This is a genomic window from Campylobacter concisus (genome assembly GCF_002165815.1).
Classification (GTDB): Bacteria; Campylobacterota; Campylobacteria; order Campylobacterales; family Campylobacteraceae; genus Campylobacter_A; species Campylobacter_A concisus_BH.
The window spans coordinates 1-114454 of record NZ_NDYN01000007.1 but is presented as its reverse complement, the minus strand read 5'-3'; the positions used below and the strand labels follow the sequence as shown (position 1 = coordinate 114454).

Below are 114454 nucleotides of genomic sequence, written 5' to 3'. Positions count from 1 at the left end.
AGTTCAAGCGCGCGCTCTAGCATAAACTCGCTATCATTTAAAAACATCACGCCAGTTGCGGTCTCTTCTTCAAATTTCTTCTGAGCCGCGATATCTTGGGAGCCAATAGCTACTACCATAAAGCCAAGATCGTTAAATTCTTTAAGAAGTTTTTTGTAGTTTATCGCTTGCTTCGTGCAGCCTTTCATGCCAGCAGTTTTTTGCAGCTGCTCGCTTAAAAGCTCGAAGTCTTCACCTATCTTTGGATAGATAAAAACTACGCAGTCATGGGTCCTTGCAAAGGCTGAAAAGTCAAATTCTTTACCGTCTAAAGTCCTTAGATAGATGCTTGTAGGCACTTTTATCATGTTTTGTCCTTTAAAAATTTTATCTATTATATATCTTTAAGCTTTTTTTGAATTTAAGAGATAGACGACAAAAAGGACGAAAAAGCTGATTATTAGCATCAAAAGAGCGTAGATGTGAGCTTTGGTATAGTCAAGCATCTCAACCGCTTCAAATATCGCGATACTAGCGACCTTGCTCTCACCTGCCACGCTGCCACCTATCATCAAAACCACGCCAAACTCGCCCATCGTATGAGCGAAGCTAACAACGATCGCAGTTAGTAAATTTGATCTGATGCTTGGCAAGATGACTCTAAAAATGGTCGTGAGCTTACTTTTACCAAGGCTGTAGCTCGCCTCAAAAAGGCTCTTTTTTAGACTATTTAGACCAGCGTAAATGGGCCCAAACATAAATGGCAGCGAGTAGATACAGCTTGCCACAACAAGGCCTGTGAAGTTAAAAACTAGCCTCACGCCAAAGAGCTCTTCTATAAATTTGCCAAAAAATGAGTAAGGCGAGAGAAAAATGAGCAGATAAAAGCCAAGAACGCTTGGCGGCAGCACCAAAGGCAGCGAGATGATGGACTCTAAAAACGCCTTGCCAAAGAATTTCTTTTGCGACATAAAGTAAGCAAGCCCTACGCAGAAGAAAAATAGTATAAAAGTCGTGATAAAAGAGAGTTTTAGCGAGAGCCAAAACGGCTCATAATCAATATTTGCTAGCTCGTTCATCATGCTTTTACCAAATTTACGCCAAAGGCTTTTGTGCTAACCACCACCGTGTCGCCAGCTCTTAGCCCACTAGCTTCTGCGCTACTTAGCACGACCTCGCAAATTTGGCGGTTTATGAGCACGCTTGCTACAAAAATGGCGTCACGCTTTTTGATCTCCAAAACCTTAGCGTTAAATGCAAATTTCTGCGATCCGGCACTTTTTAAAAATATCTCGCTCGCACTGCCAGACCTTGAAATTTTGCCATTTTCAAGGACAAAAACCTTGCTGCAAAGCTTGTAAATTTCAGCTATGTCGTGACTTACTAAGATAACACTCATCTTAAACTCATCGTGAAGCGCTAGCAAATAATCTTGCAGCTTCTCGCGCATGGCGTTATCTAGGGCACTTAGTGGCTCATCAAGTAGTAAAATTTCTGGCTTTCTCATCACCGCACGAGCGAGTGCCACGCGCTGCTTTTGACCGCCTGAAAGTTCGCCTATCTTGGCGTTTTTTAGGCTCTTTAGTTCGCAAATTTCAAGCAGTTTGTTTGCTAAATTTTCATCATTATTTGCAAAGAGCAAATTTTTAAAGACATTCATATTTTCAAAAAGGGCGTAGTCTTGAAACAAAAAGCCGATATTTCGCTTTTGCGGGGCTAAATTTGTCTTTTCATCAAAAAAGATCTTATCTGCAACCTTTATCACGCCACTTTGTGGGGTTTCAAAGCCAGCGATGAGCCGCAGTATCGTAGTCTTGCCTCCGCCACTTGCTCCATAAAGTGCAACAAACTCGCCACTTTCAAAGGCAAGCTCAGCCTCAAGTATAAATTTACCGCCGCCGCCATTTAGCTCTTTTTTGCAAGAAATTTCTATCATTTTTAAGCGCTTATGTGGATACTTGTTGATTTAACGTAGGCAAAAACCTGCTCGCCTACCGCTAAATTTAGCCCTTTTAGAGCGTGATCTGAGATGATAGCCTCAAAGCAAAGCTGCTCACACTTTAGGCTAATAATGCTTAAAATTTCGCCGCGAGTTATGCCAGCGACCTCGCATTTTAGCTCATTTTCAAGCGAACTAGCCTCAAGTCTAAGCCTTGATAAAACGACGTCTGAGCTTTTGAAATTTAAGCTCACCTCATCATTTAGAGCAAATTTGCTAGCCTCATTTAAGGCTAGCATATATAAATTTATCCCTAAATTTAGACACTCAAGCTCAAAAAAACTGACGCCATCTTTGGATGAAATTTGAACGATCTTTGCTCTTATCATTTAGCTGGGACGTTGTAGCCAAATTTCTTGAAAATTTCTTTTGCCTTTTTGCCCAAGATAAACTCATAAAACGCCTTCGCATCAGCGTTACCATCAGCATGTTTTAAGAGCACTATGCCTTGATCTATCGGAGTGTAGAGCTCTTGAGGCACGAAGATGTAGTTAGTGCCCTCTTTGTATTTTGCCATTTTCTCGCTAAAAAGCGCACTAGCAGCGATAAAGCCAACATCTGAAGCACTTAGCGCCTGAGAAAGTGTCTCAGAAATTTTTTGAGCATAGACGATGTTTTTCTCTACTTCGTCATAAAGTTTTGCATTCTTAAGAGCCTCTATACTAGCCTTGCCGTAAGGTGCTGTTTCTGGGTTTGCTATTGAGATAGCTTTTAAGCCGCGAACCACTTCGATGCCCTTTTTAAAGTCCACGTCTCTTATAGAAAAGATCGCCAAAGCGCCTTGCGCATAAACTTTTGGAGCAGCCACTGCAAAGCCTGTGTCGTAGGCCTTTTGCGCAAAGCCCATATCAGCAGCCATGAAGATATCAGCTGGAGCTGAATTTTGGATCTGGGTAACAAGGCCACCGCTTGCGCCAAGAGTTAGGTTGATCTTAGCGTCTGGATGAAGCTTGTTAAACTCTTTTATAAGCTCAGGAAACGCATAAGTCGTGTTTGCTGCGGCATAGACATTTACGTCAGCGCCAAAAGCGTTTATGGCAAGCAGTGCTGCCACACATAGAAATTTAAAAACCTTTTTCATTTATACTCCTATTATGATTTGAGATGATTTTACTATTGCTAAAAGCGTGTCACCAACGCCTATTTGCATATCCATCGCGCTATCTTTTGTGATGATGGCAGTTAAAGTTTGCTCGTCGCTTAGTTTTAGCGTGACCTCGGCATTTACAGCGCCTATCTTTGCCTCGATGACCTCACCTTTTAGCTGATTTTTAGTGCTTATTTTTATATCAAGATCCTTTGCAAGGATGACAGATGGCGCTTTAAAGATGAAAACTACCTTTTGACCCACTTTTAGGCCTAAATTTTTCTCGCTCTCAACTGTTATGGTCGCTTCAAGCGTGTTGCCATTGCTTAGCTTTGCGATGATTTCAGAATTTACAGCACCTCTATTTATGCTAACGATCTCGCATGAGAGCTGGTTTCTCGCACTTAAATTCATACTCATTCTTTGTAAATTTATGATATCAACATCTTCAAAATCAACCTTTTGACAAATTTTTTGCAAAAAGTCCTTTTGCGTCTCGAGGATAGCATCGTAAATTTTTATCAGTTTTTTGGCGTATGGGCTAAGCTCTGAACCGCTATTTTTCTTATTGCCGTCGGCTCTTATTATGAGTGGCTTGCTGCTTTTGTTATTTATCGTATCTAAGCAGTCCCAAGCGTTTTTGTATGATATGCCGACAACCTCAGCTGCTTTTGTGATACTTTTTGTCTCTTTTATCGCCTTAAGTAGGGCTATATGCTTTGCTAAAACCTGCGTATCTTCGCCTAGAAATAGCTCTAAATTTATATCTGCTTTCAAAATTTTAACCTCTAAATATATAATAATAATTTGCAAAGTATATCTAATTATATTAATTCACAAGCTTAAAATTACAAATTTTCTTTAATTTCTTGTAAAGTTTCAAGAGGATAAAATCAAGCTGTTTTTTATAAATAAATTTTAAGGTTTTATGATGAAATTTTTGCTTGCTATCTTTTGTAGCCTGCTTTTAGCCTGTGCCAGCGCTGATCTGAACGCAAACAGTGAAAAAGATGATTTTGACGTTGAGTTTGAAGCAAAAAAAGATGTTTTTGACCCGCTTAGTGGCTATAACAGAGTGATGACAAATGTAAATGACTTTATCTACATAAATATGCTAACTCCAGTGGCAAAAGGCTACGCTTATGTCGTGCCATCCACAGCTAGAACGATGGTTGCAAATTTCTTTGACAACCTTCTTTTTCCAGTGCGCTTTGTAAATAACTTGCTTCAGTTTAAATTTCAAAACGCCGGCGAGGAGACTTTGCGATTTTTGGCAAATACGATAATTGGCTTTGGAGGGCTAACAGACGGGGCAAAATACTATGATCTAAAGGCTCACAACGAGGACTTTGGGCAAACCCTTGGCTACTGGGGGCTAGGAAGCGGCTTTCACATCGTTTGGCCTTTGATTGGACCATCAAATTTAAGAGATACTGGAGGCCTAGTTGGCGACTATTTTGCTGATCCTATCAGCTACGTTGATCCTATGCTTTTGTCAGCTGGCATCAAGTCATATAGGGCGTTTAATAGCTTTTCACAAGATCCAACTGCTTATGAAAAACTAAGAAAAGACGCAATCGATCTATATCCATTTTTACGCGATGCTTACGAGCAAAGACGCGATAAACTTATCAAGGAGTAAGTATGAAAATTTTTAAAATTATAGCGGCGATTTTACTTTTAGCAACTAGCCTTTTTGCCCTCTCAAAAGAGCAGATAAAGCCTGAGATAGAGGCAAAGACAACAAAGGTGATTGAAATTTTAAAAAATACAAATTTAGATAACAATGCAAAGACAAAAGAGATTTTTGCTCTGCTTGATCCACTATTTGACTACAAGCAAATGGCAAAGATCAGCCTTGGCAAACGCTACAACAGCCTAAGTGCTGACGAGCAAGCTAAATTTGACGCTGCATTTGAGCAAAAGCTAAAAAGCTCATATATCGACAAGCTCTTAGGCTACAAAGACCAACAGATCCACATCACTGGAGAGAGTGAGCCTCAAAAAAATAGATACTGGCTCACATCAGAGCTTCTAAATGACGGCAAAAACTATGAATTTGTCTATAAATTTTACGATGCAAAAGAGCGTGGATGGCTCATTTATGACCTTGATATCGTTGGTGTGAGCATCATTCAAACTTATAGAAGTCAGTTTGGCGACGTGCTAAATAATGCTGATTTCAATACGCTTTTACAAAAACTAAACGAAGCGGTTTTACCCGATCAAAACAAAACTAATCCTTGATGCGACAAATTTTTAAATTTATCATTGCCAAAAACAAGCTTGTTATCTCGCTTGTGCTAGTTCTAAGCGTAGTTTTTGGCTACCTTAGCACAAAACTTAGCATCGATGCTTCGGCTGAGACCTTGCTGCTTGAGCATGACCCAGATCTAAAAGCCTATAGGCAGATCGCAAAGCGCTACGACTCGCCAGGGCTTTTGGTGGTCGCTTTTACCCCAAAAGATGATCTTTTTTCACCTAAAAATTTAGAGCTTATTAAAAATTTATGCGATGAGCTAGCCAAAAACGATATGGTTAGCAGCGTCATCTCTATCTTAAACGTGCCACTTTTAAATAGCGTAAAAGGCGGCGTTACAGGCATCTTAGATCACACGCCAACACTAAGTGATAAAGATATAAATATCTCAAAAGCAAAACTTGAGTTTGCAAAAAGCCCCATTTATAGCGGAAATTTGATAAGCAAAGATCTAAAAACCACAGCGATCGCGCTAAATTTAAAGCAAGATGATAAATTTAACGAGCTTTTAAATGAGCGAAATTTACTTAGTCAAAAAGAGTCAAACGGCACTATCACGCAGGCAGAAAAGCTTAAATTTAAAGCGCTTTTAGCGGAGTTTAAAGCCTACCGAGATGAGCTTAGAAAGAGTGATCACAAAAACCTTGAAGCCATAAAGGCAGCCATCGCTAAATTTAACGCAAATGACGAGCTGTTTTTGGGCGGCGCAAATATGATCGCTGATGATATGATAGGTTTTATAAAGAGCGATCTTTTGGTTTATGGGCTAAGCGTTCTAGCGCTTCTTAGCTTTAGTTTGTGGCTATTTTTTAGGCAGGTTAGATGGATCGTCTTACCGATGTTTATCTGCGCGGTAAGTGCCATTTTTACGACTGGGATTTTTGGTATGTTTGGCTGGGAAGTGACGGTCATTAGCTCAAACTACATCGCACTTCAGCTAATTATCACCATTTCAACAGTCATTCACCTAGTCGTTAGCTATAGAGAATTTTATGCAAGACATCCAAAATACAGTCAAAATCAGCTCATCTATCTGACACTTCGTGACAAATTTTCTCCATCTTTTTGGGCGATATTTACGACAGTCATTGGCTTTAGCTCACTAATGAGTGCCGATATAAAGCCAGTTATCATGCTTGGCATTATGATGAGTGCTGGCATTAGCGTTTCACTCGTGCTTGCATTTTTGCTATTTGGCTCGGTAAATGCAAATTTAAAGAAGCTTGCCCCTGTTAGGACATTTGAAAACAGCTTTAAATTTACAAAATACTGCGCAAATTTAGCCCTAAACTCAAGAAAGATCATCTACGCAGTTTGCGTGCTTGTTGTCTGCTTTGGCGTTTATGGCATCAGTAAGATAAAGGTCGAAAACAGCTTCATTGGCTACTTTAAAGAGAGCACGCAGATCCGCCAAGGCATGCAGGTCATCGACACAAAGCTTGGTGGCACGATCCCAGTTGATGTAATAGTTAAATTTAAAGAGAGCGAGCCAAAACAAGAAAAAACTGATGAGAAAGATGACTTTGAAAGTGAGTTTGAGAACGACGCAAAGAGCGCAAAATACTGGTTTAACAGCTACCACACAAGGATCGCAGAGAAGATCCACGACCATTTGACGCAGCAGAAATTTGTAGGCAACGTAAGCTCGCTTGCAACGCTCATAAAGGCGATAAAAGAGCTAAATAACGGCGTTAGTGATGATTTTTTGCTTGCTGCTATGTATGAAAAGCTACCACTTGAGTATAAAACTATCTTGCTAAGTCCTTATGTGAGCGTCGAAAACGACGAGCTTAGATTTAGTTTAAGGATCATCGATAGCGACTCTGAGCTTAGGCGAAATGAGTTTTTAAAAGAGCTTAAAGCTGGACTTGCAGAGCTTACTAAAAATGACAACGTGAGCATAGAAGTTGCCGGTATGATGGTGCTTTATAACAACATGCTTCAAAATTTACTTAGCTCGCAGGTTGATACATTTGGACTAACGGTTACGATACTTTTTGTCATATTTTGCTTTGTTTTTAGAAGTATCAAGCTAGCAACCATCGCCATAGTTTCAAATTTGATCCCGCTTTGCACGCTCTTTGGCGTGATGGGATTTTTTGGCATACCGCTTGATGTGATGAGCATTACGATAGCGGCCATTAGTATAGGTATCGGCGTTGATGATATCATCCACTACATCCACCGCTTCAAAGAGGAGCTGCTTACAAAGGACGTTTTTGAGAGCATTAAGGCTGCGCACGCGAGTATAGGATACGCGATGTATTACACCTCATTTACCATTTTTCTTGGCTTTAGCGTGATGATAACTAGCAACTTTATACCGACAATTTATTTTGGCTTGCTAACTGATCTTGTTATGGTCTTTATGCTGCTTGGTGCGCTCATCATCTTGCCAAGTCTGATAGCGAGCTTTGTGAAAAAGCGCGAGGTATAAATTTATTTGATAACTTTGATGAATGAATAGACATCAGCCACGCCGTCAATGTGCTTAGCGTACCAAATGGCGTGCTTTTCTTGCTCGATACTATCTACCACACCGCTAAAAACAACGTCACAGCCAACGATGCTAACACGCACATTTGTGCCCTCAACGACACTATCTTTAAAGAGATTTTGCTTTAAATTTGCAAGTATGCTTAGGCTATCGCACGGGTATTCGCTCTTTTTTACCCTAAGATAGGTGTAAATTTTTCGCACTCCGTCCGTGCTTTTGGCAAGCTCAACTAGCTTATCTCCTAGCTCTTTGCTATCAACAAGCCCTATGAGATAGGCATCGCCGTAAAAAACCTCTATCTCGATGTCGATGTTGCTAAGTCCTTTTGAAAACAAAATTTTGCTTTGTAGCTTGCTTTGGATAAATTTATCACGAGAGATCGAGTAGATGCCGCGTTTATCGCGAGAAATGGAGTATGCGTCATATACATTTAGCGGCGCTGTTGCTGGGGTGAGGACTGAGGAGCAAGAGCAAAAAAATAAGACCAAAAATGCAAAAACGCTAAATTTAGAAATCATAAATCCTTTTGTAATTTCAAAAAGTTTATAGAAAATGGGCTAAAATTTATCTAAATCTGCTAAAATAACACGCACGGAGGATAAAGTAATCTGGTGATGCTCACGGGCTTCAAACCCGATGACTGGGCGGTTGACCGTCTGGTGGGGAGTTCGATTCTCTCATCCTCTCGCCACTTTTACTTCTTTTAATTTCTACTTTTTAAATTATTTGTTTTTATGATTTTAGGCGCAACTAGCTAGTAAATTTTAAAAATAATGGTGTGATTTAAACAACCATCTTTAAATTTAAAGTTTAAATTTTTATATCCAAAACGTGCGGCTCTTCGCTCTCCTCTTCGCTATCGAGCTCGTCTTTTAAGACCTCTTCATCTTTAGCTTTTGCGTTTTGCTCTTCGTTCTCAAACTCGCTTGCCTCTTCTTCGCTCTTTTGACGCTCGTGCTCTTTTTCAGGATCAAGTCTATACGACTCCTCCATCGGACGCACCTCTTGTATCTCCTCGTTTTGCTGGGTGGCTAGCTCAGATGCCATTAGCGCTTGCATGTCAAAGCGTGCTTGCTGGTTTGCATGCACCTGTGAGACGACTGGGGCGTTTTGGTTGATGAAGTTGCTGTTTCCTAAAGGTGTTACCGCCATTTTTAGCCTTTATTTATGATGATCGTTTTGTAGTTTGTGTAAGTGACGTTTGCGCCATTTTCACGCCTTAAATTTTCGCGTTTGGTGTAATCCACCTCGTATCTGCCAGCCCCTTTTACGCTAAATTCCACGCAAAATTTGGCAGCCATTTCTAGCACGTCCTCTGGCACTTTACTCTTGTTTGTTTTTATGATGACATGAGCGCTTGGGGTGTCTTTTAGATGAAGCCAGATATCATCTTTTTTGGCGAGATCGAGCAAATTTATATTGCCTTTTTCATTTCTGCCAACTAAAATTTTAAACTCTCTAACGTAGAAAATTTCAGCATTTTCGCTCACATCTTTTATCTGTCTCTCTCTTTGTTTTGCCTTGTTTTTTGGGCTTAAAATTTCAAGCTCGTAAGCACTTTTTGCCTCTTTTAAAAGCGACTTTAGCCCTTCTAAAAACTCGATCTTTTCACTTAAATTTCTCTTTTCTATCTCCACACCAAGGGCTTTTGCACGAAGTTTTTTTGACCTTGAGTAAAATTCATTTGCGCTATTTTTTGGCGTGTCGCTAAGAGTTAGTTTTATCTCGTTGCCGTCAAAATCATTAAGAGAAATTTCTCTCTCATAGCCTTTAAAATTTGCCAAATTTGCAAGCAAGAGTGTGCCGTAGTTTGCAAACTCCTCGCTCTTTTTCATAAGCTCATCTTTATCTTCAAGCGAGTTTAAAATTTCTCTCATGCTATCTATCTTTTTTTGCACGCTAGTAAGCTTTGCCTCTTTCAAGCTAGCTATCCTAGACTCATTTATCCTAGCTGCTTCACTTTTAAAAAATGCCTCAAAGTCAGTTATCGGCTCGCACGGCTTTTCTTTTATAGCGATGGCTGGCAGCTCTTTTAAAACCTCGCCAGTTTCTATCTTTCGGTAGCTATTGTCGATATGCCTTAGCGCCTCGATGATTACGCTATTTTCATCAGTGATCACGGCGTTTGTAAAGCGGCCTGTAAATTCAAGATAGAGGATGAAATTTTCGCTTTTATATGAGCCACTTTGTGTGCAGGTAAATTTTAAAATTCTATTGTCTTTTAGGCACTCGACGCTTTTTATATGCGAAGCGTTAAAGCGTTTTTTTAGGACATTATCAAAGGGTGCTTGATAAATTTTCGCCTCTTTTAGCTCATCATCTTTGTAGATAGCAGAATTTGACTTATTTAGATCAAAAATGATCTTTTCGCCGCTAAATTCGATAAGTATAGCCATGTCGCTTACGCGCTTTGCTTGGCTTATCTTTTTAAATTTTGATAGATATTCTGCTATTTGAACTAAATGTGCGTACTTCATGCGGGGATTATATCAGAAATGTTGCAAAAATGTTTTAACAAAGAGTCCTAGCTGGTTTGCTAGGACAAAAGTTAAAATTTATTTTTAGCGACCTCTTTTACGATCTGATCAGCGATCTCATCGACCTCGTTTGTGGCCTTGTTTGTTTGATTTGCCACTTCAAGATTTTCTTTTGTTAGGTTGTCGATGTCGGCAACTAGCGTGTTTATCTGAGCGATCGCTATGGTTTGCTCGTTTATCGCTGCACTCATATCATCGATGTTTTGCGTTAGGATATTTGCATTTGCTTCGATCTCGCCAAGGCTCTTTTGAGTGCGCTCGGCTAAATTTCTAACCTCATCAGCCACAACCGCAAAGCCTCTGCCATGCTCACCCGCACGTGCTGCTTCAATGGCAGCGTTAAGGGCTAGTAAATTTGTCTGATCGGCGATGTCGTGGATGATGGTGATGATATTTTTTATCTCCTCAGACTGTCTTTTGACATCATCAGACCTTGCATTTACCTGCCTCATAGATGCGCTCATTTGCTCAACCGCAGCCGCACCCTCAGAGAGCGATGTAGCACTCTTGTTTGCTTTAGTCGTTAGCTCTTGCATGTAGCCTTTTAGCGCTTTTGCACGGTCTTCTAGCAGTTTTGCGACATCTTCATTATTTTTTAGCATCTGCGCTATTTTATCGCCAAGTGCGTCGATGCCTTTTGCGATGACGCCTTCGTCGTTTATCCTAGCGGTAAAGTCATTTTTAAAGTAAATTTCTAGCGCCTTTAAGATATCGTGCTCATTTGAAGCGATATTTGTTTTTAATGAGTCACGTAGCTCGCCAAATGCCTCTTTTAGCTTTAACAGAGCTTGGCTATTTGTCGTCGCTTCAAGCGTCGCTCTAAAGTCGCCACCTTTTATCTTGCTTACAAATTCTTGCGTTTTGGCTAAAAACTCGCGCTCGTTATTTAAATTCTCTTTTGTGCTCTCGATGTTTTCGTTGATGATGCTAGCCATAACGCCTAGCTCGTCGCTGCTTTTTAGCTTGATAGGCTCGACGTTTGAAGTTTTGTTGTTTATAAATTTAAAGACTTCGATTAGCCCGTTTTGTATCGTTAAAACTGGTCTTAAGAAGTATCTAACGACCACGATGATGGCGATGATGACTGAGATCAAAAATAGGCTAAACATCAAAATTTGCTTATTTGAAGCGCTTTTTATCTCAGCTACAAACTCATCAGCATCAGCTACTATACAGACGTTCCAGCCTGTTAGCTTTTGTTTTTGGCAGTAGATGACATTTCGCATGCCATTATGGAAAAATAGCGAGACCTTGTCACCCTCTATGCTCTTTTTCATATTTTCTTTGATAAGATTTTTGTAGTTTTCATCCTCTTTTGAGACCAAATTTATATCAGGATGAACTATCACTTTACCGTTGTCATCGGCGATCATAATGCTTGAAGTCTTAGTCGTTTTTATCTCTAAAAGCTCCTGACTAAAGCCGTTTAAGAAGATATTTGCGCCAATTACTGCCACAAGCTGATGGTTGCCATCAAAGATAGGAGCGTAGGCTGTGATGGTTAAATTCTTTGTCGTGATATCTATGTATGGCTCTGAAAATCCAGGCTTTCCGCTACTGCTCGCAGCCTGAAACCAAGCCCTCGTGCGACCGTCAAAATTTGGTATCAAAAATGGCTCGTTGTTTTTCAAAAGATCAGTCTTTATGACGTTGCCATTGTCTGCATATCCCACAAATAGCGCGTCAAATGGCGAAATAACAAACGCACCCTTTAGTGCCTCAGCTATATCGTCCCTGTTGGCGTAGAGCTTTTTGTCCTCTAGCTCTTTTGCAAAGTTTTGCACCATGTGAAGTCTTGACTTTAAAAACTCATCGACAAAATACATCGTCGATTTTAGGCCAGTTTTACGGACATTGTTGTAGGACTGAATTTTTTCCGATTTGGAATTTGAGTAGTTTATGCTAAAAAATATGCCTATGCCTATTAGCATCCAAGCTGTCAGCAAAAAGGCTATCTTGTTAGACAAGCTAGAAAATAGTCTCTTCATCTTAAATCCTTTTAAAATTTTCGGCGTATTTTATAATAAAAATTAAATAATATCTCTTAATTTTTATTTTTAAGAAAAAATGGTAAAAAGTAGCTAAATAACGTTAGTTGGATAAATTCTACTAAATTTTATTGATTTATTGATTCAAAGCAATAAATAGAGTATTTTAGGGATTTTGTATAAAATTTAAAGCTAAATTTTACGTTGAATTTATTTTAGTTGCTTAAATTATAATTTTAAAATATATAAAAAAGAAAATGCTATTTTAAAGATTTTATTTTCCCAAATTTTTAGCATAAATTTTTTGTCAAATTTATAGTGATTTAAAGCACTAGCTAAATATCTTTTTATACAAATTTCGTTAAAATCGCCTCAAAATTTAAAGGAAATTTATGAAACAAACCATCACAGAAAAAATATTTTCAGATCACGTTGGCAAAGAGGTAAGCGCAGGAGAGATCATCGAGAGCAAGATCGATATGATCATAGGCAACGACATCACGACGCCTATCTCGATCAAGCAGTTTGAGCGAAGTGGCGCTAAAAAGCTAGCTAACCCAGACGGCTTTGCTATCGTGATGGACCACTACATCCCGACAAAGGACATCCTAAGCGCAAATCAAGCCAAAATTTCACGTGAATTTGCCTACAAACACGACCTTAAAAACTACTTCGACGAAAAAGATATGGGTATCGAGCACGCGATTTTGCCTGAAAAAGGGCTAGTCATCCCAGGCGATGTCATCATCGGCGCAGACAGCCACACCTGTACGCATGGCGCTCTTGGAGCATTTAGCACCGGCATGGGTAGCACCGACCTAGCTTATGCGATGATCACTGGCAAAAACTGGTTTAAAGTGCCTGAGAGCATCAAAGTCGTCTTTAAAGGCAAGCTTGATAAGCACGTCTATGGCAAGGACCTCATCCTTGAGATCATCCGCCAAATAGGCGTTGATGGCGCACTTTACAAGGCGCTTGAGTTTAGCGGAGAGGTGATAGAGGGGCTTAGCATGGATGATAGATTTTCAATGTGTAACATGGCGATCGAAGCTGGCGCAAAGAGCGGTATCATCGCGGTTGATGAGATCACAAAAGAGTTTTTAAAAGATAAAAATTTACGCGATAAACCAAAATTTTTCTACTCAGACGAGGGCGCAAAATACGATAAAATTTTAGAGATAGATGTCACAAACCTTGATCCAGTCATCGCATATCCATTTTTGCCAAGCAACGGCAAGAGCGTAAGACAGGCGGTTCTCGACGATCTAGCTATCGATCAGGCATTTATCGGCTCATGCACAAATGGCCGTCTAAGCGACCTTCGCATCGCAGCGCAAATCCTAAAAGGTAAAAAAGTAGCTCGCAAAACAAGGCTCATCATCACTCCAGCGACGCAAAAGATCGCAAGAGCTGCTGAAAAAGAGGGACTCATCGACATTTTCATCGAAGCAGGAGCGGTTGTGAGCAACCCAACATGTGGTGCCTGCCTTGGCGGATATATGGGCATTTTGGGTGCAAATGAGCGCTGTATCTCAACGACAAATAGAAATTTCGTCGGTCGTATGGGCGATAGAACGAGTGAAATTTATCTGGCTAACTCGGCTGTTGTGGCGGCTTCAGCGATAGCAGGTAAAATCGCCGATCCAAGAGACTTATAGGCGTTAGCTTTTAAGTATCTTTGAATGAGTTAGAAATTTTCACACTTCGATAAACTATATGTTTTATCTTGTGTGAAAATTTCGTCACAACATCCAAATCTATCTTAAAATCTTACCGCTCTAGGCTTACTTATATAATCAAATAAAATTTAAAAGCGTTTCTTCTAAAAATGCTTTATTCTTTGTTACAAGTAAAATTGATTTAAATTTTTAATTCTTTTTGAAATATCAAAGAAATTTGAAGAGTTTGTATAAAATAAATTTAACCGATAAATCCTGCTATTTTTGCAAATTTATCGGCTATTTTTTAGCATAAAAGGTTTGAAGCTAGCGCATTAAAACGCTGTTATAGTTGCCAAAAGTCCAAAGATTATACCTGGCAAGTTTGCAGCTGAAAGTGGATAGTCTTTTTTAGCTTTTAGTAGGCCGTAGCTTGTCCATATCGTGCAGTTTATCGCAGCAGCTAATGGCTGTATAAAAGGCGTTTTATGGCCATCAAGGTTGCCCATTATTTGTGGGATGTATGAAAAGTACATAACAACCGATAAGCACGTGCCTATCCAACCTAAAATTTGTAAATTTCTTTCACTCATGTGATCTCCTTTAAAAGTAGGCCATTATATTATTTTTAGCTTTATGATTAGCGTGGTAAAAAAATTAATTTTATCTGCAACAAAATGCTCTTTTTTTGCAAATTTAAGGGCAAAGCTTTGTAAAGTGATAATAAATTTAAAACAAGATGAGTTAGAAAATTTGGTTATACTTTTGTAATTTTTAAAATTTAAAAGGATAAAAGATGCAAACTTGCGTCATTTTAGCAGGTGGCAAGAGCTCGCGCATGGGTCAGGATAAGACCTTATTGCCATTTGGTGGCTTTGAAACGCTCACACACTATCAAGCCTCTAAATTTAGCAAAGTCTTTGATGAGGTTTTTGTAAGCTCTAAATTTGAGAAATTTAACCCGCCACTAAAGCTCATAAAAGATGAGAACAGCGAGGATTTTTCGCCGATGCTAGCGCTTTACTCTGTGCTTAAAAGCTTTGATCATAGCGTCTTTATCATCCCAGCTGATATGCCATTTTTTGATCTTGTAAGTCTTGACGAGCTGGCTAAATTTAAAGATGAATTTGACATGGTCGTAGCTGGCGATGATGAGCATATCCACTCGCTTTGTGGCTTTTTTAGCCCAAGCTTAGCCCCATTAGCCAAAGAGCTTTACCTAAAAAATGAGCATAAAATAGGTCTTTTAAGAAAAAGTTGCAAGCTTAAGGTGGTAAATTTTGAAAATAAAGAGCAGTTTTTTAACGTAAATTTCCCAGAAGAATACAAAATAGCAAACGAAATTCAAAAAAAGGAGCAAAAGGATGCGTAAGTTTATACTATTTTTGGCTCTTGCCTTTAGCCTTCTAACAGCAAGCGAGCTTAGCGAGTTTCAAAGGGCGCAGGCACTTGAGCAAAGTGGCGATATAAAGGGTGCTATGCAAATTTATAAAAGCATCGCCGCAAACTCTATAAACGCGCAAAGCATGGCTTCTCGGGCTAGCCTAAATGCTGAGCCAGCGACGCCAGAAGCAAAGATAAAGCAGGCTAAGATCACACAAGAAAACAAGGCTGATCATCATCTGCAAAACGCACTTGGCATCGAGCTTTATAAATTTAACTACCTTTTGCCAGTAACTTACGCTAAAACTGTGCCAGATGACGGGCGAAAGAGCGTTGAGACGAAGTTTCAAATAAGCCTTGCAAAGCCGCTATTTTACGACGTTTTTGGGCTTAGAGAGAGCCTTGTGGCAGCATATACGCAAACTTCTTGGTGGCAGATAACAAAAACCTCAGCTCCGTTTCGTGAGACAAACTATCAGCCTGAAATTTTCTTAAATTTCGCCTCTCCAAAATACCTAGAGCAAATAGGCGTGAAAAACCTAAAATTTGGACTTTTGCATGAGTCAAACGGACGAGATGGCACCAACTCAAGAAGCTGGAACAGAGCCTACGTGCAAGGCGATCTTGTCTATGGAGATTTAACCATCTCGCCAAGAGTTTGGAGCGTGATCGGCGAAAAGAACGACAATAAAGAAATTTTAAACTATATCGGGCACGGAGATCTAAGGCTTAGTTACAAGCTAAATGACCAAATTTTTAGCCTAATGCTAAGAAATAACTTACATTTTGATAAAACAAATAAAGGTGCGGCCGAGCTTTCATATATGTTTCCGATATTTTCAAGCGGCGTTTATAGCTATTTGCAGTATTTTACAGGATATGGCGAGAGTTTGATTGACTATGATAGGCACACTGACAAGGTTGGTCTTGGCTTTGTTATTTTAAAATAGCCTTAAAAATTTAATCTTATAAAGTGGCTAAATTTGGGCAGATGAAGTAAATTTTAGATAAATAACGAAAAAAATTTAACTAATAGAAAAACTTAAAAATATTAGAAAAAATATAAGCAAATTTTGCTAAAATCACTAGCAAAATCTCACAATAAAGGAGTTTTCATGAGCGGTATAGCTTTGATTGTCTGTTTTGTTATAGCAATCATTCTTATGATCCTTATGATCTCAAAACTCAAGGTGCATCCATTTTTGGCACTTATGAGCATATCTTTGGTGCTAGCAATCGTCGCAGGTATCGATCTATCCAAGATCCCAGCGATGATAGGCGTTGGCTTTAGTGGCACATTTAAGAGCATCGGCATCGTCATCATCTTTGGAACGATCATTGGCACAGTGCTTGAAAAAACGGGAGCTGCGCTAAAGCTAGCAGACATGGTTGTTAAGCTAGTCGGACAAAGACGCCCTGAGCTTGCCATGCTTATAATGGGCTGGGTTGTTGGCATCCCTGTGTTTTGCGATAGCGGTTTTGTCGTCTTAAACTCTATCCGCGAGGCACTTTATAAGAAAATTTCAGCAAGCCCAGTTGCTATGTCAGTAGCACTTAGTGGCGGCCTATATGCTTCTCACGTCTTCATCCCACCAACTCCTGGCCCGATAGCTGCTGCTGGCACACTTGGCCTTGGAGGAAATTTACTTCTTGTCATCATCATGGGCACAGTGGTTTCAGTGCCTGTTTTGGTAGCTGTTTATTTCTTTTCAAAAAGTATCGCTAAAAGCGTAACTATCAGCGACAAAGAGGCTGATGCTACGATAACAGCTAGCTACGAGGAGCTTTTAAAGAAATTTGGCAAATTGCCTTGCGGATTTTTAAGCCTTGCTCCTATCATCATGCCTATCATCTTCATGGCGGTTGGCTCTGTGATCGACGTTTTAGCAAAACAAGGCATGCTTGATAAAGCCGCACTCTTGCCAAAGATATTTTTATTTTTAGGTAATCCTATCATCGCCCTTGCGATCGGCGTGATCTTTTGTGTATTTTTACTAGCTGAAACTAAAAAGATGAGAGAATTTGATCATATAACAAACGAATCATTAAAGATCGCAGGTCCGATACTTTTTATCACCGCAGCTGGTGGCGTTTTAGGTAACGTCATTACTGAGGCTGGCTTTGTAAATTTCATAAAAGAAAATGCCTCAACTATAAAAGCGATAGGAATTTTCTTCCCATTCATCATCTCAGCCGTGCTAAAAACCGCTCAAGGAAGCTCGACTGTGGCTATCATCACGACAGCCTCTATCATGGGCGCATTTAGCGATGGCAACTCGCTCATGCACATACTTGGCTTTACGAGCGAAATTTCAGCCGCGCTTTGTGTCATGGCGATAGCATCAGGTGCGATGTGCGTATCTCACGCAAACGACAGCTACTTCTGGGTCGTGACAAACTTTAGTAAGATGACCGCAGATCAAGGTTACCGCACACAAACAGCGATGACATTTATCATGGGCGTTGTTGGAATGATCAGCGTTTATATACTATCTTTGGTGCTTTTATGAGAATTTTGGTTGCGATTGATTCATTAAAAGGCTCGCTAAGCTCACTTGAGGCGGGCCTTGCTATAAAAGAAGCCCTTGAAGAGTTTTGTGACGTCGTCGTAAAGCCAGTCGCTGACGGCGGCGAGGGCAGCGTGGAGGCTATGGCTGACGCACTTGATGCGAAATTTATAGATACCATCGTAAAAAACCCGCTTGGCACTGAAATTTTAGCTAGATATGCCCTAAAAGACGACCTTGCCATACTTGAGATGTCAAGCGCTTCTGGCCTTACTCTTATAAATCCTGATGAGAGAAATCCTATGAAAACTAGCACATTTGGATTTGGTCAGATGATAAAAGATGCCATTAGTAAAGGTGCTAGGAAATTTATCATAGGCATCGGCGGAAGTGCCACAAATGACGCTGGCACAGGCATGCTAAGCGCTCTTGGCTTTAAATTTTATGATAAAAATGGCGCTTTGCTTGAGGGCAAAGGCGAGGATTTGGCTCAAATTTGCGACTTTTCAGATGAAGAGGCGCTAAAAGAGCTAAAAGAGTGCGAATTTTTAATCGCTTGTGACGTGGATAATCCACTTTACGGACAAAAGGGCGCAGCCTACGTCTATGCCCCACAAAAGGGCGCAAATGGTCGCATGGTAAAGCAGCTTGATGATGGACTAAAGCACTTTGCAAGCCTTGTAAAAGAGAAAAATGGCACCAAATTTCATACGCAAAAGGGCGCTGGAGCAGCTGGCGGACTTGGCTTTGCTTTTGTGGCATTTTTGGGCGCGAAGCTCAAGCCTGGCATCGAGATCATCACACAGACAATAGCACTTGAAGATGAGATCAAAAAGGCTGATCTTGTCATCACTGGCGAGGGCCGCATGGACTTTCAAAGCACCATGGGCAAGACCCCAACAGGCGTGGCAAAGCTAGCTAAGAGGCATCATAAGCCAGTCATCGCGCTTGCTGGAAGCGTGCAAAGGTGCGCCAAAGACTGCCATAAACACGGCATAGATGCGTATTTTTGCATACTAAATGAGCCAATGAGCCTTGAAGAAGCCATGCGAAAAGATAATGCCATTAGAAATTTAAAGATGACCGCCGAGCAAGTCATCCGCCTTTATATGCTAAACCATAAAGCATAAATTTAAAAAAGATAGAAGCTAAATTTCTATCTTTTCCCCTAAATTTAACTTCAAATTTTACTCACAAAGTGCTACAAAAATTCTCAAAATTTAATACATTTTGCAAAAATAAAACCGCTTAAAAGCAAAGACGAATTTGGCAAGCAGAGTAAAATTTGCTTGCCAAATTTATTTTCATGCAGCTTTTTGCCCGTGTGTTGTAAATTTAAATTTAGATGCAGAGTAAGCTTTTGGGCTGCTTACAAGCTAAAAATTCTCACATATTTATAGGGCTTCATAGTTAAATTTAATGTTTTAAATTTAATATCATCTGAAGTGTGCTAGCTGGTCCTTCAAGCAGCGTTTTAAATTTGCATGGGTTAAATTTACTATTGATAGTTTGCTTTTAGTGCCCTAGTTCGCTAGATCCTCAGCCACTTTTGCAGCGAGTTTTAGCTTGTCACTATCAAAGTGCGTGTAAATTCGCGAGGTATTTAGGCTTGCATGCCTAAAAGCTTTTTACACTAGTTTAAGCCTTTTTGGTTACGACAAAGAGAAATTAAAAACAGCAGGCTTAAATTTAAATATAAAAACTATAAAAGCTTAAGCACATATCCATTTTCAGCTGTTTCAAGCTTATATTTATGCATCTTATCAAGCTCTAAAACCACTCTGAAATACTTATCATGCCAGCCGATTATGACGTTTTTAAATGTCTCGTTTTCAAGCTTTAAATTTCTAGTTTTAAAGCTTCTTGGAGGTTTTGCAAAGTCAAGTACGATCTTGTTTTTCTCGTAAGCAAAGTGTTTTAAATTTTTAGCTTTTGTGATGATATTTAGCTCTTTTTCATGCGCTAAAAAGCTCACAAATCCTAAGAATTTAACCTCTTTTTCGCTGCTCTTTGTCTCTTGTACAGGCTTTGAGGCTGGCTCAATTTTTACTTCGACTACCTTTTGCTCAGGCTTAGCTGGCTCTTTTGCTTTTTTTGTGCCAAGGTCGATCACTACGACGTTTGGAGTTGGTACGTCTGAGGTTTTATTTCTATCTTTGTTTGAAATTTTAGTCTCATTTTTTTCTATTATCACTGGCGTGCTAACCTTTTGAGCTGGCACCTCCGCCATCGTGACAGAAACGTCTAGTTTTTTAGCTGCGACTGGTTCTGGATTTTTCATCTTGCTTATGGCAAATTCATCGTTCCAGTCGATAGTTTTGTTTATATCAGTTAGTCTTTTTTCTTTTATGCTGCCGTCATTTGCTCTATATCTTATGGTGACATCAAGTAGTAACATCGCATCGCTTGGAAATTTAAACGAGAGCGAGTTGAAGCTGTCATATTTTTCTACGACATTTGTCGTCATAACGCTTGTGTTTAGCTCGCTAATAGGCATAAATGGGTTTTCTCTGGCGCATAAGCTCGCAGTCAAGATAGATAAAACTAACCAAATTTTCTTCATCGTTCCTACTTTTTATTAGAGTCTGGCTCAAGGCCTTGTAGTTCAAAATAGTCTTTTTGCAGACGTGCGTTTAGTTTTTTCAAAATTTCCACGTCTTCGCTAAGCCTCTCTTTTTTGCTCTGAAGGCTTAGCATCACGTCAAGTGAGCGTTTGCCAAACATCATGTTGCCCACATAAAAGGCAAACATAGCCACGCAAATGGTGGCTATGACGTAGCGTAATGTCGGCCGAACAAATTTTATGATTTTATGAAATATGCCATCTTCTTTGCCATATTCATCTAAAATTTCGCTCAAATATTATCCCCTAAAAACTCACCCGCCTCAAGCTCGATCTCGAGCAAGCGGTTGTATTTTGCGTTGCGCTCGCTTCTTGAGGTGGCACCTGTCTTTATCTCGCCAGTATTTAGTGCGACTGCGAAGTCAGCGATAAACGCATCTTCGCTCTCGCCGCTTCTGTGGCTCATGATGCAGCGGTAACCGTTTCTTTGAGCAAGGCGGACGGTTTGCATAGTTTGCGTGACTGAGCCTATTTGATTTGGCTTGATTAAGATCGCGTTTGCGATATTTTTCTCGATGCCTTCGCGTAAAATTTTCTCATTTGTGACAAATAGGTCGTCGCCAACTAGCTGCACCTTGCTGCCAAGCCTTTTTGTAAGCTCAGCCCAGCCGCTCCAGTCGTCCTCACTAAGGCCATCTTCGATAGAAAATATCGGATATTTTTCGCAAAGTTTTTCGTAGTAGCTAATGAGCTCGTCGCTGCTAAATTTCTTGCCTTCAAGCTCGTATTTGCCGTCTTTGTAAAGCTCGCTTGAAGCGACGTCAAGGGCTAGCTTTATCTGGCTGCCTAGCTCATATCCAGCCTCTTTTACGGCTTGTGAGATGAGATTTAGTGGCTCTTCGTTGTCTTTTAAATTTGGAGCAAAACCGCCCTCATCGCCGACAGCTGTGCTGTGTCCAGCTGCGTTTAGGATAGATTTTAGCTTGTGGTAAATTTCAGTCGCAGCTCTAAGTGCTTCGCTAAATGTGCTAAAACCAAATGGCATGATCATAAATTCTTGAAAATCAACGCTATTGTTTGCATGTGCGCCGCCATTTATTATGTTAAACATCGGCACTGGCAAGATGCTAGCGTTTGCACCGCCAAGGTAGCGATAAAGTGGGATATTTAGGCTCTTTGCAGCTGCGCGAGCTACCGCCATAGACACGCCAAGGACAGCGTTTGCGCCTAAATTTGAGTAGTTGTGTGTGCCATCAAGCTCAAGCATCTCCGCATCGACTGCCTTTTGGTTGTAAGCATCAAGTCCTATCACTGCTTCTGCGATCTTTTCATTTACGTTTGAAACAGCCTTTAAAACGCCTTTGCCAGCGTATCTCTCGTCTTTGTCACGAAGCTCTAGCGCCTCACGCTTGCCAGTGCTTGCGCCACTTGGTACGATCGCGCTTGCCTCGGTTCCGTCGCTTAGTCTAACTGTTGCACGAACTGTTGGGTTGCCTCTGCTGTCTAAAACCTCGTGAGCTTCTACATCTTCAATAAATACCATTATTCTTCTCCTGCTTCGTTTGTGTCGTCGTCTTCGTCTTTTGCGCCGCTGCTTATTAGGTGATCTATGCCCATTGAGCCTTTGATCGCCGCTACTATCTCGTCAGAAATTTCTGGGTGCTCTTTTAGGTAGGCTTTGGCATTTTCTCTACCTTGACCTAGTTTTTCAGCCTTGTAGCTAAACCACGCGCCTGATTTGTCAATGATGTCGAGTTTTACGCCATAGTCGATGATCTCGCCCTCTTTGCTCACACCCTCGCCAAACATGATGTCAAATTCAGCCACTTTAAATGGAGGTGCCACCTTGTTTTTAACGACTTTTGCTTTTGTACGGTTGCCGATAGGCTCGTCATTTTGTTTAAGTGTGGCTATCTTTCTGACATCGATCCTTACAGACGAGTAAAATTTAAGCGCATTACCGCCAGTTGTAGTCTCTGGCGTGCCATATCCCATCATACCGATCTTCATACGAATTTGGTTGATGAAGATAACAGTTGTCTTCATCTTGCTTAAAATTCCAGTTAGCTTTCTAAGCGCCTGACTCATTAGTCTTGCCTGCAAGCCAACGTGTTGATCGCCCATATCGCCGTCTATCTCGCTCTTTGGAGTAAGAGCTGCGACGCTATCAACTACGATAAGATCGATCGCACCGCTTCTTGCAAGTGTCTCAACGATCTCAAGTGCCTGCTCGCCAAAGTCAGGTTGAGAGACGTAGAGGTTGTCGGTATTTACGCCTAAATTTGAAGCGTATTTTACGTCTAGCGCGTGCTCTGCATCGACAAATGCACAAATTCCACCAGCTTTTTGCGCTTCAGCGATGATGTGAAGTGTGAGCGTGGTCTTACCAGAGCTCTCTGGTCCGTAGATCTCGATGATCCTGCCTTTTGGAACGCCGCCTATGCCAAGAGCCAGGTCAAGTCCTAGCGAGCCAGTCGGTATCGACTCGATAGCCTCAACCTCTTTGTCGCCAAGTCTTAAAAGCGTGCCTTTGCCAAAAGCTTTATCGATCTGCTTTAGCGCAAGCTCAAGCGCCTTTTTCTTGTCCGCTTCGCTCTCTGGGATAGCTATCTTTTTGTCACTATCTTTTTCTTTTGCCATTTTTTACCTTATAGTTGAAATTTGGCTTGATTTTATCTAAAAAGAGATGAATTTTACTTGATTTACTCGCAAATTATAATATTTTCGCCAAGCAGCGCAGCGCTATCAATAAGAGCAAAAAGCTGCTCTTTTTCAAACAAAAATCCATAAATTTGATCTTCGTTTTTTAGTATCGCTAGCTTAAATGGCTCCACAAGCGAGCTTGCGCAAAGGTTTAAAAAAGCTTCATCGATATGATTTTGTGAAATTTGGGGTTTGGTTTTGAAATTTTCATCTTTCATAAAAGAGATAAATTCCTCTTGCGAGGCTCTTTTATTAAATTTAAAAATTAATTTTTCTTTTAAGGCTTCAGCCAAAATTTCATCAAATTTAACTAGATCGATATGATCTTTTACGCCTAAAATTCTGGCAAAATTTAGCAAGTTTTTATCATAACTAGCCACATTTTTCTCATGCTCGCTTTGTGCCTTTTTAGCCCTATAAATGGCGTAAAATCCGATAGCTATAAACAAAAGTGAAAGGGTAAAAACTTCGCTCAAAAACTCACTCATCATCATCCTTATAAAATGCAAACTTCAGTCTTAAGCTCTACGCCAAATTTATCTAAAACTCTAGCTCTAGCCAAATTTATAAGGCTAGTGGCATCCTCAAAGCTTGCGTGGTTAAAATTTATCAAAAAATTTGCGTGCTCTTCGCTAAATTTCGCTCCGCCGATCACGTATCCCTTTAGTCCAACAGCCTCCAGCAACGCCCCTGCAAAGTGCCCTTCAGGATTTACAAAGCAGCTGCCAAAGCTAGCGCCTTTTGGCTGATTTGCCCTTTTTGCGCTTATGGCATCAGATATGCTCGCGTCAAAGCCACTTTGAAGCTCAAATTTAGCTCCCAAAATGGCCTCATCTATGCCGCTGTGGCGGTAGCTAAAGCTTATCTCCTCTTTGCTCACCCAGCCACGAGCCAGACGCACATGCGTGAGATTGTCGCTTATGCTAAATTTAAGCAGTCCAGCGTTCATCTTGATAAGTCCGCCAAGCGTGCCTGGGATATTTTTTAAAAACTCATGGCCAGCTATGTTGTTTTGCTTGCAGAAGTTATAAATTTTGGCTGATTTTGTCGCAGCACCTATCTCAAGGTAAATTTTTTCATCACAAATTTCTAAATTTATATAGTCAAAGCTCTTGCCAAGCATTGCCATTTTTGGGGGATTTGGCGAGATAAGAAGGTTGTTGCCCCCGCCTATCATCACAGCGCCTAAAAAGTGAGGTGAGCTTAGATCTTCAAGGCTATTTACCTCAAAAATTTCATGCACGCCGCCTATCCTAACCGAGGTAAATTTAGAAAAATCAACAAGCCTCGTCACTGGATAAATTCCGGTATAAAATCAAGCATACGAGTGGTAAACTCAACCATCATCGAGATCATCCAAGGCATTAAAAATATGATGACAACGACGACTAGTAAAATTTTTGGCACGAAGCTTAGCGTGGTTTCGTTTATCTGCGTGGTCGCTTGAAAGATGGAGATGATAAGACCTGCTATTAGTCCGCTTAGCAGCATCGGAAGGCTGATATAAAGGGCGATCTTAAAGGTTTCAACTCCAAGTGAGACAAGCGTACTTTGCATCAGCTAAACCTTGCTTCGTTGTATTCAGTTGGGATGAGGTAGTCGTTTACGTCGATCGGCTTTTCAAAAAAGCCTTTGTCATAGCCTATTTGATAGAGCTTATTTAGCGCTTTTAGCTGCGTTTCGTTCATGCTTATAGACTCGTCATTTGCGTATAAATTTAGATACGCTTTAAGCTCTTCTTTGCCAACTCTGATGAGGTTTCGCTCCATTAGCATGTGAGATAAAAATGGCTTGTGCGAAGTGGCGATCCTGACGGCTTCGCTAAGCACTCTCTCGCACTCGATCGCGTCGGTTATGGGCAGACTTCGTCTAAGTGCCATGCCACCAAGCGGAAGCGGTAAATTTTCGCCGTTTAGCTCGCTCCAAATGTCCCAAATTTCGCGCTCTACGCATAGCTGGTCTGAGAAATTTAAGATGCTTTCATGTATGAGTACGCCAGCATCGACTTCGCCGCTAAGCACGGCATTTTCGATCTCTAAGAAATTTTTATAAACGATCCTTGTCTCTGGGTAGGCTATGCGAAAGAGCAGGGCGTTTGTTGTGTTTTTGCCAGATAGTGCGACCTTGAAATTTCGCTTTAGCTGCTTATCTTTTAGCTTGATAAGCTTTGGGCCATATCCGTTGCCAAAGCTCACCGCGCAGCGTAAAAGTGCAAATTCATCGAAAATTTTAGGATAGAGCGCAAAGCTGATCGCTGTTGCCTCGTAAGTGCCTTTTAGCGCCTCTTCGTTTAGCGTTTCTATATCAAGCGCCTTTGATGTAAAGGCTAAATTTTTACTGCTAACCCAGCCAAATTTGACCGCGGCATACATGAAAATATCGTCAGCGTCCGGCGAGTGAGCGACGTTTATGGTTTTTAGATTGTGCAAAGATGATCCTTTTTTTGATTACGCCATTTTAATGAAATTTATTTAAAATAAAGTTTTAAGGGCGGTTTTGAAATGATTTTACCAGCTTTGCCCCTTTGAAATTTAGCACGTATTTCACGTCTATGGCGTCTTTAGCCCCTTTTCTTCGAGCTTGGAGCGTTGAGTAAAACGGATGCTTAAGTTCAAGCATCTTAATTAGTTTTTGATCGCTATCTTCTTTTTTTATATTTTCAACGATTATTGTCGTTATAAATTTGCCCTCAAACTCGTAAAATGGCCAGACTATCACGCCCGCGTCGTTTGTTTTAAAGTCCGTAATTTTAGACTTTTTAGGGATATTTAGCATGGAGATGATCTTTTTGCGGGAGCTGTCCGCATTTTGCACAGAGATCACCTTTACAAGCAGGTCTTTTTTGACTCCAAGACCATTTTGGCTAAAGCGATAAACGCCGTCCTCAACTATGCCAACCTTTTCAAAAGCGTTAGCGTAGTTTGCGGCGGTGCAAGCAGTCAGTAAAAGCGACAGAATCGTTAAAATTTTTATAAATTTCATCTTCTTTCCTAAAATTTAACTCTCATTAGTCTATCTGAAGCGTAATTTTTTCTGCCAAATTTAGCCTCACTTTTGCCGTTTAGCTCGACTAGATCGCCTGTAAAGCCACAAATGTCATTTTTAACAAGATAGCTTCCCACGCCGTAAGTATCAACTGGGGTGTTAAATTTCTCAAATTCGCTCATTTTTTGCGGATTAAAGCCTGAGCTAACTACGATCTTAACGTGCTTAAAGCCAGCTTTATCAAGCGCCTCTCTTAGGGCAAATATAAGCTCCTTGCAAACGCCGTGTGGGTCAAATTTACTCGTATCTTTGCCTTCAAAATACCTATCTATCAAATTTTTACTAGTATCAACTCTAACCGCACCAAGCCTCTCTTTTAGGGCATTTGCAGCCTTTAAAGAGTCCGTGATCACGTCGTTGTTATAATCAACCAAAGCCGTGATCTGCTCGTTTTTAAAGGTTTTAGCGTAAATTTGGCAAGCCTTCACCACGTCTCCGCCGCACATTTGAATGAGCGCATGAGGCATGGTGCCACCGCCTTTTAGCCCTGTAAGCTCGCCCTGAGCGTCTGTGGCGACCTTTTTGATGCCACCTACAAATGAGGCATATCCGTCGCCTGGCTGCGTGCAGATGTCGTCTTGTCTGTCTGCCATGCTAAAGACGTCCTTGCCATTTGCCGCTTTTATCACGTCTCTGGAGTTTGTCGCCACGCAGCTTCTTCTAGTGAGCGTCGCGTCGATGACGTTTTCTAAAAAGCCGAAATTTTCATACTTGCCGCTTATCTTTAAAACTGGCTCGTTTGCATTTATGATATCGCCATCATCAAGCGCGTAAATTTCAAGCTCGCTTGGGTTTTTGGCAAATTTATTGATTATCGCTAAAACCTCGTCGATACCGCAAAGCATGATATCATCACGCCTTTGAAAAAACTGCATCGTCACGTGCTGATCAGGCAGGTTTTGCTTGATTATCTCATTTACTTTTAGAAAGTATTTCGCCGTAAAATAGCCCTCGCCGATCCTTGGATCTAGCCTAAAAGTCTTATCTGTTAGCCTCTCTATCTTGCCTTGCATCTTTAGCTCAAGTTCGTTCATGTCTATCCTTTTGTTTTTGCGAGATTATACCATTTTAGCGAAATTTGGCGCAGGCAAAATAGGGCTAGTAAATTTATGCAAGCAATCTTTATGCCTCAAAAATTTATCCTAGCGCTCTCGCGCGGTCTTGGCGAGGTTGGCATAACGCTCATTTTAGGCGGCAATATCATAGGTAAAACAGATACCATCTCACTTGCTATCTACAACGCTGTCTATGACGGCAGAAGCGATCAGGCACTCGCTTTAAGCCTTGTTTTAGTTGTGCTTAGTTTTATCTTATTTTTTATTATAAATTTGCTAGATAAAAGTAGGGTTTAGCACAAATTTTATGCCAGCTAAAAATTAAATTTATTTAAATTTCGCTACAATTAGGGGCTTATATAAAAATTTAGGAGAATTTTCTATGAAAAAAGAAGATATAAAAGAGCTTATCGAATTTTTTAATGGTATGGAGATGAATCATATCAAGATAAAAAGTGGTGATTTTGAGGTCGAGGTAGAGAAATTTGCTGATTATTGCGCGCCTGCAAAGCCAGTGGCACAAGCAGCAGCTCCAGCGCCAACACCTGTAAATGTTGTCGTTAGCTCAGAGGTAAAACCAGCTGCAAATTCGCCAAAAGATAGCATAAAATCTCCTATGGTAGGTACTTTCTACGCTGCTCCAAGCCCAGGCGCTGCACCATTTGTAAAAGTGGGTCAAAGGGTGAGAAAAGGCGATGTAGTGGGCATCATCGAAGCTATGAAGATCATGAACGAGATCGAGGCTGAATTTGACTGCCAGATCACTGAGATGCTAGTCTCTGACGGACAGCCAGTTGAGTTTGGATTGCCGTTGTTTGGCGTGGAGAAAAATTAATGGAATTAAAAAGAATTTTAATCGCAAACCGCGGTGAGATCGCTCTTCGTGCTTTGCGAACGATAAAGGAGATGGGTAAAGAAGCCGTTGTAGTTTATTCAACCGCCGACAAAGACGCGCTTTATGTAAAATACGCCGACGTAGCCATCTGCATCGGTAAAGAGCGCTCAAGCGACAGCTACCTAAACATCCCAGCTATCATAAGTGCAGCTGAGATCAGCGAAGCAGACGCTATCTTCCCAGGTTATGGCTTTTTAAGTGAAAATCAAAATTTTGTTGAAATTTGCTCACACCACAAGATCAAATTCATTGGACCAAGCGTTGCTGCGATGGCTTTGATGAGCGACAAGAGCAAGGCAAAACAGGTCATGCAAAGAGCTGGAGTGCCAGTCATCCCTGGCTCAGACGGCGCTGTGGCTGATACAAAAGCTGCAAAAGAGCTAGCCAAAAAGATCGGCTATCCTGTCATCTTAAAAGCTGCTGCAGGTGGTGGCGGACGCGGTATGCGCGTGGTTGAAAAAGAGGCTGATTTAGAAAAAGCATTTTGGTCTGCTGAGAGCGAGGCGATGAGTGCGTTTGGCGATGGCACGATGTATATGGAAAAATATATCCTAAATCCACGCCACATCGAGGTTCAAATCATCGGCGATAGCCACGGCAACGTGCTTCACATAGGCGAGCGTGACTGCTCTATGCAGCGCCGCCACCAAAAACTGATCGAAGAGAGCCCAGCTATCTTGCTTGATGAAAAAACAAGAGAGAGGCTACATGAAACTGCCATAAAAGCGGCAAAAGCGATCGGCTACGAGGGGGCAGGTACGTTTGAGTTTTTGGTTGATAAAAATTTAGACTTTTATTTCATCGAGATGAACACAAGACTTCAAGTCGAGCACACGGTAAGCGAAATGGTAAGCGGACTTGATATTATAGAGCTTATGATAAAAGTGGCTGAGGGCGAAAAGCTACCTTCACAAAAGAGCATCGAGCTAAAAGGCCATGCGATCGAGTGTAGGATCACAGCCGAGGATCCAAACACCTTCACACCATGCCCTGGCAAGATCACAAAATATGTCTGCCCAGGCGGCCGCAACGTGAGAATGGATAGCCACATCTACCAAGACTACTCTATACCGCCGTATTACGACAGTATGATCGGAAAGCTTGTTGTTTGGGACACTGATAGAAACAGAGCCATTCATAAGATGAAAGTTGCTCTTGATCAGCTCATAATAAGCGGCATCAAAACAACAAAAGACTTTCACATCGCCATGATGGAAAACAAAGACTTTTTAAGCAACAACTACGATACAAACTATCTTTCAAGACATTAAAACTAAATTTTAAACCATTGTCTTTTTTTGGCTTTGGTTTAAAATTTCATATTTAAATTTATTTTATATAAGCTAAATTTTTATGAATTGAGTTATTTTAAATTTAAGAGAAATTTAGCCAGATTGTAACTATAAAATGCAATAAATACTAAAAATTTATCTAAATTTATTAGTAGCAACTAAGTTTTGTGATATTCATACCATTTTTAAAATATGGCGGGTAGGGCATAGTCACGGTAAATGGCACCGCTTTTTGCTTTGGTAAATTTTGGGCTACGTCAAATTTATATGCCACAGTGTTTGGCCTCTCGTCTTCATCGCCTCCAAAGACCCATGAGAAAAATGAGATCCCGCTTGGTTTAAATAGTGCCTCGCCACCGAGGTCATTTTTATTTAGCGGCTGATTAATGAGCTTAATTGTAAGGGTGCATTTGCTAATGGTAAATTTACCGACATTTCTTACTTGACCACGAAATACGATGCTTTCATTTCTTAACACTCGCTCGCTTTTTACGCCTTCGACTATGCCTTTTTTGGTGTATTTATCAAGAACTAGCATCAAAAAAATGGCAAGCGTGGTTGAGACCAAAATGTTTGTAAAAAGTAGTGATAAAAATAGCTTTCGCTCGGCTCTAAGCGAGAGCACAAGAAATAAAATAGAAAGTAGTGCGATCGCAAAAAGCACGATGATATGAACGATGGTAAAGTAGTTTGAACTCATCAAAAACACTCCGCTTTTTTGGTGATATTGTAGTCAATAAATGCAAAGTCATTGACAAATTCTCTTATCTGCTTGCTCTGCTTTGGCAAAAGCGCTTCATTTAAAATGATCCTTTTTTTAGCAAAAGAGTTTAGTGAATTTAGAAAATTTCTCGTGCTTTGTTTTGAGCCAAGGTAGAAGCCAAGCTCGATTTTGCAAACGTTTAATGTATAGTTTGAATTATTTGTGATGTTAAAATCAACCATCAACGCATCTACATATTGAAGCTGTTTTGTGTTTATTTTGCTTATGCTAACTGGTCTTAAATTCTCATTTATATATTTGTTTGCGTAGTAGTTACCTGCGAAAAGTCCCAAAAAACCGGCTAGGATAAATAAAAATCCTATCTGCCACCATGATTTTATCGCGACGAAAATTCCTAAAAGCACGATAAAAATAAAGGCTAAAAACACCCAACCATAGGCTAGAAAGTCGATAAGTTTGGCGTTTTGAAGTATGAAAAGTATGTTATGCTTGATGCTATTTAACATCTCGCGATCTTTTTTCTTCGATGCCACTCATGCCAAAACGCCTTGCAAGCTCGTTTTTGACGGCATCTGGATGTATGTTGTGGGCTGAAAGTGCCACAAGTGCGTGAAAGCAAAGATCAGCTGCTTCATAGATGAGGTCATTTTTTGCTTTTTGCTCATCTTGTTTTATCTGCTTGGCAAAACTAAGCTCTTTTGCCGCCATGACAAGCTCCGTAGCCTCTTCGCCAACTTTTTTTAGAATTTGATTTTCACCCTTTTTAAAAAGGCTTGCCACGTATGAAGTTTGCGGATCAGCATTTAGCTTTCTATCTTCTATAACGTGATAAAGCTCGTCAATGACGCCGTAACTTGGCTTTTTAACCTCGCATTTTTGATCAGAAATTTCTAAATTTTCTAAATTTATCTCGTTAAAAAAGCAAGACCTTGCCCCAGTGTGACAAGCAGCGCCTCCATTTTGAATGACTTTTAAAAGCAAAGTGTCGTTGTCGCAGTCTAAAAACGCAGCCTTGATCTCTTGTGTGTTGCCACTCTCTTCGCCTTTTTTCCAAATTCTATTTTTAGTGCGTGAAAAGTAGTGAGCGTAGCGGCTAGATAGACTTAAATTTAGTGCTTCTTCGTTCATAAAAGCAAGCATCAAAACCTCGTTTGTAGCATGATCGCAAACCACCACCGGGAGCAATCCACTAACCTTTTGCCAGTCTATACTTTTTGCTACGCTATTCATTTTTACCTTTCGCTAACCGAGCTAGCTTTTGCCCTATCTTTTGCATCTAGCCAGATATTTGGCACAGCTCCGCCAGGTGTTAAGAAAATTTTGGCATCTTTGTTCTCTTTAAGAGCGTCGTTAAATCTATTTTGTGTCTCGATCTGTTTTAAATTTAATAAATTTTGATCGACACTTTTTGCGATCTCTTTGTTTGCATACGCAGTCGCATCAGCCTCGATCTTGATAGCATCTGCCTTACCCTTTGCCTCGATGATCGCAGCTTTTGCGCTACCTTCGGCAAGTGCAGCTTGTTTTAGAGCCTCTTGATTTGCCCGCTCGACCTCGTATTTTGTCCTCTCGGCCTCTTGTTTAGCGATCTGGACGCGCTCGATCTGCTCTTTTACCTTTGAAGGCAAGATGATCTCACGAAGCTGCACAGTTAGAAGCTCGACTGGCTTGTTTGGCTGAGAGTCGATGTCTTTTCTTATGCCCTCATCGATCTGCCTTGCTAGGTCATTTCTCTTAGTTGGCAGCTCTTCGGCTGTATATTTACCAGCGATGCTGCGAACCACGTCACGCACGACAGGATCAACGATCTTGCTCTCCCAGCTAAGACCCCAAGATGCGATAGTTTGTGGTGCATTTTCTGGATTTAGGCGGTACTGCACGGTGATATCTATGCTAACTGGTAAATTTCTAGCGTCCAAAACCGAGATCGAGTTTTTGCGTAAAATTCCAGCTCCCTGATAAGACTTTTGCAAGCTCTCGCCCATGTCCTCGCCTGAAGTGTAGTTGATGATCCTAACTCTAGTATCAACTACGATGATATTTTGGATAAATGGCAAAAAGAAGTGAAATCCTGGTTGCAAAGGATTTGGCTCATATTTACCCGCTGTGGCTTTGATGCCGACCTCGCCCGAGTGTATCACTTTAAATGGCTGAGTGATAGCAAGGATCGCGATAATGGCGATTATGATGTAGGCTAGCGCACCAAATTTGCCAAAGCCGCTTGGTATATTTGGCATTTTAAAATCCTTTTTAAAAGGTGGCTCTTTGTCGTTATTTTGACTAGAGCCCCTGTTGTCATTACCTGGCTTTTTTTTGTTGAAATAATCATTTAAATCAGCGGGCATTTCGTTCCTTTAAATCTTAAATATATGTTAAAAATGATTCGTATTTTTTGTTTAGACCATAAACTACGTCAAAGTAAGCTTTTTGTAATCTCTTTGTCACTTCGCCTCTAGCACCATTGCCGATGATGCGGTTGTCTATGCTATTTATCGGCGTTACTTCAGCTGCTGTACCAGTAAAAAACGCCTCGTCAGCTGTATATGCCTGATCTCTTGTGATGCGCTCTCTTCTTACTTCGATGTCAAGATCGTGAGCAAGTCTTATGACTGTATCTTGAGTGATGCTAAGTAGGCTGTTGTCATTTGGTGGAGTGATCAATGCGCCATTTTCAACGATGAAGAAGCACTCGCCTGGGCCCTCAGCTACAAAGCCCTCGCTGTCAAGAAGCAGCGCCTCGTCGTATCCAGCCTCTTTTGCTTCGTAGTTTGCCATTTGTGAGCTTAGGTAGTTTGAGCTAGCTTTTGCTCTGTTCATTTGAGCAGCAGGAGCTAGTTTGGCAAAGCTTGAAATTTTAACTCTGATGCCTTTCTCTAAGCCTTCATCGCCAAGATATGCACCCCACTCCCATGAAGCGATAGCAGTTTGAACCGGTGCTTTTGTGTGCGCTACGCCCATCACGCCGTATCCTAAAAAGACAAGTGGGCGGATATATACGTTGCTGTTATATTTATTTGCGCGAAGTAGCTCAATCTGCGCTTTTTCAAGCTCTTCTTCAGTGTAAGGCACGTTTAAAACGGTCATTTTTGCTGATCTTAAAAGTCTTTTTGTGTGGTCTTTGAGTCTAAAAATAGCTAGACCTTTTTTTGTTTTATAAGCTCTTGTGCCCTCAAATACGGCATTAGCGTAGTGCAAAGAGTGAGTTAGAACGTGTACTTTTGCATCGTCCCATTTTACTAGTTTTCCATCCATCCAGATGAATTCTGAAGCGTTCATAATTAAACCTTTCTTTTTTAGAAATTTGATCCGAGTTTATCTAAAATTGCTTTAAATTTACATTTCTAAGCCCAAAATGTCCGTAAATTTTAGGCTAAAGTTACTTATCTAAAAGCTCTTTTATCGTCTTTGCCATCTCATCGATCGATGATGCTGCGTTTAAATTTATCAGATATTTGCCGCTTACCACAAAGGCTGGCACACCGCTGATACTTGCTACATCATAAGAGGCAAACCACTCGTTTAAAAGCTCTTTTGCACGATCTGAGCTTAGCGCTTTTTCGTATTCGTCTTTGCTCACGTGAGCCGCATTTAGTGCTAGATCTATAAATCTTTGCTTGTCTTTGCCGTCATTAAAGTCATCTTTTTCATCATGTCTTGCTTTATAGATCGCAAATTTTGCTTGCTTAAATTTTGACTCATCGCTTAGTAGATTAGTGCCATTTGCCTCATCTATCGATATAAGAGCGGCAAAAATTTTACTCGCAGTCTCGCCAAGTTTGCCTTTTGTGCTTAGATGATATGGGATAAATTTCACATCTTCAAGCTTTGACATCAGCTTTTTTGTAATCGTTCGGTCAAATTTATAGCAGTGCGGGCAGTCATAGCTAAAGACCTTAACGACTGAATTTTTAGGTACGTTAAGCGGTTTTGCTAGAGTTTGATACTCCACACCTTCAGTGAGTGCTGATAAATTTAGCGCAAAAAACGCACTTAAAATTAGCATTTTTATAAGCTTCATCTTTGCTCCTTATTTTACTAGATCAGCTAGCACTCTTGCGGCGTGGTCTTTGGCTTTTACGCTTTTGTAAATTTTAACTATCTTGCCGTCTTTGCCGATCACAAAGGTGCTTCTAACGATGCCAAGATACTCTTTGCCGTAGTTTTTCTTGACCTGCCAAACGCCATAAAGCTTTGAAATTTCTTTATCCTCATCGCTTAAGAGGATGTGCTTTAAATTTTGCTTTGCGATAAAGCCCACATGCGACTTCACACTATCTGGACTAACGCCGATGATGACGGTATCATTTTTGATAAACTGATCGTAGTTTGCGCTAAATTCGCAAGCCTCAGTCGTGCAGCCTGGAGTGTTGTCTTTTGGGTAGAAGTAAAGCACCACGTTTTTGCCTATAAAGTCCTTTAATGCGACCTTTACGCCATCTTGATTTAGCGCTTCAAACTCTGGCGCTTTGTCGCCAACTTCAAGCGTTATCTTTCTCTCAATGTCTGCTTTGCTAAATTCGCTCATTTCATCCCCTTTCTTTTGTCCTCTACGCTCTCGCCACCTACGCCGATATTGCCAGCATCGTGAGTTTCGATAAAGATCATAACCGCCTCTTTTTTCTTGCCAAGAACTCTTACGAGCGTCTCGGTTACTTCTTTAAAAACTTGATCTTTTTGCTCTTTTGTAGGCTCTGGGCCTGCTATTTTGATATTAACATAAGGCATTTTTGCTCCTTTTTTAAGATGCAAAATATTAGCCAAAATGAGTGAAATTTCAGATTAAAGCCGTTATTTAAGAATTTGGCATTAAAATAAGCAAACTTCCAAAAGGAGCGAAAAATGGACTATAACAGGCAAAATAAGGGCTTTGTTTGCTTTATGTATGGCTTTGGACGAAGCAGGGCGGTTTATGCGGTTTTGATGATACTAATGGCGCTTTTGGCTGGCTTTTTAACGCTTACTTCAAGCGCTCAAGCTGACGTTTCAAATTTACAAATAGCCCTTGGCATCATACTTTGTGGCCTTTTGCTGATCCTTGTAAATCCTAAAATTTTCATCATCAAGCTAATTGGCTACTTAATCGCCTTAGCTGGCGTTATGATCGCCCTTCACAACGCAAATTTGCTAGGAGCTGATTTTAATTTATATTTTTATGCAAGCCTTATTTTTGGGGCATTTATGATGCTTATGCTTCTTAGCTGGTTTGTCTATAATGCAAGAAGCAGCGAAATAAATGAAATTTAGTTCGCCACTCCCATTAGCACGCTTGTGTAGGTGTTTTGCTTAGGCTCTGAGCTTGTTGCATCGTTTATATTTATGCGGCCAGCCTCAAGCCCAGCTTTTATAAGCGCCTCTTTTACCGCATTTGCACGCTCATTTGCAAGCTCTATTAGCTTTGCTTTATCGACCTCGATGCTCTTTAGCGCCTCTTCTCTTAAGGCTTTTTCGCTTCTATCTTTTAAATTTGGCACAAGCTCATTTAAAACTGCGATGTAGTCTTTGCCGCTTGAAGCGATGATTTGATTGATCTTTTGATCTAGTTTTTTGTTCTTATAAAAGCTCTCATCGAGTTTTGAGTATGTTGGCGTTATGCTAAGCTTCATTTTAGGTTTTGAGCCAGTTAGCTTTATGAAATCAGCTATCTTAGGCGCTTCTGAGCTTATAAGCTCGCTACTTCCAGCAAGAAAATCAATAGAGCTAAGATCTTTGCTGCCAAGTCCTAAAGCGTTGCCTAAAAATCTAAATGGAGCTAGCGTGATGTCAGCAAAGAGCTTTTTCACAGCTGCCCAGATGACGCCGCCATATTTAAAGTCAGGATCGTCTAAATTTCCCTCAACCGGCAGGTCGATGTTTATTTGATTATTTTGATCGCTAAGTATCGAGATAGCAAGCGAAAGTGGTAAATTTACAGCGTCTTTTGAATCAACCTTCTCTCCAAGTGTAAGTGAGTCAAAATTTATGAAATTTGAGCCATTTAATTTTGAGTCGACGACGCTGTAGTTTAGGTTTAAATTTAGCTTGCCTTTTTTGATCTTATAGCCAACAAACTGCCCACTATATGGCGTTATATCAGTTAGATCGATATCTTTAAAGTCAAGCTTTATGTCGGTATTTTGCTTTAGCTCAAATGGAAAGAGTTTTGCGGTGATCTGCGCAAAGCCATTTTTACCAACCACACCTTGAAACTCGCCTGAGCTTGGGCGCTTTTTATCGATGTCAGTGAGCTTGCCATTTAGCTTTGAGATCGTTGTGGCAAATGGCATAAATAGCGATGCGTCCGAGAAATCAACCTCGCCATTTTTTAAAGAGAAGTTTTTAACGCTAAATTTTAGCTCGTCATCTTTTTTGCTAGCTGCCTTTTTGCTCTCAGGTTTTGTCTCGGTTTTAGCCTTGTTTTTATCCTCTTTTACGATCTGAGATAGGTTAAATTTACGCTCTTTGCTTAGATGAGCCTTGATAAATGGCGAATTTAAGCTCACTCCGCTTATGGCAAGGTCATTTTTGGCAAATGAAATTTTTTCAAGATCTAGGCTTTTAAAGGCGATTAGTTTTTCAGTTTTTTTGCCATTTAGCCTTATATCTTTGATGCTAACTTTTGCGTCTGCTTTGATATCTTTTGCGTAGTGAAGCTGGGCATCTGCGCTCATCTGACCGCTAGCTAGAGATGCTTCTAAAAACGGCTTTGCATAGGCAAAATACTTTGGTAAATTTGTATCATTTAGCTTGATCTTCGCACTCACATCAAGTGGCTCGATCTTTATCTTGGACTCAACATCCAAATTTAGCTTTTGCGAGCTCTTCATCGCCACTTTTGCGTCAAATGGCTTGCTAAAATCGCTGCTTAAATTTGCTACTTTTACAAAAAGATTATCAAATTTATGAGCGATCTTCTCGCCTTCAAAAAGGTGCGTCAAAGCGATATCTGCGTTATTTACACTTATATTTTTTACATCAAATTTAAACTCATTTTCTTTGCTTTTTGAAGCGCTTTTGTTTTCAGTCTTTTTCTCTACTTTTTTATTGTGTTTTGCCGCCTTTGTAGCTTTTGCGCTCTGCTCGCCAAATCCTAGCTCACTTACAGCGCTTAGACCATTGTCGTTTAGTTCTGAAGCAAATTTAGGCTTATTAACATCGACACTAGCGATATTTAGAGCCATTTTTAAAAGATCAAAGCTTATGCTCTTTACCCCCACATCAGCGACGCTTGCTATATCTTTATTTTTTGCTTTAAGCTCTATGTTTTTTACATTTAGCTCATCAAGGCTCGCAAGGCTTTTGTTGCCATCCATTGTGAAGCTTGTATTTGTCGCGCCAGCACTTGCTACATTTGCATTTGCGTTTTTGCTAAGTGGCGCATTGATGCCATTAAGTGCTATTTTTTCAAGCGTTAGAGCGGTTTTGTTATTTGCTAAATTTATATTTAAATTTGAAGCATTTATATCTTTTAAATTTGCTAAATTTCTATCTGCTTCATCAACTTTAAGAGCGTTTACGCCTATGCTTTTTAGCTTGGCTGTGGCGTTTAGCTCGCTTTTTTCATTTAAATTTGCAAGAAGCGAGATATCACTTAAATTTAGTGATTTTACGCTTGCGGAGATAGCATTTTTAAAAGAGATATCATTTAAATTTATAGCGCTTAAATTTAGCGCAGCCTCTGTTTTATCCGCTATCTTACTAACAAGATCAAATTTTGGAAGCTCTAGCTCGCCAAGGCTAAGCTCATTTGCGCCTTCATCTAAACTTAGTCCTTTTATATTTAAAAAGCCATCTTTTAAATTTATCCTAGTTGCGTTCTCATCGGCTTTTAAAGCGTAGTTTATCTTTAAGTTTATAATGGCATTTTTTAGATTTAACGTGTCATTATCGATAAAACTTATCGCAACTGGCTTTATGCTAAAGTCTTTTATGCTGACATTGCCCTCTATTTTTAGTGGATTTAGCTTGATATCGCCATTTAGATCGATCTTGTGCGCTAGGCTTGAGTTTGAGTCAAAGATGTGACTGCCAGCGCTATTTTTCTTCGTATTTAGCGAGCTTAGCTCGTAGTTTATATCATCAAAGCTTACATTAAATGGCTTTGTTAAATTTTGATCGCTATATGAAAATGAACCTTTGATGATCTTGGCGTTATTTAGCGCGAAATTTATCGAGCTGGTGCTTTTATCATCGCTGGTTGCGTTATCATCGCTTATAAAATTGCTAAAGTTAAAATTTGCTTTTTTATCTCTTGTGATCTTTACTTTTGGCTCATCTAGCCTAAAAATGTCTATCTCAACTAGCTTTTTAAAGATAGAAAATGGCTTTAGCTTAAGGTCGATCTGCTTCGTGCTAAAAAGCGGAGAAGTGGTGTTTAGCTCGGCATTTGTAGCGTTTAGCTCGAAGGTAAATGGGTTAAATTTAGCATCACTTACAAAAAGCGTTGCGTTGTAGTCTTTTAGGTATTTTGGTGCGATATTTTTGATAGCATAAGGCAGACCAAAAAAGCCAAGAAGCGTGTAGATAAGCAAAAGTGAAACTACGCAGATGCCGGTGATTAGGGCTATTTTTTTCTTTTTATCCATTGGAAATTTACCTTTTTGTAAGCTAAAATGAGCCTTGATTTTACTTTAAAAAAGGTTAAAAGTTAGTTAGAAATTTCAAATTTTCTATACATTAAATTTACACTTATCTTAATAATACTTTTATGCATTTCGTATTACTATTCGTCAAATATTTTTTAAACAAAGGAGCGAGTGATGAAGAGATTTTTGGCTTTATTGTTTTTGTTGTTTTCTGCCTTTGCTTATGCAAATGAAAATGCCGTTGTGGTCGCTATCGAGGAGCAAACACCTCGTATAAATCCACTCTACGACGAGGATCACGATCCTACGCTTTCACTGGTTTTTTCTGGACTTACTAGCCACGATGAAAATAGCCACGTCGTGCCTGAGCTTGCCAAGTCTTGGCAGGTGAGCGATGACGGTCTGGAGTATGTTTTTGAGCTAAGAGATGATGCGTTTTGGCATGACGGGGTAAAATTTAGCGCAAAGGACGTTAAATTTACCATCGAAGCGGCTCAAGATAAGAAGCTAAATGCCCCTGCTATCTCAAACTACGAGGTGGTAAAAAGCGTTGAAATTTTGGGCGATTATAAAGTAAAGATCACGCTTAGTGAGCCTTTTCCGCCGTTTTTAGATGCGCTTAGCTTTGGCGTTTTGCCTGAGCACATTTTAAAGGGCAAAGATATCGCGACTGATAAATTTAATGACGCACCTATCGGCACTGGTGCATACAAGCTTGTAAAATGGAAAAAAGATGAGAGTTTGGAGTTTGTGGCAAATGATAAATTTTATAAAGGTGAGCCAAAGATAAAAAGGCTATTTTTAAAGATAGTTGGCGATGAAAATTTAAGGCTCGTTGGGCTTAAAAGCGGCGAAATCGACGTTGCGCTCATCTCTCCAACTGGTGTAAATTTCATAAAAGATGATAAAAAATTAAGCTTGCTTAAGTTTAAAAGTGCGGACTACAGGGCTTTGATGTTTAACTTTAATGATCCTATCTTTCAAGATAAAAATGTAAGGATAGCCCTAAACTACGCGGTTAATAAAGACGAGATAGTTAAAAAACTATTTCACGGATATGCAAGCGTAGCGAACAACCCGATAGAAAAAAGCTTTGCAAACGACAGCGAGTTTAAATTTAGCTACGATCCGCAAAAGGCTAGGGAGCTACTTGAAAAAAGCGGCTTTAAGAAAAACAAGGCTGGCTTTTTCGAGAAGGACGGCAAGGAGCTTGGCTTTGATATCTACGCTTTTAATAACGACATTTTAAGGGTCAATCTAGCCAAAATTTTAAGCAGCGAGTTTGAGAAATTTGGCGTGAGAGCCAAAGCCTATGCAAAGCCAAAAACAGCCTTTAGCATAAGCAAGGTCGATAGCTTTGTGATCGGCTGGGGAAGCCCATTTGATCCAGACTTTCACACATATAGAATTTTTGGCGGATTTGCCGACATCGATGTCAATGAAAATGGCTGGAATTTTAGCCACTACAAGGACGCAAACGTCGATCTTGCCCTAAAAAACGCAAGATACACAAAGGACGTGGAGCTTAGAAAAAAATACTACAAAGAATTTCTAAAAGCGCTTTTTGAAAATCCACCTTACATTTTTATAGCCTATCTTGACTATCCGCTCGTTTTTAACAACAAAATTTCAGGCATAAAGACGCAAATTTTAGGCCACCATGGGGCTGGATTTTTATGGAACATAAGAGAGTGGCAAGTAAAATAGTGGATAAAAACTTTGTTTAGAGCCATTTTAAAAACAGCGATCTCAAGCCTTGGGTTGCTGTTTTTCATCTCATTTTTTCTATTTTTGCTCATATATTTTTTGCCAGGAAACGTCACTGATGCGATGTTTTTGCGAAGTGAGGCGGTGAGCGTGGCTATAAAGGAGCAAATTTTAGAAAATTTGGGGCTAAAAGATGGCTTTTTTGTGCAGTATTTTAGATGGCTGGCTCACTTTGTTACTGGGGACTTTGGCACTAGTTTTGTAAGTGGGGCAAGCGTTTTTTTACTCATTAAAGAGAGACTTTTAAACTCGCTTATTTTGTTTTTTGCCTCATTTTTTCTGATAGTTTTTTTGTCATTTTTCTTGGGGCTTTTAAGCGCCATTTATAAGAATAAATTTGCCGATATCTTTATAAACTTTAGCTCCTTTTTGCTAGCTTCATTGCCACATTTTTACGTAGCACTCGTGCTAATAGCCATCTTTAGCGTCTATCTAAACGTGCTACCAAGCTCTGGCGCAAACGAGCTAGGCTCTAGCGGAGTAGGGGCTAAATTTATCATCTTGCCAACGCTTGCCATCATCTTGCCACACCTTGGCGCAAACGTGAAATTTGTAAGAGACAGGCTAAATCAAAGCCTAAACGCTGACTTTATCCAGACGGCTCACGCTAGAGGTTTGGGGCGGGGCAAAATTTATCTCTTTGCGATAAAGCACGCAAGCACCGATATAGTCTATTATTTCGCAACCCTTGTAGCTGGCGTTTTTGCTGGCTCATACGTCATTGAGAGCATTTTTTCATTTCCAGGCATTGGCAAGCTTAGCCTTGATGCAGTCATCGCCAAAGACTATCCAGTCGCACTTGCAACCATTTTGCTAACGGCTGTTTTTGTCGTTTTTGCAAATTTGCTAGCAAAAATTTTTGCTATCTTGGCAGATAAGAGAAATTTATGAGAAAAGTCATATTTTTCCTAGCCTGTTTTGTCTTTTTGTCGCTTGTCACATTTGCCTTTGTGACACCATTTTTTTCTAAATTTGAGCCAAATTTCACTGACTTTATGGCGGTAAATTTAGCTCCAAGTAGCGAGCATATCTTTGGCACTGACATCCTTGGTAGAGACAATCTCATAAGAGTAGCCTACGCGCTTAAAAACTCGCTTCTTATCTTGCTTTTAGCTGGCTTTTTAACGACGCTTTTCTCGCTCATCTACGCGTATTTTGGCACAAGCAAGAGCAGGATTTGCGAGAGCCTTTTTGACAAGGGACTTGATGCCTTTTTAAGTATCCCAAACATCGTTTTTATCATGCTTTTTAGCTCATTTAGTAGCGGAGATCTGCTTATAACATCTTTTATCATCGCCATTTGCTCGTTTATGCAGGGCGCAAAAGTCTTTATGCAAAATTTAAGACTTAGTAAAAAGTGCGACTACGCCGAGCAAGCCGTGATAAATGGAGCTGGTAAATTTAGCCTTATCTGCTTTGAAATTTTGCCAAATTTAAAGCATCTAATAGTTAGCATCTTTGGCATAAACGCGATAAATGCAGTCGTTATGGAGGCTACGCTTGGCTTTTTTGGCGTGGGTAGCGACGCAAATAAAATAAGCCTTGGCATCATGCTAAATGAGAGCAAAGAGGCACTTTTTCTTGGCTCTTGGTGGATGGTGCTTTTCCCTGGCGTGACGCTCTTTTTGCTCATCCTTGCAACCTCGATCATCACGTCAAATTCAAAAAATGGCAATATAAAAATATGATAGAGATTAAAAATTTAAACGTTTTTTATAAGGATAAGAAGCTTTTGCGAGAGCTTGATTTTGCCATGGGCGAGGGTAAATTTATAGGTATCACGGGTGCAAGTGGCAGCGGCAAATCGCTCTTTGCAAAGAGCTTAATAAGGCTTTTTGATGATAAATTTAGAGTGAGAGCGGATAAATTTAGTATTTATAAAAAAGATATCTTAAAACTTAGTCAAAATGAGCTAAAAGAGCACCGAAAAAAGGTCGCTGCGCTCGTTTTTCAAAACTCCGTTGCCAGCCTTCATCCGCTCTTAAACGTGGGCGATCACTTTAATGCCTATCTTGGCGGCGATAATAAATCAAATAAAGAGCTTGCATTTGCTTATTTTAGGGAGTTTGGGCTGGGTAATGCAAATCTCATCTGGCACAAATACTCATACGAGCTAAGTGGCGGTGAGGCGAGCCGTGTGCAGATCGCTCTTGCGCTTTGCTTGAAGCCAAAAATTTTAATCTGCGATGAGATAACAAGCGGGCTTGATAGCATTAGCGCTAGCCACGTGGCGGGCATTTTAGAGAGCCTAAAAGGCAAAATGAGCGTCATTTTTATCTCGCACGATGAGGCGCTAACGAACTATCTTAGTGATGAAATTTGGCAGATGAGAGATGGGCGGCTAAATTTAAAGGAAAATGCGTGAAAATCAGGCTTGAAAACGTATCAAAAAGTTTAAGCTTTAAGGAGCATTTTAACGCTAGAGCCGAAGTTTTGCACCTTTTAGAGGGGATAAGTTGCGAGCTTGATGATGGCGAAAATTTAGCCATTTTGGGTCAAAGTGGCAGTGGCAAAAGCACGCTTGCAAAGCTCATATCATTTAGCGAGCTAAAAAGCGGGGGAAAAATTTATATAAATAATGAAGAGATCACGGACAAAAATGAGCTTAAAAAAGATATCAGATATATCTTGCAAAACCAAAAACAAGCCCTAAATCCAGCACTAAAAGTAAAAACAGCCATCGCTCACGTGAGGTCATATCTTAAGCTTAGCTTTAGCCAAAATGAGCTCAAAGAGCTTCTAGCAAATTTAAATTTAAAAGATGAAATTTTAGGCAAATATCCGTCACAGCTAAGTGGCGGTGAGGCGACAAGAGTTGGGATACTGCTAGCGCTTCTTTCAAAGCCAAAAATCCTAATCTGCGACGAGATAACAAGCGGGCTTGATAATGAGACGAAGCAAAAGATCATAAATTTGCTTTTAAACTTGGATAAAAAGATCAGCATTATTTTTATCACGCACGATATCCTAAGTGCGATGAAGATAGCGCAAAAGGTGCTAATCATCGAATCTGGCAAGCAAGTGGCGTGGGGTAAATTTGAAGATCTTGCAAGCCAAAATGTCCTTAAAAAATACCTTGACGCGGCTAAATTTTATGACGCCAAACTTTGATATAATGCAAGCAAAAAAGGTCAAATTTGCTAGTTCATATCTGCTGCTCGGTCGATAGCCACTACTTTTTAGGGCGCCTACGAAAAGACTATCCAAATGAGCGAATAGTAGGCTATTTTTATGATCCAAACATACATCCATATAGCGAATTTTTACTGCGTTTTGAGGACGTGAAGCGAAGCTGCGAGAAGCTAGGCATCAAGCTAATATGTGGCGAATACGACTACAAAGCGTGGCTTGGTGGCACAAAAGGACTTGAAGATGAGCCAGAAAAGGGCAAAAGGTGCGAATACTGCTTTGATTTTCGTATGAAAGACTCAGCTAAAAAGGCGCTTGAGCTAGGACTTAGTAAGATCACGACGACACTTTTGATGAGCCCAAAAAAGGACTTTTCTCAGCTTAAAAAGGCGCTTGATGAGGCGGTGGCTGGCTCAAATTTAGAAGCGGTTGCGGTTGATTATAGAAAAAATGGCGGCACAAGCGAGCAGTTTATCCTTGCTAAAAAAGACAAGCTCTATCACCAAAACTACTGTGGCTGCGTCTTTGCGCTAAAAAAACAGCGCGACTCGCAAAATTTACCCCAAAGTGAGCTAATGAGCGAGCTTCATGCAAGGGCACTTTATGGAAGCATTGAGGCTAGGCTTGAGCTTTACAAAAAGGTGCGCCTTTGCGAGGCGAGAGGAGAGAAATTTCACCTTTTTAGAAGAAGGTTTTTAAACTACCGCCTTTTGCGTGCTAGCGTGAAATTTCAAAACGCTGTGGTGCCAAGCTACTTTGTGCTCTACTCTGGCTTTAAAAGAGAGAGCTTAAAGCTTAACGTAGAGCGCGACTGCGAGATGGACGATGAGCTAAAAGAGGGCGCGATATTTATGAGCATAGAGCGCTTTAATAAATTTACAAATAGTAAATTTAAAAGCGTTGATGAGCTTTGTAAAAGGCCGCTTGAGCTTGACGCTGAGATGAAATTTCGCCGTGATATAAGCGGGGAGTTTTCACAAAATCCTATCATCGTCTTAGACGAGGTCAAAAAGGGCAGCTACGAAATTTACGCAAAGGCTCTTTTTTACAACGACAGCGAAGAAATTTTGGTTTTAGAGGGCTAAATTTAGACCTATTAAGGCTAAATTTCAGAGATTTTAAAAGAGGCTAATAATTTTTTTCTTAGTATAAATTTGTTACAATCTGCCAAAATTTACATTACTAAGGCTAAAACGTGATAGACGTCGTAGAAATTCAAAAAATTCTCCCACATAGATTTCCATTTTTGCTTATCGATAGAGTTGTCGAGCTAGAGCCTGCGAAAAACATCGTCGCTTATAAAAATGTAACCATTGGCGAGCCGATATTTCAGGGGCACTTCCCAGGTCACCCGATCTATCCAGGTGTGATGATCATTGAGGGTATGGCGCAAGCTGGTGGCGTGCTAGCGTTTAAGAGTATGAGTGACGAGCACCAAGCTGGCATTGAAAACAAAGTGGTCTATTTTATGAGCATAGATGGGGCTAAATTTCGCCATCCAGTCCGCCCTGGAGATAGGCTAGAGTACAGACTAAACGTGTTAAAGCATAAGGGAAATATTTGGGTGCTTGAAGGCAAAGCATACGTAGACGACGTGCTATGCGCCGAGGCTGAACTAAAAGCGATGATAGTCGATAAATAGGCTTTTGCTTAAGAAAAAGAGAAAAAATGAAAAATATCCACCAAACAGCCGTTATAGAAGATGGAGCGATAATAGGAGATGACGCAAATATCGAGGCTTACGCATTTGTAAGTAAAGATACAGTCCTTGGCAACAACGTCACGATAAAACAAGGCGCAAGGGTGCTTGGCAAGACGAGGATCGGCGATAACTCTCGTGTATTTAGCTACGCCATCGTGGGCGACATCCCGCAAGATATCAGCTATAAAGATGAGGTCGATACTGGCGTCATCATCGGCGAGCACGCAACTATACGTGAGTTTTGCACGATAAACTCAGGCACGCACAAGGGCGATGGCATAACAAGGATCGGCGATAACGCCTTTATCATGGCATATTCTCACATCGCACACGACTGCATAATAGGCAGCAACGTCATTTTGGCAAATAATGCAACTCTAGCAGGTCACGTCGAGCTTGGTGACTACGCTGTTGTGGGCGGCCTTACACCTATTCACCAGTTTGTTAGAGTGGGGGAAAGCTGCATGGTCGCGGGGGCTAGTGCGCTCAGCCAAGATGTAGTGCCATTTTGCCTAGCTGAGGGCAACAGAGCCTATATAAGAAGTTTAAATTTAGTTGGCATTAGACGTAGATTTGACAAAGAGCAGGTTGAAGAGCTTGTTCGTGCTTATAAATTTTTGTTTAATCAAGGCATCAGCCTAAAAGATCAAGCAAATGAGCTGATCGCAAAAACCAGCGATGAAAATGTTAAAAAAATGTGTAAATTTATATTAGAAACGACAAGAGGAATTCCGCTTGCAAAAGGAAGAGATTAATGGCTAGAAAGTGTAATTTTTGTGGCGAGGCTGAGTCTGCTGAGAGAAGATTATTAGCAGATATCGAAGGAAACGCCTATATATGCGAGTACTGTATAGCAGCAGCATACGATATGATACATGGTGATACGAGTGTAGAAGAGAGCAAAAACGAAGAGGCGATAGAGTATCAAAAGCTCACACCAAAGGAGCTAAAAGCGGTACTTGATAACTACGTGATCGGTCAAGATAGGGCTAAAAAGGTCTTTAGCGTCGGCGTATATAACCACTATAAGAGAATTTTTAAACAAAGCGACATCAAAGACGACACCGAAATTTCAAAGTCAAACATCTTGCTTGTTGGTCCAACTGGTAGCGGCAAGACCTTGATGGCTCAGACTTTGGCGAGATTTCTTGACGTGCCTATCGCGATTTGCGATGCAACAAGCCTAACTGAGGCTGGATATGTCGGCGAGGACGTTGAAAATATCCTCACAAGGCTCTTGCAAGCTGCAAATGGCGACGTGAAAAAGGCGGAGCAGGGCATTGTATTTGTCGATGAGATCGATAAGATCGCTAGAATGAGCGAAAATAGAAGCATCACAAGAGATGTCTCAGGCGAGGGCGTGCAGCAAGCGCTTTTAAAGATCATCGAAGGCAGCGTCGTAAATATCCCACCAAAAGGCGGCAGAAAGCATCCAAATCAAGACTTCATCCAGATAGATACGACAAATATCTTATTTGTTTGCGGCGGTTCATTTGACGGACTTCTTGATATCATCGAGCGCAGAGTTGGTAAAAACGTACTTGGATTTAATCAAGAAAAACGTGGCAAAAACGAAAAAGAAAATTTACTAAGCCTGCTTGAGCCAGACGATCTTGTAAAATATGGCCTCATCCCAGAGCTCATCGGCAGACTTCACGTGGTGGCTACTTTAAATGAGATAACAAAAGAGGATATGGTTAAAATTTTGACCGAGCCAAAAAATGCGATATTAAAACAATATCAAAAGCTCTGTGCGATCGATGGTGCTACGCTTAAATTTGATGATGAGGCACTTGAAGAGATAGCGAGCCTTGCTATCGAGCGAAAGACCGGAGCAAGAGGGCTTAGAAGCATAATGGAAGAGCTCATGACAGATATAATGTATGATCTGCCAGAGCTAAAAGACTACGATATCGTGATCTCAAAAGAGACGGTAAAAGATAAGGCAAAGCCGATTTTGGTAAAGCACAATAAATTAACAGCGTAAAGGAAATAGATGTTTTTAGATCAGGTTATAGGTTTTTTCTCAAGTGATATGGGTATAGATTTAGGTACGGCAAACACTTTGGTTTTGGTAAAAGATAAGGGAATAATCATAAATGAACCATCAGTTGTTGCAGTAAGACGTGAAAAATATGGAAAACAAAAAATTCTAGCAGTCGGCCACGCTGCAAAAGAGATGGTGGGAAAAACTCCTGGCGACATCGAGGCGATAAGACCGATGAGAGATGGCGTTATCGCGGACTTTGATATGACAGAGAGGATGATACGCTACTTTATAGAAAAGACTCATAGAAGAAAAAATTTCTTACGCCCAAGGATCATCATCTCAGTTCCTTACGGACTTACTCAGGTTGAGAGAAAGGCTGTTAGAGAGAGCGCATTAAGTGCTGGTGCAAGAGAGGTATTTTTGATAGAAGAGCCTATGGCAGCAGCTATCGGAGCAAATTTACCAGTTAGAGAGCCACAAGGCAACCTTGTAGTTGATATCGGCGGTGGTACGACTGAGATCGGTGTCGTCTCACTTGGCGGTCTGGTAATATCAAAATCTATCCGCACAGCTGGCGATAAGATAGATAGCAGCATAGTTAATTACATAAAAGAAAAATACAACTTACTAATAGGTGAGAGAACAGGCGAGGAGATAAAGATCGCTGTGGGCTCTGCTGTGCAGCTTGAAAAAGAGCTAAGCGTAGTGGTAAAAGGACGCGATCAAGTGAGCGGGCTTTTAAGCAGGGTTGAGCTAACAAGTGAAGACGTGAGAGAGGCGATGAGAGAGCCGCTAAAAGAGATCGCAGATGCGCTAAAAACCGTGCTTGAGATGATGCCGCCTGATCTTGCTGGCGATATCGTCGAGACTGGTATCGTGCTAACTGGCGGTGGAGCGCTCATTAGAGGGCTTGACAAGTTCTTGTCTGATATCGTTAAACTTCCAGTATTTGTAGCTGATGAGCCGCTTCTTGCTGTTGCTAGAGGCACAGGCAAGGCACTTCAAGAGATCGGACTTTTACAACAGCTAACAAATGAAGAGTAAGATTGTTCTTTTTGTTTTTATAGCGTTGCTTGCTGGCGCCTCGATGTTTAAGGGCGAAATTTTAAGCAACATTTCTATCAAATTTAGCAACTACGCTATAAATTCATACGACAATTTTGCCAAAAGCGTGAAAGATTATATAAATGAATATTTTAGGCAGGCTAGCGAGATAGAAAGGCTAAGAGCGCAAAACAAAGAGCTAGAGCGCTCAGCTACGCTTCTATCTACTTTTGCAAACGAGCTAAATCAAATTTTAAAAGATAAAAACTCAACTGCCTACGCCCCAGCTGTAAAGCTAGTAAAAGGGCTTAGCTACGTTCATATTGGGGATTATAATAAAATTTGGATAAGCGAGTTTGAAGGATACGACCCAAATAAAATTTACGGTCTCATCTATCAAGGAAGCAGTGCTGGCATCGTCATCGCAAAAGACGGCAAGCCACTAGCCTACTTGCAAAATGACCCAAAAAGTATATTTGCAGTCTATATAGGAAACGAGAAAATTCCAGGCGTCGCGCATGGAAATCAAGGTCAAATAATGGTGAAATTTATCCCACAATGGCTCAGCCCAAAAGAGGGCGATGAGGTCTTTACGAGCGGGCTTGATGGGATATTTTTTAGTGGGGTGCCAGTAGGGCGCGTGAGTAAAATTTTAAAAGAGAGCTCCTATCAAAGCGTGATAGTTGAGCCCTATGCGAAGCTAAACATACCAAACTACCTATACGTTGTAACAAAGGAAAAATGATGCCAAAAAGAACAGATATAAATACCATTTTGCTAATCGGCTCAGGCCCTATCGTCATCGGTCAAGCCTGCGAATTTGACTACTCAGGCACGCAAGCAGCCAAGACACTAAAAGAACTTGGATACCGCGTAGTGCTTATCAACTCAAACCCAGCCACCATCATGACTGACCCAAATTTCGCCGACGCAACGTATATAGAGCCGATCACAAAAGATAGCATTTTAAAGATTATTGAAAAAGAAAATATTGATGCTATCTTGCCAACGATGGGCGGTCAAGTGGCGCTAAATGCCGCTATGGAAGTCTTTGAGAGTGGCCTTTTAAAAGATGTCAAATTTCTTGGTGCAAACCCAGAAGCGATAAAAAAGGGCGAAGATAGACAAATTTTTAAAGCGACCATGCAAAAGATCGGCATGGACCTGCCTGAGAGTAGATATGCTTATAACATGGACGACGCGCTAAATGCGGCAAACGAGATAGGCTTTCCGCTCATCATAAGAGCTAGCTACACGCTTGGTGGCGCAGGAAGCGGCGTGGCTTACAATATGGACGAATTTAAAGAGCTAGCCAACACTGGCCTTGACGCAAGCCCGATACATGAAATTTTGATAGAAGAGAGCTTGCTTGGCTGGAAAGAGTATGAGATGGAGGTCATCAGAGATAGAAATGACAACTGCATCATCGTCTGCTCGATCGAAAATTTCGATCCAATGGGCGTGCATACAGGCGATAGCATCACAGTCGCACCAGCACTCACACTCACAGATAAAGAGTATCAGGCGATGCGTGACGCTAGCTTTGCCATACTTCGTGAGATCGGCGTTGATACTGGCGGCAGCAACGTGCAGTTTGCCATAGACCCAAAAACGGGCCGTATGATCGTTATCGAGATGAACCCACGCGTTAGCCGAAGCTCAGCACTTGCTAGTAAGGCTACTGGCTATCCGATCGCAAAGGTTGCGACACTGCTTGCAGTTGGCTTTAGCCTAGATGAGATCAAAAACGACATCACTGGCACGCCTGCTAGCTTTGAGCCGGTGATTGATTATATCGTGACAAAGATCCCACGCTTTACATTTGAGAAATTCCCAGGATCAAACCCATATCTAGGCACTGCGATGAAGTCAGTTGGCGAGGTTATGGCGATAGGTAGGACATTTAAAGAGAGTATCCAAAAGGCGCTTTGTAGCCTAGAGCGCGATCTTTGCGGATTTAACAGCCTTAGCCTAGAGAAAAACACTTTGATTTATGGCATCAGAAATGCAAATGAGAGAAGAATTTTATATCTAGCACAAGCATTTAGAGATGGCTTTAGCGTGGCTGAGGTGCATGAGTTTAGCAAGATCGATCCTTGGTTTTTGGAGCAAATTTATGAGATAGTTAAATTTGAAGATAAGATAGACATGGATATCTTAAACAACGAAGAGCTGCTACGAGAGGCCAAAAGTATGGGCTTTTCAGACAAGATGATAGCTGTGCTTATAAATGAAAAAGACGATCTTGAGCTTAGCCAAAATGATATCTATTTTGCTAGGCAGAAGCTTGGCATCGAGCTTGAATACAACGAGGTCGATACTTGTGCGGGCGAGTTTAAGGCACTAACGCCGTATCTTTACTCAACCACAAATATCACTAAATTTCCTAAAAAAGAGCCTGTAAAAGACGCTAAAAAGGTGATGATAATAGGCGGCGGTCCAAACAGGATCGGCCAGGGTATAGAGTTTGACTACTGCTGCGTGCATGCAAGCTACGCCCTAAGAGACCTTGGCATAAAGACGATAATGTATAACTGCAACCCAGAAACCGTCTCAACCGACTACGACACGAGCGATATTTTGTACTTTGAGCCGATCGATTTTGAGCACATTAGATCGGTCATCGAGCGTGAAAAGCCAGACGGCGTGATCGTGCATTTTGGCGGCCAAACTCCGCTTAAATTTGCAAAGCGTCTAAGCGTGATCGGCGCTAAGATCATCGGCACAACCGCAAGAGTGATCGACGTGGCCGAGGATAGAAAGAAATTTAGCGAATTTATAAATAAAATAGGCGTCCTTCAGCCTAAAAACGACACCGCCACTAGTCTAGAAGAAGCCTTGCAAAAGGCCGCAAATATTGGCTACCCAGTGCTTGTTCGCCCAAGCTACGTTTTAGGCGGCAGAGCGATGAGAAGGGTGCATAACGAGAGTGAGCTAAAAGAGTATATGAGCGAGGCGGTAAAGGTTAGCAACCACTCGCCAGTGCTACTTGATAAATTTTTACAAGATGCAAAAGAGCTCGACGTAGACGCTATATGTGACGGCAAAGAGATCTATATAGGTGCGATAATGGAGCACATCGAGGAGGCTGGAATTCACTCTGGCGACTCAGCTTGCATATTGCCACCGATGAGTTTAAGTGATGAAATGATAAAAAAAGTGGAGAGGCAAACCAGAGATATCGCGCTAAATTTAGGCGTTGTTGGCCTTATGAATATCCAGTTTGCCATCTATGAAAACGAGCTTTATATGATCGAGGTAAATCCTCGCGCGAGCAGGACTGTGCCGTTTGTGAGCAAGGCTACTGGCGTGCCTATGGCAAAGGTAGCTACAAGAGTTATGTGGCAGGGAAATTTACGTGAGGCGCTTAAATTTTATGATGATTATAGAGTTGTTTATGAGGACGGCGACATCCTAAAACCTCGCGTAAGTTCGCATGTTTGTGTAAAAGAGTGCGTGTTGCCATTTAACAAGCTAAGTGGCGCCGATCTCATCCTTGGCCCTGAGATGAAGAGCACGGGCGAGGTCATGGGCATAAGCCACGACTTTGCAAGCTCATTTGCAAAGAGCCAGATCGCTGCTAGCAACACTTTGCCAAGCAAAGGCAGGGTATTTTTAACGCTAGCTGACGCTGATAAATCTTACGCGCCAGACCTTGCAAAAGAGCTAATAGCACTTGGTTTTAGCATCGTCGCAACTGGCGGTACGCATAAAATTTTAATCGATGCTGGCGTGGAGGCTGAGTTTGTCTATAAGATAAGCGAGGGCAGACCAAACGTCGAAGATAGGCTTAAAAATGGTGATATAGCACTTGTTATAAATACAAGCGATACTAAATCAAGCGTGGATGATGGCAAAAAGATCCGCCAAAATGTGCTTAGATTTAAGATCCCATACTTCACAACTATCCGTGCAGCACTTGCAGCTGCTAAGTCACTAAGCACAGTTCAAACTGGCAAAGCACTTGAGGTAAAAAGCTTGCAAGAGTATCTAAGCGAGAGATGAATCAAAAAGAGTGTGTAATAGAAGCGTTAGCTAGCCTTGGTGGTATGGCAACGCTTTTTGATCTCTATCATAAAACTGATGTGAGTACTTGGGGCAGCAAAACCCCGTTTGCTAGTATAAGGCGGATAGTGCAGACTAATAAATAATTTTATAAGATTAGAGCTGGGCTTTGGGGACTTTGTGATTTTAGAGATAAAAATTTAGCCAAAACAGGCGATAGTAAGATCGAGCAAAATGCGAAATTTACACATTCTTATTTTCAAGGTGTAATTGTTGAGATAGGAAATTTAAGGCATTTTCAAACGTTTATCCCAGCTCAAGATAAGAATAAAATTTACAAATCAGACAAGAAGCTTTGTGAGCTTGCGAGCTTGAGTGAGATATATAAATTTAGCTACGAAGACATCGTTAAAAGAGCAAAAACAATAGATACAATATGGTTTAATGAAAGAAATTTGCCTAACTCATTTTACGAAGTCGAGCATAGCACGGACTTTAAAAACTCACTAAATAAATTTTACGAGCTTCAAGACTTTAATGCTAGGATGTTTATAGTCGCAGAAAAAATGAGACAAAGAGAGTATGAGAGTGTTTTAAGAGCTAGTATCTACGAACAGATAGCTCAAAAGGTGAAATTTGCTAGTTATGAAGATATATCAAGGCAGCTTGAAAGAGAGAGCGAGCAAGCATTCATAAAAATGGGGATTTAATGGGCGAATTTGAAGTTGAGATAACTGAAATTTTAAGCAAAAAGATAAAACTTAAAGCAAAAGATCAGCGTGAGGCGTGTAAGATCGCTAAAATGGCTTATGAAAATTGCGAGATCGTGCTTGGAGCTGATGATTTTACAGAGGTGAAATTTAATACCATTTCCACAAATAAGCCAAAAGAAAAAGGTAAAAAATGAATAATATAACTCCTTTTGATGATTTTATGGCAAGTTTAAAAGAGACAAATGCCACACTTGGCTACTTTTGTGATTTTAAAAAATGTTCTAAGAACCTTACAGAGGTCGCTATCAAACTTAATGCTTTAAATTCCTTGCTTGGCTCAAAAGATTTGAAAACAGATATTTTCAGAGCGAAACCTTTCTGAGATTAAATTCGCAAAATTTGTTCCACTGCGGTTTTTTCTAGCATTTGTGTCAAGTCCAACCTCTACGCCAAACACATAATCACATAAATTTTTAATTTTTCTATCCTTAAAAATTTCATCAAGCCCAGTCTCTAAAAGAAAGTTGTAAATTTTCTCTGGCTCATCAAAATAACTCTTTAGCTCAAGTAGATTACCGCTCAAACTCACAACTTTTCTACTACTTTCCCTAACGGCGATTAATAAATTTAGCACCTCAAAACAGCTTCGATATTCTCTAAAAAGTGTGGAAATATCTGCTTTCAAGCTGAAGTATCAAGCTCAAATTTCCGTTTAAATTTAGGTAGCGATGTGAAGAGATTTGACTTTGTGGTTTGGAGACAAAATATCACTTATCTAATTGAAGCAAATTTTTATAGTGGTGGTGGCTCAAAATTAAACGAAGTAGCAAGAGCATATATCGAAATAGCCAAAAAGATATCGTGTTTGCCAGAGTATAAATTTATCTGGATCACTGATGGCTGGGGTTGGCACGATGCTAGAAATAAGTTACAAGAGGCTTATAAGAGTGTGAGAATTTATAACCTTGCGAAATTATACCTTTTTATGAATGAGCTTAAAAATGCGTAACGATTTTAAGCTCATAAATGGCGACTGCTTTAACGAATTAGCTAAATTTAAAGACGAGTTTGATCTTATCTTCGCGGATCCACCATATTTTCTTTCGAATGGCGGACTTAGTATTCAAAGCGGACAGATAGTTAGTGTAAATAAAGGCAAGTGGGATGAGGGCACAAATATCGATGAGATTGATGAATTTAACCTAAAATGGCTCAATCTTGCTAAGCGATCACTTAGTGGCAATGGCAGTATAATGATAAGTGGAACATATCACAACATATTTTCTATCGGTAGGGCACTTCAAAAGCTTGATTATAAAATTTTAAATATCATCACATGGCAAAAGACTAATCCTCCGCCAAATTTTAGCTGCAGGTATCTAACACATAGCACTGAGCAGATCATTTGGGCTAGAAAAGATGAGAAACATAAGCACATCTTTAACTATGAGCTTATGAAGCGGATAAATGGCGATAAGCAGATGAAAGATGTGTGGAGTTTTGCTGCGATAGCTCCTTGGGAGAAAGCATGCGGTAAGCACCCTACGCAAAAACCACTTTCACTTTTGATAAGGCTTATCTTGATGGCAAGTAACGAAAATAGCGTCATTTGTGATCCATTTGCAGGCTCAGCAACAACTGGCATAGCTGCAAATTTGTTAGGTAGAAATTTTGTAGGCATTGAAAAAGAGCAAGAATTTATAGATATTGCACTTAAGCGAAAGGCTGAACTAGAAGCAAATTTTATAAAATTTAGAGATAAATTTAGTGATATAAAAATGCTTGAGAGCTTAAAATTTGGTTAGATTCAATGGATTTGTGTAAGGTTTTGTCGAGGAAATGCTTAATTATTTAAAAAAAGATAGGGGCTATTTTATCGCTCTTGCCGCCTTTAAAGCACTTGCAAATGCAAAATGCAAGTTATATCCACCAAGCATACCAGTGATATCTAAAACTTCACCTACAAAATAAAGCCCTTTTACGCTTTTGCTCTCTAAATTTTCATCTAAAAAATTAGTTTTCACGCCACCTTTTGTAACTTCAGCCCTTTCAAAGCCAAATGTCCCAGCTGGAGCAAAATGATATGCAAAAAGACTTTTTATGATATTTTTTTCATCATCATTAAATTCATAAAACGCTCTATCTTTTAAACCAAAATTTCTTAAAAACTCCAGTACAAATCTCTTTGGCAAAGGCAAAACTGAGCTAAGCTGTTTTTTACCATTTACTAAATTTTTCTCACTAAATTTAGGCAAAAAATTTATGCAAATTCGACCTTTTTGCCAAAAGAGTGAGGCATTTAGTATCGCTGGACCACTTATGCCTCTATGTGTAAAAAGAACATCGCCACTAAATTTATAGCTTTCGATTTTGGTATTTATCACTACATCAGCGCTTAGACTAACGCCGCTAAGCTCTTTAAACCAAAACTCATCTTTTTGCACGCTAAAGCCAACAAGAGCAGGAGTGGTAGGCGAGAGCTCAATGCCAAATTCGCTAGCTATCTTGTAGCCAACATCGCTTGCGCCAAGGGCTTTGTAGCTTAGTCCGCCACTTGCGATGACTAAATTTTTGGCTCTAAATTTCTCATCTCTCGTTGAAATTTCAAAAATTTCATCTACTTTTTTAGAGCCGATAACCTCTTTGTTGTAAAAAATATCTGCATTTTGCCTTTTTAAAAGCAGGCTCAAAACGCTCTTTGCACCGCTATCACAGAAAAATTGATTTTGCTTTTGCTCACTAAATTTAAGCTCACTAAAAAATTTCAAAACCTGATCAGGGTTTAGTATTTTTAAAATTTGCTCTATAAATTTTTGCTCGCCAAGGTAGTTTTTAGCGCTTACGAAGCGGTTTGTGATGTTGCATCTGCCGCCACCACTTGCTAAGATCTTTTTACCAGCGCTGCTGTTTTTTTCTAAAATGGCAACCTTTTTGCCTTTTAAATTTGCCCCTAAAAAGAGCCCGCTAGCGCCAGCACCAACGATGACGACGTCGTAGATCAAAACTTCAAGCTCTCTTTTAAAGCCGCCTCGCTTGTTAGGCGGGAGTCAAATTTGATCACTTGATTTTTCTCGTTTTTGTAATAATCCACCACGCCTTTTTGGCTGTTTAGAAGCTCTAAATTTAAGCTCGCTTCTGGGCTTAGGTAGATATTTTTAAAGATTCTTGGATCGCTCAGGATAAAGAGCAAAACAAGCCAGATCACGCAAAGTACCACGCAGACGATGGCAAGCACTTTAAAGTTAAAGGTGTGCATGATGTATCCGCCAAACGCGCCCCCAACGAAGCTTCCAAAGTAGCCAAATGAGTTAAAGATGCCAAGAGCGGTGCCTTTTTGTGAGGATTTTACAAATTTTGTCGCGGTTGATTGCATGATTGGCTCGTGAAGGTTAAAACCTACAAAAAATATCGCGATGCCAACCACAAAGATAAATTTCGTAAAGCTAAAGGTAAAAATGGCGTAGGTTAGGGCAAAAAGCAGCGTGCCAGCTATCAAGATGACCTTGCTAAGCCCCTTGCCATCGCCCAGCGCGCCAGCTAGCCCCATAGCCAAAAAGCCAAGCACGGCGCCAAGCGTATAGACCTTGTAAAGCTCGCCACTCTCGTAGCCATACTCTTTTACTAAAACGATAGGGATAACCAAAAATGCAATGCTTGTGAGCATCTTTTGCATGAAAGAGGTGAAATTTATGATCATGTAGTCTTTTTGTAAAAATAGCTTGCCAAATGGCACCTTTTCGGCCTTTGCGCTCACTTTTATCTCTTTTGGCACGACGGTGTAGAGTAGCACGACGCAAAGTAGGCTAAGTGCGGCACTAAAGTAAAAGAGGCTTGAAAGCCCGTAGTCTTTGGCAAGAAGCGGACCAAGCACCATCGAAAGCGTGAAGCTAAGCCCTATAAAAGCGCCCATGATCGCCATGGCTTTTGAGCGGTTTTCCTCAGCTACAAAGTCGCTTATCATCGCTGTTGCCACCGCTCCCACAGCTCCCACACCTTGTAAAAATCTACCAAAAAGCATCGTGTAAATTTCATTTGCCAGCGCGCAGACGATAGAGCCAACCACAAAGATCAAAAGCCCGATGGTTAGCGCTTTTTTGCGGCCGATCTTATCTGAAAGAGCGCCAAAAGGCACTTGAAATATCATCTGTGAGATCGCATAGACGCCTACTATTAGCCCAACTAAAAATTCGTTTGCGCCCTCTAAATTTAGGGCATAAAGGCTAAGCACCGGTAGGACTATAAAAAGTCCAAAAAATCTGCTAGCTACAATAAAAGATAGTGGCAAAACGCTTTTTAACATAAATTTTCCCTTATTTTTAAAAGGACTAAGTTTATCATTTTAATACTAATTTAAATTTAAAAATTTAATCTACTTTTTTGTAAAATACGCCCAAAAATCAAGGAGTTTTGCGATGAAAATCGTGCTTGCGACATCAAATTTAGACAAAGTAAAAGAGATAAAAGAGTTTTTAAAAGGCTATGAAATTTACGCACTAAGCGAGGTTGTGAAGCCGTTTGAGATCGTTGAAGATGGTAGCACTTTTCAGCAAAATGCGCTCATAAAGTCAAGAGCCGTCTTTGCAAAGCTTAAAGAACAGGGGCTTGAGGGCGAATTTGTCTCACTTAGCGATGATAGTGGCATCAGTGTGGATGCGCTTGGTGGTGAGCCAGGGATCTACTCAGCGCGCTACTTTGACCTTGATGAAAATGGCGAAGTGTGTGGCAAGAACGCAAATGACGCAAACAATAGAGCAAAGCTAATTAGCAAGCTAAAGGCGCTAAATTTAAAGAGCTCACTAGCTCATTACACCGCTTGTATCGCCATTAGCTCAAAGTTTGGCGACTTTACTACGCATGGCTTTATGTATGGCGAGGCGATAAACGAGGAGCGTGGCACAAACGGCTTTGGCTACGATGCACTCTTTATCCCAGATGGCTTTAACAAGACGCTTGGCGAGCTAGATAACGAGACAAAGCTTAAAATTTCTCATCGCTCAAAAGGGCTTGAACTTGCAAATTTCGTACTAAAGAGCCTAAAGAAAAACTTTAGTTAAGCTCCTTTAGCCCTTTGCTGGCTCGCTCCAAAAGGCCCAGCGCGCGAGGGTTTTGCTCCTTGCCTTTTAAAATTTCAAGTACTTCTTTGTAGTTTTTGGCAGCTTCGTCCTTTTGCTCAAGCTTTGCTAGGTCGTTAGCGACTTCTATTAACAGCTCTGATCGCACAAGCTCGTTGCCACTTAGCTCTGGCGTGGTATCAAGCAAATTTAACGCTAAAATGTGCTTGTCGTAGGCTTTCGCAAAGTCATTTTTCATGTAGTAGGTGCTGCCGATGGACTTTATGCAAAGCAGCCTGTCGCGCATTGGGGTATTTGGCGTGACGTCATAAATTTTTTGAGCTTCTTGAAAATTAGCAAGCGCCTCGTCATATTTGCCTAGCGCCTTTTTTGCTGCGCCTATGTTTTGATAAGAGCGCGCTAGCAGCAGTTTGTCGCTAACGTTTGCCGCAAGCTCTATGGCTTTCTGTGAGAGCTCTAACGCCTTTTGTGGCTCTTTATTTACCATGCAAATGCTAGCGCCATTTATGAGCGAAGTGATCGCCTGCTCGGTGTTGCCCTCTTTTAAGCAGACATCAGTCGCTTGCTCGGCTAAATTTATGGCTCTCTCCAAATTTCTATCGCTTTTATAAAACTCATTCACGCTCTCTTGCACCAGCTCGTCGCAGCTACTTGCAAAGAGGCAAATAGGCGCTAAGAATGGTAAAATTTTCTTCATCTAATTTGGCTCATTTTACCTTTTGAAGCTAGAAATTTATATTAACTTTGATAAAATCACTAAAATTTTAAGGAGCCAAAAATGTCAAATATCTTAATCATTGGAGCAGGCGGCGTTAGCCAAGTCGCAACCGTAAAATGTGCGATGAACTCGGACGTTTTTACAAATATCACCCTTGCAAGCCGCACAAAAAGCAAGTGCGATGCGATCGCTAAATTTATAAAAGATCGCCTTGGCGTGCAGATAAACACCGCGCAGATCGACGCTGACGACACAGCGGCCGTGGTGGAGCTCATCAAACAAACAAAGGCTGATCTGCTTCTAAACGTCGCGCTGCCGTATCAAGACCTAACCCTTATGGACGCTTGCGTAAAGGCTGGCATACCTTACATCGACACCGCAAACTACGAGCACCCAGACACCGCAAAATTTGAGTATAAGCTTCAGTGGGCGAAGGATGGTGACTTCAAAAACGCTGGCACCATGGCGCTTCTTGGTTCTGGCTTTGACCCAGGCGTGACAAACGTATTTTGCGCCTATGCACAGCAAAATTTATTTGATGAGATCCACGAGATCGACATCCTAGACTGCAACGCTGGCGATCACGGATATCCATTTGCGACAAATTTCAACCCAGAGATAAATTTACGTGAAGTTAGCGCAAATGGCCGTTACTGGGAGGCTGGCAAGTGGATCGAGACAAAGCCGATGCAGATCATGTTTAAGTGGGACTACCCAAAAGTAGGCGTCAAAGATAGCTATCTACTCTATCACGAGGAGCTAGAAAGCCTAGTTAAAAACATCAAAGGGCTAAAGAGAATTCGCTTTTTTATGACCTTTGGACAAAGCTATCTAGCCCACATGAAGTGCCTAGAAAACGTGGGAATGCTACGTATCGACGAGGTCGAGCATAACGGCGTAAAAATCGTGCCGATCCAGTTTTTAAAGACGCTTCTACCTGACCCTGCAAGCCTTGGCCCTCGCACAAAAGGCAAAACAAACATCGGCTGCGTAATACGTGGGCTAAAAGATGGCAAAGAGCGCCAAGTCTATATCTACAACGTCTGCGACCACGAGGCTTGCTACGCCGAGACAGGCGCGCAGGCTGTTAGCTACACCACAGGCGTGCCAGCGATGATAGGCTCGCTAATGGTCGCAAAGGGCATCTGGAGCGGCAAAGGTGTCTTTAATATGGAAAATTTCGACGCAAAACCTTTCATGGACGAGCTAAATAAGCAGGGGTTGCCGTGGGAGGTAATCGAAATGAAGCCAGGCGAGAGATACGAAGTTTAAAATTTAGACTCTTTAGGCTTGTCTTTTTCTACTTATACTTCGTTGAAATTCGATTTTTAATGCTCACGTATTACATATACGCTCCGCTTAAAAATCGAATTTCGCCTTGTCTAAGCGAAAAATACTTCACCTAAATTTATTAAATTTAACCACTAAATTTTATCTCTCCTTTTTGGTTGCAAGCTATTTTTCACAACTCTTTTACAAATTTTCAAATATAATAAAGCCAAAATTTAAAAGGAAATTTCGGTGCTAACGATAGAAAATTTATATATTTTGGTGGCAGCTCTTGCGCTTGTTTGTGTGATGCTAACAGCTTTTTTGATAAATGCAAATTTGAAAAATGCAAAACAAAGAGAAGCTTTAGAAAATTTACAAGATGAGCTAAAAGATAGCGAGCGGCTAAATATCGAGCAAAGAGCAAAGCTTGAAGCAAGTAGCGACAAGATAAATGAGCTAGCTAAAAATTTAGACGAGTATAAAATTTCGCTCAAGCAAAAAGATGAAAAAGAGGACGAGCTAGAGCGCGAGCTAAGGCGCCTAAACGAGGAGCTTGGCAGTCAGACAAAGATGGCTGAGATGGCAAGGTCGCTATCTTTAAATTTACAAAGCGAGCTTAGCGCAAAAGAGGATGAACTAAAAAGATCAAACGAGAGCGAAAACGAGCTAAAACGCGCTATCGTTGCTCTAAAAAGCGAGATCGAGGCCAAAGAAAACATCCTAAGATCGCAAGAAGAGAATTTAAAAAAGGTAAAAAACGAGCTAAATTTAGAGTTCGCAAACCTTGCAAATAAGATATTTGAAGAAAAAAGTGCAAATTTCTCAAAAAACAGCAAAGAGTCGCTTGAGCTCTTGCTAACGCCACTTGGAGAGAAGATAATAAGCTTTGAAAAGAGAGTAAATGACGCCCACAGCGACTCGCAAAAGAGCGCAGGCGAGCTTAGCGCGCAGCTAAAAGAGGTGGTCGAGCTTGGCAAAAATATGTCAAAAGAGGCAAACTCGCTAAGCACGGCGCTAAAAGGCAGCAACAAGGTCCTTGGTAACTGGGGTGAGATGCAGCTTGAGCGCACACTGGAGGCTGCTGGGCTAGAAAAGGGCACGCACTACACTACGCAAGAGAGTTTTGACGTGAGTGGCAAAAAGCTCATACCTGACTTTGTCATAAATTTCCCAGACGACAAACAGATGATAATAGACAGCAAAGTCTCACTCCACGCCTACGAAAAGGCAGTCGCTGCGGCTGACCCGGCGCAGAGCAAGCTAGCCCTTAGCGAGCACATCGCTTCGATAAAAAAGCACATCGACGAGCTAGCTAAAAAAGACTACTCATCGCTTGTGAAAAGCCCTGATTTTGTGCTGATGTTTGTGCCAGTTGAGCCGGCATTTTTGGAGGCTTTGAAATTTGATCCAAATTTATTTAACTACGGCTATGAGAAAAAAGTGGTGCTAGTCTCGCACACGACGCTCATGCCGCTACTTCGCGTGGTGGCAAATTTATGGCGCATGGAGCATGGCAACAAAGAGGCAAAAGAGATCTTAAAGAGTGCAAATGAAATTTATGAGAAATTTTGCACCGTCGCTGAGAAGCTAAATAGGCTTGGAAACTCGGTGAGATCGGTAAATGATAACTTCAATGAGGTCGTTAAAAGCGTGAGTGGTCAAGGTGGGCTTGATAGCAGGCTGGAGAAATTTAAAAAGATCGCTATAAATCCCAAAGATACGCAGATAAAAGAGCTTGAAGCAAGACCTAGAGAGATCTTGCTAGCTAGCTCTAAAGAGTAAATTTAGAAATTTAGAGCAAAGGTTTTTTAGCAGGCGCTAAAGAGCCTTTAAATTTAGTGATGCATATGCATATTAGTTGAGTTATCATCACTCATCTGTTGCATATCCATCATCATCTTGTGGTGATCATGCATCGGCATATCTGCTGGCATGTTCATTGGCATGTTCATCTGCATATCCATCGCGCCATCATTAGCCTTATAGCCTGTTATAGTAGGATCAACCATACCAAATATCATCGCGACGTGTCCGACGATCAAGAAGAAGATAAGCAGGCAAAAGTGAAGCTTTAGCTTTGCCTTTTGGCTTGCGTTTTTATAGATCAAATTTAGCTCTAAAAGGGCGATGCCAAGAAGTGGGATGACGCCGATGAGATATGAGTAGATAGCGATGACATCGGCATATCCGCGCCATTTTATGGTTGGATAAATTTTTGCTATAAAGTAGATCACAAGAGCTGTAAAATAGACCCCAAGCACTATGCCAACAAATTTGCTAACGGCCTTAAAGCCAGCATTTTTGCCGCTATCCATGTGATACATCGTGAAAAACTCCATCGCGACTAAAAGCTCCGCAAGCCCCATAGGTATCACCATGTAGAGGATTAGATTGTATGGTTGATTGAGCGATAAAAGCTCCATGTAGTGTGTCATTACCATTGTAAATCCTTTGTAAAAATTTAAAGGAATTTACTACCAAAGGGTTAAGATAGTTATAAAATATTGAGAATAGTTGTGAGATCTAAGCGAATGTTAAATTTACTCCTAGCTTGGCTAAGAGTAAATTTAAGCTAGTCTTTAAACTCGTGTGAGATGACTGGGGAGAATTCCTCCCAGTGAAGCTTGGTTTTAATAGTTGGCATCTTGCTTTGAAATGGCTCTTTTTTAAGCGCTGCCATAGCGACGCTATCGCCTTGTGGCTTGGCTGGTGCTTCTAGGCTTAAAACAGCTCTTTCAAGCTCGATGAAGTCTTTTAAAATGATCGCATATGAGCGGAAGAAATTTGCATTTTTATGAGCCAAAAGTAGCGAGCCAAACTCATCTATAAATAAATTTAAAGTCTCGCCAAAGAGCTTGTCGCTGATATTTTTTGCGCCGTTAAATTCGTCATTTAAAAATGTTGCCATCGCCAAAAATATAAAGCCAACATAGTCCTCGCTATCCTTGCAAAGCTCCTTATCACGCCTATATGGGCTAAGCTTTAGGCAGTGTATCACCCTAAGTCTAGCCGCGCCGTTATCTCTACCCTCTTCATAAAATGAGGCGCTTAAAGGGATATTTGTAAAGCCAAAAAGAACGTCATTTTGCTCGCTTGTAAGCTCATCAAAGCTAAATTTATCTAAATTTGCAAACGCCTCTGCACTTTGCTCGCTCAAAGGATTTTGCGCTAGGTAGCTAAGCTGCTCTTTCCATCTAGCAAACCCCTCATCGCTCGTGTGAAAAAAGAGTGGATATGCTAAAAATTCGTAAAAATATGACCTTGCTTTTATGATGTTTTTATCCATTTAATAAATCCTCTTTCATCGCATTTAGTTGGGCTTGCACCATGATCTTTGCCTTGCAGTCAGCGCAGCAGTAGAGTGACTTGATCTTGGCTCTGTCGTTGCCAAAACGTGGTTGCATGATCGATGCGATCTTCTCAACCGCCTTTTTAGTCGCAAACTCTTTTCCGCACTCCACGCAGGCAAATAGCTCGTCATGCGCAAGCTCGCTATAAACGAAAAATTCAGGCTTAAGAGCGATCTTGCCGACCTCAAGTGAGATGGTATTTTTCTCAGCGCAGCTTAGCTCGCAGTAGCCGCAGGCGGTGCAAACGCTTGGGTTAAATAAAATAGAATTTGTCTTCTTGTCAGCCACCAAAGCACTTACGTTACAAGCTCCAACACAGCTAAGGCAGAGCGTACAGGTATCAGCATTTATCGTGACTTCGCCATATCTTATCATCTCGCCGCTTTTTACGACGCCAAGATCACTCTCTCCTACGATAAACTCAAGCCTTTTGGCAAAAATTTCTCTCTTTGGCAGCGCGTATTCGTTGATAGAGTGCTGTGAGCCATCAATTAGTTTAGCCTTTTTTAGCGCACTCTCAAGGCTAGCCTTGTCTTTTGCGTGGTAGATCGCACTCTCTTTAAATTTAAGCTCATAAATTTGATTTAATATGCTAATGGCGTCTTTTTCGCCCTTGCCAAGGCTCTTGCTATATAAAATCACACTCGAGCCACTCTCTTGAAGAAGTGTCAAAAAGTGCGTTTGGCTTAAAAAATGAGCGGCTGAGATGGCGAAAGGCAGGACATTTTCTGGTAGGCTCACATTTAGCTCATCTAGGCTCATCTCCTCAGGCACGATGAGTGGGATCTTGCCCTTGTAAAGCTTAGCGATAGTGGCAAATGAGCTTTGTGGCATTAGCGTGTAGTCGAGCGCGCCACTAGGGCAGACGCTGACGCAGTTTCCGCAGTTTGTGCAATCTATCTGTGAAAAGACGAGGTGCTTTGTCTCGTCCTCTTTTAAGATAGCAACCGTTGGGCAAACCTCGGCGCAACGACCGCAAATTTCAGTCCTTCGCTCGTGATACTGACAGATTGATGAGTCGTATTGAATAAAGCTTTTGTATCTAAATTTTGGACTTTTTGCATTTAAAATTTCAACCACTTTTTCATCTTTTAGCCCTGAAATTTCGTAGCAGCCGCTTTGCTTTAGCATATAGTCCCTTGCGTTTTCAACTAAGAAAAAGTCGCAATCAACCTCAAATTCATCATTTGCTCTAAGCACCAAAACGCTTAGCTCGCCAGCTGCGCCATATATAAATTTAACCTCAAAGTGCGTGAGCTCGATCACTTTGTAGCCATTTTCTTTTAGTAAATTTGCTAGCTCTTCGCGGCCTGAGTTGCTTACTATCACAACATTTTTGCCGACTTCTTTTTCGTAATCCACATCCTTTGCCATGTCAAAGGCGCTAGCTCTTGCCTCGTAGAGTAAAAGTGTGTTTTTGGCTTTTTCTAAGACGCTTGCAGTGGTATTTTTAAGGTAGAAATTTATCTCAGGTGCGATGATGCTTGCTTTTAGTTTTGGAGAGTTTGAGACTAGATAGTCGCCATTTTCGTTGTTGATCTCTATCTGCTCATTTAGCATCAAAGCATCGTCAAAATCGTTATAAAAGCCAAATTCTTTCATTGTTTCTCCTATTATCAAAAACGGGCTTATTCTAATATTAATGGGATTAATAGACTCTGAAATTTATATCCTCCTTTTTGCTCTAAGTTTTAATTTATAATATTTTTATGTTAAAATCACGCCTTGGTAAAACTAACTTACTAGGAGCGCAAATTGAACGATTTAAGAAATATCCCACAAGTTGATAAGATCATAAAAAACGAAGCATTTTTGGGGCTTGATACGAGTTTAGTCACTATGCTTGCAAGGCAAATTTTAGATGAGGTTAGAGCTAAAATTTTAAATGAAAATGCAAGCTTTAGTGGCGAAGAGATAATAAATTTGATCCTAGATGAGTATTATAAATTTAATGAAGCTAGCCTTCAAAGAGTGCTAAATTTAACCGGTGTCACCATACATACAAACCTCGCTAGAAGCGTTATCGATAAAGAAATTTTAAAGCGAGCAACGCCTGTTATCACAGGATACTCAAACCTTGAATACAACCTAAAAACAGGCAGCCGCGGCAATAGATACGACTACGTTGGCTCGCTAATAGCAAGAGCCTTTGGTTTTGAGGACGCCATCGTTGTAAATAACAACGCAAGCGCTGTATTTTTGGTGCTAAACACCTTTGCAAAGGGCAGGGAGGTTGTCGTTAGTAGAGGCGAGCTTGTCGAGATCGGCGGTAGTTTTAGAGTGCCAGAGGTGATGGCAAATGCAGGTTGTATCTTAAAAGAGGTCGGCACTACAAACAAAACTAGGCTAAGAGACTACGAAGAGGCGATCAGTGACGAAACGGCGATGCTTGTAAAGGTTCATCGCTCAAATTTTGACATCGTTGGCTTTAGCGAAGAGACCACGGCAAATGAGCTAAGCGAGCTAGCAAGCAGACAAAATTTGATAGATTATTTTGATCTTGGCAGTGGATTTTACGGAAATTTGCCATTTAACTTAGACAAAAACGAGCCAGATCTAAAAAATTTAAAAGATGTTTCGCTAGTTAGCTTTAGCGGCGATAAGCTGCTTGGTGCGGTGCAGTGTGGCATAATTGTCGGCAAAAAAGAGCTCATCGCAAAGCTTAGAAAAAACCAGCTTTTAAGGATGCTTCGCGTCGATAAAGTGATCATCTCGCTTTTGGCCGAGAGCATAAAAGCCTATCTAAACAAAGAATTTGAGCTAATCACAACACAAAAACTGCTTCACAAAAGTGTAAAAGAGCTTGAAGGCTTAGCAAATTTTATAAATAAAAGCCTAAAAACTCCGCTTGAAATAGTGCGTACTTCGACCTTTGTAGGAGGCGGGGCTATGCCAAATAAAAAGATCCCAAGCGTGGCACTTGCGCTTAGTGGCGACGCAAATTTAAATGAGCTAAAATTTAGGCAAAAAAAGGTGATCGGACGCATAGAAAACGATAAATTTATGCTAGATCTTAGATCGCTTCTTGATGATGACGTAGAGACGCTAATAAAAATAATAAATGAAACGGAAGAAAAATGAGTTTAATAATAGGAACAGCAGGACATATCGACCACGGAAAAACCGCGCTTATAAAGGAGCTAAACGGCTTTGAGGGGGATAATCTTGAGGAGGAGAAAAAGCGTGGCATAACGATCGATCTAAGCTTTTCAAATTTAAGCAAAAATGATGAAAATATCGCGTTTATCGACGTGCCAGGGCATGAAAATCTCATAAAAACGATGATAAGTGGCGCGTATGGCTTTGACGCGTGCTTGTTTGTGGTGGCGGCAAATGACGGGCTTATGCCTCAAAGCTTGGAGCACCTTGAAATTTTAAATCTCCTTGGCGTGAAATCTGTGATCGTTGCGCTTACAAAGTGCGATCTCGTGGATGAGGCCACCATAAATTTAAGAAAAAAAGAGATAAGAGATGAAATTTCTAAATTTAAAAACCTGCAAATTTTAGAAATTTTTGCCGTTAGCATAAAGGATAAGGCGAGCATCGATGAGCTTAGAAACTACCTCTTTACACTAAGGGCAAAAAAGCGCGATGAGGAGGGTGTTTTTAGATACTACATTGATAGGGTGTTTAGCCTAAAAGGTATCGGAAATGTCGTAACTGGCACCGTTATAGAGGGAAGTGTTAGTAAAAACGAGAAGCTTTTTAACTACGACGCTGGCAAAGAGGTGCTAGTAAGAAGCGTGCAAAGCCACGATAAATTCGTTGATAGTGCTGGAGTTAGCAGCCGCGTGGCGCTTAATCTAACTGGCATAGAGCTTAGTGAGCTAAAAAAGGGGCAGCTACTTAGCAAAAAGGGCTTTTTTAGGGGATTTAGAGAGGTTGATGCGGTCGTAACTGCTAAGAATTTGATACATTCACAAAGCGTGACATTTTGCGTGGGCGCTAAAAACGTGCCCGCAAAGGTACTAATACTAAGCCAAAAAGATGATAGCTACTTTGTGAGCTTTAAATTTCAAAGCGATATGTTTTTGAAATTTGACGAGGCCTTTGTTCTCATATCAGACGCGCGCGTGATAGGTGGTGGTAGGGTGCTAAACCCAGTGCTTGAGCCACTAAAAAGGGCTGGCAAAATTCTCTTTTTAGCCTCGCTTTTAAAGCATGATTTTGTTGAAGCTTTTTCTATCTTAAAAGAGGCTCACAAAAATGGCTTTGGCATCATCTCTTCTTATCAGAGATTTGGTCTAAATCACGAAGAAGCCGTAGCCGTGGCCAAAAAAGTCTCAAATGTCTTTGTTGATGAAAAGGCTTTAAATATCTACGATCTAAGCGCGGTTGAGCGGATAAAATCAGCCATTAAATTTATGATAGAAAAGAATGAATTCGCTGTCTTTTCAGCTCAAAGTATCAGCCTAAAACTTGCTTGGGCTAGCCAAAATTTAGCCCAAAAAGCGCTTGACGAGCTTGAAAGTGCAAATTTGATCGCCAAAGATAGCGGTGTCTATACCAAAAAAGGCGTTGATCTTAGCAAGCTAAAAGTAAGGCTTGAAGAGAAAATTTATGAAATTTTAGAAAGTGGCAAGCTAGCCCCAACAGCGCCATATAATATATATGATGATTTAGAGATCGATAGGGTTAGTGGCGACAATGCCCTTAAAAAGCTAACCGCAATGGGCAGGGTCATAAGGCTAGAGCATAACCTTTTCATCACCAGAAATTCACTAAAAATGGCACTTGATAAGCTAAGAGAGATCATAAAAAATCAAGGCTTTGTAAATGTCACAAACGCGAAGGATGCGCTAAATTTAAGTAGAAAATATATAATCGCCTACCTTGAGCAGCTCGATCTTGAGAGTGACATAATGAAGCAAGGAAATGATAGGGTTTTTCGCAGTTAGTATTCATTTACAAAAAGCAAATATAATCCGCCAAATTTTTAAAAAGGATAAAAATGAAAAAAGTGATCTTAGCCTCAATCATAGCGGCAACTAGCCTAATGGCAGCAAGCGATAAGCAAATAGAGGACTTCTACTCTCAAATGGTTGATAGCAGCGTAAAAGTAAAGGTAGCTGATCGTCACAAAGTGGCAGGCGACATCGAAGCTGTCGTGGTAAAACTAAGCAAAGATGGCAACTCACAAGATGAGATAGTATTTACAAAAGGTGACTTCATCTTCCCAGACGTGATCGATCTAAAAGAGCAAAAATCATACCTCGCTGAAGTGAAAAAAGAGGTCATCGCAAAGGGAATTTCTAAAATTTATAAAGATGAAGACAAGGCAAACATCATCGTTCTTGGTAGCGACCCTAAAAAGCCAACTATCATAATGTTTTCAGACCCAGAGTGCCCATACTGCAGAGCTGAGCTAGCAAAGATCGAGACAACGCTAAAAGATAGCAACGTAGAGATCGTCCTAACTCCAGTCCATGACATCTCATCACTTCAAAAAAGCTCACTAATCTACAAAGATGCAAAAGCTGCTAAGAGTGACAGTGACAAGGTTAAAATTTTAAGAAAATACTACGCTGAAGACTACAATGTAGATGATAAAAGCGTTAGTAAAGAAGATGTCGCAAAGATCGATAATCTGCGCAAAAAATACTTTGCAGCTGGCGTTAGATCAGTGCCATTTATCGTAAATAAAAGTGATCTAAAATAACATTTTCTAGGGAGCTCTCCCTAGAATTCCTACTACAAATAAATTTTATAAATTTAAAGTATATTTAACTATATTTTTAATAAATACTTAACATTCTTAATTAAACTTTTATATTTACTTTGCTTAACTTATAAATATGCTAAATTTACATAGTTTAACTTTAGGGCGCTAAAATGCCCTTAAATAGGCTATTTGTGATATTTTAGAAATTCTAAATATGCAAATTTTACATATTAGTGAACCAAATTTCTCAATAATTTTTGAGGCATAAGGAGAAAAAATGCAAGGATCAAGAAGAGATTTTCTCAAAAAATCTCTAAAAGTCGGTGCTGCCGGCGGAGTACTCGCAGTCTCAGCCGTAGCAAAAGTGACTAGTGATGACTTGGCTCCTGATGACAATGGCGTTGTCGTAGGCAAGTCAAACAAAAAAGAGGTGCTTTATAAAAAAAGCAAAAACTGGGAAACCTACTATAAAATCGCATACTAAGGGAGAAAACCATGAGTGATGCACGTATAGGAAGACGTTCATTTTTAAAGCTAGCCGCACTTGGTGCTGGCACCACAATGGCTTTTGGACAAAATGATACGATAAGACACGCTAGCGCAGAGGAGATAAAAGATCCTTTCCCTGGCTCAAAAAAGGTTAGAACTATTTGTTCTATATGCTCAGCAGGCTGTGGTATCGAGGCTGAGGTACAAGATGGTGTTTGGGTTCGCCAAGATATGGCGATGTTTCACCCGATATCTCAAGGCTCACACTGCTCAAAAGGTATCGATCAGATCGACCTTACACACAGCAAACAACGCATCAAATATCCTATGAAAAAGGTTGATGGCAAATGGCAAAGAATTTCATGGGATCAAGCTGTAAATGAGATCGGTGATAAGATGCTTCAGATCCGTAAAGAAGATGGTCCTGATAGCGTTATATTCTTAGGATCTGCGAAATTTAACAACGAGCAAGCATATTACTTTAGAAAATTTGCTGCGTTTTGGGGCACAAACAGCAACGACCACGTAGCAAGAATTTGACATAGCGCAACAGTCGCCGGTGTGGCGAATACTTGGGGTTATGGCGCGATGACAAACCACTTTGGAGATATGGCTGCAAATTCAAAATGTATATTTATAATAGGTGCAAACCCAGCTGTGGCAAACCCAGTTGGTGGCATGAAGCACACTTTGCAAGCAAAAGATAGAAACAACGCAAAAGTGATCGTAGCTGATCCAAACTTTACAAAATCAGCCGCGCACGCTGATCTATACCTAAGACAAAGATCAGGCACTGATATAGCGCTTGTTTATGGACTTATCCACATCATCTTAAAAAATGGCTGGGAAGATAAAGAATTTATAAAAAATAGAACTTATGGTATCGACGAGATAGCAAAAGAGGCTGAGCACTGGACACCAGAGGTCACATCTGACGTTACAGGCGTGCCAGTTGATAAGCTAATGGAAGCTGCAAATATCCTAGCTCACACAAAACCAGGCACTGTGATCTGGGCACTTGGTATCACTCAGCACTCAGTTGGTAGCTCAAATACTAGAATTTTACCTATCCTTCAACTAATCCTAGGCAACATGGGCAAACCAGGCGGCGGCTGTAACATCATCCGTGGTCACGACAACGTTCAAGGTTCAACCGATATGTGTAACCTCTCAGATAGCTTGCCGATGTATTATGGACTAACTGACGCGGCTTGGAAGTACTACTGCCAAGGCTGGGGCGTTGATTATGACGAGTTTATAAAACGCTTTGCAGTTTCAACTAAAGAGCCAAAACAAGGCGGCACACCAGTTAAAAACACTGTTTTTGAAGAGTATTATTACCACGATCCTAAAAATCCAGAGGATAGAAACTGGAGAAATGAAAAAGGCTGGTCACTTTCAAAATGGTGGCAAGGCGTCTTAAAAGAGGAAAATACCTTTAGTAGTGGCGCATTAAGGGTTCTTTGGGTTCAAGGAACTGGTCTAACATCTATGGCGCACCTAGCTAAAATCCAAGAAGCAGCTTCAAAACTAGATATGATCGTAGTTGCTGAGCCATTTGTAAATGAAATTTCTATCCTTTCAGATAGAAAAGATGGCGTCTATATCTTGCCAGTGGCAACTGCCTTTGAAAACGAAGGTCACCTAAACGCTACAAACCGCTCAGGTCAGTGGAGAACAAAAGTCGTTGATCCACTTTATGAGAGCAAGGGTGATCACGAAGTTATGTTTGCATTTGCTAAGAAATTTGGCTTTTATGATGAATACGTAAAAGGCATGAAGATGGCTGTCGTAGATAGAGAGCTAAAACAAGTTAAAGATGACTTTGTATGGCCAGATGATGCGACAAACGAGATAGCAAGGGTTGGAAATTCTATAGGTTATGGTGGCAGAACTGCTGAGATGTTTAGACGTCACCAAGCAAACTGGGATAAATTTGACCCAGATACACTAATAGGTCTAGGCGGCGAAGTAAAAGGCGAGTACTACGGCAAGCCATGGCCAGCATGGGATGAAAAACACCCTGGCACACCGATACTTTACGATATGAGTAAGCCTTATGCAGAGGGTGGCTCTGGCTTTAGAAACCGCTTTGGCTTAGAGCATAACGGCGTTAGTCAGCTAGCTAGCGAAGAGGCAACTTTGGTTGGCTCAGCTATAAAAGGTGGCTACCCACAAATCACAAAAGATAATATAGAAAAAGTCCTAGGCATCACTCTAACTGAAGAAGAGAAAGCTAAGATCGGACCTAGCTGGAGCATGGACTACAGCGGCATCATCTTAGAAAAATGCCGTGAAAAAGGGGTCGTGCCGTATGGTAACGCAAGGGCTAGAGCTATCGTTTGGGAATTTCTTGATCCTATCCCAAAACATAGAGAGCCTATCCACTCACCACGCTGGGATCTTGTCCAAAAGTATCCGACATTTGATGATCAAGCTAGAAATTTCCGTGTTTCTACTAGATTTAAGTCAGAGCAACAAGCAAAAGACTGGTCAAAAGAGTTTCCTATCGTATTTAGTACGCAACGCGTCGTAAATTTAAGTGGTGCGGGAATGATAGAAAGAACTAGTAAATATCTATCAGCCATCACGCCTGAGATGTTTGCTAACGTTCACCCTGAGCTTGCTTTAAAATACGGCATAAAAGATCGCGATATGATGTGGATCCACAGCCCACAAGGCACGAAGATCAAAGTAAGGTGCTACCACAGCTACATGGTCACTCCAGATAGAATTTGTATGCCTTACAACTTCGCTGGCGTTATGCAAGGTGTCGATCTCTCAGCTCGCTACCCAGAGGGCACTAAGCCTTATGTAATCGGTGAGAGCTTTAACACAGTTACTAACTACGGATTTGACCCTGTTACTCAAATTTCAGAGTTTAACGCAGGTCTTTGCCGCATAGAAAAAGCTGAAGAGAACACCTTTAAAACATCGTTTTATCACGAGTATGGCGAGAGAGACGCCCTAGGTAAAGAGTAAGGAGAGAAAAATGGCAAGAATGAAATTTTTTGTAGATACTAATAGATGTATCAGCTGCTATGGATGTCAAGTCGCTTGCTCTTCTGCTCACGAGCTTCCGGTTGGAATTTATAGAAGAAAGGTTATCACACTTCACGATGGTATCGAGGGCAAAGAGGTATCAACCACTATCGCATGCCAGCACTGCACCGACGCACCTTGCGAGCAAGTTTGCCCAGTTGATTGCTTCTACATTAGAGCTGATGGCATCGTGCTTCACGATAAACACAAGTGCATAGGCTGTGGATACTGCTTATATGCTTGTCCATTTGGTGCGCCGCAGTTCCCTAAAGACGGGGCATTTGGCGTAAAAGGCGTAATGGATAAATGCACTATGTGTGCAGGCGGCCCAGAGCCAACTAACTCACACGAGGAGAGAGAGCTTTACGGTCAAAACAGAATGGCTGAGGGCAAAGTGCCTATGTGTGCGGCTATCTGTTCTACAAACGCACTTTTAGTTGGCGACGCTGCTGAGGTTTCAAATGTATATCGCAAACGCGTTATGCTAAGAAATACAGGACTAAACGTATAACACTAAGGAGGGCGCTTGCTCTCCTTTTAAATTTATAAAATTTAAATTATTTTTATGATTTTTATAATCTAAAATTTCATCAATAATTTTTCTTATCTATTGAAATTAGCAAAAATATATAACTTTTTTATCTCGATATGAAATTTAACTCTAACCCTCTAAATCCCTAAATTTACGTAAAGTTGATTATTAGATTGTAAAAAATACTATTTACGCTTTCAATTTACATTCTTTTATGATAATCGTTTTTATTTTAATCAAAGTAAAGGCTTGCTAATATTCGGGCAAAATATATTTTACAGGTGGTTTAACTAATGAATAAATTTTTTAAATTTATGCTTATCATGCTCCTGCCTATCTGGCTTGTGGCAAAAAATGACGACTACACACAAGTCGCAGCTCAGATAAAAGAGTCATTACAAAAAGTAATAACAGAGTATAGAGCTGGCAACGTCGAGCAAGCAGTTAGCGATACTCAAAATGCTTATTTTGGTCTGTTTGAAGATGTCGAAGCTGGCATCAGAATAAATTTAGGTCAGAAAAAAGCTTACTCTATGGAGAAGCAGTTTGGCGAGATCAGAAAGGCGATAAAAGCTGGCGAAGCACCAGATGATGTGCAAAAAAGAATAGATCAGATAAATAGTGAAATCGCTGAAGTTTTGCCAGTTATTTTAAATGGACATAAGCTTGTTGGTGAGTACTCAGACAGCCCAGCACAAGCTGCTACAAGTGGCTATGACACTTCTAAATTTATCCCTGAGTGGAAGGTGGCATTTGAAAATTTATCAGCTGCTCTAGATAAAGCTATATCAAGCTATGAGGGCGACAAACAAGATGATGCTAAAAATTCTATCCAAGATGCTAAATTTAATGATTATAGAAACACTCAACTTGAAATCGCCGTTCGCCAATATATAGAAAATGGTAAAAGCATAGATGCTGACATCCAAAGAAAGATGGGTGAAGCGATCAGTGGCATCACAAATGGCATAAGCAAAGATGACTTTAAAGTAAAGCTAGAAGAGATCAAAAAACTAGCTTATGATGCCGTTGCAAAACTCCCAGCTGAAACAGTAAAACTAGCAAAAGTTGATATGAGTAGTGCAGCATCTAGCGATAGCAGCGAAGATAGTGGCACAGACTACACTCAAACTGTTAAAAACATAAATGACAAAATTCAAGCAGCCATCGCGCTTTACAAAGGTGGCAATAGTGCTAAAGCTATGGGCGATATCCAAGATATCTACTTTGATGAGTTTGAAGGTAGCGGCATGGAGAACAAAGTAGGTGCAATAGATGTAAATTTAAAAACAGCTATCGAAGCTACATTTGGTAACCTTGTGGCCCTTATGAAATCAGGTGCAGACGAAAAAACACTTGAAGAGAGTGCAAGCAAGATGTCATCTCAGCTAGCAGCTGCACTTGAGAAAACTAGCGGTTCAAGCTCACCTTGGACGCTATTTATCTGGGCACTAACTATCATCTTAAGAGAGGGTTTTGAAGCTCTTATCATTGTTGCAGCCGTCGTTGCATATCTTGTAAAAACTGGCAATGCAAAATCTATGGGCAAGGTCGTATATAGCTCAGTTGGCGTGGCTGTCATCTTAAGCTTTGTCATGGCTTGGATAATGAACGCCATCTTTGGTGAAGCAGCAGGTCAAAAAAGAGAGCTTATGGAAGGCATCACGATGCTTGTTGCAGTGGGACTTCTATTTTATGTTGGCTTCTGGCTTCTTTCAAATGCTGGTGCTAAAAAATGGAACGACTATATCAAATCACATGTATCTGATTCTATCTCAAGTGGCTCAAGCACGATGCTTTGGTGGACTGTATTTTTAGCGGTATTTAGAGAGGGTGCTGAGACAGTGCTATTTTATCAAGCGCTTATCTTTGACGCAAAAGACTCAGCTGGCTACTCAATGATCGCGGCTGGCTTTGTTGTAGGTCTTATCGTTCTTTTGATAGTCTATTTCTTATTTAAAATTTTCGCTATTAAAATTCCTATTAAGCCATTTTTTATATTTACATCAGCTATCATCTTTTACATGTCGATCGTCTTTGTTGGAAAGGGCGTTGGCGAGCTAGTTGAGGGCAAAATTTTCATACCAACTATCATAAAAGGACTAAATTTTCCTGACTGGATGAGAGACTGGCTAGGACTTATGCCATATTACGAGAGTTTAATACCTCAGATCATTATGGTGCTTGCCCTAATTATAGGCATCGCTATCATGAAATCAAAACAAAATAAAAACTAATCTTATTAAAAGGAGAGGAAATGAATAAAATTCTTAGTTCAGCTCTAGCACTTAGCCTAGCAGCTGGTTTTGCACTTGCTGGAGAGCACCCAATCGGCGAGCCTGTAGAGGCTAATGGCATGGAGATAGCTGCTGTTTATCTTGAGCCAATCGACATGGAGCCAAAAGGCGTTGATCTAGCTCCAAGCTTGGCTGATCTTCACCTAGAAGCTGACATCCACGCTGTAAAAGGCAACAAAAACGGCTTTGGCGAAGGCGAGTGGATCCCATATCTAAAGATCAACTATGAGCTAAAAAACCTTGATAATGGTAAAACTAAAAAAGGTACATTTATGCCAATGGTTGCAAGCGATGGCCCACACTACGGCGCTAACGTAAAAATGGATACAGGTGTTGGTAACTATGAGCTTAAATTCCACATCGACAATCCAGAAAAACAAGGCTTTGGTCGCCACGCTGACAAAGAGACTGGTGTTGGTAAATGGTTTGAGCCTTTCACAACAACTTATAAATTTCAATGGACAGGTGGTCCTGTTAAATAGTCACTTTGGGGCGTTCTCGCCCCTTTTTAAAAATTCTCATAGGGTTTAGTTATGTCAATTTACTTCTATCAGGTCTTTTTAGCCCTCCTTGGATTTACGCTTTTTGCTGCCTTAAATAACAATGGCAAAAGTTTAAAAACGATCTTTTTACCGTCATTTCTTGGCGTTGTTGCTGGTGTGCTTATCTTTAAAGCTGCTCGTCATGCGCTTGTTGATGACCAGTTTAAAATTTTCATCGATTCTGTGACACTGGTTTTTCTACTCATTAGCATTTTATGGATATTTTTCGAGCTTAAGATAGCAAAAATCATAACATTTTTTATTTTAGGCATCGGCTTTGGCTTTGGCTATAGCTCAAGTAGTGCTTTGTTCCCATTATTTGGCGGCGAACTGCTTGACACGCTTTCAGTCATTAGCTTCTTTTTGATGATCTTTGCGATGATCTTGATAATATTTTTATTTTTCTTCATTTCAAATTTAAAAGCAAGCATCCCATCATCAATAGCTAAAATTTTAGCTCTTATCACATTAGTATTTTTACTAGTTGATAGAAGCTCACAAACTGCACTTGAGCTTTTGCGTGCAGGCGCTTTAAAGATAAGTAGCGAGCTAAATTCTCAAATTTTATCTATCAGCGCAAAAGGCATCTACGTCACAGAATTTAGTGCCTATTTTTACATAGTAGTGATCATACTTTTATGCATCATCGCGCTTTGCTTTATGCCAAAAAGTATCGATAAAAACGCATTTGGCTCTATCAAATACCGCTTTACAAAAGCTATTAGAGAAAATGTCTTTGACAATGCAAAATTTGCATTTTGCAGCGTTTTAATAGCGCTTGGCTTTTCTCTTTATTTTGATCTTTACGCATCTCGCCCACCTCAAATTTCAGAGCCACTCTTGGTTGAGCCAGTGGGAGATAAATTTATATTTGATGTTGATATGTTAAAAGATAATGAACTTCACAGATTTGCCTACATCACAGATGAGGGCAAGCAGATAAGATTTTTCTTGCTAAACCGCTTTAGCGACCGCCCATCTCCAGTCATCGTCTTTGACTCGTGTATGATCTGCGGTGATATGGGCTACATAAAAAAAGGTAATGACCTTATTTGTATCTCTTGTAATGTTAGAATTTTCTTGCCATCAGTTGGTAAAGAGGGTGGTTGTAACCCGATCCCTATGGCATTTACCTTTGATGGTAAAAATATCATAGTTGATTATAAAACGATCGTCGCAGGGGCAAACTACTTTAGCAAGGTCGTCGAAAAGATGGTGCTTGATCCTGTAAGCCACAAAAAGGTGAGCAATCTTGATTCAAGATCATATTTATACTATGGACGCACATATTTCTTTGAGAGCAACGAAACTCAGGCGAAATTTGAAGCAAATCCAGAAAAATATGTAGAAACAAATGGAACGTTAAAATGAAAAATATGCAACTAAGAATGATAAAAAGCTCGATCACTGGCTCAAAGGTGCAAAAGACGATGGCGTTTATCACCATCTTGCTAGCTGCTCTTTTGATAGCTTGCATGCTAAATATCACGCTAAAAATCGGCGATCAAGTGGCAAGCGAGCTTAGAGGATATGGCTCAAATATCGTCGTTTTACCACGCGGTGAGAGCCTAAGCATCGAGATCGAGGGTAAAAATTTCACCCCACTAAAATCACAAAATTTACTCCCAGAGGCTGATATCTACAAGATAAAAGAGATCTTTTGGAGAAATAACATCGTTGCTTTTGCTCCGTTTTTAGAGACAAAGGTAAAAGACGCTAAGGGCGATGAGTTTAGCTTTGAGGGGACATATTTTGATAAAAATATCGGACTAAAAGATGAGCCAGAATTTAGCACAGGCGTTAAGAGCTTGTATGGATTTTGGGGTGTTGAGGGTGCTTGGCCAAAAGATGAGAGCATGGATGAAATTTTAGTAGGAGATGAGCTTGCAAAGGCTAAAAATTTAAAAGTTGGCGACAAGCTTAGCCTTGTGGGCAAAAATGGCACAAAAGAGGTTAGCGTGGTTGGCATCTTAAAAGGGGCAAGCGATGAGGCACATAAGCTAATAGGCTCGCTCAAACTTGCTGGCGATCTCTCAGGGCATCCTGGCTCATACACAAAAGCTGAGGTCTCAGCCATGACGATCCCAGAAAATGACCTATCGCTAAAAGCAAGAAGAAATTTAGACAACCTTGATAGCGCAGAGTACGACAAATGGTACTGCTCGGCCTACGCAGGATCTATCGCATTTCAGATAGAAGAGAATTTACCAAACGTTAGCGCAAAAGCTAGCCTTCAAGTAAGTGATGCTGAGAGTAATATCGTAAAGAAAATTCAAAGCCTAATGGGTATCGTTAGTATCATCGCCCTTGTGGTTTCAGCCATCGGCATAACGTCGCTAATGACAAGTGAAATTTACCGCCGTAAAAAAGAGATCGGCCTTTTAAAAGCCATAGGCGCAAGTAACGTTGAAATTTACGCCCTTTTTGCTAGCGAGAGCCTTGTAGTTGCCTTTTTTGCTGGTATCACGGGAGCGTTTTTAGGATACGCACTAAGCTACGTGATGTCTTACATCATCTTCTCTCACGGCATAGGCATAGCATGGATCGTGCTGCCAATAAGCGTAGCATTTGCCTTGCTCATCTCAGTCGTTGGCTCGCTAATGCCAATGAGAAACGTCATAAATTTACTACCTGCGGAGGTGCTATATGACCGCAAATAGCAAATTCTTTTACAATCTAATCTACAAAAGCCTAAAAAATGGCTCATCAAGGGTTATGGTCATCGTGATCTCGATCTTGCTTGGAGCGTGCGTGTGTGCGGCATTTGTCAATGTCTATCTAGACATCGACTCAAAGGTCTCACGCGAGTTAAAAACTTATGGTGCAAATATGATCTTTGCTCCAAAAGATATGGCGACAAGCGATGATATGAGCGAAAAAACCTATAATGAAATGATCGCTAAAGTGCCAAAAGACAAGCTTCTTGGCGAGAGCGGTTATCTCTTTGCTCAGGCAAATATCGGTCCGACAAATGCCATCGTCATGGGGACAAAATTTAGCAATCTAAAAAAGGTTAAGCCGTTTTTAGATGTTAGAGATGGAGCTATGATAAATGTCGATTTTGACGATAAAAATGTGCTAATAGGCGTCGATCTTGCTCGTCAAGCTGGCTTTAAAGCAGGCGATGATATAGAAATTCGTGCCATTGGCTCAAACGAGAGCATAAATGTGAAGATAAAAGGCGTAGTGGCAAGTGGCGATAAAGAGGACGCTCTTTTGATCACGTCGCTATCTTTGGCTCAGAAAATTTCAAACAAAGCTGGCAAGATAAACTATGCAGAGGCTGTTGTGCTTGGAAATTTTGACGAGATAACATCACTTGCAAAAACTATAAGCAACGATGAAATAGTCGCAAAACCAGTGGCAAAGGTCTCAAAGTCTGAGGGCTATATCTTAGAAAAGATCAAACTTTTAATGGCACTTGTCAGCCTTGTCATCTTGCTCATTACTTCAATGTGCGTAAATACAACGCTTAGTGCTATCTTGCTCTCTCGATCACGTGAGATCGCACTTCTTAGAGCCATAGGCGCAAGCAAAAAAGACGTGCTAAGGCTGTTTGGCTTTGAAACATTTGTAACAGCGCTCATCTCAGCGTTAGTTGGAGCATTTTTAGGTTATCTACTAGCTCAAATTTTAGGTTATGCGATATTTGATTCTAGTATTGATTTTAGAATTCTAAGCATCCCAGTAGCTGTGGTCATATCACTTCTTTTTGCAGCGATCGCAGCGTTTTACCCGATTAAGCGGGCACTTAATAACAAAATGGCAGATACACTAAGAGGAGAATGATATGCAAAATGCACTAGAACTTAAAAATATTTGTAAAATTTTTGGCGATGTAAAAGCACTTGATGATATAAGTTTTGAGGTTAAAAAGGGTGAGTGGGTCAGCGTCATGGGACCAAGCGGTAGTGGCAAGAGTACGCTTGTAAATATCCTTTCTCTAATGGATACTCCAAGTAGCGGCGTATATATGCTTGGCGGCGATGATGCGAGCAACCTAAATGCCGATGATACGCTTAAATTTAGACGTGAAAAGATCGGACTTGTCTTTCAGCAGTTTCACCTAGTGCCATATCTTAGCGCGCTTGAAAACGTGATGATAGCGCAGTATTATCATAGCTCGGTTGATGAAGAGGATGCTAAAAAAGCCCTTGAGGCAGTTGGCCTCTCTCACAGACTAACACACAGACCAAGTCAGCTAAGTGGTGGCGAGCAACAACGCCTTTGTATAGCACGCTCACTCATAAACGACCCTGAAATTTTAATAGCAGATGAGCCAACTGGTAACCTTGACGAGGCAAATGAGAGGATCATACTTGATCTATTTTGCAAGCTAAGAAAAGAGGGCAAGACGATACTTCTAGTCACTCACAACCCAGATCTAGGCGAGTATGGCGATAAGATCGTCTATCTAAGACACGGCAAACTAGAGAATATCCGCACTATCGAAAATCCAAAGGTGCCAAATGCGATATAAAATTTTACTTTTATGCCTAGTCTCAGCCCTAGTTTTGGGCTGCGTCAAGCAGTATGAGAAGCACCACATCACTCTAAATGACTCAAGTGGCATCGATACGCAGTTTTTCCCTACTGAGAAGCGCCTAAAGATAGGCGATAAGCCATATATGCTCTTTTTCTTTGGCACAGACTGCGGAGTTTGCAAGGCTGCGATCCCTGATCTAAACGCACTTGAAAAAGAGTATGGCAAAGAGGTTCAGTTCATTGGCATTTTAGGGCCTAGCAAGGGTTTTGATAAGGATATCGAAATCTTAAAAGAGCACAACATCACCTTTAAAACTACAAGCGACAAGGTCTCGGTGGATTACTTCAGCAAGGCAGTTGGTGGCGTTATGGGCGTACCAGTTATCTATTTTTTTGATAAAGATGGTAAGATGCGATCAAAATTTATCGGTCTTACACCAAAAAGTGTGCTTGAAGGTGCTATAAGATCGCTCTTATAGGAGTGAAGATGAGAAATTTCTTTTTATTTGTTCTAGCGGTATTTTTTGTCGGATGTGCTAGCAGCACGCCAAATATCTCGGTAAAAACGAGCGATCCGATATTTTTTACGCTTGGAGAAGCAAACAAAAGCGTCTATGTAAATTTTAAAAATAGCGCGACTGGACAAGATGTAAATGCTGAAATTTTAAGCGAATTTGCAAAGGCTGGCTTTAGAAATGAGCCAAATATCAAAAATGCCGACTTCATCATCCTTGGCGACGTGCAAAGCTTTTCTAGGACAACCAAAAGAGATCCTAGATTTTCAATGGGCATGGGATATGGCTTTGGCAGACCAAGTTTTGGCTTTGGCTACTCGATGTTTTTCCCATTTGACTATGATGACGATGATGACTTTAGCACAAACAGCTATGCTTACTACATGCAAGTAAGCGTGCTAGTGCGCCCAAAAGATGGCGGTGAGAAAGCGACAAATATCTCGCTCATGCAAGCGGGCAATGTCTATTCGCCAAGCTACATCTGGCCATTTTTCAAAGAGCGCCTAGCAAAACAGATCGTTAGCTTTTTTTATAACGTCTCACAAAGGTAGAGAAATTTAGCGAAATTTAAAAGGAGTTAAGATGCTAGTTAATGGAAGCTACGAAATTTTATCTTGTGATGATGTGGAGCTTGACATAAAAAGAAGCTCTGCTTTATCTTTTTATGCCTGTTATGACGATGTCAAGGAGGCAAAAGCTCTTTTAGTCATCATTCCTGGTCTTGGAGCAGACTCTGACTCTGGATATAGAACCCATCTCATGCGAACCATGGCAGAGAACTATGATGTGGCATGCATTAGTGTGGATTATCACTGCATAGGCAACCGCCCACAGCTTGGGGCAAAATTTGGGCTTGATGATATAGACCGCGAAATCTTAAGAAGAGAGCTGTCAAGCATAGGTATAAATTTACCAATCGATCTAAAAAGTATCGACTGCCATGAGAAGGTTGATTTGCTACTTAAATTTCTTAGTAAAGAGATAACTATTCGAAAAGAGAGCGGTATTTTGCCGGCTGATTTTAGGCTAAATGCTAGCATTACGATGGTGCCAACAAAAAATGAATATCAAAATTTTGGCGTTATGCAAGCAATGGACGTGCTAAATGCCGTTCTTTATACAAAAAAATATATAAATAATGCCAAATTTGAGCATCTGCCAGCGATAATGGTAGGCAGCTCACATGGTGGATATCTGGCACATATGTGCGCTAAGATCGCTCCATGGCTAGTTGATGCGGTGATAGATAATAGCTCTTACGCTATATTTTTATGGCGGCTTATTGGTTTTGGTAAAGAGATCGATTTTACTAACTATTTTTGTTTTGGCACTGGCAATTTGTATCAAAATTTATATCTTTATTTTTTTGATAAGACCCACTGGACACTTAATGAAAAATCACCATATTATTTTATTGACGCAAGAGAAGAGATAAGAAACATCCTAAATTTAGATCATTTAAATGTTCAAAGTAGCTACAAAAAGCCAATTTACGTGAGCTATCACTGCACTTATGATAATGAGACTGCTCCCGCAAAGGATAAAACCGAGCTTTATGAGGCTCTTAAGAAGCTAAAATTTGACGCGACGCTTCATATGATAAAAGATGAGAGCGAGGTTGATGGCAAATTTATAAAGTTTCTAACTCACGGCATGGGGATGTCTTATAAACTGCTTTTGCAAAGAGAGCTTCCTGGCGTTATGAAGAAAATCTTGTCTAAAAAAGATAAAAAAGATGAGATCAATGAAAAATGCATAGAGTATAAGTGTGGTGATTTGCTTTATAAATTTAGTGAAGTCTCAGATCAGATAAGGCTTGAAGTTACTAATATTTAAATTTTAGAGCCATTTTATCTAAAGCTAGGCTTTTAAAGACCTAGCTTTAAATTTTCTAGTTGTCTATCATAAAATCATAAAATTCGTTGTTATATCCTACGTTTCCTACTTTGCTGTATTGTATAAGAGCGGCTTTTATGTTATCAATTTGCTGATACATAAAGCCAAGGGCGGCTCTGTTTTCGACAGCGCTTGGATCATTTAGCTTTGTAAGCTCCAAAAGTGCGATCGCATTTGTTATTTTGTTCGCTCCAGTGGCAGCCACACTTGCTAAAAAGAGCGTGCCAGCGTCATTTATCTTAAACTCATCTATGACCTCATTATAAAGCTTATAACTCTCATCAAAGTCGTTTGTAAAGATATCCACGTAGGCCAGAGTTTGGATCAAATTTATATTTTTTGGCGCCTCTTTTAGCTGGGCTCTTAGCTTATCGCGCTCCCTTGTTAGCAGGCCTGAGATCTGAAGCAGTTTGATGTATTGCTTTTTGATGATATCAGCGCCGTGGTAGAAGGCATTTGAGTCGAGATTTTTATCGATGAAGTAAATTTGTATTGCTTTTGCATACTCTTTGACGTTTTGATCTTTGTTTTTAGAGATGAAATTTAAGATATTTGCGATGATATCATTTGGCAAAATTTTCATAAGCTCATCAGCTTTTTTTGACATTAGTTCATCGTTGTTTGAGATTTTAGCGATGATGATATCAAAGGCTAAATTTAGCGTTGTAGGCTCTTTTGGCTCTTCAAGCCACCTTATCATCGCACTTTGGTTGCCGCTTATCAGGCTTAAAAGCGAGGCGTATAAATTTACAGGTTTTAGGCTCTTGTCGTTTTCTAAATTTTCACCGATCTCTTCAACTAGTTTTGGATTTAAATTTCTATTTATATCCATACAGATCGCGCCAAAGATGCCAGAGAGGTGGTTATTTACATCTTGATGATAGCTTGCTATAAAGTGCTTTGCTGCAAGGCTAAAATTCCCAAGCTGAGCGTAGCTAAGAGCTAGGTTATACTGCAAGATCGAGTGGTTTGGATAGGCTTTGGCTAGCTCTTCAAAGTCCTTGTTTGCCTCTTTTAATCGGTAGTTAAGTGCCTTTGCGATGGCTTCACTAAGTTTTGCATTGACCTTTGAGGCGGCGGCACTTTGGCTAAGGTAGTCATTTGCCGCTGAGGTATCATCTAAAAAGACGCTAACTCCGCCTTTTCTTATCTGCTCGATGCTCTGTTTCGCGTCAAAAACCTTATACGGCGCGAAGTAAAATAGCGTCTCGTAGCGCCTTGTTCTATCAAAAAACATATCGTCACTAAAGTGCGCCTGAGCTAGGCTGACGTCAAATAGATCTGGCTTTAGTATGGTCTTTATCTTGTAAATTTTGCTTGGCATCGAGGCGTTGTAGTCATAAACGTCTTTGATAAATGCCGCCGCGTCGCCATAATCAGCAGTCTTTAGATCGATTAACGCCTCAGTCATCTTGATAAGGTCGATATTTGGCGTATTTTTAGAAGCTTTTGTTAGATGGTCTCTTGCCTTGTCGTATTTGCCAAGTCTTGCATAAAGCTGCGCTAGCGTAAAGTCAGCCTTAAAGGCCTTTTGCCCTTCAAGCTTAGCTATAGCTCTCTCGTCATCTCCAAGAAGCGATAAAATTTTGGCGCTCAAGTAGGCATACTCGCCCTTGTAGTCCTCTGTGCTAGGGTGCGAAAGAGCTTGAAGCGCCTCGTAATAATTACCCTTGTAATAATTAACTAGCGCATAGTAGTAGCTGTAAAGTGGCGAGCTGTTTTCATACTGCAAAAAGGAGTCCGCAAGCCCTATGTAGTAGTTGAAATTTTTGGTGTTATTTAGCTCGAGTGAGCAAACAGCGGCGTTTATAGCGCTCACTGCGGTGTTTTCACGGTCAGTTATCGCTTTGTTAAACGAGATGATCGCCTCATCGCATTTTTCTTGTTTCATCTGTGAAACGCCGAGGTTGTAGTTTGAAAGTGATTGATTATAAACAGCTATATTTTCATAAATTTTTAACGCTTCAAATTTATTGCCACGCTCATAGAGCTGGTTAGCCTTGTTTATCATCTCATCGATCTTTGAAGCGCCAAAATTTTGCGTCTGGTAGCTGTTTTCTATGCTTTTTACGATACTGGTTGTATCAACCTCTTCTTTTTTGTCATCTTTTAGTAGCACCACAAGCAAAATAACCACGATGATAAGCACCAAAACAGCCGCGCCGATGATGATAAAGAGCTTTTTCTTGCTCTTTTTTACAGGTATTGGCTCTGGGATGCTCTCATCTTGCAGCACGCCATCATTTGCGATGCTCTCAAGCGAGACGATCTCTTCAGGTGCCTCTGTCTTTGCCTCTTCAGGCGCTTGCTCTGCTTGCTCGCCAGGTGGTTTTAGAACTACAACCTCGTCATCAGCCACTACATATACCTTTTAAGAACTTCTGGAATTTCGATAGTGCCATCAGCTTTTTGGTAGTTTTCCATTATCGCTATTAGTGTCCTGCCAACTGCCAGACTTGAGCCATTTAGGGTATTTACAAGTATATTTTTCTTGCCATCTTTAAAGCGAATTTTCGCTCTTCTTGCTTGAAAATCACGAGTATTAGAGATAGAGCTTATCTCGCGGTATTTGCCCTGACCTGGTAGCCAAACCTCAAGATCTACTGTCTTTGCCGCGCTAAAGCCTAGATCGCCGCTGCAAAGAAGCATGTGGCGGTGAGGCAAACCAAGGCTAGTTAGTAGGTCGCTCGCGCAAGATATCATCTCAGCAAGCACGCCCTCGCTTTGATCAGGCTTTGTGATGCTTACAAGCTCGACCTTTTCAAACTGGTGCTGGCGGATCATGCCCCTTGTGTCACGTCCTGCTGAGCCTGCCTCTTGGCGGAAGCATGCTGAGTAGCAAGTCATCTTTATAGGTAGCTGCTCGGCTTCAATGATGGTGTCATTGTATAAATTTGTCACAGGCACTTCGCTAGTTGGAATGAGGTAGAGATCCTCGTCACGCACCTTGTAAAGATCCTCTTCAAATTTAGGCAGCTGACCGGTGCCAAAAAGTGTGTTTGAGCTTACTAGATAAGGGACATTTACAAGCTCAAAGCCACGCGCGCTGTTAAAGTCGATCATATAATTAACAAGCGCTCTACTAAGCCTTGCTCCCATGCCACGAAGCACGGTAAAGCGCGATCCTGAGAGCTTTGCGCCCCTTTCAAAGTCAAGCCAACCAAGGCTCTCACCTAGCTCCCAGTGCTCCTTTGGCTTAAAGTCAAATTTAGTTGGCTCAAGCACTGTTTTTATGCAGACATTATCGTCCTCGTCCTTGCCAAATGGCACGTCATCGTCGGTGATATTTGGCACGCTAAATGAAATTTGCTCAAGCTTTTCTTCATATTGTTTAACGATCTCATCAGCGTCAGCAAGGGCAGCTTTGTTTAAATTTAGCTCACTCTTAAGCTCGCTTACGTCCTCGCCGGCTCTTGCTTTTACACCAAGCTCTTTGCTCTTTGCATTTTGGATCGCTTGGAAATTTTCAAGCGCTTTGCGTTTTTGCTTTAGCTCGTTAAAAGTCTGCAAAAGCTCGTCTAGTAGGCTAGCTTTAACGTTTTTGCCCTCTAGTTTTTTTACGAATTCATCGTAGTTTGTCTCAAGTAGTTTTAAATTTATCATTATCCTCTCCTTATTCTATCCTTAAACCATAAACATAACTTTTGCAAGCAAAACGATCACCACCGCAAGCGTAAGCGCGATAGGGTGGATGTTGCCAAGTGGGCTAGGGCGCTTAAATATAAATTTGCAGCTTAAATTTACTATCACCGCAGTCACGATCACCATCGCTAAGCAAAATTTGATCATAAAAGCGATCTGTAAATTTGTCTCAAAGTAGCCTCCAGCCTTGCTGCCGACCCAGTTACTCATCATCATTCCACCAGTTAAAACTAAAAGTAGCACGCAAATAGGCATGATCTTAACAGCTACTGAGCCGATGGCTTGCTTTGCCTTTTGCGCAAGCTCTGGTGGCATCTTTTTGCTCGCCGCTCTTAATATGATCACATCAAAAAATAGGTAGCCAACAAATATGATCGCACAAAAAAGATGGACTATCTGTGCGTATGGGTATAAATTTTGCATATTTTTCCTTATCTGTAAATTCCAACTGCTTCACGCACTTTTTTTATCGTTGTGTGAGCCACATTTTGAGCTTTTTTAGCGCCTAGATCTAAAATTTTAGCCACCTCGTCAGGATTATTTTGATAGTGCTCAAATTTCTCTCTTGCCTCTTTAAAATAGTCCCAAACAAGCTCGTTTAGATAGGCTTTAAAGTGTCCGTGGCCTTCTCCCCCACGCTCATATCTAGCCTGCAAGTCGCGCTGTCCGCTCTCGTCTAAGAAGAGCTTTGCGATATTATAGACGTTGCAGTTTTGCCACTGCTTTGGCTCTTCAAGCGGTGTGCCATCAGTTACGATGCTTGAAATTTGCTTTTTAAGCGTCTTGGCGTCTGCGAAGATATCGATCGTATTGCCGTAGCTTTTGCTCATCTTTTCGCCGTTTGTGCCAGGCACGGTAGCGACGTTTTCATCGATCTTTGCTTCAGGCAGAGTGAAAATCTCGCCATGTTCATTGTTAAATTTGATCGCAATATCACGCGCGATCTCTACGTGCTGGATCTGGTCTTTGCCCACAGGCACGACCTGCGCGTTATAAAGCAAGATATCAGCCGCCATCAAAACCGGATAGCTAAAGAGTCCGTGGTGCGAGCTAAGCCCCTTTGCGACCTTGTCTTTGTAGCTGTGTGCGCGCTCAAGTAGTCCCATAGGCGTGTGCTGGCTTAGCACCCAGTAAAGCTCAAGCACCTCTTTAACGTCGCTTTGCACCCAGAAAATGCTCTTGTTTGGGTCGATCCCAAGCGCCAAAAAGGCACACGCAGCGTCAAATGTGTTTTGTTTTAGCGCCTTTGCCTCGCTAAGGCTCGTCATCGCGTGGTAGTTTGCTATAAACATAAACATCTCGTTTTTTTCTTGCATATCAACCATCTGCTTTATCGAGGCAAAATAGTTGCCTAAATGCAGCTTTCCGCTTGGTTGGAGGCCGGTTAATACTCTCATCTTATCCTTTCAAATTTCAGCTTTTTCTCGTGAGTGCTTTTGATAGAGTTTTGAAATTTTAAGCTTTCGGCAGACTAAGTGTCTAGCCTTGGCTTAAAATTTCTTCACAACTCTCGTCGCTTTAGCGTTGCGAACAAGTGAAGCAAAAAATCATCTCACGATACTTCGCCAAAAATACTTTTTAAATTTTAACGTTACATTAGAGTTTTTGTATCTAATCTAATCTTAAAATTTAACTGGCAGGCCATGTGTCTAGTTCTCGCTTAAAAACAAAATTTTGCCTCGCCTAAACAAAAAATTCTTTGCCAAAACGTTTAAATTTTAACATCACGTTAGACTTTGTGTATCTAGCTTGATCTTAAAATTTAGCATGGCAGGCTAAATACCTAGCCTTGATTAAAATTCGACTGCACAACATTTGTTGCTTTAGCGCTTTATCAAAGTGAAGCAAAAATTTATCTCAAAACTTCGTCAAAATTTCTAACTACAAAACGTTAAATTTAGCTCAAACATCACAAATTCCAACACCACGCCAGACGTCCATCTAGCCTGATCTTGAAATTTATCGTTGCAAGCAGCCCACGCCACTTTGCAACTAAACTTTTAAAAGTATCCTTATCTCTTTTACGATCTGCTTTGGGGTCTTGCCCTCTACTTCAACGATATAATCAGCCTTTTTCTCATAAAGCTTCTCGCGCTCCAGATGTAGCGCTTCAGCCTTTTTCAGGTCGCTTAAAAGCGGGCGTTTAGCGATCTTTTTCTCGCTATTTTTGCTATTTTTTAGCCTTTGCATGATCGCATCAAAGCTTGCCTTTAGATAGATCACGGTGCCTATTTTGTTTAGATTTTTAACCTTTGCAAAGCCGCCACCTGTCGAGATGATCGCATTTTTGACATTTGTGGCTAGAAATTTAGCCAGGTCTTTTTCAAGCTGCCTAAAATGCTCTTCGCCAAATTCATCAAAGATAGCCTTTATCTTCATGTTTTGCGAGCTCTCTAGCAAGTCGTCGCAGTCAAGATTCATCGTCTTTAGCGCCTTGCTTAGTGCTCTTGCCGTAGTGCCCTTGCCAACACCCATAAACCCTATCAAAACGATATTATTGTTCTTTGTCTTCATCACTCTCTCCACGTTTTTTAGGGATTAGCACGATAGGCACGCCAGCTAGGCTAAAGCTCTCTCTAAGCTTGTTTGTTAGGTAGCGTTTGTAGCTAAAGTGCAGGCATTTTGGGCGGTTCATTATGAGCGCTATCATGATAGGCGCGGTCTTAAACTGCACTGCGTAGTAAATTTTTACGACCCTGCCTTTATCTCGTGGCAGTGGATGCGCTTTGGTCGCTTCACCGATCACTTCATTTAGCTTTGAAGTTTGGATTTTTTGGGTGTAGTTTTTGTAAATTTCAACTATGAGCGGGTAAATTTTATGCACTCTTTTGCCGCCAAGTGCCGAAACACTGATGATCGGCGCGTAAGAGAGAAATTTAAACCTATCTTTTATCTCTTTGCAAAGCTCGTCAAATTCTTCGCTGCTTTTGTCCCATTTGTTTAGCACGATGATGACGCCAAGCTCAAATTTCGAGGCTATGCCAGCGATGCGCTCATCAAGCTCAGTTAGTGGCTCAGAGCTATCAAGTACAAGTAGCGCTACGTCTGTCTCTTCTAAAATTTTCTCAGTTCTATTTAGCGCGTATCTCTCGATGCCCTCGATCTTGCCACGCTTTCTGATACCAGCAGTATCGACAAACTCAAAAACTCTGCCATCATGCTCGTAAATTTCATTTACTGGGTCGATCGTAGTGCCTGCGACGTCGCTAACAACGGCGCGGCTCTCTTTTACAAGGGCGTTTAGAAGTGAGCTTTTGCCGACATTTACGCGGCCTATGATGCCAACTCTGATGTTTTTGCTCTCATGGTCTATCTCGTCGCTTAGCTCGCCCTCGTCGTTATAGTTTTCTAAAAAATCATCAAAATCATCGCTCGTATCGGCCTTTATCTGCACTTTCGCTTCTAAGTGTTTTGCTAGCCAGATGCTAAGCTCATCGACGCCAGTGTTGTGGCTTACTGAAATGCCAAATGAGTTTTTTGCGCCAAAACTTACAAATTCCCACTCTCTTTGCTCGTCTTTTTTGCTGTCGATTTTGTTGATGACTAGAGCGATTGGTAAATTTAGCTTGCTAAGCTCGTAAAAAATGGCTCTATCTTCGTCATCTGGCATCATCTTGCCATCGACCATGTATAGGATAACGTCTGAGTTTCTAGCCTCTGCTAAGGTCTTTGCTTTTACGTTTTTAAAAAGCTCGCTGCTATCATCAAGCCCGCCGCTGTCGATTAATATACACTCTTTGCCCTCAACTTCGATCTTAGCTTTGTTTGTATCTCTTGTAGTGCCGCTAACGTCGCTTGTTATGGCGATGCGTCTTCTTGCTAAGCGGTTGAAAAGTGAGCTTTTGCCGACATTTGGCTTGCCTACTAATATTACTTTTTGCAAATTTTGTCCTTTTTATGATGGTTGATTATACAAATTTTTCTCTTATATAAAGTATAAAATTACGCTTAAAAGCGCCGAAATAAAAGAAAAAATCAACCAAAATTTAAGCCATTTTTTATTAAAATGAGTGCTTTAAATTTAGAGGTTTTGCGATGTTAAAAAGGTTTTATATTTCACATCTTGGCATTTTTTATATGCTCTTTGCTTGCTTTATGTTTGCCGTGACAGGTGCATTTGCAAAGTATCTGAGCAAAGATATGCCTTCTATCGAAGTTGTTTTTTTTAGAAATTTGATCGGACTTTTCATCGTCATCTACGCCATCTATAAATTTCCGTTTAAGCAAACTGGCGGGCACTTTTTCTTGCTGATGTTTCGCGGTTTTGTGGGCACGGTGGCGCTTTTTGCCTTTTTTTATAACGTCGCACATGTAAATTTAGCCACAGCCTTTACATTTCAAAAGACAAACCCGATATTTACAGCCATTCTCGCAGCTATCGTGTTTAAGGAGCGGTTAAGCTCGCTTGGCTGGTTTGCCGTCTTTTTGGGATTTGGTGGAATTTTGCTTGTTATCCAGCCAAATTTAGGTATCAATAAAACCGATATCATCGGCATTTGGAGCGGCCTTGGAGCGGCTATTGCCTATACAAGTGTCAAGGAGCTAAACAAGAGCTACGGCACAAACGTGATCGTGCTAAGCTTCATGCTTTGGGGCTCGTTTTTGCCGCTTATTTGCATGGGGATGGCTGAGTTTTTCACCTATGAGCCTCTGGATTTTTTATTTTCTAAATTTGCTATGCCAAGCTGGCACAACGTCGTGTTTATCTTGCTAATGGGGCTTAGTGGCTACTATTTTCAGGCGTTTATGACAAAGGCATTTGCAGTCGGCAAAAAAGCTGGTGTGATCGCTGCGGTTAGCTATGCAGACGTCATTTTTACGCTTATAATTGGCTATTTTATGGGAGATGCGTTGCCAAATCACCTAGCGCTCGCAGGTATTGTGCTAGTTGTAGTGAGTGGAATTTTAGTTGTTAAAGAAAAATAAAGGAGAAAAAATGATATTAATCGCTGGACCTTGCGTGATAGAGAGCAAGGAGCTTGTTTTTGAAGTGGCAAAAAGGCTAGTTAAATTTAATGAAAATCCAAAGCTTGATTTTTACTTTAAGTCGAGCTTTGACAAGGCAAATCGCACGAGCATTAGCTCATTTCGTGGCCCTGGGCTAGAAAAGGGTTGTGAAATTTTGGCTGAAGTAAAAAAAGAATTTGGCTTTAAAATTTTAACCGATATCCACGAGAGCTATCAAGCGCAGCCAGTTGGCGAAGTGGCTGATGTGCTGCAGATCCCTGCATTTTTGTGCCGCCAAACTGACCTGCTTGTAGCAGCTGCAAAGACAAAAGCAGTCGTAAATATCAAAAAAGGGCAGTTTTTAGCAGCATCTGCGATGAAGCACTCTGTTAAAAAGGTGCTTGAGACAAGAGGTGTGAGTGGCGACGGATACGATGTCGCAAAGGCAAATGGCGTCTGGCTAACGGAGCGTGGAAGCACATTTGGATATGGAAATTTAGTCGTTGATATGAGAAATTTGGTGATGATGAGAGAATTTGCGCCAGTTATTTTTGATGCTACTCACAGCGTGCAAATGCCAAGCGCACTTGGCGAAAAGAGCGGCGGAGATGCTAGGTTTGTGCCGTATCTTGCAAGAGCGGCAGCTAGCGTTGGGGTGGATGGATTTTTCTACGAGACGCACATAAATCCTTGCGAAGCGCTATGTGACGGGCCAAATATGCTAAATTTAGACGAGCTTGAAAAAGTCGTAAATGACACGCTAAAGATAGAGGAAATTTTAAATTTTTAAACTAAGGAGAGAGATGAAAAGGATTTTTGCGCTACTTTTAGGAGTGTTGTTTTTAGTAGGTTGTAGCTCGTCTCAGCCAAAGGTGCCACTTGCTGGCAAGTATAAATTTGAGGGCATTAGCTACACTCATGTGCAGCGCCACGAGCCGACAAAATTTCTCTATCAAAGTCCAAAAATGGTCGAGAAAAAATATAATAAGCAAATCACAGAGGCGCTTACAAAAGAAAATTTGCTTGATCAAAATTCAAGCGACGAGCTAAAGATCAAGATAACTCACCGCAGGGAATTTATGGGCGAGGCGACCTTTGCTAAAAGCGACAGGATGGGCAATATCTACCTTACTTACGAGGTAGAAGTCGTTAGAAATGGCGAAGTTTTGAGGCATTATAGCTCTAGCGAGCTAAGGTTTAACCCTGGGGTCTTTGGAAATTTAAAGGGGCTGGTTGGACAAAATAACGATGATAGCTTTGAAAATAAGGCGATTAACGCAAATGTAAAAGAGATCGTTGATACCATAAAAGGCATGAAGTAAATTTATGTCAAATAGAGGCTTTTTGTGGATATTGCTTGGCGCGGTGGCTGAGTGCGGCTGGGCGTATGGGCTAAAGCACGCGTCAAATTTAAGTGAATTTTTGCTTACGACGCTGCTAGTGAGCATAAGTTTTGTCTCGTTTATGAAAGCTTTAAAGTATCTGCCTGTAAGCATCTCTTATGCTGTATTTGTGGGCTTTGGGACAGTTTTTATCGTCATAGCCGAGATCGTTAGCGACTATGCAGCAAGTGGGATCATGCCAAATTTCATTAGGCTATTTTTCATAGCGACGCTCATTTTAGGCGTGCTTGGGCTAAAAGGCATAAAAGAATGATCCACTTTTTAGCACTTTTATTAGCTGGATGTTGTGAGGTCTCCGGCGTCTTTTTTATCACGAAATTTTCAAAAAGCACAGGCGTAAAAAAGTGGGCAAATTTCATCCTTTTGCTTGGAAATTTTGCCCTTTCTTTAACGCTACTTAGCTATGCGATGCAAACCATCGCTATGTCGGTGGCGTATGCGATCTGGACTGGCATCGGAGCGATCGGAGCAGTCGTAGTTGGCGTAGTTTTTGAAGGTGAAAAGATAAATTTTAAAAAGGCCTTGTTTTTAGCGCTCATTATCTTTAGTGTCATCATGCTAAAGATAGTTTGATGATTAAACAAGCTTTTGCTAAACTTGCATAAAAAAAGGAGAAAAGATGAAAATAATCGAAGGAAATTTAGCTTTAAAAGGCAACGAAAAGATAGCGATCATAAACGCAAGGTTTAATCACATCATCACAGACCGCTTGGTAGAGGGCGCAAAAGATGCATTTTTACGCCACGGCGGCGACGAGAAAAATTTAACTTTAGTGCTAGTCCCTGGCGCATTTGAGATACCTATGGCGCTTGAAAAGGTGCTTGCAAGCGGTAAATTTGACGCGGTCTGCTGTGTGGGGGCGGTGATAAGAGGCGCAACCCCACACTTTGACTACGTAAGCGCTGAGACCACCAAAGGCATCGCAAACGTAACGCTAAAATACGCAAAACCAGTCACATTTGGCGTTCTAACGGTAGATAACATCGAGCAAGCGATCGAGCGAGCTGGCAGCAAGGCTGGAAACAAGGGCTTTGAAGCGATGACGGGCGTTATAGAGATGCTAAATTTATACAAAAAGCTAGGAGAGTAAAATGGCCACACGTCATCAAGTGAGACAAGCCATCGTTTCGCTACTTTACTCAAACGAGATAAATCCGGTAACTGCGGAGTTTGAAGAGGAATTTTTAGAAGAGAAAAAGATAAGAAATGAGCGCAAAAACGAGGCGCAACAGACCTTTAAAGAGGTGCTTGCAAACAAAGAAAAACTAGATGAAATTTTAAAGCCACACCTAAAAGACGGCGACTTTAGTAAGGTTGGCGCAACAGAGCTAGCCATCCTTAGACTTGGGCTTTATGAGATGAAATTTAGCCAGACTGATAAAGCTGTCATCATAAACGAGGCGATCGAGCTTGCAAAGGAGCTTGGAAGCGATCAGGCGCCAAAATTTATAAACGGCGTGCTAGATAAGATAAAGGGCGATCTATGAAGCTCTGCGTCGCTCTTGATATGGCGAGCAAGGATGAAAATTTAGCCCTCGTGCGTGAGCTAAAAGGGCTTGATCTTTGGCTAAAAGTGGGGCTTAGAAGCTACCTTAGAGACGGAGCTAAATTTATAGAGGAGCTAAAAGGGGCAGGGGAGTTTAAAATCTTTCTTGATCTAAAGCTCTATGACATCCCAAACACGATGGCAGACGCGGCTGAGGTCGTCTCAAAGATAGGCGTGGATATGATAAACGTGCACGCAAGCGCTGGCGTACGTGCAATGAAAACTGTAATGGAGCGTCTTAATGCGCTGCAAAATCGCCCTTTGGTGCTTGCCGTATCGGCACTTACTAGCTTTAATGGGAGCGAATTTGAAGCGGTTTACAACGATACGCTTTCGCGCTCGGTTAGGAAATTTAGCCAGATGAGCTTTGAAGCGGGGCTTGACGGCATGGTCTGCTCGGTCTTTGAAAGCAAACTCATAAAAGACGTGACAAATCAAAATTTCATAACGCTTTGCCCTGGAGTTAGGCCTTTTGGCGAGAGTGCGGGCGATCAAAAGAGGGTTGCAAATTTGGTTAGCGCAAAGCAAGAGGGCAGCGACTTTATCGTCGTTGGCAGACCGATCTACGAAAACGCAAACCCAAGAGAAATTTGCGAACGAATTTTGGAGCAAATTTAACGCTCGAGTTTTGCGCGAAATTTGACGGGAAATCATTTTAAGGGTGGTTTTGCGCGAGAAAATTTTAATAAAATTATTTCGTTAGGCGACTGAACGCGGCAGTAAGATGAAATTTAAAATTTCATTTAAAGTGATGAGTTTGGCGGAGCTTAAAAGAAATTTGAGGTAAATTTGAGCAATTTTAAAAAATCCCCTATGTCGGCGAGGCGACCGAAGCTGATCTGTTGGCACTTGGCTATGATGGCATCGCTTCGCTAAAGGGCGCGGACCCTGAGGAGATGTTTGAACGCACAAAGGCTCTCGGGCGCGGCAGCGACAGGTGCATCCTCTATGTTTACCGCATGGTCTGCTACTACGCAAATACGCCGCACCTAGACAAGGCCAAGCTAAAATGGTGGCTTTGGAAGGATTAAATTTTTAAAATTTGGTAGCCACTATTTATAAACAGCACAAAATTTTATCAACTTTTACAAGCATTGAGCCACGGTTTTAACGTTATTTTAAAGCCTTTATGCATAAAATCACAAACTATTATTATCAGAACTTTTTAGTTGGCTTTTTGACTTAGTAAAACAAAAACCATAGGTAGCAAAGGGTAACTAATATTTTTAATTATATAAATAAGGTAAAAATGAGACTCTGGACGATAAATTTTAAATATCTTGACACGAAGGGTCTTGTGGCTCTGTGGAGAGAGGCTTTGCTGGCTAAAAATGTTTTAGAAGGGCTGACAAAAGGCTATAAAAACCACCCACAATTAATTAGATTTTACACTCATCAAAACTCTATAGATGCCATAAACGCCTATCTTTTGGAAGTTTATAAAGAGGCTTGCGTTCGTGGATATAAATTTGATGTTGCAAAAGTTGGCAAATTTGACGTAGAAAATTTATCTAAGATCGCCGTTACTAGAGGTCAAATCGAGTATGAATTTAGCTTTTTACAAGAAAAACTAAAACTAAGAGATTTAAAAAAATACAAAGAAAATTTAAATGTAAAAAATATAGAAATTTCTACTATTTTTACGAAGATAGATGGCGAGATCGAGCCTTGGGAGAAGCCAAAAACGCTCATTTAGTTTTTATACTATAAATTTTTTAACGATCTCTATCCTATTTATATCCTCAAATTTGATCCTTGTTTTTACGACCATGAGGATTTTATCTTTGAAATTTACATCTGAGACTAGCCCGCTAGTTTTTACGTAAGTAAAGCCGTTGTGGTAGCTCACACGCACTTCGTCAGCTATCTTTATCTCGCTTATCTTTTTTAAAATTTCATCGATCTTGCTCTCGTCAAGCTCGAGCTTTTCGCATCTTTCTCGCTCTTTTTGTCGCAAGGCTCGCTCTAAGGTAGAAAGTGGATTAAACGAGCTAAAAATTTTCGCCCTATCTTTACTCACCGCTCTTGTGCCCTCCGATCTTCTTGTTTCTATCTTGCCCAGTCGCCTCTGGCAGCAGGTCGATCGCGCGTAGGATCGAGTTTTTGCCAAATTTCTCTTTTATCAAATTTAGCGATTTTAGCACTGCTTTTTCTTTGGCGTCATCTTCAAATAGGCTAAATTCTGCCAAATTTTCTTTTACCACATCGTTTGCTGATATGCCTATTTGCCTGATTAGCCCAGTATTTTTTATCTTATTTAAAAGCAGCTCCTCAGCCGCGCTCATCAGTACGCTTGAGACATTTGTTGGCGTTTTAAACCGCACGCTTGCACGTTGCTGCGGCTCAAGCTTATCGGCAAATCTCACATTTATCGTTAGCCCACTAGCCCTCACATCTTTGTTTATGAGCCTAAGAGCGAGCCTGTCAGCCATCTCTTTTAGCACGATCACCGCCTCGCAGCGCTCATAGTCTCTAGGCAAAATTTCCGAGCTAAAGTAGGACTTCGTGCTTGGTTTATACGCCTTTATATCAGCTATCGTCGTTGGCTCTATGCCGTTAGCGTGATCTATCGTGATGTAGGCATCGACGCCAAAAATTTTTTCAAGCAGGCTTTTTGGTGCATTTGCGATATCTTTCATACAAAAAATGCCGCATTTTTCGAGCTTTAGCCTAGTTTGCTTACCGATACGCCAAAAGTCACTTAGTGGCTGGTGCGTCCAGAGCTGCTTTTTGTAAAGCTCTTCGTCAAGGTAGGCGATGCCGTCATCTTGGTGCTTTGCTAATATATCAAGCGCGATCTTTGCGAGGTACAAATTTGTCCCCATGCCACAAGTCGCCGTCACGCCAGTCGTTTTTAAGATCTCATCCATCATCATCTTCGCCATCTCTTTTGCGCCAAGAGCGTAAAATTTCAAGTAAGAAGTGAGGTCTATGAAGCACTCATCGATCGAATAGACGTAGATGTCCTCTTTGGAGACATATTTTAGATAAATTTCATAGATCCTTGCGGCGTAGTCGATGTAAAACTGCATCCTAGGTGGCGCGATGATAAATTTGATATCCCTTGGTATCTCAAAGAGTCTGCAGCGGTTTTTCACCCCTTTTGCACGAAGCGCAGGGCTAACAGCTAAGCAGATGCCGCCACTGCCACGACTAGCGTCAGCCACGACTAGATCGGCCTTAAATGGATCAAGCCCGCGCTCGACGCACTCAACCGAGGCGTAAAAGGACTTTAGGTCGATAACAGCGTAAATTTTGCTCTTTGGATTTTCATTTTTCATGAGAGGATTATAGATGAAATTTGGTAAAAGTTAGTTTGTAAATTTTGTTTGAAATGGTTTGAAATTTTTTAGAAAATAAAATAAAAAAAGGCTAAATTTGAGTGCAAAACCACGTACCAAAGATACCGCCTCCACTCACAGCTAAGTAGCTTAGTGATCAGAAACTACGCCAAGCTGAGCGCAAGAGAGCCGTAAATGACACCAAAGCCAAAAGGCATAGCAACTGGCGACGTGGCGAGAGTCTTTAGCGACATGGGCGAAATTTTAGTTGGCGCGCTTGTCACTCATCATACCAGAGCACGTCATCGCTATCTGTGAGGGTGTGTGGTATGATCCTGAAGTGCTAAGCAAAAGAGCCTTTGCAAGCATGGCTGCGTCAATGTCCTAACTCGCGACAAAGGCACACTAGCACCACTCAAAGCAACTGCGGACACGGGGTCTTAGCAAATTTAGAAAAATTTAAAGGCGAGATCAAGTTGGTCGCTGTAAATTTCTAAATTTAGCCCTCTTTTGGGGCTAAGTCAAATTTAGCCGTAAATTTTCTTTAAATTTTCAAGCTTTGTGCTTGCATTTAGCAGTAGCATATCAGCTAGAACTAGCCTTATCATCGCGGTTGCGACGACACTGCCACGTATGCCTATACAAGGATCATGCCTGCCTCTTAGCTCAAAATCAACCGCCTCGCCAGCTAAATTTAGCGTCTTTTGCTCTTTAAATATCGAAGGCGTTGGCTTAAAATGGCTCTTTAGCACGATTTCAGCCCCACTGCTTATGCCTCCAAGTATGCCACCAGCGTTGTTGCTCAAAAAGCCAAGCTCGTCCATCTCGTCGTTGTTTGCTGAGCCAAGCATAGAGCTTACATTTACGCCAGCGCCGATCTCTACGGCTTTTACTCCGTTTATACCCATTAGAGCAGCTGCCAAAGCGCTATCAAGCCTATCGTAAAGTGGCTCGCCAAGACCAGCTGGCACGCCTCTAGCCACGCTTAAAACCACAGCTCCAACGCTATCGTGCTCGCTTCTAGCTTTATTTAACGCCTCTTTCATCGCCTCTTCGTTGCCAAGGGCGTAAATTTGTGAATTTTTGGCAAAATCAAAATCAACCTTTTCACTAATGACCTTGCCGATGCCAAGCACGCCGCTTAAAACTTCTATCTTAAATTCATTTAAAAGTAGCTGCGCAAATGCCCCACCAGCGACCCTTACTGCAGTCTCTCTCGCACTCGCACGCCCACCACCTCTGTGATCTCTGATGCCATATTTTTTAAAATATGTAAAATCAGCATGTCCAGGGCGGAAAATTTCACACAAATTTTCATAGTCGTTTGACTTTTGGTTGTTGTTAAAAATGGCAAAACTTATCGGCGCACCAGTGCTCATCCCATCAAAGACGCCGCTAAAAATTTCTATCTTATCAGCCTCATCTCTTGCCGTTGTGAAGCTACTTTGCCCAGGGCGACGCTTATCAAGCTCGCTTTGTATGAACTCTGCATCGATCTTTAGCCCAGCAGGTAGCCCATCTATCACGCCACCGATCGCCACCCCATGGCTCTCACCAAAGCTAGTTAAGGTTAGTTTTTTGCCAAAAGTATTCAAAATTTATCCTATTTTTTGATTTTTTCTAGTGCAATTTTTGCTGCGAGCTGTTGGGCTTGCTTTTTCGAGCTTCCAACGGCACGTGAAATTTCTTTGCCATTTAGCAGCAAGGCTATCTCAAATTCTTTCTTATGATCAGGGCCAAAAGAGCCTATGAGCTCGTATGTTGGTATGACGCCAAGGGTCGCTTGAGTGACCTCTTGAAGGGCAGTTTTGTAGTCCTTTTCAAGGTGCGCAAAGTCGATTTGTGGATAACAAAGCTCAAGCAGGCTAATAGAAATTTCCCTAACTTTATCAAGTCCAGCCTCTAGGTAGATAGCGCCCATCACCGCTTCAAATGCGTCGCTTAAGATACTATCTTTCTCGCGGCCGCCGTTGTTTTCCTCAGCTTGGCTAAGTCTTAAAAACTCGCCCATTTTTAGCCGCCTAGACATATTTGCAAAGCTTTTTTCATTGACAAGCGCGGCACGAAGTTTGCTCATGTCGCCCTCTGCGATCTTACTAAATTTCTTAAAAAGATACTCAGCCACGAGCAGATCCATCACCGCATCGCCCAAAAACTCAAGCCTCTCGTTATTTAACGCCTGCTTGGTGCTCTTGTGAGTTAGTGCCTCTTCTAAAAGCTCAGATTTTTTAAATTTATAGCCAAGATTACGTTCAAATTCTTCTAAATTTTTCATATCTTATTCTCATCTTTTATTTTTAATGCCTCGTCTCTTGCCATCTGGTCGCACTCCTCGTTTTCAGGGTGTCCAGCGTGCCCCTTAACCCAGCTAGCCACGACTTTATGCGGCTTTGAAATTTCTAAATACTCCTGCCAAAGTTCGACATTTTTTACATTTTTAAAATTTCTCTTTTGCCAGTTTGCAAGCCACTCATTTATGCTATTTACCACGTATGAGCTATCGGTTATTAGCCTTACCTCGCAGGGCTCTTTTAGCGCTTTTAGCCCCATTATCGCAGCTTTTAGCTCCATTTGGTTATTTGTAGTATACGCCTCGCCGCCACTTGCTTTTTTCTGCGCTTCATTAAATCTCAATATATAAGCCCAACCACCAGCTCCAGGGTTTCCAAGGCATGAGCCATCACTAAAAAGTGTTACTATCTTCACTTGGTTTTTCTGTGATGTGGGATAAAATTTTGACGCTACCTAGCTCGTGACAGACCGGACAGCGGTAAAAGTGCATAGGAAATGAGTTTTTGCAGTTTTTGCAAACGTAGTTAAAGCTTAGCCCTGCTGCGTCAAATTTAGCGTCCTTTAGCCTTTTTATGACATTTAGCTCAAAGCCGTAAATTTCACATGGCTCATCTATGTCGCCCTTTGCGTAAAAGAGAGATTTGTATTTTGCATCGTCTAAATTTATAGGCGTTTTTAGGTTGTAAAGTAGATCGAGCACATCTTCAAATTTGGCAAAATCTTTTAAATTTTCTAAATTTTCATTGTGTCTTATGAAAAGGGCTAAGATCATGCGCTTTAAGAGCTCAAAATTTTGGCTAAGGTGCGAGAGGATTTCTACCTTTTCGCTAAAGCTTAAATTTCTATCATCAAGCGTGCTGATCGCCTTTATATAGGCCTTTTGATCTTTTACATTTGTCCCTAGCTCTTCAAGAGAATTTAGCGCATAAAGGGCTTCTTTATAGTTTTTAAGCTTCTCATCTATCATCGTTAAAAAGCGAAGTGCGAGGATATTTCTAGGGCTTAGCTCAAGCGCTTTTTCAAAGATTTCGCTAGCTTTTTTTAAAAATCCAGCCTTAAAATAGACCTCTCCAAGCTCGTTTAGGATAAATTCCTTCTCGTTTTTATCTTTTACCTTTTCAAGTGCGATGAGATAGACGCCGATTGATTTTTCAAAGTCGCCATTTTTAGCAAAGGTCTGACCTAGCATGCTAAGGCTTGGTATATCTACTTCTGGGCTTTTTAGCATCTGCTTGTGCTCGTCGCTTATGCCATCTTTGCTGTCAAATTTCTTTATAAATTTCTCGATGCGTTTTTTCTCATCTTTGCTAGAAAATATGCCCCAAGCATAGCTTAAAGCAGCGATCATCAAGATGATACTAAATAGAATAATAAGGCTAAATATCGGATCTCTGTGTCCAATGAAAAAAATATCCACGCTTATACTTTGTAATAAAATTTTACTTTAATTATAACAAAGCAGTTGTATAATTTTGCTTATGATAGATCCAAAATCCATTGAAAAATTAAAAAACCAAATAGACATTGTTAATATCATCGAGCAGTATATCCCAGTTAAAAAGATGGGCTCAAGCTACAAGTGTGTCTGTCCGTTTCACGACGACAAAAACCCGAGCATGAGCATAAATCAAAACAAGCAGATGTATCACTGCTTTGCCTGCAAAGCTGGCGGAGATGCGGTCAAATTTGTGATGGATTATGAAAAGCTCACCTACCCAGAGGCGATAGAAAAGATCGCTCAAATTTCAAATTTCAGCCTTGAATACACAAACGACAAGGTGCCAACACAAAAAGAAAACAAGCACATTTTAGAAAAGGTAAATGCCTTTTATAGGAGTGAGTTTTACAAAAATGAAGCGGCCGTTAGATATATCAAGTCGCGCGGCATAAATGACGCTATGATAGAGAAATTTGAGCTTGGCTGGGCTGGAGATAGTAAAAGTACCATTAGGCTTTTGCAAAATGAAAACATAGAGCCAAAAGAGGCGCTTGAAGTTGGCATCGTAAAGCAAAATGAGAAGGGAATTTACGCTAGTTTCATCGAGCGCATAACATTTCCTATCTACTCGCACACCACAAGGCTAGTTGGCTTTGGCGGTAGAACGATCTCGGATCACCCTGCAAAATATGTAAATTCGCCCCAAAGTGCGGTATTTGACAAGTCAAAGCTGCTCTATGGCTACCACCTAGCTAGGCAAAGTATCTTTGAGAAAAATCAGATCATCATAACAGAGGGCTACCTTGACGTCATCATGCTTCACTACGCTGGCTTTACAAATGCTGTTGCAGTGCTTGGCACAGCACTTACTACAAGCCACTTGCCACTTTTAAAAAGGGGCGAGATAAGCGTGGTGCTTTGCTTTGACGGAGATGGCGCTGGCATAAATGCAGCCATAAAGTCGGCTCACCTGCTAAGCATAAATAAGATAGATACAAAAGTAGTCATCATAAGTAACGGCGCAGATCCTGCTGATATGGTCTTTGCAGGTAAGATAAAGGAGCTAAAAGAGCTCTTTGGCTCAGGCGAGGACGCGGTGAAATTTTATATAGAAAAGATCATGCAAAAGTATGACATAACCCGCTCAATGCAAAGAGATAACTGCCTAAGCGAGATAAAAGCCTATATGGACGAGCTTGGAGAGGAGATAGCAAGCTCGTATGTGACTGAGGTTGCGGCAAGATTTAACCTAACTCCACAAAGCGTGGCAGATAGGTTTGGGCTAAAGCAGAAGCCAAAAAATGAATATAAATTTAAAAAAGAGTTTAGAAAAAAAGATAAAGATGAATTTAGCAACTCTGTCATGGTAGATGAGGTGCCAGCTGTGATGAACAAAGACCCGCTTGAGTTTGCACTTTTTAAAACCATGCTAAACAACCCAAACTACAGAGATGAGATACTCTCAAAGCTTGGGGCTAGATACTTTATAAAGCATCCTGAGTATCTAAACGCCATCCTTTATAGATACGATGTGAGCGATGAGGAGATGGTTAGAGAAATTTTAATGGACGAAAAGATCCATGAGATCACCGATGCAACCACTTTGCAAAAGGCAATTTTGAATATGCAAATCGCCTTTTATGAGAACGAACAGCAAATTTTAAAAGGCTCTGACAACCCAAATAAGATAGAAATTTTAGAAAAACTGCTATTTATCATCAAAGATCTCAAGACTCAGCTTTATAAAATTTAAAAACTCACACTTTTTCAGCTTCAAATCATAAAACAAAATGTAAAATATCTAGAAGTAATAAATTTTCTTAAGTTTATTTTTATATTTAAGGTTCTTTTATGATAAATTCTAAGAGATTTGAGGCAAATTTTAACGCTATAAGCGAATTTGGAGCGCTAAAAGGCGGTGGGCTAACAAGGCTAGCTTTTAGCAAAGAGGACCTTGAAGCAAGAGAATTTCTTATAAATTTGATAGAGAAAAATGGCTTTAAACTTAAAATTGACAATGTCGGCAACATCTACGCCATCTATGATGATGGTTGCGAGGCGGACGCGAAGCCAGTTTGCGTGGGCTCTCACATAGATAGCGTGCCAAATGGTGGCTTTTATGACGGCACACTTGGCGTCATGGCTGGTCTTGAGGCACTAACTGCGATAAAAGAGGCTGGCATCAGGCTAAAGCGCCCACTTTGGCTCATAAATTTTAGTTGTGAGGAATCAAGTCGCTTTAAGACAGCGACTATCGGCAGCAAGATAATAAGCGGCAAACTAAGCCAGCAAAGACTTCATGAGCTAAAAGATGAAGATGGAATTTCACTTTTTGAGGCGATGAGTGCGGCTGGGTTTAAGCCACAAAATTTAGATGAAGCCGTCCTAAAAGAAAACTCCCTACACGCATACTTAGAGCTTCACATCGAGCAAGGCCCAGTGCTTGAGCGAAGCGGCATAAGCGTCGGCGTTGTAAGCGGGATCGCAGCTCCTATTAGATTTGAGATCACAATACAGGGCAAAGCTGATCACAGCGGCGCAACTCCGATGAATATGCGCAGTGACGCCCTGCTTGCCGCTTCACACATCATAATCGCTGCAAATAAATTTGCCAAAAACAAAAAAACAGCTGTTGCAACCATTGGCTACGCGCATGCAAAGCCAGGCGTTTTAAATGTCGTGCCAGGTGAGGCGAGACTTGGAGTTGATCTAAGAGATATCGATAAGGCAAGCTTAGCGGAGCTAAATTTAGAGCTTAGAAATTTCGTAGACACGCTAAGCCATGAGCTTAAATTTAGCTACGATATAAGAGAGCTAAGTAGCGACGAGCCAGTAAAACTAAGCGAACACGCCATAAATTTACTTGAAGATGAAGCCAAAAAGCTTGGCATAAAAACGCTTACTTTGCCAAGTGGGGCTGGGCATGATGCGATGAATTTAACAAAGCTAGCAAGCAGCGTTGGCATGCTCTTTATCCCTTGCGTGGATGGTATCAGCCACAACACCAAAGAGGCGATAAATTTCAAAGACGCAGTAGCCGCAACTAAAATTTTAACAAACGCACTAATAAGACTTTCAAACGAGGAGTAGTCATGGACAAAATAGCAAAATTAGCACTATCTTTAAAAGAGGATATGATCAAAGATCGCAGATACTTTCACTCGCACCCAGAAACTGGCTGGTTTACATTTTTTACGACCGCAGTTTTGGCAAAAAGGCTTAGCGAGCTAGGATATGAAGTGAAGCTTGGCGAAGAGGTCGTAAAGAGCGATGCAAGGCTTGGAGTTGGCAGCAAAGAGCAGTGCCAAAAGGCGATCGAGCGGGCAAAAAGTCTTTTAAATCCTGACGAGGCAAAATACCTTGAATGCATGAAAGATGGCCTAACTGGGCTGACAGCCTTCATCGACACAAAAAGGCCTGGTAAATTTAGTGCATTTAGATTTGACATCGATAGCGTTGATGTGACAGAGAGCGCAGAGGCTGCTCATAGGCCTTGCAAAGAGGGCTTTGGCTCAGATATCGCTGGTATCACGCACGCTTGTGGGCACGATGGACACATGGCGATGGGTCTAGCGCTTGCAAAGCTGATCGCTAAAAATTTAGACGAGTTTAACGGCAAATTTAAATTTATATTTCAAACCGCAGAAGAGGGCACAAGGGGCGCCGTGGCTATGGAGGCTGCTGGGGTGCTTGAGGGCATCGAGTACCTACTTGGCGGACACATCGGCTTTCAAGCAGAAACAAATGGGGGCATAGTTTGTGGCACAAATAAATTGCTTGCAACATCTAAATTTGACGTGCATATCACTGGTCGTTCAGCTCACGCAGCAGGAGCGCCGCAGGAGGGAGCAAATGCCCTTTTAGCCGCTGCTCAAATGGCTTTAAATATGCATGGCATCACAAGGCACGCAAAGGGCGTGACTAGGATAAATGTGGGCGTTTTAAGGGCAGGTGAGGGCAGAAATGTCATCGCACCAAATGGCTATCTAGCCTGCGAAACAAGGGGTGAGGATACAAATTTAAATGAGTTTATGTATAAAAAATGTATGGATATCGTAAAAGGCGTGAGTGAAATTTACGGCGTTGAGAGTAAGGTCGTGATGACTGGGGGCACAAGTGGGGCAAATAGCGACAAAGAGGTGACTGAAATTTTCTATGAAGCAGCAAAAGAGAGTCCATTTATAGATGATGATAAGATCGTTAAAGAGCTTGACTTTGGCGCTTGCGAGGACTTCGCTCACTTTATGAGAGCTTTGCAAGATAGGGGCGCAAAGAGCGGATATATGATGATCGGCACAAATTTAAAAGCAGGACATCACAACAGCAAATTTGACTTTGACGAGGAGTGTTTGGTCGCTGGGGTTGATATCTATCTAAGGGCTGCTTACAAACTAAACGGAGCTAAAAAATGAAAAATGCTTTACTAATCAGCGCTTCAAGCTACCAAGATACTGGCTACTTGAGACACTGCAAAAACTGGGTTAAGGACTTCTTGGGTGAGAGCGGTAAGGAGGAAATTTTATTTATCCCTTATGCTGGAGTTAGACGAAGTAATGACGAATACGAGCAAAAGGTTATAGACCGCCTAAAAAATAAAAATATAAAGTCGATCCACCACTACGAGGATAAAATTTCAGCTATCAAAAATGCCAGCAGTATCGCAGTTGGCGGTGGCAATACCTTCATGCTGCTTTACACGCTTTATAAGCTAAATTTAATTGAGCCTATAAAAGAGGCTGTGGCAAATGGCGCAAAGTACTTTGGCTGGTCAGCAGGCGCAAATATCGCTGGTAAGACGATGATGACGACAAATGATATGCCTATCATCATGCCAAAGTCATTTGATAGCCTAAATATCTTCCCATATCAGATCAATCCGCACTTCATAAGTGGCAAACTAGCAGGTCATAACGGCGAGAGCAGGGAGGAGAGGCTAGAGGAGTTTTTAATAGCAAATCCAAAAGATGCTATCTACGCGTTGCCTGAGGGCACGGCTTTGCTTATAGAGGATAGCGAGGCTGAGGTCATAGGACATAGTGAAATTTTAAAATTTGAGTATCAAAAAGAGATAGAAAAAATAGAAGTTGGAACTAAATTTAAAATCTAAACAAGGAGAGAGGTATGGAATCATTTAAACTAATTGCTGCCATTCTTGGCATCGTTGCAGTTGTAGCACTTCTAGTCTTAAAAAAAGAGACGAGAACGGTGCTAATAGGTGTTGGTTTGGTGCTTTGTATAATCGCACTAAAACCGATGGGTGCACTAAGTGCTTTTACTGACTATATGACAAAAGCTGGTCTTATAAAGGCTATATGTGCTAGTATGGGTTTTGCCTTTGTTATGAAATACACAATGTGCGATAAACACCTTGTTGCGCTTCTTACAAAGCCACTTAAAAACGTGGGATTTATCTTGATCCCTGTAACAACCGTGCTAACTTACTTTATAAATATCGCCATCCCTTCAGCTGCTGGCTGCTCTGCTGCTGTTGGTGCGACGCTCATACCGCTTCTTATGGCTTCAGGCGTTCGCCCTGCGATGGCTGGTGCGGCTGTTTTTGCAGGCACATTTGGCTCAGTTCTAAGCCCTGGCTCTGCGCACAACATATATGTGGCTGACCTTGTTAAAAAGACAGTTGAAGGCTACACAGTTCAAGACATCATAAAAGTGCAAATTCCTAGCGCATTTACAGCTCTTGCTATCGTAGTTGTCATGCTAACTATCGTTGCAATATTATTTAAAGACTATCAAAAAGGTACAAATTTCACTCTTGAAAATGGCGATACAAGCGAAGAGAAGTCAGCGTTTAAAGTAAATTTGATCTACGCTATTATGCCACTTGTCCCACTTGTGATATTAGTTATCGGCGGAACAAGCCTAGCAAAAGACTACAGCTTTTTGGCATGGACAAAGATGGGCGTTGCTGAGGCGATGATACTTGGCGCTATCATAGCTATATTTGCTACGCTTACAAACCCACAAAAGATCACAAAAGAGTTCTTTAACGGCATGGGTCACGCTTACGCTGATGTTATCGGTATCATCATCGCAGCTGGCGTCTTTGTCGCTGGCTTAAAGGCGTGCGGAGCTGTTGATGTGGTCATCGCATGGCTAAAAACTGATCAAAGCTACGTTAAATTTGGCGGAACATTTGTGCCATTTATCATGGGTATAGTTACAGGCTCAGGCGACGCTGCTACATTTGCATTTAACGAAGCTGTCACAACAAATGCTGCTGCTCTTGGCTTTGAGCAAGATAAGCTTGGTATGGCTGCAGCAATCGCAGGCTCACTTGGACGTTCAGCTTCTCCGATCGCTGGAGCTGCTATCGTTTGTGCTGGTATCGCTATGGTTAGCCCAGTCGAGCTTGCAAAAAGAACGTTTTTAGGCATGTTTCTCTCTGTTGTGGCGATCGCATTTTTCGTCATCTAAGGATGAAAGATGGATATCGTAGAGAGATTTATAAACTATACGAAATTTAACACCACGACAAATAAAGAGAATGGATTAAAAGGCATCATGCCTTCTAATCCAACCGAGTACGAGCTAGCCAAATTTATAAAAGATGAGCTTAGCTCGCTTGGTATAAAAGATATCATCTTGCAAGATAGTGCTATCTTGATAGCAAAAATTCCTGCAAACTGCGAAAATGCTCCAAGTATCGCCTTTTTTGCACACTTAGATACAAGCAGCGAGCAAAAAAACGACACAAAAGCGAAGATAGTAAAATACACAGGCGGCGACATCTGCCTAAACGAAGAGCAGGGCATTTACCTTAAATTTAGCGACAACCCAGAGCTTAAAAAATACGTTGGCGACGATATAGTCGTGACTGACGGCACTAGCTTGCTTGGTGCTGACGATAAGGCGGCGATCGCTAGTATCGTAAATATGGCTAGCTTTTTCATGCAAAATCCTGATGTAAAGCACGGCAGGATCGTGATCTGCTTCGTGCCTGATGAGGAGCAGGGCTTGCTTGGTGCAAAGGCACTTGATGTAAATTTACTAGGAGCTGACTTTGGCTACTGCTTAGACTGCTGCGAGATAGGCGAGCTAATATACGAAAACTGGAACGCAGCTGACTGCACGGCGATCTTTAAAGGCGTTTCGGCTCATCCGATGAACGCAAAGGGCAAGCTTGTAAATTCGCTACTTCTTGCGCATAAATTTATCTCTCTTTTGCCAGGCGGCGAAGTGCCAGAGTGCACCGAGGGCAAAGAGGGCTATTTCTGGGTAAAAGAGCTTAGCGGAAACAGCGCGAAAACGACGCTTAAGATCGACATAAGAGAATTTGATGAGGTGAAATTTCAAAAAAGGCTTGAGTTTTTAAGCGAGATGGCAAGCTCTTTTAATAAAATTTATGGAGATCGTTGCGAGATCACGCTAAAAACACGATATGAAAACGTCTTTAAGTTCTTAAAAGATGAAAACTCACTGCCTATAAAACTAGCAAAAGATGCCTTTAGTGAGCTAAATATCACGCCAAACATAAAGCCGATGCGTGGCGGATACGACGGCGCTGCGATCTCTGCAAAGGGCGTGCCAACGCTAAATTTATTCACAGGTGGAAATAACTTTCACTCCGTCTTCGAGTACTTGCCAGTTAGCAGCCTAAAAGCCGCAAGCGAAGTGATTAAAAAAATCGTAATTAACGCTGCTAAATAAACTTCATAAAAGCCTAGATTTAGTAAATTTAGGCTTTAAATTTTACTTTCAGGACAAAAATGAAGGCTTTAGCTTTGTTTAGCGGAGGGCTTGATAGCATGCTCTCTATGAAAATAATAAGTGATCAAAATATCGAAGTGGTCGCACTTTATATGGATACTGGATTTGGCGTGGATGAGGAGAAGCACGAAGTTTTAAGGCGCCGTGCAGCCTTGGCTGGGGCTAGCCTAAAGGTGGTTGATATGAGAAACGAGTATCTTCGCGACGTACTCTTTAACCCAAAATACGGCTACGGCAAGCAGTTTAACCCTTGCATCGACTGCCACGGATATATGTTTAAAACCGCTCTTAATATGCTAAAAAGCGAAAATGCAAATTTTATAATCACTGGCGAAGTCGTAGGACAAAGGCCGATGAGTCAGCGCAGAGACGCACTTTTTCAGGTTAAACGCCTAGCTGATGACGAGGATGATCTAGTGCTTCGTCCGATGTGTGCTAAGCTCTTGCCGCCAACTAAGCCAGAGCGCGAGGGCTGGGTCGATAGAGAGAAGCTACTTGACATAAGCGGGCGTGATAGAAAGCCGCAGCTTGCTTTGGCGAAGGAATTTGGCTTTGAGGACTTTGCAACGCCTGGAGGTGGGTGTTTGCTAACGATCGAGAGCTTTGCAGTAAAGATAAAAGACTACTTGAAATTTGATAAAGAGATGCGAGATATCGACGTTACGTGGCTAAAACTTGGTAGGCATCTGCGCTTGGTTGATGGAGCTAAAATGATAATAGGGCGTGATGAGAGCGACAATAACGCACTTTTGGCTCATCCAAATGATAAATTTGAGCAGGTTAAATTTAAAGAGAGCGATGACATCGTGGGAGCTGTTAGTTTTATAAGTAAAAACGCTAGCAAAGCCGACAAAGAGCTTGCTGCAAGGCTCGCGCTAGCATATACAAAAGCTAGCAAAGATGATGAATTTGAAGTTAGCATCGCTAATGAGAAATTTATCATCAAACCTGAAGATAAAAAGCTAGCACAAGAGTTTTTTGTGAAGTAAATTTATACAATTAAAACACTGTTTTCTTTTTAAAATTGGTATTAGTCTAAGCAAAACCAAAAAATAGCTGTGTCAGATAGACCAAAAGTGCTTCATATCGCTGATGGCAAGAATTTATTCAATAGAAGCTGAGACAAAGAAATTTTATAAAGAATTTTTACACTACGACCTAAGTGACAAAGAGGTTGGCTGCATCTTAAATGGCTTAGATCCAGAGGGTAAATAGAATTTATAAAATTTTGGGCTGTTTTTATAATTTTTAGTATTATCTTAGGTATTAAATAAAGGATAAAAATGCAAACCATACAAGCAAATTTCACAGCTAGCATAAGCGAGCTAAAAAAGTCTCCAGCTCAAATTTTAAAATAAGCCAGAGATAGTGTCATAGCTATACTAAACCACAATGTCCCTAGTGCCTATCTAGTACCTAGTGCTGTCTATGAAAAAATGACAGAGATAATAGAAGAGTATCATTTAAGCAAAGCAGTAGATGCTGCTCTAGCAAGTGGCGAAAAATCACATTCGTATTATTTGTTTGCATATTTTACTTTATAAACTTAAGCCAACACTTTGTTTAACAAATTTATAATAAGCGTTTTTTATCTTAATCTTAAAGGAATAAACATGAAAGGGACTGTATTAGCTCCTGGCATAATATTAAATGCTGATGATCAGCGTTTTACTTATCTACAAGAAGATGTAGCATCTGTGACAAAAGACGGAGCCGCCATAGTTTTAAAACAAGGCGATGAGGTTGATTTTATCGCAGATGGACAAACCGCAAAACAAATCTATCTCACAAAAGCAAAATCTATGAATCTAAATTTAGATAACATAAATTTTGATATTAAAAGCAATGATTTATCTACCATTAGAACGCTGGGATTAGCAGGTTCAGCTTTACCTATTTTGGGCATTATTCCTTTCATCGGGTTTATCTTTTTTATCGCTGGATTTTTATGTATGTTGTTTTCTATATTTAAGCTATCAGATAAAGTCGGTAGTCCTACACTAAAGAAAAACTATATCTTATATCTAGTTGTCGCGGTAGCATCGACTATCCTGATCTCGATCGGCGCGATAACGGGAGCATTAGGCTTTGCTGGTATGGGCTCTGGCTATGCAAATGCTGGTGGGACAGGTGCTATTTTTGGTATTATTTTAGGCTTAGCGGGCGTTGCAGGTATGATTTATGCATTTTTCAAAGAATTTCAAGTCTATAACGAGCTTTCAAACATATCTGGCGATAAATTTTTCCTCTACTATTTTATAGGTTCGGTTGTTGGAGCCCTTACTGTATTCATATTCATTGGTTATATCTTGTTGATTGTGGCATTTGTTTTACAAATCATCGCATGGTATAGATTGCAAGAGATCAAAACAGCTTAAACTTTTCAATCATAAATCGGAGAGGAATTTTCTGCTCCGATTTTCTTTCTTTATACAACACAAAAATTGTATTTAATTGCCTTATTATAGTAAGTTTGCAGTATAAAATTTTGCTAAATACTTATGCTAAGCCTATTAATGCAAACACGCTAAAGGCTAAAGTGGAGATGGTATCATATGAAAATGAGTAAGAGTAAATTTTTCAGCTATGAAAAATGGCAGAGATAATAGAATAGTATCATTTAAGTAAAACAGTAGATGCTGTTTTAGCAAGTGATGAAAAACCAGTAAAAGTAAGTCTAGATGAGATATGAGTTAGAATTTTGATAAGCGTAAAAAAAGAGGCCTTTATAAAAAATTTAAAATATTTGCTATCTAATCTTTTAATAATAGAAAATTTAACAATAAGCAAAAGAGTAAATTTACTGAAATCATTTTGCAAAAATTTAAAAAACTGTACCATACTTTTAGGAAATTTTAAAGAAAGGGAAACTGCAAAAAGGGCAGTTAAAGTATCGATAAGTAGGGCATCTATGGTGTCACGGGGGAGACTTGAACTCCCGACCTCCGGCTTATGAGATAAATTTTTAAATATCGCTTAAAGTCCTGCTACATCGCCATTACAAACAACTTTTTGTCATAAGCATTAGTCGAGTGTCCCACTTTTGTTCCACTGCAAATCCATGATACATCTAAAAAACCGCAATGGAATTTATTACTACCGAAGCGTCATTGCACCAAACGCAAGAAAATTTTTAAAATGCTCAAGAGAGCTAAGTTTCTCCTTGGGTACTTGTTCCATATTAAAAGCCAGAAAATCTGCTAGAATCTATGATAGATATATTTATCTAATAACAAAGGCGGTGGATATGAGGCTAAATCAAGGAATTATAGATTCATTAGTTGATAGTTTTATGCAGGCAAAGGTTGATAAGAGCATAAAAGAGCATTCGCTTTATGATAAAAAGATAGATATTGACTTTGCAGATGCGCTAAATAGACATTTTAAAGAGGCTTTAAAAGATAATACCTTTCCTGATTTACTTATTAAAAGTAATGAGACTTTGATAAGTAAGGCTGAAATTTTATCCGCCAATAGTATAGATGAAGCCATAGACCAAGATGATAAAGCAAGCATAGCTCAAACCCTGCTAGAAAAACACATATTGTCCCTAAACTACCTAATATCAAAGCTTTATAAGAGCACAAGCCTTGTGTCTAAAAGACTTAAATTTTTAAGCAAACAAGATGAAAGTTATAGCTTTGAGCCAAACGATATAGAGAGCTTCCAAGATAACATCAACTCTCTAGATGAAACAAGTGGATTACCTCTTAACAAAGAAGATATCAAAAGCCTAGCTAAAAATTTCTCACATGCCATAATGGCAACTGCTGAGCAACAATACGGACTTAACAATCCTTTTAAGCTAGTAAAAACAAAAGGTGATGAGAGGAGTGCAGAGCAGATACTAACTAGCGATAGCCATCTAATAGGCAAGCGCATAAAAGTAGGAGATGGTAGCTTTGGCATGGGTAGCTTAAACGATGAGGCAGTGCAAGAATACGAGATAGTGCCATGCACTACTAGCCCAAAAAAGATAGAGAGCAGGGAGATCGTCACACTAAAAACGGCATTTGAAAATTTTACAGCTAACACTAGCGTTAGTCAAAAGTGGTCAAGTAGCACTATGGATCTGGTAAATATAGTGGGCAATATATTATTTAAATTCTTTCATCCAAGCAAGGATATCACAGCCATATCACGGGATGATCTGCTTAAATTTAGAAATACTTTGGCTCACATACCAACCAAGCTAAATCAAAAAGCCAAATATAAAGACAAAAGCTTAGAGCAAATCATACACATAGGCAAAAATGATGCCAAGCTGTCACAAGTAACCATACAAAAATATATGATAAGGGTAGTGCAGTTCTTTAAGTATTGCTACAACAGCGACTACATAAGTAAGAGCATTGTAAATGACCTAAACGTAAAAGTAGAGATAAATCCAATGGAGCGTAAGGTGCTACCTTATAGCAAAGAAGAGGCTAATGCTATCTTTAAAATAGTCCAAAATTTTAAAGAGACCAACAAGTCACCAAGCAAGCGGATAAGTGCAAATGATCTATACTATATAACCATGATAGCGGCATATAGTGGCATGAGAATAAACGAGATAGTTCAGCTAAGAGCACGTGATATCATGCAACACAATAACGTGCTTTGCTTTAGCATAAATAGAGATGATGGTAAGAGTACTAAAAATATAAATTCCATAAGGCTTGTGCCAGTGCATAGCAAGCTAATAGAGCTTGGACTAATGGAGTTTATAAAACAAAGAGCTAATGCAAATAAAAATATCTTTAAAGTAAGCAATAAAGACTTTTCAGAAATTTTTAGATCACAAATACAACGAAAGCTAATAAGTAGCGACAAACAAAAGACTTTTTACTCGTTTAGGCACTATTTTATAGATACGCTTGTCCAACAAGAAGTAGAGCCAAATATCATAGCTCAAATAGTAGGACATGAGAAGCAGTATAAAATTTTACTCGGAACATATGCTACAAATATAAATGCCAGTGTTTTAAAAGCAAAAGTTGAAATGGTGTGCTATTAGATATTAGATGTATGGTTTATAATGGATACATGCTTTTTTCTATAAACCATAATCTATTACTTGATATTAAAGTGTTAATCCTTTATATTATGCTCTTTTGCATAGCTTAATATCTTAGCTCTAAGATCTTCAGGGAAGCTATCTCTATACATTACTGGTGTTAGAGGATTTAGCTTTTTATCTAATTTACCAGCCTCATATAGTCTTGTTAGCTCTTCTGGTGTGT

General features: G+C 40.8%; 117 protein-coding genes, 1 tRNA gene and 6 pseudogenes (1 of these 124 cut by a window edge). 72 read left to right on the top strand and 52 right to left on the bottom strand.

The genetic code is table 11. From position 1 onward, the window contains the following. The 6 genes in view from B9N65_RS08360 to B9N65_RS08335 are tightly spaced (at most 36 nt apart) and all read right to left on the bottom strand, a layout consistent with a single transcriptional unit that may run on beyond the window. Positions 1–347: the 5' portion of a redoxin family protein gene (locus tag B9N65_RS08360; protein WP_087583553.1), read on the bottom strand. It extends 151 nt beyond the left edge of the window; only the first 347 of its 498 coding nucleotides appear in the window; its start codon is at positions 345–347; its stop codon lies off the left edge, out of view. Positions 348–383: 36 nt separating this feature from the next. Further along, entirely contained in the window at positions 384–1058 is a 675-nt protein-coding gene (gene modB, locus B9N65_RS08355; protein WP_087583552.1) for a molybdate ABC transporter permease subunit, read from the bottom strand. Further along, a complete protein-coding gene (locus B9N65_RS08350; protein ID WP_087583551.1) occupies positions 1058–1915 on the bottom strand; it encodes a sulfate/molybdate ABC transporter ATP-binding protein in 858 nt (285 codons plus the stop codon). Before B9N65_RS08350 ends, modB begins: the two co-directional genes overlap by 1 nt. Positions 1916–1917: 2 nt before the next feature. Continuing rightward, complete coding sequence (locus B9N65_RS08345) at positions 1918–2307, bottom strand: TOBE domain-containing protein (RefSeq protein WP_087583550.1); 390 nt, start codon at positions 2305–2307, stop codon at positions 1918–1920. Beyond that, entirely contained in the window at positions 2304–3059 is a 756-nt protein-coding gene (gene modA, locus B9N65_RS08340) for a molybdate ABC transporter substrate-binding protein (RefSeq protein ID WP_087583549.1), read from the bottom strand. Before modA ends, B9N65_RS08345 begins: the two co-directional genes overlap by 4 nt. After that, on the bottom strand, positions 3060–3842 hold the full coding sequence (locus B9N65_RS08335) for a TOBE domain-containing protein (protein WP_021084673.1): 783 nt from the start codon (positions 3840–3842) through the stop codon (positions 3060–3062). A gap of 154 nt (positions 3843–3996) precedes the next feature. Between B9N65_RS08335 and B9N65_RS08330 the strand changes: the two genes are divergently transcribed. Genes B9N65_RS08330 through B9N65_RS08320 form a run of 3 tightly spaced genes read left to right on the top strand, consistent with a single transcriptional unit; the run spans position 3997 to position 7762 of the window. Beyond that, positions 3997–4707: an MlaA family lipoprotein gene (locus tag B9N65_RS08330; RefSeq protein ID WP_087583548.1), complete on the top strand. Its 711-nt coding sequence runs from the start codon at positions 3997–3999 to the stop codon at positions 4705–4707. Between the two features lie 2 nt (positions 4708–4709). After that, positions 4710–5312, top strand: a complete 603-nt coding sequence (locus B9N65_RS08325) for a Tgt2/MlaC family protein (RefSeq protein WP_087583547.1) — start codon at positions 4710–4712, stop codon at positions 5310–5312. Beyond that, entirely contained in the window at positions 5312–7762 is a 2451-nt protein-coding gene (locus B9N65_RS08320) for an efflux RND transporter permease subunit (RefSeq protein ID WP_087583546.1), read from the top strand. Before B9N65_RS08325 ends, B9N65_RS08320 begins: the two co-directional genes overlap by 1 nt. A 2-nt stretch (positions 7763–7764) precedes the next feature. Here the strand turns inward: B9N65_RS08320 and B9N65_RS08315 are convergent, their stop codons facing one another. Beyond that, positions 7765–8340, bottom strand: coding sequence for a BON domain-containing protein (locus B9N65_RS08315; protein ID WP_002940841.1), 576 nt, complete (start codon positions 8338–8340; stop codon positions 7765–7767). Positions 8341–8415: 75 nt separating this feature from the next. On the opposite strand from B9N65_RS08315, the gene B9N65_RS11035 reads away from it, so the two are divergent. After that, positions 8416–8513 (top strand) — tRNA-Sec (locus tag B9N65_RS11035). Positions 8514–8632: 119 nt separating this feature from the next. Here B9N65_RS11035 and B9N65_RS08310 read toward each other — a convergent pair. The 4 genes and pseudogenes from B9N65_RS08310 to B9N65_RS11460 form a co-directional block, all read right to left on the bottom strand. Beyond that, the gene (locus B9N65_RS08310) at positions 8633–8974 is read right to left on the bottom strand and encodes a hypothetical protein (protein ID WP_087583545.1); all 342 of its coding nucleotides are present in this window, start codon (positions 8972–8974) and stop codon (positions 8633–8635) included. 2 nt (positions 8975–8976) lie between these two features. Further along, positions 8977–10299, bottom strand: a complete 1323-nt coding sequence (locus B9N65_RS08305; protein ID WP_087583544.1) for an NFACT RNA binding domain-containing protein — start codon at positions 10297–10299, stop codon at positions 8977–8979. A gap of 71 nt (positions 10300–10370) precedes the next feature. Further along, on the bottom strand, positions 10371–10895 hold the full coding sequence (locus tag B9N65_RS11465) for a methyl-accepting chemotaxis protein (RefSeq protein WP_103575376.1): 525 nt from the start codon (positions 10893–10895) through the stop codon (positions 10371–10373). Positions 10896–11672: 777 nt separating this feature from the next. Then, positions 11673–12185: pseudogene (locus tag B9N65_RS11460) on the bottom strand (cache domain-containing protein); the annotation flags it as partial. A 554-nt stretch (positions 12186–12739) separates the two neighbouring features. Here B9N65_RS11460 and leuC point away from each other — a divergent pair. Then, positions 12740–14005: a 3-isopropylmalate dehydratase large subunit gene (leuC, locus tag B9N65_RS08295; protein ID WP_087583542.1), complete on the top strand. Its 1266-nt coding sequence runs from the start codon at positions 12740–12742 to the stop codon at positions 14003–14005. A gap of 335 nt (positions 14006–14340) precedes the next feature. Here leuC and B9N65_RS08290 read toward each other — a convergent pair whose 3' ends face one another. Continuing rightward, the gene (locus B9N65_RS08290; RefSeq protein ID WP_087583541.1) at positions 14341–14598 is read right to left on the bottom strand and encodes a SemiSWEET family transporter; all 258 of its coding nucleotides are present in this window, start codon (positions 14596–14598) and stop codon (positions 14341–14343) included. Positions 14599–14801: 203 nt separating this feature from the next. On the opposite strand from B9N65_RS08290, the gene B9N65_RS08285 reads away from it, so the two are divergent. The 4 genes from B9N65_RS08285 to B9N65_RS08270 all read left to right on the top strand — a co-directional run bounded on the left by B9N65_RS08285 (position 14802) and on the right by B9N65_RS08270 (position 19025). Further along, positions 14802–15377, top strand: coding sequence for a molybdenum cofactor guanylyltransferase (locus B9N65_RS08285; RefSeq protein ID WP_087583540.1), 576 nt, complete (start codon positions 14802–14804; stop codon positions 15375–15377). Continuing rightward, a complete protein-coding gene (locus B9N65_RS08280) occupies positions 15370–16338 on the top strand; it encodes a phospholipase A (protein ID WP_087583539.1) in 969 nt (322 codons plus the stop codon). Before B9N65_RS08285 ends, B9N65_RS08280 begins: the two co-directional genes overlap by 8 nt. A 165-nt stretch (positions 16339–16503) precedes the next feature. Continuing rightward, positions 16504–17898, top strand: coding sequence for a GntP family permease (locus B9N65_RS08275; protein ID WP_087583538.1), 1395 nt, complete (start codon positions 16504–16506; stop codon positions 17896–17898). After that, a complete protein-coding gene (locus tag B9N65_RS08270) occupies positions 17895–19025 on the top strand; it encodes a glycerate kinase family protein (RefSeq protein ID WP_087583537.1) in 1131 nt (376 codons plus the stop codon). Before B9N65_RS08275 ends, B9N65_RS08270 begins: the two co-directional genes overlap by 4 nt. A gap of 393 nt (positions 19026–19418) precedes the next feature. On the opposite strand, the pseudogene B9N65_RS11315 reads toward B9N65_RS08270, so the two are convergent. The 11 genes and pseudogenes from B9N65_RS11315 to B9N65_RS08215 all read right to left on the bottom strand — a co-directional run. Further along, a pseudogene (locus B9N65_RS11315) lies at positions 19419–19523 on the bottom strand (tyrosine-type recombinase/integrase); the annotation flags it as partial. A 74-nt stretch (positions 19524–19597) separates the two neighbouring features. Beyond that, entirely contained in the window at positions 19598–20458 is an 861-nt protein-coding gene (locus B9N65_RS08260; protein WP_087583536.1) for an AMIN domain-containing protein, read from the bottom strand. Positions 20459–20463: 5 nt separating this feature from the next. Further along, positions 20464–20646 carry a hypothetical protein gene (locus B9N65_RS11360; RefSeq protein ID WP_180385140.1) on the bottom strand — a complete coding sequence of 61 codons (183 nt, stop codon included), beginning with the start codon at positions 20644–20646 and terminating at the stop codon, positions 20464–20466. 104 nt (positions 20647–20750) lie between these two features. After that, on the bottom strand, positions 20751–22001 hold the full coding sequence (gene eno / locus B9N65_RS08250; protein WP_087583535.1) for a phosphopyruvate hydratase: 1251 nt from the start codon (positions 21999–22001) through the stop codon (positions 20751–20753). Continuing rightward, positions 22001–23098 carry a recombinase RecA gene (recA, locus tag B9N65_RS08245; RefSeq protein ID WP_087583534.1) on the bottom strand — a complete coding sequence of 366 codons (1098 nt, stop codon included), beginning with the start codon at positions 23096–23098 and terminating at the stop codon, positions 22001–22003. Before recA ends, eno begins: the two co-directional genes overlap by 1 nt. A 62-nt stretch (positions 23099–23160) precedes the next feature. Next, the gene (locus B9N65_RS08240; protein ID WP_087583533.1) at positions 23161–23649 is read right to left on the bottom strand and encodes an addiction module antitoxin; all 489 of its coding nucleotides are present in this window, start codon (positions 23647–23649) and stop codon (positions 23161–23163) included. Between the two features lie 8 nt (positions 23650–23657). Then, on the bottom strand, positions 23658–24455 hold the full coding sequence (locus B9N65_RS08235; RefSeq protein ID WP_087583532.1) for a UDP-N-acetylmuramate dehydrogenase: 798 nt from the start codon (positions 24453–24455) through the stop codon (positions 23658–23660). Then, the gene (gene fliQ / locus B9N65_RS08230; RefSeq protein ID WP_223154231.1) at positions 24452–24721 is read right to left on the bottom strand and encodes a flagellar biosynthesis protein FliQ; all 270 of its coding nucleotides are present in this window, start codon (positions 24719–24721) and stop codon (positions 24452–24454) included. The genes B9N65_RS08235 and fliQ overlap by 4 nt, the downstream gene beginning before the upstream one ends. Then, positions 24718–25533 carry a menaquinone biosynthesis family protein gene (locus tag B9N65_RS08225; protein ID WP_374220077.1) on the bottom strand — a complete coding sequence of 272 codons (816 nt, stop codon included), beginning with the start codon at positions 25531–25533 and terminating at the stop codon, positions 24718–24720. The genes fliQ and B9N65_RS08225 overlap by 4 nt, the downstream gene beginning before the upstream one ends. Positions 25534–25645: 112 nt before the next feature. Further along, the gene (locus B9N65_RS08220; protein WP_087583530.1) at positions 25646–26143 is read right to left on the bottom strand and encodes a chemotaxis protein; all 498 of its coding nucleotides are present in this window, start codon (positions 26141–26143) and stop codon (positions 25646–25648) included. 8 nt (positions 26144–26151) lie between these two features. Beyond that, a complete protein-coding gene (locus B9N65_RS08215; RefSeq protein ID WP_087583529.1) occupies positions 26152–27240 on the bottom strand; it encodes a nicotinate phosphoribosyltransferase in 1089 nt (362 codons plus the stop codon). Positions 27241–27345: 105 nt separating this feature from the next. Here B9N65_RS08215 and B9N65_RS08210 point away from each other — a divergent pair. The 3 genes and pseudogenes from B9N65_RS08210 to B9N65_RS08200 all read left to right on the top strand — a co-directional run. Then, positions 27346–27558: pseudogene (locus B9N65_RS08210) on the top strand (molybdate ABC transporter permease subunit); the annotation flags it as partial. 85 nt (positions 27559–27643) lie between these two features. Next, complete coding sequence (gene accB / locus B9N65_RS08205) at positions 27644–28096, top strand: acetyl-CoA carboxylase biotin carboxyl carrier protein (RefSeq protein ID WP_087583527.1); 453 nt, start codon at positions 27644–27646, stop codon at positions 28094–28096. After that, entirely contained in the window at positions 28096–29427 is a 1332-nt protein-coding gene (locus B9N65_RS08200) for an acetyl-CoA carboxylase biotin carboxylase subunit (RefSeq protein WP_004317853.1), read from the top strand. Before accB ends, B9N65_RS08200 begins: the two co-directional genes overlap by 1 nt. Positions 29428–29596: 169 nt before the next feature. On the opposite strand, the gene B9N65_RS08195 is transcribed toward B9N65_RS08200, so the two are convergent. The 8 genes from B9N65_RS08195 to B9N65_RS08160 all read right to left on the bottom strand — a co-directional run bounded on the left by B9N65_RS08195 (position 29597) and on the right by B9N65_RS08160 (position 34897). Continuing rightward, the gene (locus B9N65_RS08195; protein WP_021088134.1) at positions 29597–30148 is read right to left on the bottom strand and encodes a DUF2393 family protein; all 552 of its coding nucleotides are present in this window, start codon (positions 30146–30148) and stop codon (positions 29597–29599) included. Continuing rightward, complete coding sequence (locus B9N65_RS08190; RefSeq protein ID WP_087583581.1) at positions 30148–30678, bottom strand: DUF2393 family protein; 531 nt, start codon at positions 30676–30678, stop codon at positions 30148–30150. The genes B9N65_RS08195 and B9N65_RS08190 overlap by 1 nt, the downstream gene beginning before the upstream one ends. After that, positions 30668–31402, bottom strand: coding sequence for a bifunctional phosphoribosyl-AMP cyclohydrolase/phosphoribosyl-ATP diphosphatase HisIE (hisIE, locus tag B9N65_RS08185; protein ID WP_087583526.1), 735 nt, complete (start codon positions 31400–31402; stop codon positions 30668–30670). The genes B9N65_RS08190 and hisIE overlap by 11 nt, the downstream gene beginning before the upstream one ends. Before the next feature lie 2 nt (positions 31403–31404). After that, positions 31405–32517: a prohibitin family protein gene (locus B9N65_RS08180; RefSeq protein ID WP_087581389.1), complete on the bottom strand. Its 1113-nt coding sequence runs from the start codon at positions 32515–32517 to the stop codon at positions 31405–31407. 16 nt (positions 32518–32533) lie between these two features. Continuing rightward, on the bottom strand, positions 32534–33448 hold the full coding sequence (locus tag B9N65_RS08175; RefSeq protein WP_087583525.1) for a branched-chain amino acid transaminase: 915 nt from the start codon (positions 33446–33448) through the stop codon (positions 32534–32536). Between the two features lie 100 nt (positions 33449–33548). Then, positions 33549–34190: a thiol:disulfide interchange protein DsbA/DsbL gene (locus tag B9N65_RS08170; protein ID WP_087583524.1), complete on the bottom strand. Its 642-nt coding sequence runs from the start codon at positions 34188–34190 to the stop codon at positions 33549–33551. A gap of 9 nt (positions 34191–34199) precedes the next feature. Then, positions 34200–34697 carry a thioredoxin-dependent thiol peroxidase gene (gene bcp / locus B9N65_RS08165; RefSeq protein ID WP_087583523.1) on the bottom strand — a complete coding sequence of 166 codons (498 nt, stop codon included), beginning with the start codon at positions 34695–34697 and terminating at the stop codon, positions 34200–34202. Further along, a complete protein-coding gene (locus B9N65_RS08160) occupies positions 34694–34897 on the bottom strand; it encodes a tautomerase family protein (RefSeq protein ID WP_009295389.1) in 204 nt (67 codons plus the stop codon). The genes bcp and B9N65_RS08160 overlap by 4 nt, the downstream gene beginning before the upstream one ends. 114 nt (positions 34898–35011) lie before the next feature. Between B9N65_RS08160 and B9N65_RS08155 the strand changes: the two genes are divergently transcribed. Next, positions 35012–35416, top strand: a complete 405-nt coding sequence (locus tag B9N65_RS08155; RefSeq protein WP_021084112.1) for a hypothetical protein — start codon at positions 35012–35014, stop codon at positions 35414–35416. Here B9N65_RS08155 and B9N65_RS08150 read toward each other — a convergent pair. Continuing rightward, positions 35413–38733, bottom strand: coding sequence for a DUF748 domain-containing protein (locus B9N65_RS08150; RefSeq protein ID WP_087583522.1), 3321 nt, complete (start codon positions 38731–38733; stop codon positions 35413–35415). The genes B9N65_RS08155 and B9N65_RS08150 overlap by 4 nt on opposite strands. 174 nt (positions 38734–38907) lie before the next feature. Between B9N65_RS08150 and B9N65_RS08145 the strand changes: the two genes are divergently transcribed. The 16 genes from B9N65_RS08145 to B9N65_RS08075 all read left to right on the top strand — a co-directional run bounded on the left by B9N65_RS08145 (position 38908) and on the right by B9N65_RS08075 (position 53465). Then, the gene (locus B9N65_RS08145; RefSeq protein WP_087583521.1) at positions 38908–40440 is read left to right on the top strand and encodes an ABC transporter substrate-binding protein; all 1533 of its coding nucleotides are present in this window, start codon (positions 38908–38910) and stop codon (positions 40438–40440) included. Positions 40441–40452: 12 nt separating this feature from the next. Next, positions 40453–41391 (top strand): ABC transporter permease, encoded by a 939-nt coding sequence (locus tag B9N65_RS08140; protein ID WP_087583520.1) that lies wholly within the window; start codon positions 40453–40455, stop codon positions 41389–41391. Then, a complete protein-coding gene (locus tag B9N65_RS08135) occupies positions 41388–42188 on the top strand; it encodes an ABC transporter permease (RefSeq protein ID WP_087583519.1) in 801 nt (266 codons plus the stop codon). Before B9N65_RS08140 ends, B9N65_RS08135 begins: the two co-directional genes overlap by 4 nt. After that, complete coding sequence (locus tag B9N65_RS08130; protein ID WP_087583518.1) at positions 42185–42865, top strand: ATP-binding cassette domain-containing protein; 681 nt, start codon at positions 42185–42187, stop codon at positions 42863–42865. The genes B9N65_RS08135 and B9N65_RS08130 overlap by 4 nt, the downstream gene beginning before the upstream one ends. Beyond that, on the top strand, positions 42862–43611 hold the full coding sequence (locus B9N65_RS08125) for an ATP-binding cassette domain-containing protein (protein ID WP_087583517.1): 750 nt from the start codon (positions 42862–42864) through the stop codon (positions 43609–43611). Before B9N65_RS08130 ends, B9N65_RS08125 begins: the two co-directional genes overlap by 4 nt. Before the next feature lie 26 nt (positions 43612–43637). Further along, on the top strand, positions 43638–44714 hold the full coding sequence (locus tag B9N65_RS08120; RefSeq protein ID WP_087583516.1) for an epoxyqueuosine reductase QueH: 1077 nt from the start codon (positions 43638–43640) through the stop codon (positions 44712–44714). A 110-nt stretch (positions 44715–44824) separates the two neighbouring features. Beyond that, entirely contained in the window at positions 44825–45271 is a 447-nt protein-coding gene (gene fabZ, locus B9N65_RS08115) for a 3-hydroxyacyl-ACP dehydratase FabZ (protein WP_004317884.1), read from the top strand. 26 nt (positions 45272–45297) lie between these two features. Beyond that, positions 45298–46086: an acyl-ACP--UDP-N-acetylglucosamine O-acyltransferase gene (lpxA, locus tag B9N65_RS08110; protein WP_087583515.1), complete on the top strand. Its 789-nt coding sequence runs from the start codon at positions 45298–45300 to the stop codon at positions 46084–46086. Then, positions 46086–47318, top strand: a complete 1233-nt coding sequence (gene clpX, locus B9N65_RS08105) for an ATP-dependent Clp protease ATP-binding subunit ClpX (RefSeq protein WP_087583514.1) — start codon at positions 46086–46088, stop codon at positions 47316–47318. Before lpxA ends, clpX begins: the two co-directional genes overlap by 1 nt. A gap of 9 nt (positions 47319–47327) precedes the next feature. After that, positions 47328–48365, top strand: coding sequence for a rod shape-determining protein (locus B9N65_RS08100; protein ID WP_002939972.1), 1038 nt, complete (start codon positions 47328–47330; stop codon positions 48363–48365). Further along, positions 48355–49110: a rod shape-determining protein MreC gene (mreC, locus tag B9N65_RS08095; protein ID WP_087583513.1), complete on the top strand. Its 756-nt coding sequence runs from the start codon at positions 48355–48357 to the stop codon at positions 49108–49110. Before B9N65_RS08100 ends, mreC begins: the two co-directional genes overlap by 11 nt. Then, positions 49110–52370, top strand: coding sequence for a carbamoyl-phosphate synthase large subunit (carB, locus tag B9N65_RS08090; RefSeq protein WP_087583512.1), 3261 nt, complete (start codon positions 49110–49112; stop codon positions 52368–52370). Before mreC ends, carB begins: the two co-directional genes overlap by 1 nt. Beyond that, positions 52367–52516, top strand: coding sequence for a hypothetical protein (locus B9N65_RS11305; protein ID WP_155242212.1), 150 nt, complete (start codon positions 52367–52369; stop codon positions 52514–52516). Before carB ends, B9N65_RS11305 begins: the two co-directional genes overlap by 4 nt. 225 nt (positions 52517–52741) lie before the next feature. After that, positions 52742–53080, top strand: coding sequence for a hypothetical protein (locus tag B9N65_RS11300; protein WP_257640050.1), 339 nt, complete (start codon positions 52742–52744; stop codon positions 53078–53080). Continuing rightward, positions 53080–53277 carry a DpnD/PcfM family protein gene (locus tag B9N65_RS08080; RefSeq protein WP_087583511.1) on the top strand — a complete coding sequence of 66 codons (198 nt, stop codon included), beginning with the start codon at positions 53080–53082 and terminating at the stop codon, positions 53275–53277. The genes B9N65_RS11300 and B9N65_RS08080 overlap by 1 nt, the downstream gene beginning before the upstream one ends. Next, positions 53274–53465: a DpnII family type II restriction endonuclease gene (locus B9N65_RS08075; RefSeq protein ID WP_087583510.1), complete on the top strand. Its 192-nt coding sequence runs from the start codon at positions 53274–53276 to the stop codon at positions 53463–53465. The genes B9N65_RS08080 and B9N65_RS08075 overlap by 4 nt, the downstream gene beginning before the upstream one ends. Here the strand turns inward: B9N65_RS08075 and B9N65_RS08070 are convergent. Then, a complete protein-coding gene (locus B9N65_RS08070; protein ID WP_257640049.1) occupies positions 53421–53717 on the bottom strand; it encodes a type II restriction endonuclease in 297 nt (98 codons plus the stop codon). The genes B9N65_RS08075 and B9N65_RS08070 overlap by 45 nt on opposite strands. 87 nt (positions 53718–53804) lie before the next feature. On the opposite strand from B9N65_RS08070, the pseudogene B9N65_RS08065 reads away from it, so the two are divergent. Continuing rightward, positions 53805–54092 (top strand): annotated as a pseudogene (locus tag B9N65_RS08065) (DpnII family type II restriction endonuclease); the annotation flags it as partial. Next, entirely contained in the window at positions 54085–54888 is an 804-nt protein-coding gene (locus B9N65_RS08060) for a DNA-methyltransferase (protein ID WP_257640048.1), read from the top strand. The pseudogene B9N65_RS08065 and the gene B9N65_RS08060, both read left to right, overlap by 8 nt. A gap of 63 nt (positions 54889–54951) precedes the next feature. Here the strand turns inward: B9N65_RS08060 and B9N65_RS08055 are convergent, their stop codons facing one another. Beyond that, positions 54952–56085: an NAD(P)/FAD-dependent oxidoreductase gene (locus B9N65_RS08055; RefSeq protein ID WP_087583506.1), complete on the bottom strand. Its 1134-nt coding sequence runs from the start codon at positions 56083–56085 to the stop codon at positions 54952–54954. Beyond that, positions 56082–57383 (bottom strand): MFS transporter, encoded by a 1302-nt coding sequence (locus B9N65_RS08050; protein ID WP_087583505.1) that lies wholly within the window; start codon positions 57381–57383, stop codon positions 56082–56084. Before B9N65_RS08050 ends, B9N65_RS08055 begins: the two co-directional genes overlap by 4 nt. 112 nt (positions 57384–57495) lie before the next feature. Here B9N65_RS08050 and B9N65_RS08045 point away from each other — a divergent pair, with 112 nt between their 5' ends. Further along, complete coding sequence (locus tag B9N65_RS08045) at positions 57496–58137, top strand: non-canonical purine NTP pyrophosphatase (RefSeq protein WP_087583504.1); 642 nt, start codon at positions 57496–57498, stop codon at positions 58135–58137. Here the strand turns inward: B9N65_RS08045 and B9N65_RS08040 are convergent. Further along, on the bottom strand, positions 58130–58852 hold the full coding sequence (locus tag B9N65_RS08040) for a tetratricopeptide repeat protein (protein WP_087583503.1): 723 nt from the start codon (positions 58850–58852) through the stop codon (positions 58130–58132). The genes B9N65_RS08045 and B9N65_RS08040 overlap by 8 nt on opposite strands. Positions 58853–58933: 81 nt before the next feature. Between B9N65_RS08040 and B9N65_RS08035 the strand changes: the two genes are divergently transcribed. Both B9N65_RS08035 and rmuC read left to right on the top strand, forming a co-directional pair. Then, complete coding sequence (locus tag B9N65_RS08035; RefSeq protein WP_087583502.1) at positions 58934–60145, top strand: saccharopine dehydrogenase family protein; 1212 nt, start codon at positions 58934–58936, stop codon at positions 60143–60145. A 249-nt stretch (positions 60146–60394) separates the two neighbouring features. Next, entirely contained in the window at positions 60395–61927 is a 1533-nt protein-coding gene (gene rmuC / locus B9N65_RS08030) for a DNA recombination protein RmuC (RefSeq protein WP_087583501.1), read from the top strand. 53 nt (positions 61928–61980) lie between these two features. On the opposite strand, the gene B9N65_RS08025 is transcribed toward rmuC, so the two are convergent. From B9N65_RS08025 to B9N65_RS08015, 3 genes are all read right to left on the bottom strand, one after another. Beyond that, the gene (locus tag B9N65_RS08025) at positions 61981–62586 is read right to left on the bottom strand and encodes a DUF6803 family protein (RefSeq protein WP_087583500.1); all 606 of its coding nucleotides are present in this window, start codon (positions 62584–62586) and stop codon (positions 61981–61983) included. A gap of 131 nt (positions 62587–62717) precedes the next feature. Continuing rightward, positions 62718–63431: a TorD/DmsD family molecular chaperone gene (locus B9N65_RS08020; RefSeq protein ID WP_087583499.1), complete on the bottom strand. Its 714-nt coding sequence runs from the start codon at positions 63429–63431 to the stop codon at positions 62718–62720. Then, the gene (locus B9N65_RS08015; protein WP_087583498.1) at positions 63424–65097 is read right to left on the bottom strand and encodes a 4Fe-4S binding protein; all 1674 of its coding nucleotides are present in this window, start codon (positions 65095–65097) and stop codon (positions 63424–63426) included. Before B9N65_RS08015 ends, B9N65_RS08020 begins: the two co-directional genes overlap by 8 nt. Before the next feature lie 153 nt (positions 65098–65250). Here B9N65_RS08015 and selA point away from each other — a divergent pair, with 153 nt between their 5' ends. The 16 genes and pseudogenes from selA (at position 65251) to B9N65_RS07935 (ending at position 82895) form a co-directional block, all read left to right on the top strand. Then, complete coding sequence (gene selA, locus B9N65_RS08010; RefSeq protein WP_087583497.1) at positions 65251–66576, top strand: L-seryl-tRNA(Sec) selenium transferase; 1326 nt, start codon at positions 65251–65253, stop codon at positions 66574–66576. Continuing rightward, positions 66573–68393 carry a selenocysteine-specific translation elongation factor gene (gene selB / locus B9N65_RS08005; protein ID WP_087583496.1) on the top strand — a complete coding sequence of 607 codons (1821 nt, stop codon included), beginning with the start codon at positions 66573–66575 and terminating at the stop codon, positions 68391–68393. Before selA ends, selB begins: the two co-directional genes overlap by 4 nt. A gap of 53 nt (positions 68394–68446) precedes the next feature. Continuing rightward, positions 68447–69154: a thioredoxin domain-containing protein gene (locus B9N65_RS08000; protein ID WP_004317675.1), complete on the top strand. Its 708-nt coding sequence runs from the start codon at positions 68447–68449 to the stop codon at positions 69152–69154. A 280-nt stretch (positions 69155–69434) separates the two neighbouring features. Beyond that, positions 69435–69641 carry a twin-arginine translocation signal domain-containing protein gene (locus B9N65_RS07995; RefSeq protein ID WP_009294906.1) on the top strand — a complete coding sequence of 69 codons (207 nt, stop codon included), beginning with the start codon at positions 69435–69437 and terminating at the stop codon, positions 69639–69641. A gap of 11 nt (positions 69642–69652) precedes the next feature. Continuing rightward, positions 69653–69913: pseudogene (locus B9N65_RS11295) on the top strand (hypothetical protein); the annotation flags it as partial. Positions 69914–69973: 60 nt separating this feature from the next. Then, on the top strand, positions 69974–72628 hold the full coding sequence (locus B9N65_RS07985) for a formate dehydrogenase subunit alpha (RefSeq protein ID WP_374220076.1): 2655 nt from the start codon (positions 69974–69976) through the stop codon (positions 72626–72628). Between the two features lie 10 nt (positions 72629–72638). After that, the gene (gene fdh3B, locus B9N65_RS07980; RefSeq protein WP_009294903.1) at positions 72639–73199 is read left to right on the top strand and encodes a formate dehydrogenase FDH3 subunit beta; all 561 of its coding nucleotides are present in this window, start codon (positions 72639–72641) and stop codon (positions 73197–73199) included. Between the two features lie 314 nt (positions 73200–73513). Next, positions 73514–75457 carry an FTR1 family iron permease gene (locus tag B9N65_RS07975; protein ID WP_087583494.1) on the top strand — a complete coding sequence of 648 codons (1944 nt, stop codon included), beginning with the start codon at positions 73514–73516 and terminating at the stop codon, positions 75455–75457. Positions 75458–75477: 20 nt separating this feature from the next. After that, a complete protein-coding gene (locus B9N65_RS07970) occupies positions 75478–75999 on the top strand; it encodes an iron transporter (protein ID WP_009294901.1) in 522 nt (173 codons plus the stop codon). A 51-nt stretch (positions 76000–76050) separates the two neighbouring features. Beyond that, positions 76051–77430 carry a Fe-S-containing protein gene (locus B9N65_RS07965; RefSeq protein ID WP_087583493.1) on the top strand — a complete coding sequence of 460 codons (1380 nt, stop codon included), beginning with the start codon at positions 76051–76053 and terminating at the stop codon, positions 77428–77430. Further along, on the top strand, positions 77427–78719 hold the full coding sequence (locus B9N65_RS07960; protein ID WP_087583492.1) for an ABC transporter permease: 1293 nt from the start codon (positions 77427–77429) through the stop codon (positions 78717–78719). The genes B9N65_RS07965 and B9N65_RS07960 overlap by 4 nt, the downstream gene beginning before the upstream one ends. Then, positions 78706–79848: an ABC transporter permease gene (locus B9N65_RS07955; RefSeq protein ID WP_021084522.1), complete on the top strand. Its 1143-nt coding sequence runs from the start codon at positions 78706–78708 to the stop codon at positions 79846–79848. The genes B9N65_RS07960 and B9N65_RS07955 overlap by 14 nt, the downstream gene beginning before the upstream one ends. A 1-nt stretch (position 79849) precedes the next feature. Then, the gene (locus B9N65_RS07950; RefSeq protein ID WP_009294897.1) at positions 79850–80539 is read left to right on the top strand and encodes an ABC transporter ATP-binding protein; all 690 of its coding nucleotides are present in this window, start codon (positions 79850–79852) and stop codon (positions 80537–80539) included. Beyond that, positions 80529–81023: a TlpA family protein disulfide reductase gene (locus B9N65_RS07945; RefSeq protein ID WP_009294896.1), complete on the top strand. Its 495-nt coding sequence runs from the start codon at positions 80529–80531 to the stop codon at positions 81021–81023. The genes B9N65_RS07950 and B9N65_RS07945 overlap by 11 nt, the downstream gene beginning before the upstream one ends. An 8-nt stretch (positions 81024–81031) precedes the next feature. Further along, the gene (locus B9N65_RS07940; RefSeq protein WP_087583491.1) at positions 81032–81610 is read left to right on the top strand and encodes a hypothetical protein; all 579 of its coding nucleotides are present in this window, start codon (positions 81032–81034) and stop codon (positions 81608–81610) included. A 31-nt stretch (positions 81611–81641) separates the two neighbouring features. After that, on the top strand, positions 81642–82895 hold the full coding sequence (locus tag B9N65_RS07935; RefSeq protein WP_087583490.1) for a DUF2920 family protein: 1254 nt from the start codon (positions 81642–81644) through the stop codon (positions 82893–82895). Between the two features lie 55 nt (positions 82896–82950). Here B9N65_RS07935 and B9N65_RS07930 read toward each other — a convergent pair whose 3' ends face one another. The 6 genes from B9N65_RS07930 to der all read right to left on the bottom strand — a co-directional run bounded on the left by B9N65_RS07930 (position 82951) and on the right by der (position 90480). Beyond that, complete coding sequence (locus B9N65_RS07930; RefSeq protein ID WP_087583489.1) at positions 82951–85314, bottom strand: tetratricopeptide repeat protein; 2364 nt, start codon at positions 85312–85314, stop codon at positions 82951–82953. Beyond that, a complete protein-coding gene (gene serS, locus B9N65_RS07925) occupies positions 85314–86558 on the bottom strand; it encodes a serine--tRNA ligase (protein ID WP_087583488.1) in 1245 nt (414 codons plus the stop codon). The genes B9N65_RS07930 and serS overlap by 1 nt, the downstream gene beginning before the upstream one ends. A gap of 21 nt (positions 86559–86579) precedes the next feature. Further along, on the bottom strand, positions 86580–87020 hold the full coding sequence (locus B9N65_RS07920) for a copper resistance protein CopD (RefSeq protein WP_087583487.1): 441 nt from the start codon (positions 87018–87020) through the stop codon (positions 86580–86582). A gap of 8 nt (positions 87021–87028) precedes the next feature. Continuing rightward, positions 87029–87994, bottom strand: coding sequence for a tryptophan--tRNA ligase (trpS, locus tag B9N65_RS07915; RefSeq protein ID WP_087583486.1), 966 nt, complete (start codon positions 87992–87994; stop codon positions 87029–87031). A 595-nt stretch (positions 87995–88589) separates the two neighbouring features. After that, on the bottom strand, positions 88590–89111 hold the full coding sequence (locus B9N65_RS07910) for a shikimate kinase (protein WP_087583485.1): 522 nt from the start codon (positions 89109–89111) through the stop codon (positions 88590–88592). Beyond that, on the bottom strand, positions 89092–90480 hold the full coding sequence (gene der, locus B9N65_RS07905; RefSeq protein ID WP_087583484.1) for a ribosome biogenesis GTPase Der: 1389 nt from the start codon (positions 90478–90480) through the stop codon (positions 89092–89094). The genes B9N65_RS07910 and der overlap by 20 nt, the downstream gene beginning before the upstream one ends. A gap of 152 nt (positions 90481–90632) precedes the next feature. On the opposite strand from der, the gene B9N65_RS07900 reads away from it, so the two are divergent. The 10 genes from B9N65_RS07900 (at position 90633) to B9N65_RS07855 (ending at position 96189) form a co-directional block, all read left to right on the top strand. Beyond that, positions 90633–91523, top strand: a complete 891-nt coding sequence (locus B9N65_RS07900) for a DMT family transporter (RefSeq protein ID WP_021084553.1) — start codon at positions 90633–90635, stop codon at positions 91521–91523. A gap of 10 nt (positions 91524–91533) precedes the next feature. Next, entirely contained in the window at positions 91534–92334 is an 801-nt protein-coding gene (gene kdsA / locus B9N65_RS07895; protein WP_087583483.1) for a 3-deoxy-8-phosphooctulonate synthase, read from the top strand. 13 nt (positions 92335–92347) lie between these two features. Further along, positions 92348–92866 carry a hypothetical protein gene (locus tag B9N65_RS07890; RefSeq protein WP_087583482.1) on the top strand — a complete coding sequence of 173 codons (519 nt, stop codon included), beginning with the start codon at positions 92348–92350 and terminating at the stop codon, positions 92864–92866. A gap of 4 nt (positions 92867–92870) precedes the next feature. After that, positions 92871–93200, top strand: coding sequence for a DMT family transporter (locus tag B9N65_RS07885; RefSeq protein ID WP_087583481.1), 330 nt, complete (start codon positions 92871–92873; stop codon positions 93198–93200). Further along, positions 93197–93520 carry a DMT family transporter gene (locus B9N65_RS07880; protein ID WP_004317710.1) on the top strand — a complete coding sequence of 108 codons (324 nt, stop codon included), beginning with the start codon at positions 93197–93199 and terminating at the stop codon, positions 93518–93520. Before B9N65_RS07885 ends, B9N65_RS07880 begins: the two co-directional genes overlap by 4 nt. Positions 93521–93566: 46 nt before the next feature. Continuing rightward, positions 93567–94037, top strand: coding sequence for a 6,7-dimethyl-8-ribityllumazine synthase (ribH, locus tag B9N65_RS07875; RefSeq protein WP_021084559.1), 471 nt, complete (start codon positions 93567–93569; stop codon positions 94035–94037). A gap of 1 nt (position 94038) precedes the next feature. Next, positions 94039–94434: a transcription antitermination factor NusB gene (gene nusB, locus B9N65_RS07870; RefSeq protein WP_004317696.1), complete on the top strand. Its 396-nt coding sequence runs from the start codon at positions 94039–94041 to the stop codon at positions 94432–94434. Then, positions 94431–95111: an orotidine-5'-phosphate decarboxylase gene (pyrF, locus tag B9N65_RS07865; RefSeq protein WP_087583480.1), complete on the top strand. Its 681-nt coding sequence runs from the start codon at positions 94431–94433 to the stop codon at positions 95109–95111. The genes nusB and pyrF overlap by 4 nt, the downstream gene beginning before the upstream one ends. 188 nt (positions 95112–95299) lie before the next feature. Beyond that, a complete protein-coding gene (locus tag B9N65_RS07860; RefSeq protein ID WP_087583479.1) occupies positions 95300–95524 on the top strand; it encodes a helix-hairpin-helix domain-containing protein in 225 nt (74 codons plus the stop codon). A 218-nt stretch (positions 95525–95742) separates the two neighbouring features. Continuing rightward, positions 95743–96189, top strand: coding sequence for a pyrimidine dimer DNA glycosylase/endonuclease V (locus B9N65_RS07855; protein WP_087583478.1), 447 nt, complete (start codon positions 95743–95745; stop codon positions 96187–96189). 3 nt (positions 96190–96192) lie between these two features. Here B9N65_RS07855 and B9N65_RS07850 read toward each other — a convergent pair whose 3' ends face one another. Together B9N65_RS07850 and B9N65_RS07845 are read right to left on the bottom strand one after the other, a co-directional pair. After that, entirely contained in the window at positions 96193–96513 is a 321-nt protein-coding gene (locus B9N65_RS07850) for a YolD-like family protein (protein ID WP_087583477.1), read from the bottom strand. Further along, positions 96506–97774, bottom strand: coding sequence for a Y-family DNA polymerase (locus B9N65_RS07845; RefSeq protein WP_087583476.1), 1269 nt, complete (start codon positions 97772–97774; stop codon positions 96506–96508). The genes B9N65_RS07850 and B9N65_RS07845 overlap by 8 nt, the downstream gene beginning before the upstream one ends. A 195-nt stretch (positions 97775–97969) precedes the next feature. Between B9N65_RS07845 and B9N65_RS11290 the strand changes: the two genes are divergently transcribed. Together B9N65_RS11290 and B9N65_RS11285 are read left to right on the top strand one after the other, a co-directional pair. Continuing rightward, positions 97970–98092 carry a hypothetical protein gene (locus B9N65_RS11290; RefSeq protein WP_257640046.1) on the top strand — a complete coding sequence of 41 codons (123 nt, stop codon included), beginning with the start codon at positions 97970–97972 and terminating at the stop codon, positions 98090–98092. Between the two features lie 41 nt (positions 98093–98133). Then, positions 98134–98271 carry a hypothetical protein gene (locus tag B9N65_RS11285; RefSeq protein WP_257640045.1) on the top strand — a complete coding sequence of 46 codons (138 nt, stop codon included), beginning with the start codon at positions 98134–98136 and terminating at the stop codon, positions 98269–98271. 30 nt (positions 98272–98301) lie between these two features. Here B9N65_RS11285 and aroC read toward each other — a convergent pair whose 3' ends face one another. Genes aroC through B9N65_RS07820 form a run of 4 tightly spaced genes read right to left on the bottom strand, consistent with a single transcriptional unit; the run spans position 98302 to position 101483 of the window. Continuing rightward, complete coding sequence (gene aroC, locus B9N65_RS07835; RefSeq protein ID WP_087583475.1) at positions 98302–99369, bottom strand: chorismate synthase; 1068 nt, start codon at positions 99367–99369, stop codon at positions 98302–98304. Positions 99370–99377: 8 nt separating this feature from the next. Next, positions 99378–100049, bottom strand: coding sequence for a ribonuclease III (rnc, locus tag B9N65_RS07830; RefSeq protein WP_021084206.1), 672 nt, complete (start codon positions 100047–100049; stop codon positions 99378–99380). Continuing rightward, positions 100046–100480, bottom strand: a complete 435-nt coding sequence (rnhA, locus tag B9N65_RS07825) for a ribonuclease HI (protein ID WP_087583474.1) — start codon at positions 100478–100480, stop codon at positions 100046–100048. The genes rnc and rnhA overlap by 4 nt, the downstream gene beginning before the upstream one ends. Beyond that, entirely contained in the window at positions 100458–101483 is a 1026-nt protein-coding gene (locus B9N65_RS07820) for a tetratricopeptide repeat protein (protein WP_087583473.1), read from the bottom strand. Before B9N65_RS07820 ends, rnhA begins: the two co-directional genes overlap by 23 nt. A 61-nt stretch (positions 101484–101544) precedes the next feature. Between B9N65_RS07820 and dnaG the strand changes: the two genes are divergently transcribed. From dnaG to B9N65_RS07765, 10 genes are all read left to right on the top strand, one after another. After that, on the top strand, positions 101545–103257 hold the full coding sequence (gene dnaG / locus B9N65_RS07815) for a DNA primase (RefSeq protein WP_180385139.1): 1713 nt from the start codon (positions 101545–101547) through the stop codon (positions 103255–103257). 98 nt (positions 103258–103355) lie between these two features. Further along, a complete protein-coding gene (locus B9N65_RS07810; RefSeq protein ID WP_087583471.1) occupies positions 103356–104594 on the top strand; it encodes a M20 family metallo-hydrolase in 1239 nt (412 codons plus the stop codon). Between the two features lie 2 nt (positions 104595–104596). Next, a complete protein-coding gene (locus B9N65_RS07805; RefSeq protein ID WP_087583470.1) occupies positions 104597–105916 on the top strand; it encodes an amidohydrolase in 1320 nt (439 codons plus the stop codon). After that, positions 105913–106611: a dipeptidase PepE gene (gene pepE, locus B9N65_RS07800; RefSeq protein ID WP_087583469.1), complete on the top strand. Its 699-nt coding sequence runs from the start codon at positions 105913–105915 to the stop codon at positions 106609–106611. The genes B9N65_RS07805 and pepE overlap by 4 nt, the downstream gene beginning before the upstream one ends. A 14-nt stretch (positions 106612–106625) precedes the next feature. Beyond that, positions 106626–107936 carry a C4-dicarboxylate transporter DcuC gene (gene dcuC, locus B9N65_RS07795; RefSeq protein ID WP_087583468.1) on the top strand — a complete coding sequence of 437 codons (1311 nt, stop codon included), beginning with the start codon at positions 106626–106628 and terminating at the stop codon, positions 107934–107936. Between the two features lie 9 nt (positions 107937–107945). Continuing rightward, a complete protein-coding gene (gene pepT, locus B9N65_RS07790; protein WP_087583467.1) occupies positions 107946–109169 on the top strand; it encodes a peptidase T in 1224 nt (407 codons plus the stop codon). Positions 109170–109228: 59 nt separating this feature from the next. Continuing rightward, the gene (locus B9N65_RS07785; protein ID WP_048809749.1) at positions 109229–110218 is read left to right on the top strand and encodes an argininosuccinate synthase domain-containing protein; all 990 of its coding nucleotides are present in this window, start codon (positions 109229–109231) and stop codon (positions 110216–110218) included. A gap of 103 nt (positions 110219–110321) precedes the next feature. Then, positions 110322–110444 carry a hypothetical protein gene (locus tag B9N65_RS11280; RefSeq protein ID WP_012001245.1) on the top strand — a complete coding sequence of 41 codons (123 nt, stop codon included), beginning with the start codon at positions 110322–110324 and terminating at the stop codon, positions 110442–110444. A gap of 398 nt (positions 110445–110842) precedes the next feature. Beyond that, entirely contained in the window at positions 110843–111607 is a 765-nt protein-coding gene (locus B9N65_RS07775; RefSeq protein ID WP_021089909.1) for a DUF996 domain-containing protein, read from the top strand. An 869-nt stretch (positions 111608–112476) separates the two neighbouring features. Further along, positions 112477–114228, top strand: coding sequence for a site-specific integrase (locus tag B9N65_RS07765; protein WP_087583465.1), 1752 nt, complete (start codon positions 112477–112479; stop codon positions 114226–114228). Between the two features lie 74 nt (positions 114229–114302). Here the strand turns inward: B9N65_RS07765 and B9N65_RS11275 are convergent. After that, a pseudogene (locus tag B9N65_RS11275) lies at positions 114303–114454 on the bottom strand (thioredoxin reductase); the annotation flags it as partial.

What these genes read in the sequence shown, in the direction of transcription:
- modB (WP_087583552.1), bottom strand. Translation starts at nt 1,058, where the DNA reads ATGAACGAGCTAGCAAATATTGATTATGAGCCGTTTTGGCTCTCGCTA.
- B9N65_RS08350 (WP_087583551.1), bottom strand. Translation starts at nt 1,915, where the DNA reads ATGATAGAAATTTCTTGCAAAAAAGAGCTAAATGGCGGCGGCGGTAAA.
- B9N65_RS08345 (WP_087583550.1), bottom strand. Translation starts at nt 2,307, where the DNA reads ATGATAAGAGCAAAGATCGTTCAAATTTCATCCAAAGATGGCGTCAGT.
- modA (WP_087583549.1), bottom strand. Translation starts at nt 3,059, where the DNA reads ATGAAAAAGGTTTTTAAATTTCTATGTGTGGCAGCACTGCTTGCCATA.
- B9N65_RS08330 (WP_087583548.1), top strand. Translation starts at nt 3,997, where the DNA reads ATGAAATTTTTGCTTGCTATCTTTTGTAGCCTGCTTTTAGCCTGTGCC.
- B9N65_RS08325 (WP_087583547.1), top strand. Translation starts at nt 4,710, where the DNA reads ATGAAAATTTTTAAAATTATAGCGGCGATTTTACTTTTAGCAACTAGC.
- B9N65_RS08320 (WP_087583546.1), top strand. Translation starts at nt 5,312, where the DNA reads ATGCGACAAATTTTTAAATTTATCATTGCCAAAAACAAGCTTGTTATC.
- B9N65_RS08315 (WP_002940841.1), bottom strand. Translation starts at nt 8,340, where the DNA reads ATGATTTCTAAATTTAGCGTTTTTGCATTTTTGGTCTTATTTTTTTGC.
- B9N65_RS08310 (WP_087583545.1), bottom strand. Translation starts at nt 8,974, where the DNA reads ATGGCGGTAACACCTTTAGGAAACAGCAACTTCATCAACCAAAACGCC.
- B9N65_RS08305 (WP_087583544.1), bottom strand. Translation starts at nt 10,299, where the DNA reads ATGAAGTACGCACATTTAGTTCAAATAGCAGAATATCTATCAAAATTT.
- B9N65_RS11465 (WP_103575376.1), bottom strand. Translation starts at nt 10,895, where the DNA reads ATGCAAGAGCTAACGACTAAAGCAAACAAGAGTGCTACATCGCTCTCT.
- leuC (WP_087583542.1), top strand. Translation starts at nt 12,740, where the DNA reads ATGAAACAAACCATCACAGAAAAAATATTTTCAGATCACGTTGGCAAA.
- B9N65_RS08290 (WP_087583541.1), bottom strand. Translation starts at nt 14,598, where the DNA reads ATGAGTGAAAGAAATTTACAAATTTTAGGTTGGATAGGCACGTGCTTA.
- B9N65_RS08285 (WP_087583540.1), top strand. Translation starts at nt 14,802, where the DNA reads ATGCAAACTTGCGTCATTTTAGCAGGTGGCAAGAGCTCGCGCATGGGT.
- B9N65_RS08280 (WP_087583539.1), top strand. Translation starts at nt 15,370, where the DNA reads ATGCGTAAGTTTATACTATTTTTGGCTCTTGCCTTTAGCCTTCTAACA.
- B9N65_RS08275 (WP_087583538.1), top strand. Translation starts at nt 16,504, where the DNA reads ATGAGCGGTATAGCTTTGATTGTCTGTTTTGTTATAGCAATCATTCTT.
- B9N65_RS08270 (WP_087583537.1), top strand. Translation starts at nt 17,895, where the DNA reads ATGAGAATTTTGGTTGCGATTGATTCATTAAAAGGCTCGCTAAGCTCA.
- B9N65_RS08260 (WP_087583536.1), bottom strand. Translation starts at nt 20,458, where the DNA reads ATGAAGAAAATTTGGTTAGTTTTATCTATCTTGACTGCGAGCTTATGC.
- B9N65_RS11360 (WP_180385140.1), bottom strand. Translation starts at nt 20,646, where the DNA reads ATGTTTGCCTTTTATGTGGGCAACATGATGTTTGGCAAACGCTCACTT.
- eno (WP_087583535.1), bottom strand. Translation starts at nt 22,001, where the DNA reads ATGGTATTTATTGAAGATGTAGAAGCTCACGAGGTTTTAGACAGCAGA.
- recA (WP_087583534.1), bottom strand. Translation starts at nt 23,098, where the DNA reads ATGGCAAAAGAAAAAGATAGTGACAAAAAGATAGCTATCCCAGAGAGC.
- B9N65_RS08240 (WP_087583533.1), bottom strand. Translation starts at nt 23,649, where the DNA reads ATGAGTGAGTTTTTGAGCGAAGTTTTTACCCTTTCACTTTTGTTTATA.
- B9N65_RS08225 (WP_374220077.1), bottom strand. Translation starts at nt 25,533, where the DNA reads ATGTATGCCGCGGTCAAATTTGGCTGGGTTAGCAGTAAAAATTTAGCC.
- B9N65_RS08220 (WP_087583530.1), bottom strand. Translation starts at nt 26,143, where the DNA reads ATGAAATTTATAAAAATTTTAACGATTCTGTCGCTTTTACTGACTGCT.
- B9N65_RS08215 (WP_087583529.1), bottom strand. Translation starts at nt 27,240, where the DNA reads ATGAACGAACTTGAGCTAAAGATGCAAGGCAAGATAGAGAGGCTAACA.
- accB (WP_087583527.1), top strand. Translation starts at nt 27,644, where the DNA reads ATGAAAAAAGAAGATATAAAAGAGCTTATCGAATTTTTTAATGGTATG.
- B9N65_RS08200 (WP_004317853.1), top strand. Translation starts at nt 28,096, where the DNA reads ATGGAATTAAAAAGAATTTTAATCGCAAACCGCGGTGAGATCGCTCTT.
- B9N65_RS08195 (WP_021088134.1), bottom strand. Translation starts at nt 30,148, where the DNA reads ATGAGTTCAAACTACTTTACCATCGTTCATATCATCGTGCTTTTTGCG.
- B9N65_RS08190 (WP_087583581.1), bottom strand. Translation starts at nt 30,678, where the DNA reads ATGTTAAATAGCATCAAGCATAACATACTTTTCATACTTCAAAACGCC.
- hisIE (WP_087583526.1), bottom strand. Translation starts at nt 31,402, where the DNA reads ATGAATAGCGTAGCAAAAAGTATAGACTGGCAAAAGGTTAGTGGATTG.
- B9N65_RS08180 (WP_087581389.1), bottom strand. Translation starts at nt 32,517, where the DNA reads ATGCCCGCTGATTTAAATGATTATTTCAACAAAAAAAAGCCAGGTAAT.
- B9N65_RS08175 (WP_087583525.1), bottom strand. Translation starts at nt 33,448, where the DNA reads ATGAACGCTTCAGAATTCATCTGGATGGATGGAAAACTAGTAAAATGG.
- B9N65_RS08170 (WP_087583524.1), bottom strand. Translation starts at nt 34,190, where the DNA reads ATGAAGCTTATAAAAATGCTAATTTTAAGTGCGTTTTTTGCGCTAAAT.
- bcp (WP_087583523.1), bottom strand. Translation starts at nt 34,697, where the DNA reads ATGAGCGAATTTAGCAAAGCAGACATTGAGAGAAAGATAACGCTTGAA.
- B9N65_RS08160 (WP_009295389.1), bottom strand. Translation starts at nt 34,897, where the DNA reads ATGCCTTATGTTAATATCAAAATAGCAGGCCCAGAGCCTACAAAAGAG.
- B9N65_RS08155 (WP_021084112.1), top strand. Translation starts at nt 35,012, where the DNA reads ATGGACTATAACAGGCAAAATAAGGGCTTTGTTTGCTTTATGTATGGC.
- B9N65_RS08150 (WP_087583522.1), bottom strand. Translation starts at nt 38,733, where the DNA reads ATGGATAAAAAGAAAAAAATAGCCCTAATCACCGGCATCTGCGTAGTT.
- B9N65_RS08145 (WP_087583521.1), top strand. Translation starts at nt 38,908, where the DNA reads ATGAAGAGATTTTTGGCTTTATTGTTTTTGTTGTTTTCTGCCTTTGCT.
- B9N65_RS08135 (WP_087583519.1), top strand. Translation starts at nt 41,388, where the DNA reads ATGAGAAAAGTCATATTTTTCCTAGCCTGTTTTGTCTTTTTGTCGCTT.
- B9N65_RS08130 (WP_087583518.1), top strand. Translation starts at nt 42,185, where the DNA reads ATGATAGAGATTAAAAATTTAAACGTTTTTTATAAGGATAAGAAGCTT.
- lpxA (WP_087583515.1), top strand. Translation starts at nt 45,298, where the DNA reads ATGAAAAATATCCACCAAACAGCCGTTATAGAAGATGGAGCGATAATA.
- clpX (WP_087583514.1), top strand. Translation starts at nt 46,086, where the DNA reads ATGGCTAGAAAGTGTAATTTTTGTGGCGAGGCTGAGTCTGCTGAGAGA.
- B9N65_RS08100 (WP_002939972.1), top strand. Translation starts at nt 47,328, where the DNA reads ATGTTTTTAGATCAGGTTATAGGTTTTTTCTCAAGTGATATGGGTATA.
- mreC (WP_087583513.1), top strand. Translation starts at nt 48,355, where the DNA reads ATGAAGAGTAAGATTGTTCTTTTTGTTTTTATAGCGTTGCTTGCTGGC.
- carB (WP_087583512.1), top strand. Translation starts at nt 49,110, where the DNA reads ATGCCAAAAAGAACAGATATAAATACCATTTTGCTAATCGGCTCAGGC.
- B9N65_RS11305 (WP_155242212.1), top strand. Translation starts at nt 52,367, where the DNA reads ATGAATCAAAAAGAGTGTGTAATAGAAGCGTTAGCTAGCCTTGGTGGT.
- B9N65_RS08080 (WP_087583511.1), top strand. Translation starts at nt 53,080, where the DNA reads ATGGGCGAATTTGAAGTTGAGATAACTGAAATTTTAAGCAAAAAGATA.
- B9N65_RS08075 (WP_087583510.1), top strand. Translation starts at nt 53,274, where the DNA reads ATGAATAATATAACTCCTTTTGATGATTTTATGGCAAGTTTAAAAGAG.
- B9N65_RS08060 (WP_257640048.1), top strand. Translation starts at nt 54,085, where the DNA reads ATGCGTAACGATTTTAAGCTCATAAATGGCGACTGCTTTAACGAATTA.
- B9N65_RS08050 (WP_087583505.1), bottom strand. Translation starts at nt 57,383, where the DNA reads ATGTTAAAAAGCGTTTTGCCACTATCTTTTATTGTAGCTAGCAGATTT.
- B9N65_RS08045 (WP_087583504.1), top strand. Translation starts at nt 57,496, where the DNA reads ATGAAAATCGTGCTTGCGACATCAAATTTAGACAAAGTAAAAGAGATA.
- B9N65_RS08040 (WP_087583503.1), bottom strand. Translation starts at nt 58,852, where the DNA reads ATGAAGAAAATTTTACCATTCTTAGCGCCTATTTGCCTCTTTGCAAGT.
- B9N65_RS08035 (WP_087583502.1), top strand. Translation starts at nt 58,934, where the DNA reads ATGTCAAATATCTTAATCATTGGAGCAGGCGGCGTTAGCCAAGTCGCA.
- B9N65_RS08025 (WP_087583500.1), bottom strand. Translation starts at nt 62,586, where the DNA reads ATGGTAATGACACACTACATGGAGCTTTTATCGCTCAATCAACCATAC.
- B9N65_RS08020 (WP_087583499.1), bottom strand. Translation starts at nt 63,431, where the DNA reads ATGGATAAAAACATCATAAAAGCAAGGTCATATTTTTACGAATTTTTA.
- B9N65_RS08015 (WP_087583498.1), bottom strand. Translation starts at nt 65,097, where the DNA reads ATGAAAGAATTTGGCTTTTATAACGATTTTGACGATGCTTTGATGCTA.
- selB (WP_087583496.1), top strand. Translation starts at nt 66,573, where the DNA reads ATGAGTTTAATAATAGGAACAGCAGGACATATCGACCACGGAAAAACC.
- B9N65_RS08000 (WP_004317675.1), top strand. Translation starts at nt 68,447, where the DNA reads ATGAAAAAAGTGATCTTAGCCTCAATCATAGCGGCAACTAGCCTAATG.
- B9N65_RS07995 (WP_009294906.1), top strand. Translation starts at nt 69,435, where the DNA reads ATGCAAGGATCAAGAAGAGATTTTCTCAAAAAATCTCTAAAAGTCGGT.
- fdh3B (WP_009294903.1), top strand. Translation starts at nt 72,639, where the DNA reads ATGGCAAGAATGAAATTTTTTGTAGATACTAATAGATGTATCAGCTGC.
- B9N65_RS07975 (WP_087583494.1), top strand. Translation starts at nt 73,514, where the DNA reads ATGAATAAATTTTTTAAATTTATGCTTATCATGCTCCTGCCTATCTGG.
- B9N65_RS07970 (WP_009294901.1), top strand. Translation starts at nt 75,478, where the DNA reads ATGAATAAAATTCTTAGTTCAGCTCTAGCACTTAGCCTAGCAGCTGGT.
- B9N65_RS07965 (WP_087583493.1), top strand. Translation starts at nt 76,051, where the DNA reads ATGTCAATTTACTTCTATCAGGTCTTTTTAGCCCTCCTTGGATTTACG.
- B9N65_RS07960 (WP_087583492.1), top strand. Translation starts at nt 77,427, where the DNA reads ATGAAAAATATGCAACTAAGAATGATAAAAAGCTCGATCACTGGCTCA.
- B9N65_RS07955 (WP_021084522.1), top strand. Translation starts at nt 78,706, where the DNA reads ATGACCGCAAATAGCAAATTCTTTTACAATCTAATCTACAAAAGCCTA.
- B9N65_RS07950 (WP_009294897.1), top strand. Translation starts at nt 79,850, where the DNA reads ATGCAAAATGCACTAGAACTTAAAAATATTTGTAAAATTTTTGGCGAT.
- B9N65_RS07945 (WP_009294896.1), top strand. Translation starts at nt 80,529, where the DNA reads ATGCGATATAAAATTTTACTTTTATGCCTAGTCTCAGCCCTAGTTTTG.
- B9N65_RS07940 (WP_087583491.1), top strand. Translation starts at nt 81,032, where the DNA reads ATGAGAAATTTCTTTTTATTTGTTCTAGCGGTATTTTTTGTCGGATGT.
- B9N65_RS07935 (WP_087583490.1), top strand. Translation starts at nt 81,642, where the DNA reads ATGCTAGTTAATGGAAGCTACGAAATTTTATCTTGTGATGATGTGGAG.
- serS (WP_087583488.1), bottom strand. Translation starts at nt 86,558, where the DNA reads ATGATAAATTTAAAACTACTTGAGACAAACTACGATGAATTCGTAAAA.
- B9N65_RS07920 (WP_087583487.1), bottom strand. Translation starts at nt 87,020, where the DNA reads ATGCAAAATTTATACCCATACGCACAGATAGTCCATCTTTTTTGTGCG.
- trpS (WP_087583486.1), bottom strand. Translation starts at nt 87,994, where the DNA reads ATGAGAGTATTAACCGGCCTCCAACCAAGCGGAAAGCTGCATTTAGGC.
- B9N65_RS07910 (WP_087583485.1), bottom strand. Translation starts at nt 89,111, where the DNA reads ATGAAGACAAAGAACAATAATATCGTTTTGATAGGGTTTATGGGTGTT.
- B9N65_RS07900 (WP_021084553.1), top strand. Translation starts at nt 90,633, where the DNA reads ATGTTAAAAAGGTTTTATATTTCACATCTTGGCATTTTTTATATGCTC.
- kdsA (WP_087583483.1), top strand. Translation starts at nt 91,534, where the DNA reads ATGATATTAATCGCTGGACCTTGCGTGATAGAGAGCAAGGAGCTTGTT.
- B9N65_RS07890 (WP_087583482.1), top strand. Translation starts at nt 92,348, where the DNA reads ATGAAAAGGATTTTTGCGCTACTTTTAGGAGTGTTGTTTTTAGTAGGT.
- B9N65_RS07885 (WP_087583481.1), top strand. Translation starts at nt 92,871, where the DNA reads ATGTCAAATAGAGGCTTTTTGTGGATATTGCTTGGCGCGGTGGCTGAG.
- B9N65_RS07880 (WP_004317710.1), top strand. Translation starts at nt 93,197, where the DNA reads ATGATCCACTTTTTAGCACTTTTATTAGCTGGATGTTGTGAGGTCTCC.
- ribH (WP_021084559.1), top strand. Translation starts at nt 93,567, where the DNA reads ATGAAAATAATCGAAGGAAATTTAGCTTTAAAAGGCAACGAAAAGATA.
- nusB (WP_004317696.1), top strand. Translation starts at nt 94,039, where the DNA reads ATGGCCACACGTCATCAAGTGAGACAAGCCATCGTTTCGCTACTTTAC.
- pyrF (WP_087583480.1), top strand. Translation starts at nt 94,431, where the DNA reads ATGAAGCTCTGCGTCGCTCTTGATATGGCGAGCAAGGATGAAAATTTA.
- B9N65_RS07855 (WP_087583478.1), top strand. Translation starts at nt 95,743, where the DNA reads ATGAGACTCTGGACGATAAATTTTAAATATCTTGACACGAAGGGTCTT.
- B9N65_RS07845 (WP_087583476.1), bottom strand. Translation starts at nt 97,774, where the DNA reads ATGAAAAATGAAAATCCAAAGAGCAAAATTTACGCTGTTATCGACCTA.
- B9N65_RS11290 (WP_257640046.1), top strand. Translation starts at nt 97,970, where the DNA reads ATGACACCAAAGCCAAAAGGCATAGCAACTGGCGACGTGGCGAGAGTC.
- rnc (WP_021084206.1), bottom strand. Translation starts at nt 100,049, where the DNA reads ATGAAAAATTTAGAAGAATTTGAACGTAATCTTGGCTATAAATTTAAA.
- dnaG (WP_180385139.1), top strand. Translation starts at nt 101,545, where the DNA reads ATGATAGATCCAAAATCCATTGAAAAATTAAAAAACCAAATAGACATT.
- B9N65_RS07810 (WP_087583471.1), top strand. Translation starts at nt 103,356, where the DNA reads ATGATAAATTCTAAGAGATTTGAGGCAAATTTTAACGCTATAAGCGAA.
- B9N65_RS07805 (WP_087583470.1), top strand. Translation starts at nt 104,597, where the DNA reads ATGGACAAAATAGCAAAATTAGCACTATCTTTAAAAGAGGATATGATC.
- pepE (WP_087583469.1), top strand. Translation starts at nt 105,913, where the DNA reads ATGAAAAATGCTTTACTAATCAGCGCTTCAAGCTACCAAGATACTGGC.
- dcuC (WP_087583468.1), top strand. Translation starts at nt 106,626, where the DNA reads ATGGAATCATTTAAACTAATTGCTGCCATTCTTGGCATCGTTGCAGTT.
- pepT (WP_087583467.1), top strand. Translation starts at nt 107,946, where the DNA reads ATGGATATCGTAGAGAGATTTATAAACTATACGAAATTTAACACCACG.
- B9N65_RS07785 (WP_048809749.1), top strand. Translation starts at nt 109,229, where the DNA reads ATGAAGGCTTTAGCTTTGTTTAGCGGAGGGCTTGATAGCATGCTCTCT.
- B9N65_RS11280 (WP_012001245.1), top strand. Translation starts at nt 110,322, where the DNA reads ATGGCAAGAATTTATTCAATAGAAGCTGAGACAAAGAAATTTTATAAA.
- B9N65_RS07775 (WP_021089909.1), top strand. Translation starts at nt 110,843, where the DNA reads ATGAAAGGGACTGTATTAGCTCCTGGCATAATATTAAATGCTGATGAT.
- B9N65_RS07765 (WP_087583465.1), top strand. Translation starts at nt 112,477, where the DNA reads ATGAGGCTAAATCAAGGAATTATAGATTCATTAGTTGATAGTTTTATG.